This is a genomic window from Rhodoferax sp. AJA081-3 (assembly GCF_017798165.1).
Lineage (GTDB): Bacteria > Pseudomonadota > Gammaproteobacteria > Burkholderiales > Burkholderiaceae_C > Allorhodoferax.
Map to the genome: position 1 here is coordinate 2180027 of NZ_CP059068.1, position 113043 is coordinate 2293069.

The following is a 113043-nucleotide window of genomic DNA, read 5'->3' on the forward strand; positions in this document are numbered from 1 at the left end:
GCTGAACCGCGAGTACCGCAAAAAAGACTACGCCACCAATGTGCTGACCTTTGACTACACCCAGGAGCCTGTGGTCAGTGCCGACCTGGTGTTGTGCGCGCCCGTAGTGGCCGCAGAGGCCAAGGAGCAGAAGAAGACGCTACAGGCCCACTACGCCCACCTGATCGTGCACGGCACGCTGCACGCCCAGGGCTGGGACCATGAACTGGACGAGGACGCGCAGGTGATGGAGCTGCGCGAGACCGAGATCATGGCAAGGCTGGGTTTCAAGAATCCCTACTGAGCGCAACGCAGAACAGTGCCTCGTTTGTATGGCCATGCGCCATACCGTGACAAAGTTCACACCCCGGCGCCGCGCTTAGTCCATTCGGACTATTTACCGTCTGCGCCCCAACCCCTACAGTCCGGGTAACAAATTTTTACACATGGACTCATTAGGGATTTCAGACAATGCGCAATAAGAATTTCGGGATTTTGGTTCGTTCCGCCCTGGCGGCGGCTTTGATGGTCGGTACACAGTGGGCTGCGGCTGAGGTGGTTACCGGCTCCATCATCAAGTTCACCGATGGTATTGGCAACAACCCCGGCGGCGCGTTTAATGGCTCGGTGGTCTCCGGTGGCGTTGGCACCTGGAACAACTCGTTTGAGAGCTTTTGCCTGGAATACAACGAAACCCTCAACGTCACCGGCACCCACTACAAGGTCGGCGGCGTAAGCAACCACACGGTCAACGCAGCGGGCGCCTATGGCACCTACAACGGCAGCGAGCCTGGCCACACGTCCACCCAGGACCCCATCAGCGCCCAGACGGCATGGTTGTTCACACAGTTCTTCACCACCCACCTGTCCAACACCGCTCTGTGGGGCAATGCCAACCAGACGACCAAGAACACGGCTGTGCAGCAGGCCATCTGGTCGCTGGAAGGTGAGCCATCTGGCAGCTTGAGCAGCCTGGCCAATTCCTACAAAACCATGGCCAATGCAGCGGTCTCCTCCGGTGCCTGGAACGGCATTGGCTCGGTACGGGTTCTGAACCTGTACAGCAAAGACGGCCAAGGCAACTACACACGCCATGCACAAGACCAGTTGTACATGGTGTCCGCCGTGCCAGAACCCGAGACCTATGCACTGATGCTGGCCGGTCTGGCCCTGGTGGGTGGCATCGCCCGCCGCCGTCGCAACAAGGCTGCCGCAGCCTAATTGACATACGCCTGGCCCGCCAACGCGGCGCGCCAGGCAGTCAGTTTGTAGTCAAACCCCACCGCGTGGGCCGGGCTGCTTGACGGCAACCTGGCATAACGCAGCCCTGCTGCAGACTGTAGCCCGGGCAGTACGTGGCTATTGAAACTTTTCTCCGCCTCGGCTCCGTTAAACCCCACCAAACGAATCTGCGGGTGTGCGGCAAAAAATGCCGCAAAGTCATTGGGCACACGGGTGCCGGCCTGGATGGCACTGTCCAGACTGCCGGCGCGCACGCAGCTCTGCAATACATCCCACACCGCAAAACCCGCACCGGTCAACGCATCCACCCGCTCGGCATACGGCGCTGCTAAATCAAAACCCACCATGCTGGCCATGATGGGCCAAAAATGGTTGCGTGGATGGGCGTAATACTCCTGGGCCCTCAACGAGGCTACACCTGGCATGCTGCCCAGTATCAGCACCGTTGCCCCGGGCCGTGACAAGGGCGGGAAGCTGGTGACGGTATTCACCGCATCACGCGGCCAGAATGTTGGCTTCGGCCTCAGCCGTCAAGGCGGTGGTGGAATGGCCTGCGCTACCCGCCGCACGCGCCCACGCCAGGGTATCGCGCGCCGTCTCCAGCCACGGGCGGGTGTGTAACCCGGCGTCCACGGCCGCTTGGCTGCTGGCCAGCAGCATGCCACCAAACTCCGGATCCGCCTCAGGAATCCACAGCGGCAGACCCGTCCAGGGTGCGACCTTGGCGTCCACCAACTTGGCATCGTCACACCACACCAGTTCGGCAGCCGTATTGCCACTGGCTTGTTGGCAGGCCTGCAGCAAACTTGCCATGCTGCCGGACGGGCCAATGCCGTGGACCGTGCCCGGCCTTCTCTGCAAGGCCAATTGCACACACCACTGGGCCAAATCCCGTGCGTCGATGAATTGCACGGACCTATCGGGCCGGCCCGGCGCCAGCACCTTGCCACCGCGATCCAGTCGCACGGGCCAGTAGGTGAAGCGGCCCGTGGGGTCGTGCGGCCCCACGATCAGCCCGGGGCGCAGGATGGACACACGCCCAGGCATGGCCGCTGCTATGGTTTCTTCTGCGCGGGCCTTGCCGCCACCGTAACCGTCTGTAGCGGTGGTCAGCGCGGCGGCTTCGTCAAAGGCCTGCCCCGGCGCGAAGCGGGCATAAACCGAAATCGTGGACACAAACACGTAGTGCTGCGCCTGGTCGCGCAGTGCATCGGCTGAGCGCTGCAACTGCTCGGCTGTGTAACCGCTGCAATCCACCACCGCATCAAACTGGCGGCCCTGCAGCGCACGGAGGTCGCCATTGCGGTCACCCTTGAGCTGCTCCACGGGCTGGGTGAAGTGCACCGCGCGGCTGCCGCGGTTGAACAGTGTGACCTCATAACCCGCCGCCAGGGCCGCATCCACCACGTGCCGGCCCAGAAATACCGTGCCACCCAAAATCAAGAGTTTCTTTGCCATTGCCGTCCCTGAGCCGAAGGTTACAAACACCTGAGCATAATCGGCAGCCTGAGTTCCCAACCCATGTCCATGCGCGCCTTTATCGATTTCGCCGCCATCCAGGCCCCCAACCCGCAGAGTCCCAACGGCGCCTCCACGCCGGGCAAGGTCTTGCCCGCGGGATCGCCCGCGCTGCGCCTGGCATTTGGAACGCCAGTTGAAGTATTGGTGGCGCACACACTGGACCAGGTGAAGGATGTTTTGCAGGCCGTGGAGGCGCGCGCCCTGCAAGGCCAATGGTGTGTGGGTTACCTGCGTTACGAGGCCGCTCCGGCTTTCGACCGTGCGCTGGCCGTGCACCCGGCCACCGGACCTCTGGCCTGGTTTGGCGTGCACGATGCGCCGCTGCCTTCGGAACAACTCGGTCCCGACCCACAAACCCCAACGGCCGACGGCACGCGCCGCGCCACCTGGCAGCCCGGCATCTCGCGTGCAAACTTCGATGGCGCCATGGACCGCCTGCACCAGGCCATTTCCGATGGCGAGATCTACCAGGCCAACCTCACGGCCCGCAACGAAGGGCAGTTGCACCTGCCGCCCTGGGAGCTGTTCAGCGCCATGCGCCAGGCCCAGCCCGGTGGTTTTGCCGCCTATATTGACGCGGGTGATGAACAGGTGTTATCGGTATCACCCGAGCTGTTTTTTGACTGGCACCTAGGCCACATCGTGACCCGCCCCATGAAAGGCACGGCCCCGCGCGGCCGCACGCCCGAAGAAGACACAGCGCTAGCCCAAGGGCTGCGCAGCTCGCCCAAAGAGCGGGCAGAAAACGTGATGATCGTGGACCTGATCCGCAACGATCTGTCGCGCGTGGCCCAGCCTTTCTCGGTGACGGTGGATGGCCTGTGCCGCGTGCAAGCACTGTCCACCGTATGGCAAATGGTCAGTGATGTCCATGCCGACACCCGCCCCGGTTGCAGCCTGGTGGACGTGTTCACGGCGCTGTTCCCCTGTGGCTCGGTCACCGGTGCGCCCAAGGTACAGGCCATGCGGCTGATCCGCGAACTGGAAGACACAGACCGCGCCATCTACTGCGGCGCCGTTGGCGTGGTGCGCCCCGGTGGCAGTGCCACCTTTAATGTGCCCATCCGAACCGTGCTGGCCCAGGGCGAACACCTGCGCACCGGCACCGGCAGCGGCATCACGTCGGATGCCGAGGCGGGCGGCGAATGGCAGGAGTGGCGTCACAAACAGGCCTACCTGACCCGCGCGAGCCAGTCCTTTGCGTTGTTGGAAACGCTGGCACTGCAAAACGGAGTTTTTCACCAGGTTGACGCCCACCTGGCGCGCATGGCGTCTTCTGCAGCACACTTTGGGTTTCTTTGGCAGTCAGAGGCGGTACACGCGGCACTCACGGCGCTGTGCCTGCAGCACCCTGCCGGCGTCTGGCGTGTGCGGCTGCTGCTGGATGCCGCGGGCTCGCCACGGGTCGAGGCCTTTGCCCTGCCCGCCACGCCCACTACCGTGCGCCTGCAGCTGGCAGACCGCCCCCTGCTGCTGGCCGGCAGCGAATTTGTGCGCCACAAGACGACGCGCCGCGCCCATTACGAGCAGTTTGCGCCCACTAACCCGGCCGTATTCGATACCGTGCTGTGGAACACCAAAGGTGAAATCGCCGAATGCACGCGCGGCAACATCGCTCTGCTACTGGATGACCGCTGGGTCACACCAGCTGCGCAATGCGGCCTGTTGCCCGGCGTGGGGCGTGCGCATTGGCTGGCTGAGGGACGCGTCGAGGAAGCCGTCGTGCACCTGAAAGATTTGCCCCGCGTAGATGCCATGGCATTCATCAACAGCCTGCGGGGCTGGGTGGATGCGGTATGGGACATGCCGCTGGCGCAGCTACTGCCGTCCAATTGGGACGACGGTGAGCATGGAGCACTGATGCCCGGCTAGGGGCCTGGGTGCCAGTGCATTCTGCGCAGGTCAAGGAGGAGGCCGAAGGCCGGGGGACACGGAGCAGAACGCACTGGCACCCAGGCCCCTAGCCCCACCACACATGCAAAATCAGGCTGCAGCCCCCGAACAATAAGCGTTATACGCTACAAAAATAATAGTGTTTTAGACGGCCGGCGCAATCCGCAACGGTATCGTCACCGGCCCATCATTGACCAGATGAACCTGCATGTCAGCCGCAAAGATACCGGTTTGCACCACGCCGCCATGTGCACGCCGTGCAGCGTCCACAAAACCTTCATATAGCCTCCGTCCATCTTCCGGAGCAGCGGCCCCGGTGAAGCTGGGCCGGTTGCCGCCGCTCACGTCCGCCGCCAGCGTGAACTGGCTGACGATCAGCAAGCCACCTACCGTGCCCGCACCATCGATGTCCTGCACGCTCAGGTTCATCTTGCCCTGGGCGTCACTGAAGATGCGCAGTTTCAAGATTTTGGCCAGCAGCTTGTCACCCTCGGCCTGCGTGTCACCCTGTTCGGCACAGACCAGCACCAAGAGGCCAGGGCCGATAGCGCCCACCGTTTCCCCGTCGACCTCGACACGGGCCGAGCGAACCCGTTGCAGCACAGAGATCATAAGAAAAACCGGCCGCTAGCCCCCGTAAAATAAGCGTGAATAGCTACCAATTGCATAGCAATTACGCCAGCGTAACCCGCGCAAACTTGCGCTTGCCCACCTGCAACACATAGGTTCCGGCGGCCAATTTGAGGCCCTTGTCGCTGACCACATTGGAGTCCACCCGCACGCCGCCGCCGTCGATCAGGCGGTTGCCCTCACCACTGGACGCGGCCAGCCCGGCAGATTTCAACAGCGCGGCAATGCCCAAAGCGGCACCACCCTCACCGAGCGGCAGGCTGATTTCGTCGATCTGGTCGGGCACGCCGCCCTTGCTGCGGTTGATGAAATCTTGCTCCGCGGCATCGGCAGCGGCGGCGCTGTGGAAGCGTGCGGTGATTTCCTTGGCCAGCGCCACCTTGGCGTCCTTGGGGTTGCGCCCGCCTTCCACTTCGGCCTTCAGCGCGGCTATGGCAGCCTCAGACTGGAAGCTCAACAGCGTGTACCACTTCCACATCAACACGTCGGAGATGGACAACACCTTGGCGAACATGGTGTTCGCGTCTTCGCTGATGCCGATGTAGTTGTTCTTGCTCTTGGACATCTTCTCCACGCCGTCCAGGCCTTCGAGCAACGGCATGGTCAAGATGCACTGGGGCTCCTGGCCGTATTCGGTCTGCAGCGTGCGGCCCATCAGCAGGTTGAACTTCTGGTCGGTGCCACCCAGTTCCAGGTCACTTTTCAAAGCGACGCTGTCATAACCCTGCATCAGCGGGTACAAAAACTCGTGCACTGCAATCGGCGTGCCGGCCTTGAAGCGGTCGTGGAAATCGTTGCGCTCCATCATGCGGGCCACGGTGTAACGGCTGGCCAGCTGGATCATGCCGCGGGCGCCCAGCGGGTCGCTCCACTCGCTGTTGTAGCGCAGCTCGGTCTTGGTCGGGTCCAGGATCTTGTCGGCCTGGGCGCGGTAGGTCTCGGCGTTGATCTTGATCTGCTCGGCCGTCAGCGGCGGGCGGGTGCTGTTGCGGCCAGACGGGTCGCCAATCATGCTGGTGAAGTCGCCAATCAAAAAGATCACGGTATGGCCCAGATCTTGCAATTGCCGCATCTTGTTCAGCACCACGGTGTGGCCGATGTGGATATCGGGCGCCGTGGGGTCCAGGCCCAGCTTGATACGCAGCGGCGTGCCGGTGGCTTCGGATTTGACCAGTTTTTTGACCCATTCGTCTTGTGGAAGCAGCTCTTCCACACCACGCAGTGTCACAGCCAGGGCCTCGCGAACACGGTCACTTACAACTATCTGGGGGCTTGAGGCTTGATTCATAAGGGTTTTTATCGATGTGTCGGTGCGGTAGACCGCTATACTCCGGCCTTCCTCCTGCAATCGCGTTGGGTTGGCAGCGACTGGATTTTAGTCGCGCCCAGCTTGCAGTTTGGGGTGTAGTGCCGGATGGCCTCGCCCCTAATCCATGGAGACCGAATTTTGATACACCGCCTGCTACAGGCCGCAGAGGGCACTTTGGCCCTCGCCGCCCGTCTTGTCCACAGCCATCCCAAGCAACTGAGCCTCGCCATCGCCACCCTGTTATTGGGCGGTGCGGGCGCCACCTATGCGGTGGCCTCTTTGGCACCCGACGCATCCGACCTGCCCGTGCGCACCGTGGTCGAAGACGTACAACCCCTGCCCGTGCTCAGCCAGTATGAGGCTTTGCAAACCCAGGCCATGCGCCTGTACCGCTCAGACGCCACCCGCTCGGCAGACACTGCCGAAACCCTGCTCAAACGCCTGGGTATCTACGATCCCCAGGCCGCAGCCTTTTTCCGCGCCGACACCGTGGTCCAGCAGACCCTGATGGGCCGTGCCGGGCGCAATGTCACCGTGGAAGCCAGCGAAGACAACACCCTGCTCAAACTCAGCGCCCGCTGGAGCCCCGAAGACGACGGCATGTTCAAACGCCTGACGGTCGATAAAACGGCCACCGGCTTCCAGTCCAAGCTGGAAACCCTGCCCATGACCGCATCCTCGCGCCTGGCCAGCGGTGCCATCCAGACCTCGCTGTTTGCCGCCACCGATGACGCCCGCATCCCGGACGCGGTGGCCATCCAGCTGGCAGAAATCTTCTCGGGCGATATCGACTTCCACCGCGCGCTGCGCAAGGGTGACCGCTTTGCCGTCACCTACGAAACGCTGGAAGGCGACGGCGAGCCCCTGCGCGCCGGCCGCGTGCTGAGCGCAGAGTTCGTCAATGCCGGCAAAAGCTTCCAGGCCATGTGGTTCCAGGAGCCGGTGGCTAGCGGCACGGCCGCCGCGTCCACCGCCAGCCACACTCTGAGCAAGGGTGGCTACTACACCCTGGCCGGTGAAAGCCTGCGCCGCGCCTTCCTGGCCTCGCCTATGGAGTTCTCGCGCGTGACCAGCGGCTTCAAGATGCGTTTCCACCCCATTCTGCAAACCTGGCGCGCCCACCTGGGTGTGGACTACGCGGCGCCCACGGGCACCCCCGTGCGAAGCGTTGCGGATGGTGTGGTGGACTTCGCCGGCACCCAAAACGGCTTCGGCAATGTGGTCTTTGTCAAACACCGCAACAACAGTGTCACCGTGTACGCCCACCTGAGCCGTATCAACGTGCGCAGCGGCCAGAGCATCAATCAGGGCCAAAACGTGGGCGCTGTCGGCCAGACCGGCTGGGCCACCGGCCCCCACCTGCATTTTGAGTTCCGCGTCAACGGTGCCCACAAAGACCCGCTGACTATCGCCAAGCAGAGCGACTCCGTTCCCGTGGCGCCATCTGCCCGCACGACGTTTAACCAGGCAGCCGACCAGGTACGCATCCAGCTGGCCGCTGCGGCCAATATGCAGTTGGGCAGCGCCCAGTAAGCCCGGTTCATTTGCAGCTGCCCACTGTGTCGGGTTTGTACATCGGCCTGATGTCGGGTACCTCGCTGGACGGGGTGGATGCCGTGTTGGTCGATTTTGATGGCGCCCAGGCCCGGGTGCTGGTCCACACGAGTGCTCCCATGCCCGCATCGCTGCGGGTCGAGTTACTAGCCCTGAACACCCCCACAGACAACGAGTTACACCGCGCCGCACTGGCCGCCAATGGTCTGGTGCGCCTGTATGCCGACCAGGTTGCGGCCTTGCTGGCGCAGAGCGGTGTTGCGGCACATGCAGTCAAAGCCATCGGCGCACACGGCCAGACCGTACGCCACCGGCCGCAGGAATTTGATGGCACCGGTTACACGCTGCAGCTCAACAACCCGTCCCTGCTTGCGGAGTTGTGCGGCATCACCGTGGTGGCCGACTTCCGCAGCCGCGATGTGGCAGCGGGTGGTCAGGGCGCACCGCTGGTGCCCGCCTTTCACCAGGCTTTTTTTGGCAAACCAGACCAGGCACTGGCGGTGCTGAATATTGGCGGCATTTCCAACATCACCGTGCTAGACCCCAGCACCCCGGATCTGCTGGGCTTTGACTGTGGCCCCGGCAATGCCCTGATGGATGCCTGGTGCATGGCGCACACCGGCCAGCCATTTGACGATGCCGGCCGTTGGGCGGCACAAGGCCGGGTACATGCCGGCTTGTTGGCCCTTTTGCTGGACGAACCCTTCTTTGCCAAGGCCCCGCCCAAAAGCACAGGTCGGGATCTGTTCAATACACCGTGGCTGGCTGGCAAGTTGGCAGGTTTTGATGGCACGGCGCCCCAGGATGTGCAGGCCACTCTGACCGAGCTGACCGCGCTATCCTGCGCCCGCTGCCTGTTGGACACCAGCCCCAGCTGCCAGACCCTGGTGGTGTGTGGTGGCGGCGCCTTGAACCACTTCCTGATGGTGCGTCTACAGGCCGCTTTGCCCACCTGCCGCGTGATCTCCTCAGCAGAACGGGGCTTGCCGCCGCTGCAGGTAGAGGCCACCGCCTTTGCCTGGCTGGCCCGCCAGACCCTGCAAGGCAAAACATCCAGCCTCAAAAGCGTTACGGGCGCACAAGGCGCCCGCATACTGGGTGGAATCTACCCGGACTAGACCGGGAAGACTGCCGTTTTATTAAGAGAACGACGAACCACAACCGCAGGTGGTCGTGGCATTGGGGTTCTTGATCACAAACTGGGCACCCTGCAAGTCTTCTTTGTAGTCAATCTCGGCACCCACCAAGTACTGGTAACTCATCGCATCGATCAACAGAGACACGCCGTTTTTGCTCATCACGGTGTCGTCTTCGTTGGTGATTTCATCAAAGGTGAAGCCGTACTGGAAGCCGGAGCAACCGCCGCCTTGGACAAACACGCGCAATTTCAACTCGGGATTGCCCTCTTCGGCGATCAGGTCAGCCACCTTGGTCGCTGCGCTGTCGGTGAACAGGATGGGCGCGGGCATTTCGGTGGGCAGGGTTTCGGCTAGGGCACTCATGGACGGACTCCGGTCAAATTCAGGGGATGCGGGAATAGTACAGCAAATCGCTCGGGAATTCTGTTACTGGTTATTTGCCGCCAGCTTCAGTGTGGGCTTTTCCCCTTCACCCAAGATGGGGCGCAACTGGCCGGTAATCAAGGCGCCTTGGTGCATTTCCAGCGCGGCGTATTCCACATCCCCCTCAATGCGGGCCTTGGGCTGCAATTCCAGCATTTTTCGGGCATAAATAGGCCCTTTGACACTGCCATTGATGATGATGTGGTCAGCAATCACTTCGCCAGTGATGCTGGCAATCTCGGAGATCACCAAGATGCTGGCCGCCTCGTCCGCGGCGCGAATGTTTCCAATGATGACGCCATCCACATGCATGCCATCGGTGAAACGGATGTTGCCCGTGATCTCACTGCCTTCAGCAATCACGCTTTTGATGAGGGGCTGCTTTTTCTTGTTGAACATGAGACCAACCTTGCTTATTGATATTACAACTTGATGGATTGCGTCGCCTTGACGACCGTGCCGTCCATCACCTTGGCGGACATGCCATTCACAACGACCTGGGCGGGTATGTCAAACTTTCCGTCCATACGACCATATTGCCTGACCTTGATCGCGGGGGGGACACCGGCCAGGTTGGCCGTCCAGGGCTTTCCATCCAATAGGCCGGAGAACGCAACCTCCAGGCGGCCATTGAACTCCACGGGGTTCTTGCCTGACTGGATCACCAGCACCTGCCATTTTAACTTGCCGCCAGTCTGCAGATCGGCCTGGAGACTTCGGATGGCCAGGCCGTCGCCATTGGCGGAAGGAATCAGTTTTTCAAAAAAACCAAGGTCATCACGCAGTGTGCGGTTGTCGGCTTCCAGTTGTTTGAGCTGTGCCAGCAGGCTTTCGTGCGAGGCCTTCTCGGCCGTAACCAGGGTGTCCGCCGTGTTGGCAATGGACTGCGCATGGTCGCGCTCCTGCTTGACCTTCACCAATTCCGCCTTCACTTCGGTCAACTCAGTGCGCAAGTGCAGCAACTCTTCCTTGGAGCCTTTCTCCAAACCGGCAATGTCCTTGCCAAACTCAAAGGCCCACAGGCCGATGGCCGCACAAAAACCCAGCACGATGGCAACGATGGCCCAACGAAAGGGCCAGGGCATGGCGCTGCGCACAACCATGCGGGGCGCGCTGAAAGTAAGGCGGCGGCGTAAAAGCTTGAATCTCATGGAGCGCGAAGTCTAACAACACAATGTAAAACGGCTGCAAGGGTTTGCACCCTGGCAGCCGTTCGATTTGCAACGGAATGTTCTTCCGTTGGCGAGCGATTAACGCTTGGAGAACTGCTTGCGACGGCGAGCGCCGTGGAAGCCGACCTTCTTACGTTCCACTTCGCGCGCGTCACGCGTCACGAAGCCGGCTTGGCTCAGTGTTGGCTTGAGCGTTGCGTCGTAGTCGATCAGGGCACGGGTGATACCGTGGCGCACTGCACCAGCTTGGCCGGACTCACCGCCGCCAGCGACGTTGACCATGATGTCAAACGTTTCAGCGTGGTTGGTCAACAGCAGGGGCTGCTTGCAGATCATGATGGAAGTGCCACGACCGAAGAACTTGGAGATGTCCTTGCCGTTCACGACGATTTGGCCGGAGCCTTTTTTCAGAAACACGCGGGCGACGCTGGATTTGCGACGGCCGGTGCCATTGTTCCATTCACCGATCATTTGGCTGCCTCACGTTTCACTGCTGCGGGAGAAATACCGGGGATGTCCAGAACCTTGGGCTGCTGGGCTGTGTGGGGGTGCTCAGCACCGCCGTAAACCTTGAGCTTCTTGATCATGGCGTAACCCAGGGGACCCTTGGGCAACATACCCTTGACGGCTTTTTCCAAAGCGCGGCCGGGGAACTTGTTTTGCATGTCACGGAAGTTGGTGGACGAGATGCCGCCGGGGTAACCCGAATGGCGGTAGTACACCTTGTCCAGCGACTTGGCGCCGGTGACGCGCAGCTGGGCTGCATTGGTGACGATGATGAAATCGCCGGTATCGACGTGAGGCGTGTAAATGGCCTTGTGTTTGCCGCGCAAACGGAGAGCAACTTCGCTGGCTACTCGTCCGAGGACCTTGTCGGTCGCGTCAATCACAAACCACTCGTGCACGACCTCAGCGGGTTTTGCGCTGAAAGTAGACATGAGAATTTCCTAAAAAAGGAGTTGGTTTGGCGGGCTCTTTTCCACGGTCGGCGTTTCTCTGATGGAAATCTCTTAGGTGGGGATACTCCACGGCACTGCCGTAAGACGGTGTGCGAAGCCTTCGCCGCGGAGCCACAAAAGCGCTGCGAAGCCCACGATTATACAAAACTAATGAAAACAGGCAAGTTGCGCGCCCACCGGTTACCATCCAAGTATGTTCAGTTACCGCCACGCCTTCCACGCCGGAAACCACGCCGACGTCCTTAAACACACGGTTTTGCTGGCCGTTTTGCGCCATATGGCCCAAAAAGACGCAGCGCTGACCATCTTTGACACCCATGCCGGTGCCGGCCTGTACCGCCTAGACGGTGACTACGCCCAGACCAGCGCCGAAGCTGCCGAGGGTTTCCTCAAGCTGGTGGCGACCAAACCCAAAGAGCCGTTTGCACCGCTGTTGCAGGACTATCTGGACCTGGTCGCCAGCTTCAACAAGGCGGGCAGCCACAAGGTCTACCCCGGCTCTCCCTTCATCATCCACCGGGTGATACAGGAGCGGGACCGCGACAAGCTCAAGCTGTTTGAACTGCACCCCACCGACACCAAGACCCTGACCGCCAATATTGCCCAGCTCGAAGCCGGGCGCCAGATCGCCATCCTGCGCGAAGACGGTTTTGAAGGTATCAAGAAATTCTTGCCCCCTCCCTCGCGCCGCGCCCTGTTGTTGTGTGACCCCAGCTATGAATTGAAGACCGACTATGGCCGCGTGGCCGAAATGGTGGCCGACTCGCTGGTACGTTTTGCCACCGGCACCTATGCCGTCTGGTACCCCATCATCCCGCGCCCTGAAGCACACGATCTGCCCAAGAAACTCAAGACCCTGGCCAATAAGGCTGGCAAGAGTTGGCTGGGTGCCACGCTCACCGTCAAATCCAGCAAGCTGTTGCAGGATGACGAAGGCGAGGTAATTCGCCCCGGCCTGCCGGCCAGTGGCATGTTCATCATCAACCCGCCCCACACGCTCAAGGCCGGACTGCAAAAAGCCCTGCCCCAGATGGTGGAGCTGCTCAAGCAGGACGCCAATGCCACCTTCACGCTGGAATCGGGCGGCTAAAACGTAGCCCACGGGTTAGCCATGCGTGTCCTGCGCGATGCAATTGCGATTTTTCGCATGGAGATGACGCTGTTTACGCGTTTTCCCAAGCTCAAGGTCTCGACGATTGGCGTGATCATCATCCCGGCGCTGTACGCGCTGATCTACCTTTCCAGCGTGCAAGACCCCGGCGCCCACACCGGCGACCTCAAAGCCGCCCTGGTCAACCTGGACCAGGGGCTGCACTACCGCGGCCAGGATGTGAACGTGGGCCAGGAGGTGGCCGCGTCGATCCGCGAACGACAGACCTTTGGCTTTGTCGACTACCTGGAAGAAGACGAAGCCAAACGGGCGGTGCGGCAGGGTCGCCTGGCGTTTGCACTGATCATTCCCAGCGACTTCAGCGCCAACGCCGTACCCGGGCAAGCCGCCGCCGGTGGCCGCCTGGTGATGTATGTGTCCGAAGGCAACAACTACAACGGTGCCCAGATTGCCAAGCGTTTTGCCGCCGAGCTGGGGCACCAGGTCAACATCAATCTGAACGAAAACCGCTGGTCCCTGGTGCTGACCAACGTCACCGGCTCGCGCGACAAACTGACCGAGCTGCGTAAAGGCGTGGCCACGCTGAATGACGGCGCGCAGAAATTGGATGCCGGTCTGGCGAAAGCCGACTCGGGCTCCAAAACCCTGGCCAGCGGCGCGGACGGCTTGGGGCACGCCGTCGTGCAGCTGACGGACGGTGTCAAACAATTGGGCACCGGATTGCGCACCATGGACCAGCAACGTCCGTCCGCACACGACCTGGCGGCGCTCAAGACCGCACCGGCCGAACTGCTGTCTGGCCACACCAGTCTGTCGCACGGCCTCCAGGATTTGCAGAATGGCGCACAGGAGCTGACCGACGCCAGCATTCGCATGCGGGACGAAACCAAGGCCATCCCCCTGGTTGGCACACGCCTCTCCGAAGGTGCGTCACAGCTCGGCGATGGTGCGGCCCTGTTGGGCGCGGGCATACAGTCCGCGCGCCTGGGCCAGGCGCAGCTGGCAGACGGCACCCAGAAGCTGGGTGCAGGCACGGCCAAGCTGGTAGACGGCATGGTGGCTCTGGGTGGCGGTATCCACACAGCGGCCAGCAAAGTGCCGGAAGATGCCAAGCTGGACGAATTGGCCAGCGCAAGCCGCACAGTGGGTGCCGGAGCACACGATTTGCGCCAAGGACTGGGCCAGCTCAAAAGCGGCTCCAAAGAACTGACGCTGGGATTGGACCTGTTGAACCACTCACTGCCCCGAGATGTGCAGGCACCAGAGGGCAGCGCCCGTGGCCTGGCAGATTCGGTCGAGCCCGTCATCGAAATTGTGGCCCCCGTGCCCAACAACGGCGCTGGTTTTGCGCCCAACTTTCTGGCCACCTCGCTGTGGCTGGGCGCGGTGATGTCGGCTTTCCTGTTCCACCTGCGCCGCCTGCCACTGGCCGCGTCCACGGCCTCGCGCCCGGCCCGGTTGTTGGGCAAACTGGGCATTCTGGGCGCGGTGGTGGTTGCACAGGCCATGGTCATCATGCTGATGTCACTGTTTCTGCTGGAGATTTCAGTGGCCCATTTGGGCCCCTATGCACTGACCTTGGTCATCAGTTCGCTGACCTTCCTGACCATCATCGTTGCACTGACCCGCGCCTTTGGGGACGCGGGCAAGGCTGCGGTGCTGCTGTTGATGGTGCTGCAACTGTCGTCCGCGGGGGGCGTGTTGCCGGTCGAACTGTCGGGAGGTATTTACCAGACGGTTAGCCCCTGGTTGCCCTTCACCTGGGTCATCAAGGCCCTGCGTGTCACCATGTTCGGCGCGTTTGACGGCGACTCGCTCAGCGCCTGGCTGGTCATCGGCCTGATCGGCACCATCGCATGGCTGGCTGCGTGTTTTGTCGGTCGCTGGCAATTTGTCAGCACCGAGGAGCACCGCCCGGCGATGGAGTTTGAAGGGGTTTAACTTCGCCCCACCAACGCTATGAGCAGTAGAGTTGGGGTGAGCGTCAAAGTGAGGTAAAGGGGGAGCACGAAGTGCGGAGGACACGAACGGCGACGCTTACCCCAGCTCTACTGCGGCTCCAGACTGAGCGTAGCCTTACGCCACCAAGCCCAGGCGCTCGCAGAGCGCAATCGTCGCCACACTCTGGTTCATGGTGTAGAAGTGCAGCGAAGGAGCACCACCGGCGCGCAACTGCTCACACAAACTGGTCACCACGTCCAGGCCAAAGGCCTTGATGGACGCCGTATCGTCGCCAAAACTTTGCAGGCGCAGGCGGATCCAGCGTGGAATCTCGGCACCGCTGGCGTCCGAAAAACGCATCAGCTGCGTGGAGCTGGTAATGGGCATGATGCCGGGCACCACAGGCACGTTGAGGCCCATGGCCGCCACGTCGTCCACAAAACGGAAATAAGCGTCCGGGTTGTAGAAATACTGGGTGATGGACGAATTGGCACCAGCCTTGACCTTGGCGGCAAAAGCCTGCAAGTCGGCCTCGGGCGATCGGGCCTGGGGATGGATCTCGGGGTAAGCCGCCACTTCGATGAAGAAGTCGTCACCGGTTTCGGCACGGATAAAGGCCACCAACTCGCTGGCGTAGTGGAATTCACCACCGGCACCGTAGCCGCTGGGCAAATCGCCGCGCAGCGCCACCAGGCGTTTGACGCCCATGGCCTTGAGTGTGGCCAGTTGGGCGCGCACCGTGTCGCGCGTGGCACCAATGCACGAGAAATGGGACGCGGCACTGACACCTTCGGCCAGGATTTCGGAGACCGCATTGAAGGTGCCTTCTTGTGTGGAGCCACCGGCCCCAAAGGTCACCGAACAGAACTCGGGCTTGAGCGCATACAGCTGCTGGCGCACGGCGCGCAGCTTGGCCACACCTTCGGGGGTCTTGGGCGGAAAGAATTCCACGCTCAGGGGAATGCGGGATGTATCGGACATGGCTTTCCAATCAGTTGGGGACAGAGCTTGCAACTACGTTGCGGCGGTCTGTCCCGCAAAAGTTATTTCGTTGCGCAAATAAAAAACTCGCGGTTGCCGTCTCCACCTTCGATGGGGGAGTCGAACCACGCCGTCACGGTCAGGCCCAGATCGGCACAGGTTTCGCGCAACCGCTGCTCCACGATGGGGTACATGGCGTCGTCCTTGACGATGCCGCCCTTGCCTACTTGGCCCGGCTGCAATTCGAATTGCGGCTTGACCAAGGTGAGCAACGTGCCGCCGGGTTTCAAAAAGGGAATAACCGCCGGCAGCACCAAGGTCTGCGAGATGAAGGACAGGTCGCCCACCACCACATCAAACTCTGGCACAAACGGCTCTGCGCCCTCAGCCTCTGGATCAAACTGGCCGCCAGCCCCCGTGTAATTTACACATGCTGCTTCAAAATCCATAGCAGTCAGGGAACGGGCATTCACCTTCTCGACACACAGCACACGGCCGTCTTCGCGCAGTTGCGGGTGCAGCTGGGCGCTGCCCACATCCACACCCACCACCAGACGCGCGCCATGCTGCAGCAGGCAGTCGGTAAAACCGCCGGTGCTTTGCCCCACATCCAGACAGGCCAGGCCGTCGACCGACAGGCCCACTTGCTTGAGCGCGGCTTCCAGCTTCAGACCGCCACGGGATACGTAGCGGGCCTCGGAGTCGTCGAGCAGGCGAACGTCGGCGTTCTCGGGCACTTCGTCACCGTTTTTGGCTACGCGCTTCCACGCCTCGCCCTGCAGCCATTCCACACCATCGGCAATCAGGCGCTGGGCCTGCGACCGGGTAGTGGCCAGGCCACGTAAAACGAGTAGTTGGTCAATGCGCATGTGTTCCTCAAAGTAACAGCGGTGAATTGGGGGTCGGGTGAATTAGGGGTCAGAGCACACATTCGCTGTGCGAATGGTGATCCGCCCCCCAATTCCCTAATCCGACCCCCAATTCGCCTTTCGGCGCTCGCTTAGTAGCGATACGTGTCTTTTTTGTATGGGCCGGACTTGCTGACGCCGATGTAGGCGGCTTGCTCATCGGTCAATTCGCTCAATTGCGCGCCGACCTTCATCAGGTGCAGGCGTGCCACCTTTTCGTCCAGGTGCTTGGGCAACACATAGACCTTGCCCGACTTGTATTCCTTGGGCTTGGTGAACAGTTCGATCTGGGCGATGGTCTGGTTGGCAAAGCTGGACGACATCACAAAGCTGGGGTGGCCAGTACCACAACCCAGATTCACCAGGCGGCCCTTGGCCAACAGGATGATGCGTTTCTCGGGCTTGGCGTTCTTGCCCTTGGTAGCGGGGAAGATCACGTGGTCCACCTGGGGCTTGATCTCGTCCCACTTCAGCTTTTCCAGCGAAGCTACGTCGATTTCATTGTCGAAGTGGCCGATGTTGCAAACGATGGCCTGGTCCTTCATGGCCTGCATGTGCTTGAAGGTGATGACATTCTTGTTGCCGGTAGCGGTCACAAAAATGTCGGCCTTGTCGGCGGCGTATTCCATGGTCACAACCTTGTAGCCTTCCATCGCGGCTTGCAGGGCGTTGATGGGGTCCACTTCGGTCACCCACACTTGGGCAGACAGTGCGCGCAGTGCCTGGGCGGAGCCCTTGCCCACGTCGCCATAACCAGCCACCAAGGCTACTTTGCCGGCGATCATCACGTCGGTGGCGCGCTTGATGGCGTCCACCAGGGATTCGCGGCAACCGTACAGGTTGTCAAACTTGCTCTTGGTCACCGAGTCATTGACGTTGATGGCGCGGAACGCCAACGAGCCCTTGGCCGACATTTCTTCCAGACGCATCACGCCCGTGGTGGTTTCTTCGGTCACGCCGATGATGTTTTTCAGGCGGCGGCTGTACCAGGTGGGGTCCAGCTTGAGCTTGGCCTTGATGGCCTTGAACAAGCAGATTTCTTCTTCGCTGCCAGGGTTGGCCAGGACCTTGATGTCCTTCTCGGCACGGGCGCCCAGGTGCATCAGCAACGTAGCGTCGCCGCCGTCGTCCAGGATCATGTTGGGGCCTTCAGCCGCAGTGCCCTTCTTGCCACCGAATTCAAAAATGCGGTGCGTAAAGTCCCAATACTCTTCCAGCGTTTCGCCCTTGTGCGCAAACACCGGTGTGCCCTGCGCCACCAAGGCGGCAGCGGCGTGGTCTTGTGTGGAGAAGATGTTGCACGAAGCCCAACGCACGTCGGCGCCCAAGGCTTGCAGGGTCTCGACCAGCACGCCGGTCTGGATGGTCATGTGCAGGGAGCCAGTGATACGCGCGCCCTTGAGCGGCTGGGCCTTGGCGAATTCTTGGCGGATGGCCATCAGACCCGGCATTTCGGTCTCGGCAATAGTGAGCTCTTTGCGTCCCCAGGGGGCCAGGCTCAGGTCGGCGATTTTGTAGTCTTCGGTCTTGGAAACGGGTTTCAATGCGCTCATGGTGGGCTCCAAAAAAATTTTGAGGCCACTGGGCTGCGCATTAACCGGGTATAGGCTCACCGCACAGACCAGTGGGTGAGCGCCGTTGACTTGCGTTGACTTTTTATGGAAGACAACGTGTTCCGAGCCTCACTCGCATCCTGCACCCTGAATTCGTTTCATTCAGGCCAGGGTTTCGAGCTGCAACGCTCCTCGGAAGGAGCCGATTATACGGAGCTATCGCCACCCTGGCAAAGGCCCGCAACGCGCAAGGCCCTTAAAATCACGCCCTTTGCCTCTCTGCGCTGCTTGCAGCCCCCGCCTCCATGACCTTTCTTGCCGAGACCAAGCGTCGCCGCACCTTTGCCATCATTTCCCACCCGGATGCCGGTAAAACCACGCTGACCGAAAAGCTGCTGTTGTTCTCGGGCGCGATCCAGATTGCCGGATCGGTCAAGGCGCGCAAGGCCACACGACACGCCACCTCCGACTGGATGGAGATTGAAAAGCAGCGGGGTATCTCCGTCGCATCCAGTGTGATGCAAATGGCCTACCGCGACCACGTGGTTAACCTGCTGGACACGCCCGGCCACAAAGACTTCTCGGAAGATACCTACCGCGTGCTGACCGCCGTGGATTCGGCCCTGATGGTGATCGACGCGGCAAACGGTGTGGAAGCCCAGACCCGCCGCCTGATCGAGGTCTGCCGCCAGCGCGACACACCCATCATCACCTTCGTCAACAAGATGGACCGCGAAGTGCGTGAGCCGCTGGACATACTGGACGAGATCGAACGCGAGCTGGGCATGCCCTGTGTTCCCATGACCTGGCCCGTGGGCCAGGGCAAATCCTTCGGCGGTATCGTCAATTTGCGCACACAGATGATGACCGTGTTTGACGGCGGAAAAGACCGCCGTCCGCAAGAGTTTGAGTCCATGCCCTTGAGCGACACCGCTGCACTGGAAAAGCGCTTCGGCCACGAGTGGACCACCGCCATGGAAAGCATGGAACTGGCCACCGGCGCGTCCCCCGCCTGGGACCACGCCGCCTTTCTGGCGGGTAAACAAACCCCCGTGTTCTTTGGCTCCGGCGTCAACAATTTTGGTGTGATGGAAGTGCTGGATGCTTTGGTGGACCTGGCCCCCAGCCCCCAAATGCGTATCAGCTCCACGCTGGTCAATCGCCAGCCGGTGGTGAAAGAAGTGCGGCCCGAGGACGAAGCCTTCAGTGGCGTGGTTTTCAAGGTGCAGGCCAATATGGACGCCAACCACCGCGACCGCATCGCCTTTGTGCGCATGGCATCGGGCAAATACACACCGGGCATGAAGCTGAAAGTCATGCGCACCAGCAAAGAGCTGCGTCCCACCTCCGTGGTCACCTTTATGAGCCAGCGCCGCGAGGCGGTGGAAGAGGCATATGCGGGCGACATCGTGGGCTTTACCACCCACGGCGGCGTCCAACTGGGCGATACGATTACCGACGGCAGCGTCAACCTGCTGTACACCGGCCTGCCCTTCTTCGCACCCGAAATGTTCATGACCGTGGTGCTGCGCAACCCGCTGCGCACCAAGCAGTTACAACAAGGTTTGGCACAGTTGGGTGAAGAGGGTGCCATCCAGGTTTTCAAACCCGAAATCGGCGGCAATATGCTGTTGGGCGCCGTGGGCCAGTTGCAGTTTGAAGTGGTACAGCACCGTCTAAAGGGCGAATACGACGCCGACATCCGGCTGGAAGGCTGCCAGTACACCGGCGCCCGTTGGATCACGGCCGACACACCGGCCGAGCTGAAGGCCTTTTGCGACGCCTACCCCATGCGCATGGCGCGTGATGCCGCCGACACGCTGGCCTATCTGTGCACCAGCCCCTATGACGTGCGGCTGGCGCAAGAGCGTTTTCCGAAGATCCACTTTCACCCCCTGCGCGAACATGCCGGCCTGGCATTGCAGACCGCGGGCTAAGCGCAGGTCAAGGACGGTATTGCCAATGGTTGCGGTTGGTATCCGTCTGGTGGCACAGCGCTGCGCCCAGCTCGCTGGTGGTGCCCGCAAAACAGGTGAAGATGTCGTCGTGCCGGGCCCAGTGCGCCATGCAGTGGCGGCGGAAATTAGCCTTGAGCGTGCCGCGTTTGTGCTCGGCCGCCATTTTCAGTACGGACGGGTTCTTGGCCTCGGCCTTGAACTCGACCACAAAGGCATGCCAGTCGACGATCAGGCCATCGATCTTGATGGCCGCGCGTTTGCACACGGTGGTGCTGTTGTCGCCCACGCTACCGGCCTGCGCGCTGGCACCCAGGCCTAGCAATACACTGGCGACGACCCAGTCTGTTAACCACCCATGCTGCATGTTTTGTTTCTCCTACATCCCGATGCCTGACACGCTGACAGCATACAAGGCCCAGACATGATTCCATTGAACCAATGGCCTCTGGCCGCACGGCAAAACCTGGTGGGTGTGTTCACGGACATAGACGACACGCTGACCACTGACGGCGCCATCACCCCCGATGCGCTGCAGGCGCTGGCACAGCTCCAGGCGGCGGGGCTGAAGGTGATCGCCATCACCGGCCGCCCGGTGGGCTGGTGCGAGGCGTTTGCCGGCATCTGGCCGGTCGACGCCATCGTTGCGGAAAACGGTGCCGTGGCCCTGGTTGGCGACAGGTCTTTAAATGAAATCGGGCTGCAGCCCCCGTCGAATCTACCGGTACCGCTATCAAAACTATACCAACAGGATGCCATAACCCGAGCCAACAACCAGGCGCGTATGCGGCAGATTGGCACCCGGGTGATGTTCCAGGTGCCCGGCGTGTTAACCACGCGTGACAGCACGGGTCGCGAAACCGACCTGGCCTTTGACTACAACGAATACGCCCGCCTGCCCCCCGAGATGGTGCAGCGCGTGGTGGACCTGCTGCAGTCCTATGGCATGCACACCACGGTGAGCAGCATCCACATCCACGGTTGTTTTGGTAACTTCAACAAATGGCAGGGAGCCAACTGGATAACCCGCGAACTGCTGCAGCGCGACCTGGCGCAGGAGATCGACCGCTGGGTGTTTGTGGGCGACTCGGGCAACGACCAGGCCATGTTTGAACACTTCACCCACAGCGTGGGTGTGGCGAACATCCGCCGCTTTGAATCGGCGTTGACACACCTGCCGCCTTACATCACCACGCACGAGCGGGGCGCAGGCTTTGCCGAGGTGACCGCGGCGATATTGCAAGCAGTACCCGCACGCCAGTAAGCGCCGGGGGCACCCCGCGCGGGGCCGCACGGGGCGACTTGCCGTTCCAATAGTCAGCTCACTGCCGGTCGGACCCTGGCGCAGAGAATGGCAGCAGCAGGGTGAATGCGGTGCCCACGGCGGGTGTGCTCATGACCGTCATGCGGCCACCCAGCGGTCCGTAGACCATGTTGTGCGAGATGTGCAGGCCCAGGCCCGTGCCGCCCTGCCCAAGCTTGGTGGTGAAGAAGGGGTCAAAAATCTTGCCCACGTTCTCAGGCGGAATACCCACACCGTTGTCCGTGACCGTGATGCAGGCCATGTCGCCCTGGCGCATACATGTCACGGTGATGGTGCCCGGCTGCGTGTCATTGAAACCATGCTTGGCGGCATTCATGACCAGGTTGGTCAGCACCTGGCCCAGCGGGCCGGGGTAACTGTGCATGGCGATGCCGGGCTCCAACTGCTGGACCAGTTTGATGGGGGTCTTGGACAACACGTGGGCGATCACTGACAGCATTTCAGCGATCTGGCGGTCCAGTTCAAAGTCGCGCAGCTGGTCGGTGGTCTGGTCCACCGCCACCTGTTTGAAGTTTTGTATCAGCTCGGCCGCACGGCGTGCGCTGCTCAGCATCAGGCCGGAGCCTTCGTCGATTTGGCCCACCAGGCTGATCAAGGCGTTGCGGGTCAATCCGCCGGAGGCCACCGACTCGCTGAGCTTGTGCACTACTTCTTGCTGGGTGCTGGCCACCATCATGATGTTGCCGATGGGGGTATTGAGCTCGTGGGCCACTCCGGCTACCAGGCGGCCCAGTGCTGCCATTTTTTCGGCCCGCACCAGGCCTTCTTGCGCGCTTTCCATATTGGCCAATGCAGCACGCGCCTCTTCTTCTGACGCCCGCCCAGCCTCCAGTTCATCACCCAGGCGTTCAGTAATGGCGTTGATGCTGCAGGTGATGGCGCCAAACTCGTCGTTCGCCGTTTCCGGCAGGGCCACGATATCGGCCGCCTGCTCACGCCCTGCCGCGTGGTCCAGCGCCTGCTGCAACTGGTGCACGCGCTTGAAGATCAGCCGGTCCACACCCACCCATACCACCGCCAGCAGCACCAGGCTCACACCCACCAGTTGAGCCAGTGCCAGCCACAAGGTGGCGTTGAGTGCCTCGCGCAGCGACGCGTCCGACCAGCCCACCAGCACCCGGCCCAGAGGATTGCCGTCAACCGGGGGAATGTCCATGCTCAGCACTTCCGCATCGGCAGGCAAAACGCCACCTGCCACGGGTAGTGTCTGACCAACCTGGGTCACCAGCTTGCCCGCCTCGTCCACCACCGCCAGCCCCAGTACCGAGCCACCCAGTTCGGACCCCAAGACGGCGTTGAGCCCTTTCATATCGAAATTCCACATGGACTGGGCCACCGGCTGACCCAGGTGGCGCTGCATCTTGGCCCACAGTTCGGCGCGCTGTGCGGTCAGGCGCTGCTCGGTCATCCAGTAGCTACCGGCTGCGAACACACCCATCAGCAAGGTGGACGCCACCAGGGCGATGACGGCCAGCGTAGCCTTGGCCGACCGGGGCAGCCAATCGCGGAGTGGAGAGAAGCGCATCGTTTGAGCGTAGCCTGTGCGGCATCTCAGCGTCAAGCCTTAAAAAAGGCCTCCAGCACATTGACGGCGTTGACACCGACCTCTGCCACCGCATAACCACCTTCAAACACCAGCACCGTTGGCAAACCCGCAGCAGCCAGCTGCTGGCCCACGGCAAGATAGTCTGCACTTTGCAGCGTAAAGCCGGAGATGGGGTCGCCCTCAAATGTGTCCATGCCCAGCGACACCACCAGGGCATCGGCACCAAAACGCTGGATGGCTTGCAGGCTGTGCTCCAGTGCGGCGGACCAGCGGGCAAAACCGGTGCCGCGGGGCAGTGGGATGTTGAGGTTGGCACCCTGCCCGGCCCCCACACCAGTCTCATCCGCGTGGCCCAGGTAAAACGGGTATTCGGTATGCGGGTCGCCGTGGATGCTGGCAAAAAACACGTCGGGCCGGTCATAAAAGATGGCCTGGGTGCCATTGCCGTGGTGGTAATCAATATCCAACACCGCAACTTTGGCCATGCCGGCATTGCGCAGATGCTGGGCGGCCAGTGCAGCGTTGTTTAAAAAGCAGTAGCCGCCAAAAAAGTCAGCCCCGGCATGGTGTCCTGGCGGGCGGCTCAACGCAAAGGCGGCGCGGTCGCCCCGCACCAGCCGCTCCGCAGCGCTCAGTGCGCAGTGGGCGCCGGCGCGCGCCGCCACCCAGGTGCCGGCCGTGAAGGGCGAGCCAGCGTCGTAGGAATACAGGCCCACCTTCGCGGCAAAGTTGTCGGGCTCTACGTCGGTGCGAAAGGTGCGCGTGGGCCAGACCGAGGGCAGGATGTCCTTGTCCGCGTTGGCAGGGTCCAGCGCCATCCACTGGTCCCATGCTGTGGCCAGGAAGCGCAGGTACCGCGGGCTGTGGATGGTTTCCAGCGCTGCATCATCAAACGGGTGCGGAGGCTCCACCGTGCCAAGGCCCCGGCGTTGCAACTCAGCCAGAACATGGTCCGCGCGGGCCGGCACCTCAAAACACGGCACCAATGCGCCACGGAACATTTCGACCTTGCCCTGGTGTTGGGCGTGCAAGTGGTTGTAGTAGGTAATCACGGTGGGGACTGGTGTGAAGAAGGTTGCTGAGTCCCTCAGTATGCCGCCGAGATGCCGCACACGCTTTGCTTTTTCATATCCCTCACGCCTATGATTTGAGATAAATAAACCAACAAACGGAAAAGAATGAGTTCAAAGATCTCAAAACAAGCGCTGGACACTGCAGACCGCACCATTCTGAGTCTGCTGCAGCAGGATGGCACCCTGTCCAACGCGCAGTTGGCCGAACACCTGTCCTTGAGCGTCACCCCCTGCTGGAGGCGGCTCAAACGCTTGCAGGACGAGGGCTATATCACCGGCTACCAGGCCAACCTGAACCGCCGCAAGCTCGGACTGGATGTGCTGGCCTTTGTGCAGCTGCGCTTCATGGTGGTCACCGATACGTCGGTCCAACAGTTTGAAGACATCATCCGCATCCACCCTGCGGTGTTGTCCTGCCACAAGATCACCGGCGAGGCGGATTACATGCTGCAGGTGGTGGCGGCCGATCTAGACGCCTATAGCGATTTTGTGGAGGCCCTGCTGCGCCAGGTGCCTGGCATCAGCATGATGCACTCCAGCCTGGCCATGCGGGAGATCAAGGCGGTGAACCGGTTTCCCGTGGCGTAGACCTTTTTGAAGAATCTGCCGCCAGCCCTCAAAAAATGAAAATTTTCCGCTACTTAATCCGTAGCATTTTCCGTCAGATCTGCCGCAATCAATCGGAACTGCTCCAGTGCCGCCTGCAGGTCTTCCACAATCTCCAGCGCAATCACGCCCGGTGCGGGCAGGTTGTCGCTGTCGGCCAATGAGTCGTCTTTGAGCCAGAAGATGTCCAGACTGGTCTTATCCCGCGCTACCAGCTCTTCATAGCTGTAGGCGCGCCAGCGGCCATCGGGGTTCTCGGGCGACCAAGTTGCTTGGCGCTGGTGTCGGTTGCCGGCCTTGTACAGGTCTACAAACTCATTCAAGTCCGCGCGGGTGAGCGGGTTGGTCTTGAGGGTGAAGTGCTTGTTGGTACGTAGGTCGTAAATCCAAAGCTGTTTGGTCCACGGCGTTTCACTGGCGCCCTTCTTTTCAAAGAACACCACATTGGCCTTCACGCCCTGGGCGTAGAACAGGCCTGTGGGCAGGCGCAGGAGCGTGTGCACATCGCACTCGTGCAACAGCTTTTTGCGGATGGTCTCGCCCGCGCCGCCTTCAAACAGCACGTTGTCGGGCAGCACCACCGCCGCTCGGCCATGCGTGGCCAGCAGGGTCTTGATGTGTTGCACAAAGTTGAGCTGCTTGTTGCTGGTGGTGGCCCAGAAGTCGTCTCGCTCGATGGTGTCTTTCTCGGTGCTGGTGCGGCCGTCTTCACCCACGATGACGGTGCTGCTCTTCTTGCCGAAAGGCGGGTTGGCCAGCACCACCTCAAAGCGCTCGCCGGGGTCGGCGGCCAGCGCGTCGCCCACGACCACGGGCACCTGTTTTTCGGAGCCAATACCGTGCAGCATCATGTTCATGGCACACACACGGGCTGTGCCTTGCACCAGCTCGTAGCCAGTGAAGGCTTTGTCCTTCAGGTGCTTGAGCTGGTCGCGTGTCAGGCTTTTGTTGTGACTGGTGATGTAGTTGTGCGCGGTGAACAAAAAGCCTCCGGTGCCGCAGGCCGGGTCAGTGATGCGCTCGCCAGGTTGCGGTGCAATGCAGTCCACCATGGCCTGGATGAGCGCACGGGGCGTGAAGTATTGGCCCGCGCCGCTCTTGGTGTCTTGCGCATTCTTCTCCAGCAGGCCCTCATAGGCGTCGCCTTTGACGTCCGCACCCAGAATCGTCCAGGTTTCGGCATCTATCAAATCCACAATCACGCGGCGCAACTTGGCTGGGTCCTGAAACTTGTTTTGCGCCTTGCCGAAGATCAGGCCCAGCGTGCCCTTTTCTTGCCCCAGCTTTTCCAGCGCGTGGCGGTAATGGTCAAACAGCTCGTCACCATCGCGGGCCAAGAGTGTTGGCCATGCGTAGGCGGCGGGCACGATGCTGGCTTGGTTGTAGGGCGGCGCGCTGCGCTCGTCGGCCATCTTGAGGAACAGCAGGTAGGTGAGCTGCTCCACATAGTCGCCATAGCTCATGCCGTCGTCGCGCAGCACGTTGCAGTAGTTCCAGAGCTTCTGGACGAGGGAATTGGTGGTGGTGTTCATTTTTTCTATCCCTGCAAGGGTCTCTCTATAGGCTTTGGGCCATCCGGATAAATCAAGAGCGGTAAACGCTTGTGCGCCATACCACGCTCGCGCGCCCGACCGACGCGCAAGGCGTCAAACAAGGCCAGCATTTCATACAACTTCGCATCCTGCATCGCTGCGAAAGGCACAGAAGGATGCAACGGCTCGATGCCAATGCCACGCACTGTGCCGTTGGGGTGTGGCCACACATAATCATCGGAGCCCGGGGCAAATACACCGGCGAACGCCGGAGCACTGTGGCTCGTGGGCACACCTATGGTCATGGGTTCTTTGTCTGCCACAAAGGCATATTTCGCTCCATACAGGGCAAAGTCTGCCAGCTGCTTCGAGTGGGGGCGTACGGGATTGTCCAGCACCTCTTCATTCAGCACACCGGCCCCCACCCGCTTTCTGCGCACAACGCGGTGGATCGCGTTTGAATCTTGTGACCCAACTGTCTCCGGGGCTTCCACTTCCCCGGTGTTTCGCACCAACAAGCCAGCACGCAGGCCGCGCTTGATACAGGCATGCGCTTCGGACACGCTAATGCCCAGCTCCTGAGCCAGCCGCGCATACGTCCAGCGCTGCTCGCCCCAAGCCACTAGCTTGAGGGCGACAAGGAAGTCTTGAGGCTTAAGCAACATTTACATTCAATATTCGTGAATCGCGAATATTGAATGTAAATGATTTGCTGATCATTGACCACTGGGCATGCCATTCCAGAACAGTCCTTGACCTTACAGCAGAATTTGTCATAACATACAAACAATTCCTCAAAAGGAGTCCCCCATGTCCGTTCACACCTTCTCCAGCCGCGACTTCACCCGCGATGTCTCCAGCGCCAAGCGCGCCACCGCTGACGGCCCCGTGTTCATCACCGACCGGGGTCGCCCCGCCTATGCCCTGCTGAAGATAGACGACTACTACCGCATGGTCGGGCAAGGCGAGCCTTCGCTGCTGGCGGTGATGGACGACATTGCTGGTGGGGATGGCATTGAATTCGACGCGCCGCGCCTAGACATCACCACCCGCGCTGCCGAGCTGGAATAGGCGGGTGGCATGTTTCTTCTAGATACGAACGTCATCTCTGAACTGCGCCAAGGCAAACCCAACCAGTCAGCCGAGGTGCGCAACTGGGCGGCACAACACCGAGCCAGCACCCTGTATCTGAGCGCCATCAACATCCTGGAACTAGAAAAAGGCATCTTGCTACTAGAGCGGCGCACCCCACCACAAGGAGCGGCGCTTCGGGCATGGTTGACCGGCGTTCGAGCTGCTTTCGCGGGGCGCATTCTGCCGTTCACCGAGCAGGCCGCAAGCTTGTGCGCCGCCCGGCACGTGCCCGATCCGCGATCTGAGCGCGATGCCATGATTGCTGCCACCGCGCTGGAGCATGGCTTTACCGTAGCCACACGCAATGCACAAGACTTTGTGAACACCGGGGTTCAGTTGGCAAACCCTTGGGACAAATAGGCCTCTAGCCCCCGCCGATACTGCACAAACAGCTATCTAAACAATAGCAAAACTCAGTTTCGTGCTTGCACCACAAGCTCGTCATAACCGGTCTGCTCATCCGGCTCGCGGGTGAACTGCCAGTCAGGCAGCAGGGCCAGCAGCACCTCGGCCGTGGTGAGCACGATGCAACCCGGCGCCACGTGACCGCCCAGCACCTGCCCCGTGGCGGTGGAAATGGCCATGTGCATGTGCGAGGCGGTCTTGTTGCCACCGGCGGCCACAGTGCCTGAGAGGGTAAGTATCTCCATGCTTTCGGTCAGCCGAGTGGGCTGCGCAGCACCCGCCAACCGGATGCCTGCGGTGGACAGGCTGCCGATGCCAGACAACACAAAGGCCGCGCGACAGTTTTGAGCGAGGACTGCTGCTTCCAGTGCAGCGCGCAAGTCCTGACCGGGGGTGAGGCGGATGGGGAATGGCTTCATGTGTTCCATCACTACTGTCCGGTAAATTCTCCCAAAAAAGGGCTCAAACCTAAGCTGGCTGGGGGTTTCAAGAGGTTTTGTGATTCGGACGATTTCAAACGCGATTTTTTGCAGTTGCGTATCGTGACCTCATTTTTCGAGGTTTCCGCTCTATGCACACTGGCCGCACAGTATTTGCACAACTTCTCGAAGTGGTGCCATTCAAGCACTTCGAGCATCTCGTAAACAAATACCAAGCCAACCGCTGGACACGGGACTTCACCGCATGGAGCCACTTCATCTGCATGGCCTACGCACAGTTCACGCGCAGGGAAGGCTTACGCGACCTGATCGTGTGCCTGAACTCGCAAAGCACCAAGCTCTACCACTGCGGCCTACGTCAGCGTGTATCGCGCTCCACGCTGGCCGATGCCAACGAACGGCGTGACTCACACCTGTTCGAAGCACTGGGGCAACGCCTGATCGAAATCGCTTTGGATTTATACAAAGACCATGACATTAGCTTGAGTCTCAAGGAGCCGCTGTATGCCATGGACTCCACGACCATCGACCTGTGTCTTAAGCTGTTTCCCTGGGCGGACTTTCGGTCCACCAAAGCGGGTATCAAAGCCCACACCGTGATCGACCTACGGGGTGCGATTCCGGTCATGCTGTCGATCACCACAGGCAAAATCAGCGACGTGGGGCAACTCGATGCATTGAGACTGCCAAAGGGCTCCATCGTCGTGCTGGATCGCGGCTACGTGGACTTTGCGAGGCTGTACCGTTTGGTGCAACGGGAGTGCAGCTTTGTGGTGCGCGCCAAAGACAACCTGAGCTTCAATTGCCACGAAGCGCACGCCATCGATATCCAGGCCGGCGTGTACTCGGATCAAACCATTGTGCTGACTGGCGAACGCTCCAAAAATGTCTACCCCGCGCCCTTGCGCCGGGTACGTTTCTATGACGCAGTAAGTTGTTTGGAACTCGTTTTTCTGACCAACCGCTTGGACTTATCCGCCCTCACCATCGCAGCCATCTACAAGCAGCGCTGGCAAATTGAATTGTTCTTCAAATGGCTCAAGCAGAACTTGAACATCCAGCACTTCTTTGGCAACTCTTTGAACGCCGTGCGTTCGCAAATCTGGATTGCGGTGTGTACTTATTTGATAGCCTTGGTCGCACACCACGGGCTACGCACGGAGTTGTCACTACGCAATTTCTTGCATCTGGTGGAGGTCAACATGTTTGAGAAAATTACTTTGGCTCAGATGGTCGACAACGCACTCAAAGATGAAAGCTTTGAAGAGCTGAAGTCGCAGGTTGAGCTATTCTGAAAATTGGTCAGAATTTACCGGACAGTAGTGGTGTTCCATGTTAAATCAGCCTGTAGCCCCCGTCGAATCTATACACACAGCTATCAAAACAGAAGCAAATCACTTGGGGTAAGTCACCACTGCGCCCTGCACCTGCACCACACCCTTGGCTTGCAGTTTCTGCACCATGGCTTCGGCGTCTGCTGCAGTGTTGTCTTTATCTAGCATGGGCTTTAGCGCATTAAGAAATGACTTGAGCTTGGTGGGCGCGTTGTCGCCCATTTTGGCCAGGCCCTTTGTGATGCGGTCGAGCAGCTTGGCCTCCGGTGTGGCTACAGGTTTTGGTGCGGGTTTTGGCAGCTTGATTGGCACCACTGCTTTGGCGGGCTTGGGTGCAACGGTTTTTTTGGCCACCGCCTTTTTGGCAGCAGGCGCTTTCTTGGCTACGGGTACCTTTTTGGCAGGCGCTGTAGGCTTGGGTGCGGCCTGCTTTGCCACCGCCTTTTTCGCAACAGCTTTCTTGGCGACCGCCTTTTTGGCCGCCAACGGCACGGCTGCTGGCGCAGCGGGTTTCAACACAGCGGCCTTCTTGGCAACCGGCGTCTTGTAGCCCACACGCCGGGCACGGAACTCAAGCATGCGGGCGTGGGCCAGCATGGGGTCGTAGCCACGGTCATTGGCTACCACAACCAACTCGGCGTCCGGGTGCTTGGCTGCCACATAGCCCAAGTAGAACGCTACATGGAAGTCCAGCGCATTGGGCCCCTGGCCCGAGCGTGGCACCAACGTCACTCGCTCCTGGCCGGCAGCGTAAGCCTGCGCCTGCTTAGCTTGGTGCGGACCATGGAAGAGCCACACATCCGTAAACCCCGGCGCCAGTTTGACCAGCGCCTCCAGAGACGGTTGGACGTTTTCATAGTCCAGCAGCACGTGCAACTCTTTCATGCTCTTCCTCCCAGAAGAAATAGGGCTCTAGCCCCCGTTGTTATTACACAAGCAGCTATCAAAACAGAAGCAGAACTACTGCCCTGCCTCCGCCTCCTGAATCTCCTTCAAGGTCCGGCCCTGCGCGTCTTTCCATTTGGTGCGCCCGTTGGTGTGCCTGCCCAAAATCATCACTGCCGCCAAAGAGGGCGAAGTAAACACGTAGTCCTGCGTAAAACGCAGTGCCGTCCCGTCTGGCACCAGCACGCCTGCCTCCAGCAGATCACGCCTTTGCGTAATGCGGGCTGGCCAGTTCTCTCGCATCGACGGCACAACCTCTACCACCGCGAAGGACCCTGACTTCACCACAAAACCCTGCGTGGACTCATAGCCCGAGGCCACCACATCCTTCCCTTTGCAATACAGCACGCCTGAAGCATTGGCAGCAGCTGCGCCTGAAGTTGCAAGTGCTGCCGCTGCGTAAGACGGTGCCCGCTCAAACGCATGCACACCCAGCACCGGCAGCATGCCCAGCATGTGGCCCAAGAAGACTTCCATGTCGGCCCGGTCGGCCTCGCTCAGGGACGGCTCGGCGGGCTGGTTGGCGTTGTCCAGTGGCAGGCGCTTGGCAGCCTTGGCCAGGGCGATGAGGCGCGACTCCAGAAACTGCACATGCGCCTTGTTGAGCTGCCCGGCCGTGGTGGTGGTGAAGCCGATGGCGCGGGTCCAGAAATCCTTTTGCGCATAGTGGCTCTCCAGCCGGGGGCGGATGGGGTCGCCCTCGCCCACGTAGAGCATGTCGCCCTCACCGTCCGGGCGCGGCCCCAGCAGCAGGTAGACGCCAGTCTGCGCCAGCTCGGGCCGGGCCTTGACCTGCGGCAGCAGCGCACGCGGCAACACCAGCGCCTTACCGATCCAGTTGGACTTGTCGACGATGCGCAGGCCGTCGGGGTCGCCGTCGGCGACGAAGATGCGGAGGGAGAAAGGGGTTTGCATGGCTAAGTTAAACGCTTTGTTTAGTCTTTGCTAAACAAAGCGTTTAGCAAAGACTAAACAAAGCCTAAGTCGTTGAATTTGAAAGACTTTCTTAATGGGGGCGTAAAACAGGCTTTGTTAGGAAAACCTAATCATTGCTTTTCTGGGGCATCAAAACCCATTTGGAAGCCTGCCGGGTTCCAACATTCTGAATGAGCTTGCCAGACAAGGACGTCAGCAAGTTATGAACCCTAGATGCTTTTTGATCGGCGCTCAAAACCTCCGGGAGCTTGCTCAAAAGCAGCTTATCGATGTCCTCCCGCGATACCGGCTGATGCTCGCGAACCAAATCCACAATCAGATCCCGGTAGTAGCGGTTGTCAAAACCACGATTGCGAATGTGCTGCGCTTTGTCACCCGTAGCAGCCGCCACACTTCCCGCGACCAACAAGTTCGGATAACGCCCCTCCACCAGCTTGGCCGCCTTCAGCCGCTTGGCCTCATCAGCGTCAATCCGCTGCCCCTTCTGCACCTTGTCCAGCAGCATGATGGTGCCCAAGTCCAATTCGCCCTGCGCCATCAGCAGCCGGGTGTAGCGCACATCCAAAATGCGCCCACGTAGCGTCACCATCACCCGCTCAGGCTGCGTCAGGTCGTAATCTGGCATGGGGAAGAAACGGCGCCGCTGCGTTTGGAACATGCGCTTGATGCCACCGCCCTGGGTGTCGATCATGTTCAGGCTCACCATGGCCTCGGCCAAATAGGGGTTGCGGTAGATTTCCAGCGGTGCGTCCTGGTCAATTACCGCCTCGACCCGCCCTGGCAAAAAACCGCCCACATTGGTCAGCAGCAGCGCATGCGGTGTCTCCACCACCTGAATGCGTCCACGCAAACCATAGTCCTGATGGGCAATGCAGTTGTGCAATGCCTCACGAATCACCCAAGTGTCGTACTGCGTCAGCTCCACCGGAAACAGCGTGCCGTCCGGCAACTCGCGCACCGTCAGGTTGCGGATGCGGGCCAGCACCTTGTTCACGTTCAGCAGCATGGGCGGGCCAAAGTGTTCGTAATCCAACTCTTCGTTGCGCTCGTTCTTCAAAATCCAGCTGATGCGCGCCACCGCAGGGGCCAGCAAAGAGGTGGACTCTTCACGCCCCAGCAAGAGCAAGGCCGCGTGGGTGACTGAGCCACGCACCGTCAACTTGGCTTTATTCAAAAACGTGGCGTCATCCCAATCGGCCAGGTCCGCCAATCGGTCGGGCTTGGTCTTGTTCTTCTCCGCAAACTGGCGGCGCGCCTCGGCGATGGCCAACGGGTCCAAATCAGCCAGTGTGGCCTGCTCACACACCTGCGCACTCCAATCCACACGGCGCGTCCAAATGGCGCGCTCCTTGTCTGGGTAACCTGACAACGCAGCCTTGCTTGTGCCATTACGCACATAGGCCTTGCCGCGAAACTCCACCGGCCTGTCAAACGCCGGATGCACTTCAAACACCACCACGCGCTGGCCCTGGTATTGGCAAGTGTGAATCTCAAACCCAAGCTTGGGACTCAGCAGCACCGCCAGCCACAGCGGCAACAACTGGTTGCCCTGCCCCACCTCGGTCTGCGGGTCAAAACTGGTGCCCACCACCGCATGGGTGCCATCCTCAATGCCAAACACCAAGTAGCCACGCGGCTTGCCCAGCAGGCAGGCCGAATTGGCCAACGCAGACAGGTATTCGCCAATGGCCTGTGGCTCGTGGCGGTTGGCCTTGAATTCCAGCCACTCCGATTCACGCGGCTCGGCGCGCAGGCGGTCTAGCAAGGCAGTGAGGTCAGCGGTGTTCATTGTGTCTGCCCATTCGCTTGCACTGCTTCAGCGTCTGAACCACTCCAAGCACCGTTTCGAATTTTTTGCTGAATGAATCTCTTCGTTTTACTTTCAACTGCTTCAAAAGCCTCTTGAAACTGCCCAAGTTCACTATGACAGCTGTCACATTTGAATCGAATGCGGTCTACAGCATCCCAAGCGCTAGCGTTCTGCGGAAAAACCTGGAAGTCGCAATGAGGACAGAACGTATGAATGTCCCAAATATTTCCATCGTCGAAAAATCTCCATCGCCAACGCAACCCGAAGAAGTTGTCTTCGGTGTACCCGTGCCAATCTGGCCTTGATGCGGGCGTTGGGCGAACCAATTGCCAAGCCAGCATCACGCCAACAACAAAAGTTGGCAATGCCAATAAAGCAAGCGCAGCAACAACCCAATGAGATATGGGTGAAGTCGCGCCAAGAAAAATCCAGACCTCTTTCACCGCCTGAACAATTGAAGGCCACCAGCCCGCCAAGTAACTCGCGAGCCCGCCAATGCCGGCAGCAATGACACTGGCCCACACGGGATCTTTCCAAATTCGTCTCAACATACTTGGTCTTTCACCGAAGATGCTACTGCTCGTTTTATCTGTCGCAATGGCCGCGCACGCAGAAACACCAGCGCCTGGCCGGTCCAGTTGAACTTGTCAACGATGCGTAGGCCGCCGGGGTCACCGTCAGCGGCAAAAGTACGGAGGGGGAAAGGAATCATCGGCTACATCTCAGATTACGCGTCGAAGGAAACTAACTCCGCTCAATGAGCAAACAAGTCCCATCTGCAAAGAAGCTGTGAAAGTCATCGCCTTGAAGCCGCGAATAAGTATCGCCAGTGGCCATATCAGCAAGCAAGGCTAAGGCGTCCAATTGCCGTCGCGTCGCCCCCACAAAAATGTGAACTCCCAGACCATCAAAGATGCTTCTGCCGACAAACTGTGTGTTGCCAATCTGACGAACTTGCAAGGCGCTCTGCTCAATCTCTTGATTTAGCTTCATCAAAAGGCCTGGACCCTTTTCTATTGGCGCTACCTGACCATTACCCGCAGACTCCGCTCTCAGTTTGACCGATAGTGCCTTCATGTAGGCCGCACCGGTCTGAGGAAGACCAGCAAACTGAAGGATTTTCTCCCCGTGTAGAAGTTGCGCAACACGTTTAGTTGGAGGGATGTTGTCTGGAAGCGTCGGGGGATCCACAACGAAGGTTTGGCTTGGGAAAAGCCTATCGTCTGTAGAAAGGAACGAGACGATAGCCAGCTTTGTATTGGCCGACTCAGGGTATTTCTTTACTTGTGCGATTGCTTTGGTTAAGGCGACATCTACTCCAGCAAGTACTGTTGTACCTTTCGCTTCGAACAAGTGTCGATTGCCCGTAGTATCAAAACACTCAAAATCTGGCCTTTTTTTGCTGAGCTTGCTGTTCTGAGGTATTTGAGCAATGGTGTCCCAAGTTACGCCAAAAGCTTCGGCCATAAAGAGAGAAGACAAAGCGACGCCTAGATCTTCAGACAGGCGCTTCTTAGTATCTGTTTGTGTAATCCCCACAAGTGACACGAATCCCGTTTGTACGGTCGGACTCTTAGCAAAAAATGAATTTACTGTCGCAAGGTACAGGGACAAATCAGATCCAAATCGCTGGGGGCTCTCACCTAGCAGAACATAAGCATGAAGAAAGACCGCAGGGGAAAATTTCAAAATGAACGACCCAGTGGGTGCACAGGTATTCTTTGTGAGCGAGGACGACGGTTGAAATATCGCCTGCGTGCTGGCATCAATACGGACTGGATGTTGAAGTGTTTGCAAATTGCCTCCTTTATTGAGCTTCACGAAATGCTTGAGCCTGACACTCCGCAGTGAATGGCAGCCAAATAGGTCATCACTACTGTAGACGACCCACCTCTAGAATTGCCTCGCCAGTCTGCGAGACATGTCGACGCAGGCGGGCGATCAGCTCACCCAGTTTCCATCCGCTGTAAAACAACGCCATGACGTGTGATGCGTCCAAAAGAATCAGCGGCGTCTTCTTACCGGACGCTTGTGTGATTGCGACAGAGCTGTACCCGCTCATCGACACCATTAGACCCATTGTGTTATCCGCGACATTCCCCAACTTGGCAAGCAAGCTATCGATATCAGTCGCATCAGATTGCGAGGCTGTGAACTTCAGTTCTACAAGATATGTAGTGCCTTCAATAGTGACGGTTCCATCAATCTGACGGCCACCACTCACATATGGCCTGCGGCATTCGACTTCAAAGAAATCAACTACCTTGAAGAACCAGTCTTGGAATTTGTAGCCTCCGTCTTGAGTTCCTTGGACGGGCACAAGGTCCTCCAACTCTTTCGCAAGCGACTCAATCGAAGCAGCTTTGGTCGCATTCGCTCGGCGCTCCTGCTGTGCAGCTTCACGCCGCGATTGCCTACCCCGCTCCATCGCCTCCTCATCACGGACAACACTTACGTATTTTTTAAGATTGGCGACAGCTTCAGTCGCATCCCTTACTTTGAGAGCTTCGTCCTCCCATCCTTTCAGGTCAGGAAATGCAATCTGTTCGGAAAGGGATACCGCCATCTGCTTGATAACCTGCCGGCCCTCTTCAGTCTTCTCAAGCTTGGGGAACAAACGATCAAGAACATCCCGCTTAGTCTCGTCAGATGTCCAGGTCGCCAGAAAAGACTCCTTGACCCTATGACGTAATAAAAACTGCCGCAGTGTTGGCTTCCTCCAGAATGACTTTAAGAGCGCAGCCCGCACCAGATCAATGAAGTGCGAAGGTAGGCTTTCACTCATTTCACGCCCTCCAAAAATGCACGGGCGAGCGTCGCCTGCCGCAGCGCCTGCGCACGCTTGAGGTTAGCGTCGACATCGGCTTCAACTTCACGGATGATGGACAGGTGGCGGTCGACTTCGGCAACAATACGGGCTTGCTCTGCTCGTGGAGGCAATCCAAAAGCTATCACAGCAATGGTCGGAGCATTCAACTTTTGGCGCCCTACACCGGCGCCACCACCGGTAAGCCTCGCCTGCCCTTCTGGACTCTGAAGAAACATCAGCAAAAACTTTCTTGAATGCTCATCAAGGCGCAGTCGAATTTGAATCAAATAGGCTCCCGGGATGGCATCGACCTTGTCCTCAAAAAGCGCAACTCTTCCTAAACTACCAGTACGTGTCACAAGCAAGTCACCGGGAGCAACACGGTACTTCGACAGGTCCTTGGCAGCGAGATCAATTCTCGGGGCCGTACTGGTGTCGACTCGGCCTGATTCATCGATATCCGTCGTGCGCAAAACAAAACGCCCTTATCGGAATACGCATCGCTAGAGAATCGAGGTCCATAAAAGGAGAACTCAGAAATTCGACCAATTGAAGTCCTAGCCCAACCCTCCGGGCAATCACCCTGTTCACTTGACTTAGACGACTTGCTCGTATTGGTTCTGATCTCCTCACTTCCAACAATCCGCTGCAAAAGCTGTTCACCGGTTTCATAGGTGCGCCCTTCGCGGCGGGCCTGGGCGGATTCGGTTTCTACGAGGCGACCTTCGACGGCGGCTTTGAGGACGGAGGCTTTGTAGCGTTTGAGGTTGGCTTTGACGCGCAGGAGGTTGGCGACGGCTTCGTCGAGGCGGGAGAACTGCTTTTCGAGTTCGGCGACGATTTCACGTTGCCGCCCAATGTCGGGCAATGGAATCAGTTGCTCTTCCAGGTACGCACTTGGCACGCGGCGCAGGCCTACGGCATCGGCCACGGCCTGGGCGTGGCCGTATTCCATGACCAGGTATTGGTTGAAGAAGCCAAAGGTTTGCTTGTTGGGTGTGGCGGTCAGGCCGATCAGATACGCGTCAAAGTATTCCAGCACCTGGCGCCACAGGTTGTAGATGCTGCGGTGGGCCTCGTCGGTGACCACAATGTCAAAGCTCTCAATGGGAATGGCCGGGTTGTAGCCAATGGGCTCGGCGTCTTTGAAGAGGGTCTCAATCTTCTCGGTGGATTCTTCGTCGGCCTCCTCAGCCAGCTCGCGCCCCTTGAGCATGCTGAACATGCGCTGGATGGTGCAAATGACCACGCGGGCGCTGGTGTCGAGCTGGTTGCCCTGCAGGTGCTGGACGATGTATTCCTCGCCAAACTTGTAGTTGTTGTAGGGCGATGCGTAGGCGTCAAACTCTTTCTTGGTCTGGCGGGCCAGGTTGCCCCGGTCTACCAAGAAGAGCACCCGGCGCGCGCCGCCGAACTTGATCAGGCGGTAGATGAAGCCGATGCTGGTGAACGTCTTGCCGCTGCCGGTGGCCATCTGGATCAAGGCCTTGGGCTTGTTGGCGGCGAGGCTTTTCTCCAGGTTGGTGATGGCGCTGATTTGGGCGGGCCACAGGGAATAGTGCGCGCCGCCGCTGCCCCACTCGGTGACGAGCTCGGGCATGGAACACATGCGGGTGAGGAAGGTGCCTGCGGCTTCCTGCGCTGTGTTGGATGCCGCCGCTGCCTGCAAATAGGCCAGCCACTGCACCAGCAGCTCGGGGCGGAAGTAGGCGAACACTGCTCTGGCACGAGGCTCGGGGTCCAGGCCGTTGGTGAAGTGGGTCTCGATTCCGGTGCTTTCCCACACAAAGGGCAGTGGGCGGCGCCAGGCTGGCAAGGTGGTGGGCAGGCCCTGGGCGTAGCGGCTGCTTTGCATCTCTACGCCCGTTAGCGTTGCGCCTTCTTTCTTAGCCTCGATCACGCCGCAGGCTTTGCCGTTTACATAGAGCAGATAGTCAGCGAAGCCAAAGCCGGAGTTGAGGGGAAATTCGCGAATGGCTACGCCGGTAGCAGCATGGATGTTGGCGTCGGCCACATTGCAGACGTGCCAACCGGCTGCAACTAGCAGTGCGTCGATGCTGACTCTGGCTTTCTGCTCTGGCGTCATGTCTCCCCCTTGGTGGTCATTCTAGGGGACGCCTTTGCGCCGTAAGCGCCTTTCTACAGCTCTGTGTATTTGGTCGCTGTGCCTCGCGCCGCATCCACCGGGTACTTCTGCGCATTGACCAGCATCTTGGCTTGGGCGGCAGCCACCAAATCGATGCCCAGCTTGTCGCACAGTTGCAGCAGGTAGAGGAACACATCTGCCGCCTCGGCCGCCACTTCGTCCTTCTTGTCGGGCGACAGCGCCTGGCTCTGGGCTTCGGTCAGCCACTGGAAGTGCTCCAGCAATTCCGCGGACTCTACCGACAGCGCACAAGCCAGATTCTTGGGCGTGTGAAACTGCTCCCAGTCACGTGCTGCGGCAAACACGCGCAGGGCATCCACCAGGGGCTGTAGGGGGCTATCCATTGCAAAGTCCTTTAGGTGAAATCATGCTCTAGCCCCCGTGAAATATAACGAATACGCTATTGATTTGATAGTATTCATCACGTCCCTAACGCGCCAGCACTGCGGCCAGTGCCACACCGGTGTGTGTACCCAGCTGGACCACTGCCTCCGGTGTAGCCGCAGCCACCACTTGGCCACCGGCGTTGCCGCCGTCCGGCCCCAGGTCAATCACCCAGTCGGCCTCAGCAATCACATCCAGATCGTGCTCGATGACAACCACGCTGTGGCCAGCATTCACCAACCGGTGCAGCACCTGGATCAACTTTTCCACGTCCGCCATGTGCAGGCCCACCGTGGGTTCATCCAGCACGTACAGGGTGTGCGGCGCCTTGTTACCACGCTTGCCTATATCGTCGCGCACTTTGGAAAGCTCGGTCACCAGCTTGATGCGCTGCGCCTCGCCGCCGCTGAGTGTGGGTGACGGCTGGCCCAGCGTCAGGTAGCCCAGGCCCACGTCCTTCAGCAGTTGTAGCGGGTGGGCGATGCTGGGCATGGCGGCGAAGAAGTCCACCGCTTCATCCACTTCCATCTGCAGCACATCGCCAATGTTTTTGCCGCGCCAGGTGACAGCCTGGGTCTCGGGGTTGAAGCGCGCACCCTTGCAGGTTTCGCACAGCACTTTCACATCGGGCAAGAAGCTCATGCCGATGGTGCGGATGCCTTGGCCTTCGCAGCCCGGGCAGCGGCCTTCGCCGGTGTTGAAGCTGAAGCGATTGGCCGCGTAGCCGCGCGCCTTGGCTTCCAGTGTGTCGGCAAAGAGTTTGCGGATGGTGTCCCAAAAGCCGATGTAGGTGGCGGGGCAGCTGCGTGGGGTTTTGCCGATGGGGGTCTGGTCCACTTCCAGCACGCGGTCGATGGTCTCGAAGCCGGTGACGCCCTCGCAGCCGGTCCATTGGATTTTTTCGCCTGCCTCTAATGCGTCTCTGCCCGCTTTGGTGCTGCGTTTTTGGACGGCGACTTGTACGTTGGTTAGCAGCACGTCGCGTGCAAGGGTTGATTTGCCGGAGCCTGATACGCCGGTCACTGCGACCAGGCGTTTGAGGGGGATGTGGGCGGTGACGTTTTGCAGGTTGTGGAGGTTGGCGCCTTTGACTGTTATCCAGTCAATGGGCTCGTGTTTGGCTGAGCCCGCAGCGGGGGCAGCCAGGGCGGGATCCCCCGACGCGTAGCTGATGTCGTCACCCGCCCTGGCCGCCCCCGCTGCTGCGTACTGGGCTGACACGCGCGCACGTTCTGCCAGCTCCGCGTTGGCTTCCACGCTGGACGACACGCGGGACGCGGCAATCAGCGCTGCCTTCAAGGCTTTGCCTTTCAACGGCTTGGGTCCGTTCGCGCTCCCCGCACCCGCGGCCGGAGCCGGTGCGCCGGGCGACGATTTGGGCTTGCCGTATGAGGAGCCCGGCGTACCGGCTTCGGCCGCAGCGAGCGCCAACGACTCCGCATACGAAACAACACCGCGACGCACCATGAAAGGATGCTTCATCGCGTGCAGCAAATACCGCCCTGTCTGCGACTCCCCAGCCGCCTGCACATCCGCAACAGACCCTTCCGCAACGAGTCGCCCTCCCCGCTTACCCGCACTGGGCCCAATGTCGATGATGTGGTCCGCATGGCGAATGGTGTCCTCGTCATGCTCCACCACCACCAGCGTATTGCCCTTGTCGCTGAGCGATCGCAAGGCCCCCAGCAGAATCTTGTTGTCCCGCGCATGCAGGCCAATCGTTGGCTCGTCCAGCACGTAACACACACCTTGCAAATTGCTGCCCAGTTGCGCGGCCAAACGGATGCGCTGCGCCTCGCCACCGCTGAGCGTGGGGGCTCCACGGTCCAACGTCAGGTAGCCCAGGCCCACCTCTTCCAAAAACTCGAGACGGCTCTTGATCTCTGGCACCAGGTCGCGCGCAATGTCACCCTCGCGCTTGGTCATGCCGCCCAGTACCTGCAGGGTCTGCACCCATTTGCGCACATCGGTCACACTCAAACGTGCAATGTCGGTAATGCTCACGGCGTTGAACTGCACGGCCCGGGCGGTGGCGTTTAGCCGTGTGCCCTGGCAGGTAAGGCAGGTGGAATCGTGCAGGTCTTCGATATCGGCTTCGGCAAAGGTCTGCTCGCGGCCCTTGTTGTCGTCGTCCTTCACCGAATCGTCAAACACCTTACGCTGGTCTTTGGTCAGCGCCACGCCGGTGCCCACACAATCCGGGCACCAGCCGTGTTTGCTGTTGTAGCTGAAGAGTCGTGGGTCCAGCTCCACATACGAGGTAGAACACACCGGGCAGGCGCGCTTAGTGGAGAACACCTGCACCTGGCCTATGCCGGCCGCGGGAGTACCCGCCAACATGGCTTCTTTCAGGCCATCCATGCCCGACAACACATGCACCACACCCTTGCCATGCACCAGGGCCATGGCCAGCGCCTCGCGCAGTTGCGCTTCTTGCGCCGGGTTCACGTCCAGGCTGGCAACCGGCAGCTCGATGTTGTGTTCCTTGAACCGGTCGATGCGGGGGAAGTTGGTGGTGGGCAAGAAGTTGCCATCCACCCGCAGATGCGTGAACCCACGCGGCCGCGCCCAGTCTGCCAGCTCGGTGTACACACCCTTGCGGCCAGACACCAGGGGTGCCAACAGGCCTATGTGCTGCCCCCGGAAGTTCTTCAACAGCTGCGCCGCAATGCTGTCTGCCGACTGCGGCTCCACCGCCGCGCCATCGTGTATGCAGTGCTGCGTGCCCAGTTTGACGTACAGCAAACGCAAGAAATGCCAGACCTCGGTTGTCGTGCCCACAGTGGACTTGCGACCCCCGCGTGACAGGCGCTGCTCAATGGCGACAGTAGGCGGAATGCCGTAGACCGCATCCACTTCAGGCCGGCCTGCCGGTTGAACGATGCTGCGGGCATAAGCGTTCAGCGATTCCAGATAGCGGCGTTGGCCTTCGTTAAAGAGAATGTCGAACGCCAACGTGGATTTGCCAGAACCAGAAACCCCGGTAACGACATTGAACTTGCCCCGCGGAATATCCACCGATAGCGACTTAAGGTTGTGTTCCTTAGCATTGACGATACGAATGCTGTTATCCGCCGGGGATGGGGTTACGCCGGGCGACGATTTGGGCTTGCCGTATGAGGAGCCCGGCGTGACCCCGTCCCCGGCAGCGAGAGCCAAATACTTCGCACTAGGCTCCGTCACCACATGCACAACACCCATTGCGGCCGCGTACTCACGCAAGGCCATGCCGGTGTGTGACGTGGCGTGTAGCAATAAATCTTCGGGCGTTCCATAGGCCACGACCTCACCGCCGGCATCACCACCTTCCGGCCCCAGATCGATGAGCCAATCCGAAGCGCGGATCACGTCCAAATTGTGCTCAATTACCAGTAGCGAATGCCCCGCATCCAGCAACTTGCGCAGCGCACGCATCAGCTTGGCGATGTCATCAAAGTGCAGACCCGTGGTCGGCTCGTCCAGCATGAACAGCGTGCCGCGCTTCGCCACTGCTTGGCGACTAGCGGTGCTGCTCTTGGCGGCCTCAGCCAGAAAGCCGGCCAGCTTCAACCGCTGCGCCTCGCCGCCTGACAAGGTAGGCACAGGCTGCCCCAGCTTCACATACTCCAGCCCCACATCCACAATGGGCTGCAGCGCACGAATGACGTCGCGGTCGTTGGAAAACAGGTCAGCGGATTCGGTGACGGTCAGGTCCAGCACATCCGACACATTGACGCGTTTGCCCTTGCGCTCAATCGTCACCTCCAGAATCTCGGGCCGGTAACGTTTGCCATCACAGTCCGGGCAACGCAGGTATACGTCGCTCAAAAACTGCATCTCGATGTGTTCAAAACCCGAGCCACCGCAGGTGGGGCAACGCCCGTCGCCCCCGTTGAAGCTGAACTTGCTGGCCGTGTAGCCGCGCTCGCGCGACAGATCGGCACCAGCAAACAGTTCGCGGATCGCATCCCACGCGCCGACATAACTCACCGGGTTGGAGCGTGCGGTTTTGCCAATGGGCGATTGGTCCACAAACACCACCTCGCTCAACTGCTCGGCACCCAGCAGGCGTGCATGCGCGCCCGGCGTTTCAGTGGCCTTGCCGAAGTGGCGCAGCAAGGCGGGGGCCAGCACGTCCTGTATCAGCGTGGACTTGCCCGAGCCGCTGACGCCGGTGACACACACCAGACGCTGCAGCGGAATGTCGACCGAGATGCTCTTGAGGTTGTGCTCGGTCACTCCTTCCAGAATCAGGCGGGGGGTGTTCTCGGCCACCATGCGCTTGAAGCCCATGCCCACCTGTTTGCGGCCACCCAGGTAGGCACCAGTTAGGGTGTCGGCGCCCTTGAGTGCTTCGGTGCTGCCGTCAAACACGATTTGACCGCCCTTCTCACCAGGGCCAGGGCCCATGTCGATCATGCGGTCTGCGGCGAGCATGACGGCCGGGTCATGCTCCACCACCACCAGCGTGTTGCCCGCATCGCGCAGGCGCTGCATGGCCACGATGATGCGGTGCATGTCGCGGGGGTGCAGGCCTATGCTGGGTTCGTCTAGTACGAAGAGTGTGTTGACCAGGGAAGTGCCCAGCGCGGTGGTCAGGTTGATGCGTTGGACTTCGCCGCCGCTGAGGGTTCGGCTTTGGCGGTCTAACGTGAGGTAGCCTATGCCTACGTCGCACAGGTACTTGAGTCTGGTGCAGACTTCTTCCAGCAGCAGTTTTAGCGTTTTGGCTTCGGCCTCTGAGGTGGCTGGGACTGGGGGTATGGCGGGCGCCTCATGGTGCGAGCACAAATCGTTGCCCGCCAAACCCCCAGCCCCAGCTTCGTACTCGATGGAAGAATGCAGAACATCCGAATGCACCGCCGCACCAAAGGACTTGCCGCCCTCCGCCGGAGACACGGCTGTGCTGGGCGGAGTGAGGTTGCCGGGCGACGATTTGGGCTCGCCGTATGAGGAGCCCGGCAACCCCGCTTCGCCCAGCACAGCTTGCAGCGAATCGAAGAAGCGCCTCAACTTGTCGATAGGCAGCAACATCAAATCATGCAAACACAAGCCCGGCAACGCTTCCAACTGCGCACGCGACCACGAAACCCCTTGCGGCATAAACCGCTTGGAGGGCAACAACACAGCATTCGCCTGTGCCTTGGTTCCAATACGCCACAACAGACTCTCGGTCTTGAGCCGCGCCCCACCACAGGTGCCACAGGGCGTGTAGCTGCGGTACTTGGACAGCAGCACACGGATGTGCATCTTGTAGGCCTTGGTCTCCAGGTAGGCGAAGAAACGGTTGATGCCAAACCAGTGCTGGTTCCACTTGCCGTTCCAGTTGGGTGAGCCGTTGATGACCCAGCCTTGTTGTTCGGGCGTCAGCTTGTACCAGGGCGTGTCGCGCGGTATGCCGGCCGCCTCGGCATGGCGCATCAGGTCGTCCTGGCACTCCTGCCAGGCGGGCGTCTGCATGGGCTTGACGGCACCGGCACGCAGCGTGAGTTTGTCATTGGGGATGACCAGGCCCAGGTCGACGCCGACAACCCGCCCGAAGCCACGGCAGGCTTCGCACGCGCCGACTGCCGAGTTGAATGAAAACATGGACGCAATCGGGTCCGTGTAGCGGATATCACTTTGCGGACAGTGCAGGCCGGTGGAGAAGCGCCACACGACAGGCTCTGCATTTGCTATGGAATTCGTAGTGGTATCACCAGATTCCACGGGGGCCACAGCCTCATTTAGCACATAGACGTTCAGGCGACCGCTGCCGCGTTTGAGGGCTACTTCGATGGCCTCCAGCACACGTGCTTTATCTACGCTGGTGATGCGGAAGCGGTCGGCTACTACGTCTAGGACTTTTCTCCGGCGAGAGTCGGAAACGGGGTCAGAGCCCGATTTCGTACCAGGCTTCGCGCTCCGTTTTGTTTTCTTTCCTGAATCGGGATCTGACCCCGTTTCCGCCACCTCCACTTCACGCTCAGCGTGGATGCGGGTAAAGCCGCTGGCGGACAACCATTGGGTCAGTTCTTCGGCCGTGGTGCTGGCCGGCAATTCGACGGGGAAGGTCAACACCAGCCGGGGGTCGGCGAGTGTTGCGGCGCGGCGCACCAGTTCGGCGTAGATGGTCTCGGGTGTGTCGTGCTGCACCGGCAGTGCGGTTTGCTTGTCGAACAGCTGGGCCGCGCGGGAGTAAAGCAGTTTGACGTGGTCGTTCAGCTCCGTCATCGTGCCCACGGTGGAGCGGCTGGAGCGCACGGGGTTGGTCTGGTCGATGGCAATCGCGGGGGGCACCCCCTCCACCTTGTCTACCGCCGGTTTGTCCATGCGGTCCAGAAACTGGCGGGCGTAGGCACTGAAGGTTTCTACATAGCGGCGCTGGCCTTCGGCATACAAGGTGTCGAACACCAGGCTGGATTTGCCCGAGCCGCTGGGGCCGGTGACCACGGTCAACTCACCCGTGCGGATATCCAGATCAATGTTCTTCAGATTGTGCTGGCGCGCGCCGCGGATGCGGATGGTTCCCTGGGTCATGTGGCGGTGTCTTTCTGGATGAGGCCAATCATTCTAGGGACTTACTCCACCACGCTTTGCCGCAAGGACTTACACCTTGAGCGTGGGGGCAACAATTTTTCGCAGGGCCGCCCCAAGGAAAATTAGCCCCCTCGGGGGGCAGCGACCCGCGCAGCGGCGGAGCGTGGGGGCAACATACACACAAGGGCAAACCCGGATGTGGAAGTCCACAACTGGCGTGCTAGAGATACGCTTTGGACAATCACCACACAACAAAGCCAGGAGACATGCCATGAAGATTGCCCACACCCTGTGGAGCGCGGCGCTGCTGACCGCGCTCGTGACCAGCGCACACGCCCAGTTGCGCATAGGCCAGCCCTCGGGATTCACCGGCTCGGCGGCGGCCGGCGTCAAGGAGAACACCGAGGGGGCCAAGCTCTATATCGACGCGGTCAACCGGCAGGGTGGCGTACACGGCCAGCAAATCGAACTGGTCACCGTGGACGACAAGTTTGACCCCGCCACCACAGCCAAGGTGGGCCGTGCCCTGATCACCGAAAAGAACGTACTGGCCCTGTTCCTGAACCGCGGCACACCCCACTCACAAGCCCTGCTGCCCATACTTGCCGAACTGCGGGTGCCACTGGTCGCCCCCAGCACCGGCGCCATGGTCCTGCATGACCCGGTCAACCCCTGGGTCTTCAATGTGCGCGCCACCTACCAGCGCGAGGCCATCAAGGCCATTCACCACCTCGCCAGCCTGGGCGTAAGTCGCATTGCGGTACTGCAAACCGACGACTCCTTCGGCGCTGACGCGGCACTGGGGGCAGAAAAAGGCTTTGCCGCAACCGGCCTCAAGCCAGCCTTGCTGCAAAAATTTCCCCGCGAAAAACCGGACCTGGCCGAGCTGGCCAGCAAGGTCAAGGCCAGCGATGCGCAGGCCGTGCTCTATATCGGTTCATCCAACAATGTGGCCAGTGGCGTCAAAGCCCTGCGCGAGTCAGGCCAGACCCTGCAGGTGGTGACCCTGTCCAACAATGCGTCCGAAGGTTTCATCAAGGCGCTGGGCGAGCATGCCCGAGGCGTGATCGTGACCCAGGTCTTCCCCAACGAACGTGCGGTGAACTACCGGCTGATCAAAGAGGCCCAGGAACTGGCCAAGACCAAGGGCTTGAGCGGCGTGTCGCCCGCCATGATTGAAGGATTTGCCGCCGCCAAGGTGCTGGTCGAAGGCCTGCGCCGGGCAGGCCCCAAGCCCACGCCCAGTGGTCTGCGCGATGCGCTGGAATCCATGCATAAGTTTGACCTGGGTGGCCTGGACGTGAGTTACAGCGCCAACGACCACAGTGGCCTGGACTTTGCCGACCTGTCCATCATTGGATCAGACGGTAAATTTATGCGGTAATGATGTGGCCCCCACGCTCCGCCGCTGTGCGGGTCGCTGCCCCCCGAGGGGGCTAAATCCGCTTGGGGCGGCCCGGCGCGGATTTTTTGCCTCCGCAGCTTACTGCGTCAGCACGCGCTCCAGCTCTTCACAGGCTTTGGCACCGGCTGCGTCACGTATCTTGGGCAGCAGGGTCAGCAATTCGTCATAACCACCGGCCGACTCCACGGCCAGGTTCAAACGAAAACCCCGAAGGCCCAGAGCGGCGGTGAGTTTGGTGGCCAGGGGCTTGGCCTCGGTGTAGCGCTCTTGGGGTGAGCGAGCCTTGAATGCGTCGTCCGCCGCCTGCACCGCCAGGTTCTGGGCCGCCTGCTCCAGGGCCAACACCGACTCGCCAGGCGCCGGGGCCAGCATTCCGTGCGCCACCATGTGCTCCACGTCTTCTGCGGTCAAGCCCAGGCTGGCTGCGGCCGCCAACACCTGCTGTACCGACTTCTGGCCATCAAACATGATGAAGGCCGTGCGCTGGCGCGCCGAAAACACTGGCAACCGTGATTTGAACGCCTGCTGTCCGGCCTCCGTTTTTATAAGTTTCATCCAGTCATCCTAGCTTGGGGGTGGCCGCCTGGCAAGACCAGCACCCGGCCTGAGCACATCAGCGCCGATAAGCACCAAAAAAAGAACTTCAGGGTTTGGGGGTCGATACCGGGGCAGAGGCAGCAGAGGCCACCAACGCAGCAGGTGCGGCCACCGGCGCGGAAGCAGCGGCTTCCGGTGCATGCAGGGCATCGGCGCCATGTTTTTCACCACCCATGTCGATGTCGCCGCCCTTGCTCAGAATGAACAGCGCCAAACCGGCAAACACTGCAAAACCCAGTGCAATTTTCCACATACTCTTCTCCTAAAAAAATGACCCCGGGCCAAAAGCGGACCGGGGTCGTTCGCGTTAGCGGGTCTTAGTCGTTGGCGTAAATGTCAACGTCTTTGGTTTCCTTGACAAACAACATGCCGATCACAAAGGTCATGCCGGCCACGATGATGGGGTACCACAGACCGTTGTACATATTGCCGGTCTGGGCCACGATGGCAAAGGCCGTGGTGGGCAACAAACCGCCGAACCAGCCGTTACCGATGTGGTAAGGCAAGCTCATCGATGTGTAGCGGATACGGGTGGGGAACATTTCCACCAGCATGGCGGCAATCGGGCCGTAGACCATGGTCACCAGAATCACCAGGTAGGTCAGGATGACCACAACGGTGACCTTGTCGAACTTGGCCATGTCGGCCTTGGCAGGGTAACCCGCAGCCTTCAGTGCATCGGTCAGACCCTTGTTGAACTCGTCTGCCTTGGCTTTGGCTTCTTCCTTGGTCAGGCCCTTGATGGAGTAACCTGGAATGACGGTTGCACCCACTGCGACGGAAGCCGTAGAACCGGCGGGGCCTACCGCGTTTTCATAACTCACCGAACGGCCGGCTAATGCCTGCTTGGCAATGTCGCATGAGCTGGTGAACTTGACCGTACCGGTGGGGTTGAACTGGAACGAGCACTCATCGGGATTGGCCGTGATCACCACCTTGTTGGCAGCCTGTGCAGCGGCCAGGTCAGGGTTGGCGGCCTTGGTCAGCGCGGTGAACACGGGGAAATAGGTCACCACCGCCAACAGGCAACCGGCCATGATGATGGGCTTGCGGCCAATCTTGTCAGACCATGCGCCAAACACGATGAAGAACGGTGTACCGATGATCAGCGAGATCGCCACCATGATGTTGGCAGTAGCGCCGTCCACCTTCAGGGCTTGGGTCAGGAAGAACAAGGCATAAAACTGGCCGGAATACCAGACCACGGCTTGGCCGGCGGTCAGACCGATCAGGGCCAAAATCACGATCTTCAGGTTCTTCCACTGGCCGAAGGACTCGGACAACGGTGCCTTGGAGGTCTTGCCTTCGGCCTTCATCTTGGTGAAAGCGGGCGACTCGTTCATGCTCAAACGGATGTAGACCGACACAGCCAACAGCAGGATGGACACCAGGAACGGCACGCGCCAGCCCCAGTCGGCAAAAGCAGCCTCACCAATGATGGTGCGGGTTCCCAGAATCACCATCAGGGACAGGAACAGGCCCAATGTGGCCGTTGTCTGAATCCATGAGGTGTAGGCACCACGCTTGCCCTGGGGCGAGTGTTCGGCCACATAGGTAGCTGCACCGCCGTATTCACCGCCCAGCGCCAGGCCTTGCAGCATGCGCAGTGCGATCAGGATCACGGGAGCGGCAACACCGATAGTGGCGTAGTTGGGGAGAATACCCACGATGAAGGTGGCCAAACCCATGATCAGGATGGTCACCAGGAAGGTGTATTTACGACCAATCATGTCACCCAGGCGGCCAAACACCAGCGCGCCGAAAGGCCGCACGATGAAACCTGCAGCAAAGGCCAACAGCGCAAAAATGAAGGCCGAACCTTCATCCAGTCCGCTGAAGAACTGCTTGGCAATGATGGCTGCCAACGAACCGTAGAGGTAGAAGTCGTACCACTCAAAAACGGTACCCAGCGAGGAGGCGAAGATAACCTTCTTCTCCTCCGCCGACATCGGCCGCGCGGCGACGGCGGCAGTTGTTGCGCTTTTCATAATGTTGTCTCCAAAGGATGGGGCCGTCGAAGTGATGGCTTGAGACAATTGTTCATGGGTGCACTGACCCTGCTCTGACGTGAAACCAACGGGAGCTTGCGCTGACCTGAACCGCCCCTGACAAACTAGGGTGAAACCCGCGCAAGACTTTCCGCGATGCAAAAAGTTTGCGCCACTATCAGGGCAAACCCGCAATCAACGCGGGGCTGCACCTGTCAGCGATGGCGCACAATTCCGCATTCGCTGTTGTTAAGGCAAGAGCCCACTTGGACGTGCCCTCTTTTTACAAACACCATGATTGATCTGGACCTGGAATCTGTTTTGCGCAAGACGGCGGCAGGCATTGATGCCATCAAGCTGCGCGACCGGGCGTTGACGCCCAAGATGCGCATGCTGCTCATCATGGTGGACGGCGCCAAGACGGGGGCCGAGTTGCTCAAGTCGGTCCCCAATGCCGATGAAGCACGCCAGATATTGGCCGAACTGGTGGGCGCAGGTTATGCAGAGCAAATCCAAGCCCCCAAGCCTGTGGCGCCCCCCCCCGTGGCCGCGCCGCCCAAGCCCGCCAGTCCCGCCGCGGATGACACCCTCAAAGTGTCAATCCGCCGCGCAACACGTTTGCTGGAAGAATTGTTGGGGCCAAGCTCCGTCGATCTGTGCCTGCAGTTGGAGCGGTGCACAAGCCAAGCCCAGTTCACGGCAAAAGTCACCGAGCTCTCCCGCATCGTCGCGGCCATGCGGTCGGAGCGCAAAGCCGCCGAGTTTCTGCTGGCCGCGACAGCTTAGCCCGTAGGCGGCCAACAAAAAAACCCGCCAATTGGCGGGTTTTTTTGTTGCTGGTGAAACAGCGATCAGTGTGCAGCGCTGCCGGCCGATGTCTTGCCATCCAGGCTGGGGTAACGCACGTGCTCTACCAGTTCCTGAATGTCTCGGCCCGGTGCCTTGGTCAACAGCGACACGATGATGATCACCGCAAAGCCCAGTGGCACACCAAACAGCCCGGCGGAGATAGGCGCAATGTCCCACCACGTATTGGCCTTGAGGATCTCCGGTGTGATGGCAGAACCCCCGTGTGTCAGCTTGTACAGCCAAGGCTGGGTGGTCACCATGTAGTAGAACGTGATGCCCAAACCGGCCACCATGCCCAGCGACGCACCCCACTTGTTGGCCCGCTTCCAGAATATCCCCAGCGTCAGCGCCGGGAAGAAAGCCGCCGCCGCAAAGGAGAACGCAGCTGACACAAGGAACAGGATGTCCGCCGGTTTTTGCGCCGCAACATAGGCCGCACACAAGGCAACGATCAACAGAAGTGCCTTGGACACCATGACACGGCGTGCAGTAGAGGCATTGGGATCGATGACTTTGTAGTACAGGTCATGCGACAGCGCATTGGCAATGGTCAACAAGAGGCCGTCAGCTGTTGACAACGCAGCAGCCAGACCACCTGCAGCCACAAGTCCCGACACCACATAGGGCAGACCGCCGATTTCAGGCGTGGCCAACACGATGATGTCGCCACCAATCGACATCTCGGCCAACTGCAAAATGCCGTCCTTATTGATATCCACGACCGAGAGCAGGGTCGGATCCACCGCACTCCAGCGCGATATCCACTCCGGCAGATTGGCAAAAGGCGTACCCACCAGCAGGGTGTAAACCTCAAACTTGGCCAATACAGCCAGCGCCGGCGCCGTGAAATACAGCAAGAAGATGAAGAACAGCGACCAGCTCACCGACTCACGCGCTTCACGCACGGAGGGTACCGTGTAGTAACGCATCAGGATGTGGGGCAGTGCCGCAGTACCGATCATCAGGCAGAAGACCAGCGCCAGGAAGTTCTTGCGGGCAATGTTCTGTGCCGCTTCGTCTTTGCCTGGGAAAGGTTGGGCATGGCGAATCGGTGGCGCAGACTTGGCTGTATTGGACGTGCGCGCCCCAGTGTAGGCAGCGGTCGCCGCCACTACATCTTTGGGCAAGCCGGCCAGGGCTTTTTCTGCAGCCTGGATGTCGGCGAGCGGACCATTTGCGGCTTTCAGATCTGCCAGCTTTTTCTCTGCAGCGGCTTTGTCAGCAGCCATGGAGGCGGGCACATCTTTGAGCTTCTCGACCGCAGCGTCTGCACGGGCTTTGAAGATTGCGCGGACTTCCAGTTCCTTGGGGTCCTTCAGAAGCAATTCTTCCTTGGCGGTGACCTTTTCCAAGGTGTAACCGTACACCACTTGGGGCACGGGAACATTGGTGTGTTTGACGGACAGCCAAACGACGGGCAACAGGTAGGCAATGATCAGGATCACATACTGGGCCACCTGGGTCCAGGTGACCGCACGCATACCGCCCAAGAACGAGCAAACCAAAATACCGGCCAAGCCCGCAAAAATACCCACTTCAAAGGCCAGGCCCGTCAACCGCGCTGTGATCAGACCCACGCCATAAATTTGCGCCACGACATAGGTGAAGGAGCACAAAATGGCAGCAAACACACCAATCAGACGGGGCAGGTTGCCCTCATACCGCGCACCCAGAAAGTCCGGAATGGTGAACTGACCAAACTTACGCAGATAGGGGGCCAGGAAAAGGGCCACCAGGCAATATCCACCCGTCCAACCCAGAATAAATGCTAGACCGCCATACCCCGTCAGGTACAACGTACCCGCCATACCGATGAAGGAGGCGGCTGACATCCAGTCTGCACCGGTGGCCATGCCGTTGTACATGGCAGGAACACGCCGGCCCGCAACATAATATTCCGCAGCGTCATTGGTGCGGCTCATCACACCGATGCCGGCATACAGCAACACCGTGCCCGCCAAGAACAGATACCCAATCCAGTTTTTGGGCATGCCAAACTGCTCCAACACAGCCAGCACCAACACGAAACCAATGAAGCCCCCGGTGTACCAGGTGTAGACCTTGTTCAGGCCCTTTTTAAAGTCGCCTTGCGACTGTCCATCACCGCCGAACATGCCCATTATTCTTCTCCTTCGTGGACACCGTATTCGATGTCAAGATTGTTCATGTAGCGGGCATAGAACCAAATGATCAGGCAATACACCACCAATGCACCCTGCGCCGCCACCCAAAACGAGAACGGCCATCCGAAGAAACTGAACGTCAGCTCGCGGGCGAAAAACACCACGACAAAGGTTACAAAGAACCATATCCCCAGCAGCAGGGCTGTGATTCGAAGATTTTTGCTCCAGTACTCCTGGTGCCTAGCAGTTAGCTGCATTTTTTGCTCCTCTAGTTAATGAAATAAACCACCGACCAACTCAAACCAAACTGGGGACCTTTAAACCCGTTTCCCGCTCCAGTTGGGCGGCCACCTTGGGCTCAAAACCTTTCAAGTGCCGAATCACGGCACGGGCTTCTTCGGGCTGCTGCAAATCCACATGCACACGTGCCATCTGGTACCAGCCAAAGGGGCTCATGGGCTGCAGCTTGGTATTGCGTTTGAGGGCGTCCAGCGCTTCATCCAGCCGCCCCTGGCGCACCAAGACAAGGCCCAGGCCATACCAGGCGCGGTCCATTTTTTCTTCGATGCGCAACGCTGCACGAAACCCCTGCTCTGCGATCTCAATCTGGCCCAGCTCTTCCGCCACAAAGGCATGGTTGAAGTGGGCGTTGGACACCTGGGGCTGCAGCGTCAGCACGCGGGCGTAGTAGTCGAGCGCTGTCGCGGGTTGACGGCTCTGGACGGCGTCGTACGCAAGGCTGTTGAGCGCCAGCACATCGTCCGGCCAGCGCTTCACTACTTCCAGGAATACGCCCTTTGCCGCACCACGCATGCCCAAAAACAACAGGGCCTTGGCCCGCCATACCAGCAGAAGCCGCTCCAGGCGGGAGCCTATGGCAGTGGGAGTTTCTATATTGCTGTGGCCTATTGGCATACCGCTGCTCCTAATTCCATACACATATCAATCTTGAGTTTGACCACTAGAACCCAGGCCACTAACAGCCAACTGGCAGCGGCCAGGGGAATGTGCTGGTCCAGAATGAGTTTCGGACTGACTTTGCGGGTGATCCACAAGCTGGGTTTGGCCGCCACGTCCAGCAGTTGCCAGAACACATTGGTATCGCGCTTGGCCCCAGCCAGGAGGCCCAGCAAAAATCGCCCCACGATGAACATGAGGGACAGCTCTATCAGGCTTTTCAAAATCACGATGGTCAATAACATGGCAGCGGTAATTTTTCGGTGTAGTGGGTCTCTTTAGTCGCACTGTGCGTAGCACGTCTGACCGTTAACTGACGACTAACTGAACGCAGACTTACAAAGCCGCGTTAACCCTAATGATTCTTTCTGCATCGTGGAAAATTTGCCGCATTGGGCGCCCTTATCAGGGGAAACACCAACACGCAAAACTGTGGCCAAACTTACAAGCCGCGGGACCGGTGGGCGTGCAATAAAGCTAGACTGAACGCATGGACAACCCTTCTCTGTCGACACAGACCGTGGGCACAGGGCAAACGCCTTCGCCCAGTTTGTTGGGCAACTTTCGCCAGGAGCTGCTGCCCTACCCGCCCTTTGCACAGATGGTCGAGGCGGATATGGATTACTTCCTGACGCATTGCAGTCAACAGTACTTTGCGCCCGACGAGCAGGTCTTGGGGCCTGCAGATGGCCCGGTCAAGACCTTGTTTTTCATCCGCAAAGGGGCGGTCACCGGCACCCGTGGATTGGCCGAACAAATGGGGGCCTTTGAGTACGATGCGGGCGACCTCTTCCCGGTCAGTGCGGCCTTTGCCGGCCGCGCGGTCACCGCCTCTTACCGGGCCTGCGCCGACACCTTTTTGCTGGCGCTGCCCGCAGCGGAGATGCACCTCTTGGCGCAACGCAGCGCCGCGTTTGCCGAATACCTGACGCAGCGTGCCACCAAGTTCCTGACGCTGTCGCGCAAGGCCTTGCAAGAGGCCTATGCCTCACACGCCATGACCCAGCAGACCCTGGAGTCTCCGCTGGGGGCACTGGTCACCAAGCAACCCGTCACCTGCAGCGCCGACACACCGCTGCGGCTGGCACTGGAGACCATGCACCAGTCGCGTATTGGCTCCATGCTGGTGGTGGACGGACTGGGCCAACCGGTTGGCATACTGACCCGCTACGATATTCTGGGCAAGATCACCCTGGCGGGTGTGCCGCTGGACACCCCGATTTCCAGCGTGATGGTGCACCCCGTGTTGGCGCTGACTGCCGAGCACACCGCACAAGACGCTGCCTTGCTGATGTCGCGCCACGGTATCCGCCATGTCCCCGTTACCCGCGACGGCGTCGCCGTGGGCATGGTGTCAGAGCGCGATCTGTTTGCCATGCAGCGGCAAAGCCTGAAAAGCGTGAGCACGGAATTGCGTGCTGCGCAAAACCTGGACGCACTCCAGGCTGCGGCCCAGGGTATCCGGCGCTTGGCCCGCAGCTTGCTCGGCCAGGGGGTGCAGGCCCGACAACTGACGGCGATGATCAGCCATCTGAACGATGTATTGACCGAGCGGCTGCTGAACCTCAAGGCGGCCGAGTTTGGGGTAGACCTGAAGCGCCTGTGCTGGCTATGCCTGGGGTCCGAAGGGCGTGACGAACAAACCATTTCCACCGACCAGGACAATGCCCTGATAGTGAGCAATGACACGTCGGACGAGGCACGGGAGACCATTCGGGCCTTTGCACACGCGGTCAACCTGGCGCTGGATGCCTGTGGTTACCCTTTGTGCAAGGGCGGCATCATGGCGGGTGAGGCCGCCTGCTGTCTTACGCTGGACGAATGGCAGGAGCGGTTCCGCCACTGGATCGCACAGGGCTCACCGCAGGATTTGCTGAACGCGTCCATCTACTTTGATTTCCGGCCCTTGGCCGGTGACCTGTCGTTGGCGCATGCCTTGCGCACAAGTGTCACGCAGAGCGCCCGCACCACACCCCGCTTCCTCAAACAAATGGCGCTCAACGCCCTGACCCGAAGCCCCCCGCTGAACTGGCGCGGCGCTATCGACAGTAACGCGCAAGGCATGCTGGACCTGAAGCTGCGCGGCACCGCCATTTTTGTCGATGCCGCCCGCATCTACAGCTTGGCCCATGGCATCCAGGAGACCAATACCCGCAAGCGGCTGGACGCCGCCGGCCCCCTGTTGAAGCTGGCGGAAACCGAATACGGTTCCTGGATCAGCGGTTTTGAGTTTTTGCAGATGCTGCGTCTGCGGCTACAACTGGAGAGCGACGCCCCGCAGGCCGCGCCGAACGACATTCTGGTTGCCAGCCTGAACGATATTGACCGGCGCATCCTGCGTGAGTCCATCAAGGTAGCGCACCGCATACAGCAGCGCTTGCAGTTGGACTATGAACGGTAAACATGTCCTGGATTGACCGCCTGAGAACCGCGGTGACGGGCACCGTGGCAGGCGCACCAGTGGTGGACCCGTCGCGGTGGATCATGCTCGATGTGGAAACCAGCGGGCTGGATATGCACAAAGACCGCCTGCTGGCCATTGCAGCCATCGCTATGCAGGTGGATTGGCAAACCGGCAGCTTGGGTGTGGACCTGGGTGACAGCTTTGAGGTGGTATTGCGACAAGACGAAGTGTCCAACAAAGACAATATCCTGCTGCATGGCATTGGCGCACAGCGGCAGCGCGACGGGCTGGACCCCGCACTGGCCATGCAGGCATTCGCGAACTATGTGGGGAACGCCCCGCTATTGGCGTTCCACGCCGCGTTTGACCAGCGCATGATCAACCGTTACACCCGCCAGCATTTAGGCCACCAGTTGCCCAACCCGTGGGTAGACGTGGACCACCTGTGCGCCGTGACCTATGAGGGTGTGCGGGCACGCGCACTGGATGATTGGATGGCCCATTTCGGCATCCATTGCGCCGTGCGCCACCAGGCAGCAGCCGATACCTTGGCCGAGTGTGAGTTGCTGCAGCACATTTGGCCCAAGGTGGCGGCGCAGTGCAAAAGCTGGGGCGACGTCCAACGCCTGGCCTTGCAGCACCGCTGGTTACCCCGCGCAGGGTAGGCTCAGGGCCTGCGGGATGCGCGCACAACTCCGGCTGGGCGTTGGCCCGCGCTGTCCCACTGCGGCCCGTCAAACCATGTGTCGCCCTGCAAATAGGCACGCAGCATGGGCAGGGCGTCCAGCCCCCAAAAGACCTTGCCATCCACCTCAAACGCTGGCACACCAAACACACCCTTGGCAATGGCCTCTTCGGCGTGGGCACGCAACTGCGCCTTCACCGCCTCGTCTGCCGGGTCGCGTTGCGGGGCCAGTTGCTGGGTGATGGCGGCCAGACGGTCTGCATTGGCCGCATCAGCACCACCCACCCACACGTGTTTGAACAGGGTTTCACACACGTAGCGGTTGGGTTGGCCCTGCGCATCGGTGGCAACGGCCAGGCGCAGCAGGCCCAGCGGGTTGAAGGGGTGGGCCGCCGGCATGTCCAACACACGGCCTTTGTTGTGGGCCAGCCACTGCACCTGGCGGTAGGTCCAGTCGCGCTTGGCCGCAATCTCGGCGGGGCCTAGTTGGCCATGGTGCTTGAGCAGCGCCGCAAACAGCAGCGGCTTGTAGGTCACCGAATAACTCAGGCCCATCAACGCCTGGGGCAGCTCCTCAAACGCCAGGTAGGCATAGGGAGAAATGAAGTCCAGGTAAAAACGGATGTGTTTCATGGGGCACGCCTTGGCATCAAGGCACTGCGGGGCTCAGTGCGGCGGCCCGCTGGGCGATGAGCGCCCAGATGGCTTTTTTCTCCTGGTCACTGCTGGCGCGCCAGACCTTGATCTCGTCGATGCTGCGCAGGCAGCCTTCGCAGTAGGTGCGCTGTGGGTCCATGCGGCACACCGAGACACAGGGTGATGGCACGTTTTCTGCCACAGCCCCCGCCAATACTGCACGCTCCGCTATAGATTGGGTAGCATCCAAAACGACGGTCATACGGGTACCACCTGGGTCACATCGGCCGTGGGCGCACCCGACAGCAGGGCCAGGTCACGCGGGTGCAACTTGAACACACCATGTGGATGGCCAGCCGCGGCCCAGATCTCTTCAAAACGGAACAGCTCCTGGTCCACCAGCGTCACCGGTGGCTGTGCATGCGCCAGGGGCGACACACCGCCAATGCTGAACCCGGTCTTGGCCTTAACAAAATCGGCGTCGGCCCGGCCAATACGGCCCACCAGGGCCTCCACTTTTTTCTCGTCCACCCGCCGATCGCCCGATGTGATGACCAGTACGGCCACGTCGTCGTCCTTGCGGCGGAAGATGATGCTCTTGGCAATCTGGCCCACGGCGATGCCCAGGGCGTCGGCCGCTTGCTGGGCCGTGCGGGCGGCATCGTCCAGCATTACCGGTGTGTGGGGATGGTTTTTGGCCTTCAGGGCAGCCGCTACACGCTGCACACCTTCGGGCAGATTCTGTAATTCCAGACTATTCATAACGCTCTTAACCCAATCGTTTGTTCAGCAATGCGGTGGCGGCCCGCGAGTTGGGCTTGCGTTGCAAAAAGTCGCTGATGAATTTACCGGCATCGACCAGCTTGTCCAGGTCAATGCCGGTTTCGATGCCCATGCCGTGCAGCAGGTACACCACATCTTCGGACGCGACGTTGCCGGTTGCACCCTTGGCATAGGGGCAGCCACCCAGGCCGGCGACCGAGGTGTCAAAGTTCCAGATACCCATTTGCAAACTGGCTAGCGTGTTGGCCAGGGCCATGCCATAGGTGTCGTGGAAGTGGCCGGAGATGTGGTCTATGCCGTAGACCTTCAGCGTAGCCTCCAGCGCCTTTTGCACCTTGTGGGGTGTGCCCACACCAATGGTGTCGGCCACACCCACGTGTTGCACACCGATGCCATGCATCAGCCGCGCCACCATCTCCACCCGCTCGGGTGCAATCTCGCCTTCGTACGGGCAGCCCACGGCGCAGGAGATGGCGCCGCGCACGGTCAGGCCCTTTTCCAGCGCGGCCTGCACCACGGGGCGGAAGCGTTCAATACTCTCGGCAATCGAGCAGTTGATGTTTTTCTGGCTAAAGGCCTCGCTGGCCGCGCCAAAGACGACGATTTCGTCAGGGCGGGAGCGCAGCGCGGCTTCAAAGCCTTGCAGATTGGGTGTCAGCACCGAATACCGCACGCTGGGCTTGCGCTGTACACCCGCCATCACCTCGGCGTTGTCCGCCATTTGTGGCACCCACTTGGGGCTGACAAAACTGGTGACTTCGATCTCGGTCAGGCCGGCATCCTGCAGGCGGTGCACCAGTTCGATCTTGATGGCAGCGGGTACGGGTTGTTTTTCGTTTTGCAAGCCGTCGCGCGGGCCTACGTCGACGAGTTTGACTTTGGCGGGGATGCCCATGGAAGTTCTCCGATACTGGAAATGTCTGGGGGGGTGACGGATATTACGCAGCCACAGGGGGCGTAGCTTTGGGACGCAGGCGCAGCATCAACCAGCCCACCAAGATGCCAATGGTACTGAAAAGCAGCCAGCCTACACCCAGCAAGGTCTGGATCCAGGCGGAGCCACTGATCTGTGCTTGCTGTGGATCGCTGGACCGGTAACGCACGGTGACGGTTTCGCCAATCGCGTGCTCCGCCCCGCCGCGGCGTGCAACCGCGTCCTCGAACACTACGCTACGCCCATCAGGGAGAGAAAACTTCACCACGCTGTGGTTGCCCCAACGACTGCGCTTGTTTTGCTCAGCCCGGTGTGCCACTACCCGCCCCTCGGCGCTGCGCACGTCACCCGCCACATACGCGCCGGTGTATATCAGCCAGACGGCGACCAGGGCCGACAACACACTGGGCACCAGAAAAATCCAGCCCAGTAGGCCCAGGAAGCCGCGGTACGAGGTGTTAGACATGCCCGCCATTTTCAACAAATGCGCACAGCCAATTGGGCGGTTTCAATACCCACGCCCGCGATCCACCACGCCAGCCACCGATTCCCCGCGCTGCAGCGCGGCCAGTTTGCCCGCAATCTGCGCGATGCTTTCGCTGCGCAGCGTGCGTGCCGATGTGTGGGGTGTGACCGTGATCTTGGGGTGCTTCCAGAATGGGTGCTCGGCCGGCAGTGGCTCGGTGCGAAACACATCCAGCGTGGCGCCGGCCAGCTGACCGTTGTCCAGCAGCGCCAGCAGGTCGTCGTCCACCAGGTGGGCGCCACGTGCCACATTGATGACGTAGCCGCCGGGCTGCAGTTGCGACAGCGTGTCGCGGTTCATCACGTCGCGCGTGTCGGCGGTGAGTGGCAGCAGGCAGACCAGCACCCGGCTGGCAGCCAGAAAGTCCTTGAAGCCTTGCGTACCTGAAAAACACTGCACACCATCCACCACCTTGGGTGAGCGGCTCCAGCCCTTGACCGGGAATTCAAAGTGCGCCAGCGCGCGGGCCACCCGTTCGCCCAGCACACCCAGCCCCATGATGCCGACGGGAAAGTCGGCACGGGCCTGCGGCTTGCGAAACGACCACTTGCCCTGGCGCGTGTCAGCCTCATAGGCATCAAACTCACGGAAGTGGCGGATCACGGCGTGGCACACGAATTCCGCCATCTGCACCGACATGCCGGCATCGTCCAGCCGCACGATCTGCGTCTGGCGTGGCAGTTGCAGCTTCAACAAGGCATCCACACCGGCGCCGATATTGAATGCGGCCTTGAGTTGCGGCTGCTCGTCAAAAAACTGCTGGGGCGGCGCCCATACCACCGCATAGTCGGCCGGTGGCGCGCCAGGTGCCCACAGCGCAATGTCGGCACCCGGCAATGCTGCGCGCAAACCTTGCAGCCAGGGCTCTGGCGCGGCGTCGGTGCAGCAAAAAGTGATGTTCATCGCATTTAATCCGTTGAGGACAGCGCTTGCCATTACTTGGCCGCGGTCTGTCCCGCAATATCTCAGGAGGCCACGTCCAGCTTGAGCAGCTCCGCGCCCTCGGTCACCTGGTCACCCGGTGCAAACAGCAACTCGGCCACCGTTCCATCGGCCGGGGCGGCAATGGTGTGCTCCATTTTCATGGCTTCCATGACCGCCAATGCCTGGCCCTTCTTCACGACATCCCCCGCCTTGACGGCAAAGGACACCACCTTGCCGGGCATGGGGGCGGTCAGGCGCCCCGCTTCTGCATGGGTTTCACCGGCGTGGGCCAAGGCATCGATTGCTACGATTTGTGTAGCGCCTTGTGCAGCAAATACGTGGGCTACCTCGCCATTTTTGTATAGGTGCACGGTGGACCGCAGATCGCCATACCGCACGTCCAACGCACCACCTGCCAGTGGTGTGTAGTGCAGCGCAGCCGTATTACCATCCACTGACAGCTGCAGGCCGCCGTCGTGCAGACGGGTAAACAGCGCGGTGTGGGGCTCGCCATGGAACTCCAGCATGAACTCCCGGTGCGATGCCCCGTGTGAGCGCCAGCCATCCCGCTGCGCCCAGGGGTCTATCCAGCCACTGGCATCCGCCTTCGTCGCCAACCCAAGCTCGCTGACCAGGGTCTGCGCCACCATGGCGGCGGTGGCCATGTGCAGACCGACCTTTTCCTGCTTGAACAACACAGCGGACTCGCGCGGGATCAGCGCTGTATCCAATTGCGCCTGCGCAAACGACGGACTGGTAACCACATGGCGCAGGAACTGCACATTGGTTGTCAACCCGACGATGTGGGTCTGGGCTAAGGCCGTGTCCATACGCGCCAATGCCTGTTCACGTGTGGCACCGTGCACGATGAGTTTGGCGACCATGGAGTCGTAGAAGGGACTGATGCCGTCGCCCTGGCGCACGCCAGAGTCCACACGCACCGCGTTGTCGGCGCGTTCAAACGTGGCGCAGGGTGGCAGTCCGTAGACATGCAAGGTGCCGGTGGCGGGCAGGAAGTTGTTGTCGGGGTTCTCGGCGCAGATACGGGCCTCGATGGCGTGGCCGATGATCTTGAGCTCGTCCTGCGCCAAGGGCAGCTTCTCACCCGAGGCCACACGCAGTTGCCACTCCACCAGGTCTTGGCCGGTAATGGCTTCCGTGACCGGGTGCTCCACCTGCAGCCGCGTGTTCATTTCCATGAAGTAGAACTTCATCTGCTCGGGGTGTTCGTAGCCGCCGGGTTGCTCCACGATGAATTCCACCGTGCCGGCACCCACATACTTCACCGCCCTCGCCGCTTCGACCGCGGCCTGGCCCATGCGGGCGCGCAGCTCGGGCGTCATGCCGGGTGCTGGGGCTTCTTCCAGCACCTTCTGGTGGCGGCGCTGCACGGAGCAGTCGCGTTCGAACAGGTAGACGTAATTGCCGTGCGTGTCGCCAAAAACCTGGATCTCGATATGGCGTGGGCGCAGCACATATTTCTCGACCAGCACCGCGTCATCACCAAAGCTGTTGATGGCTTCGCGCTTGCACGATGCCAAGGCTGCCGCAAAGTCTTCGGCCTTGTCCACGGCACGCATGCCCTTGCCGCCGCCGCCGGCGCTGGCTTTGATCAACACCGGGTAGCCGATGCGGTCCGCCTCGCGCTGCAGCAGGGCGGGGTCCTGGTCGGCACCGTGGTAACCGGGCACCAGGGGCACACCAGCCTTTTCCATCAGTTGCTTGGACTCGGCTTTTAAGCCCATGTCCTTGATGGCCGACGCGGGCGGGCCGATAAAGACCAGGCCAGCCTTGGCGCAAGCCCGGGCAAACTCTTCGTTCTCACTCAGGAAACCGTAGCCAGGGTGTATGGCCTGTGCGCCTGTGGCATGGGCCGCAGCAATGATTTTTTCCCAGCGCAGGTAGCTGTCCTTGGGCGCGCTGCCTCCGATGTGGATGGCTTCGTCACACGCGGCTACGTGTTTGGCGCCGGCGTCGGCATCCGAGTACACGGCGACGGTATGGATAGCCAGGCGGCGGGCGGTGGCGGCAACGCGGCAAGCGATTTCGCCGCGGTTGGCAATGAGTATTTTGGTAAACATAGTAGGTATCCTCATTACATCCGGAACACGCCAAACTTCACATCGGGAATCGGCGCGTTCAGCGTGGCAGACAAGCCCAGCGCCAGCACGCGGCGCGTGTCGGCCGGGTCGATGATGCCGTCGTCCCACAAACGGGCTGTGGCGTAGTAGGGGTGGCCTTGCACTTCGTACTGCTGGCGGATCGGCGCCTTGAAGGCCTCCTCTTCATCCTTGCTCCAGGCGCCGCCTTTGCCTTCAATACCGTCGCGTTTGACAGTAGCTAGCACACTGGCCGCCTGCTCGCCACCCATGACACTGATGCGCGCATTCGGCCACATCCACAAGAAGCGGGGTGAGTAGGCCCGGCCACACATGCCGTAGTTGCCGGCGCCAAAGCTGCCGCCGATGATGATGGTGAACTTGGGCACATTGGCCGTGGCCACCGCCGTGACCATCTTGGCGCCGTTGCGGGCGATGCCCTCGTTTTCGTATTTGCGGCCCACCATGAAGCCGGTGATGTTCTGCAAAAAGATCAGCGGGATCTTGCGCTGGCAGCACAGCTCGATGAAGTGTGCGCCCTTGAGCGCCGACTCGCTGAACAAAATGCCGTTGTTGGCGATGATGCCGACCGGCATGCCTTCGATGTGCGCAAAGCCGGTGACCAGCGTGGTGCCGAAGCGGGGTTTAAACTCGTGGAACTCGGAGCCATCAACGATGCGGGCGATGATTTCGCGCACATCGAAGGGCTTGCGCGTGTCGGTGGGTATCACACCGTACAACTCTTCTGCTGCAAATTTAGGAGCAACCGGTGCTTTCAGCGCGGGGGCTAGAGGCTTCTTTTGGTTGAGGTTGGCAACCGCCGTGCGTGCAATGGACAGCGCATGCAGGTCGTTCTGCGCCAGATGGTCGGCCACGCCCGAGAGGCGCGTGTGCACATCGCCGCCGCCCAGGTCTTCTGCCGTCACCACTTCGCCCGTGGCCGCCTTCACCAGAGGCGGGCCGCCCAAAAAGATGGTGCCCTGGTTCTTGACGATGATGGTCTCGTCGCTCATGGCGGGCACATAGGCGCCACCGGCCGTACACGAGCCCATGACGACGGCGATCTGCGCGATGCCCTCGGCGCTCATATTGGCCTGGTTGAAGAAGATGCGGCCAAAGTGGTCGCGGTCGGGGAAAACTTCGTCCTGATTGGGCAGATTGGCGCCACCCGAATCCACCAGGTAGATGCAGGGCAGTCGGTTTTGCTGCGCAATCTCTTGTGCGCGCAAATGCTTTTTGACCGTGACGGGGTAGTAGGTGCCGCCCTTGACCGTAGCGTCGTTGCACACAATCATGCAGTCCACCCCTGATACGCGGCCAATGCCCGCAATCACGCCCGCGCAGGGTGCGCTGTCGGTGCCATCGCGGTCCGGGTACATGCCCATTGCGGCCAACGGCGACAACTCCAGAAACGGCGTGCCCGGGTCCAGCAAATTGTGCACGCGGTCACGGGGCAGCAGCTTGCCACGGGCCGTGTGTTTGGCACGGGCGGCATCACCACCACCCATGGCGGCCTTGTCGGTCTGGGCGTTCAGGTCGGCCACCAGTGCACGCATGGCGTTGGCGTTGGCAACAAAATCCGCCGAACGGGCGTTGAGTTGGGTCTCCAGAATGGGCATGGGAGTTCCAGTAGAAGGTTTCAGAATTCAGCTTGCATTTTCAGCCGGGAGGGCCAGATCGTGCGGGTCATAAAGGTTGCAAATTGCGCCACGCTTCAAAAACTGCGGCACACTAGCGGCATGGTTGCACCATCCCCCATTGCCGCGACGCCCATGGCCTTTGTACGTGCCATTGTGGCCGCCTACCGGCGCTATGGCAAGGACCCGGCTCAGGCGCTGAGCCAGGCACAGATTGCGCCAGAGCAAGTGGCCAAAATCGATGCGCGCATCACCGCCTGGCAAATGGAAACCCTGTCGGGCGCGGCCATGCAGGAGCTGGACGACGAAGCCCTGGCCTGGTTCAGCCGGCGCCTGCCCTGGGGCAGCTACGGCATGCTGGCCAGGGCCTCCATCAGCGCGCCCACCTTGGGTGTTGCCATTTCCCGCTGGTGTCGCCACCACGGGCTGATTGCGCCCGATATTGCGCTGTCGCTTGAAGTCACGGGTTCTGTCGCAACCATCCGCATTGCGGAGCGTTCCGAACACCTTACCCAGGGGAGTGGGCTGGTGGGGGATTTTGCGGAGGTAAAGGAGGAGCCCGCAACGCGGGCGGGGGACACGCAGCAAAAGCCCCCGCCAGCCCGCTCCCCGGCGCACGCGGACTCGGCGCTGGCAGGCAGGGCAGCGTGGGATTCTGCTCCGTATCCCCCGCCCGCTGTGGGGGCTCCTCCTTTACCTGCGCAGAACCCCATGCCGCCCTGCCTGCCTGAACCTATGCGCGAGTTCTGCCTGGTTTCCGTCTTGCGCAATGTCCTTGGTCTGGCGTGCTGGATGGTGGATTCGCGTATTCAGTTGTTGGGGGCGCAGTTTCCATTTGCGACACCTCCACACGCGAACGCTTATGCCGTTTTGTTCTCCGGACCAACCACCTTTGGCGCGGACTCGGCCCATATCCAATTCGATGCGCAGTACCTGGCCCTACCCCTGCGCCGCGACGAAAAGGCCTTGCAACAAATGCTGCAACACGCCCTACCCTTGACCGTGCTGCAATACCGCCGTGACCGCCTTTTGGTACAGCGTGTACGCCAGACCCTGGCCAGCCATGCGCAACAAACCCACAGCGCCGAGGCATTGGCCACGCTGCTGAACGTGTCACCCCGCACTCTACACCGCCAACTGAAAGAAGAAGGCGCTACGCTGCAAGGTCTGAAGGACGAGGTACGCCAGGGGCGTGCTATCGAACTGCTGCACCGCACCGAGCGGCCCATCAAGCAGGTAGCCGAGGCCGCGGGCTTTCGGAATGAGAAGAGTTTTATCCGCGCGTTCAAGGGCTGGACTGGGCTTTCACCAGCGGAGTTTCGCAAGAAGGCACTACCGCTAGAGCGATAAGCGCAGACCCGCGTCGCCATATACAATCGCCATATCCCACCTTAATGGAGGTTGACCATGTCCAACAGCACCGTTTTCACCAACAACCGAAGCCAAGCCATACGCCTACCGGCCGACATGCGCCTGCCCGCTTCTGTGAAGCGCGTCACGGTCCGGGCGCGGGGCATGGAACGCATCATCACGCCCATCGAAAACACGTGGGACAGTTTCTTTTTAGACTCTCCCAACGTGCCGGAAGACTTTCTGCCCACACGCGCCAGCCAGGAGCAGCCGGACCGAGAGAGTTTGTGATGTTGAAGTATCTTTTGGATACCAACATCGTCATCTACGTCATCAAGCGCAAGCCCCTGAATGCGCTGCAGACCTTCAACCTGCATGCCGGGCATATGGCCATATCGTCCATCACGCTTGCCGAACTGCTGCATGGCGCCGAGAAGAGCACCGCTCCCGCGCAGACACTGGCTGTGGTGGAAGATTTTTGCAGCCGCCTGGAAATCTTGACCTATGGCCCCAAGGCGGCGCAGCACTACGGGAGCATCCGCGCCAGTCTGGAAAAAATTGGCAAACCTATCGGTGTTAATGACATCCACATTGCAGCCCACGCGCGCAGCGAAGGCCTGACCCTGGTGACCAACAACCTGCGTGAATTCGAACGCGTGCCTGCCCTGCAATTCGAAAACTGGGTAGCCTGACAGTCTCCTGAAGTACAGCGCCCTTGGCGTGATTTGACCCCTTCATGGCACACGCTGCATCCCTGCTGTTTGTAGACTGCAGTGACGATGATTGCCATAAACGACTCCACCACCATAGCCGCGGCTTTCTTTGAAGCGACCGAACGCTACGCCAGCAACAGCCTGCTGGCCGTGCCCGCCAACCCGACCCGCAGCTACGACCCGGCCGGCCGCGAGATCACATATGCCCAGGCGGCTGACACCGTCCGCAGCCTAATGGTGCAGTACCGCGCTGCAGGTTATGGACTGGGTCACCGTGTAGGCTTGTTCCTGGAGAGTCGCCCCGAACATATGCTGCACAAGCTGGCGCTCAACGCGCTGGGCGTGTGCTGTGTACCTATCAACCCGGACTACCGGCCGCGTGAACTGGCCTATGTGGTGGACCACGCCAAGGTGGACCTGATCGTGGCGCTGTCCAGCCGGCAGGATGCCGTGCAGGCCGCGTTGGCGCTTGCGCAGCACCAAGCGCCGGTTGCACTGCTGGAAGACTTCGCGCACAGACCCCTGCCCCGAGCCATCAAGCAAGCCCAAGCGGGCGAGCCCACCGGCGACACCCCCGCCAGCATCCTCTACACCTCCGGCACCACGGGCCAGCCCAAGGGTTGTGTGTTGTCCCACACCTACGAACTGGCGGCCGGCCACTGGTATGCACACCAGGGCGGCCTGGGCACGGTGCGCGAGGGGCAGGAGCGGCTGTACAACCCGCTGCCGCTGTTCCACGTCAACGCGTCCATCCTGTCGTTTTATTGCATGTTGCTCAGCGGCGGCTGCCAGGTGCAGACAGACCGCTTCCAGCCCAGCCGCTGGTGGGCAGAAGTGGTGGAGAGCCGCGCCACCATCGTGCACTACCTGGGCGTGGTGGTGCCCATGTTGTTGAACCAGCCGGTGACAGCGTTGGAGCGCGCCCACTGCGTACGGTTTGGTTACGGCGCGGGTGTGGAGCCGCAACTACACGCGGTGTTTGAAGAACGGTATGGTTTCCCGCTGCTGGAGTTGTGGGGCATGACCGAGATGGTGCGCCCGCTGTGCGACAACCACGCACCGCGCCAGGTCGGCACGCGCGCCTTTGGCCGCGCACGCCCCGGGCTGGATGCTTGTGTGATGGATGAAAACGGCCAAGCGGTGCCGGACGACACCCCCGGAGAACTGGTGATCCGCCACAGCGAGGCCACGCCGCGGCGCCACTTCTTCAGCGCGTACCTGGACAACCCCGCAGCCACCGAAGACGCCTGGCGCGGCGGCTGGTTCCACACCGGCGACATCGTCACGCGCGGCGCAGACGGCATGCTGCACTTCATGGACCGGCGCAAAAATATCATCCGCCGCTCCGGTGAAAACATTGCGGCCGCCGAGGTGGAAGCCCAGCTGCTGACCCACCCGCTGGTGGCCAACGTGGCCGTGATAGCGTTGCCCGATGACGTGCGTGAGGAAGAGGTGCTGGCCTGTGTGGTACTGAAGGAACGCGCCAATGCCGAGACAGCACAAACCGCCCGCACACTGTTCGACTTTTGCCACGCCAACCTGGCCTACTACAAGGCACCCGGCTGGTTATGGTTTGCGGCCGAAATTCCGACCACGGGCACACAAAAAATCCAGAAGCACCGCATCTTCCCCGAAGGCCAAGACCCGCGCACACTGCCCGGCATGTTTGACCTGCGGGCCTTCAAGAAACGCAACTAAGCTGCTAGACCCATGATCACCCTCTACCACTGCGTCAGCGCCCGCTCCTTCCGCCCTTTGTGGCTGCTGGAAGAATTGGGCTTGCCGTATGCACTGAAGATGCTGCCCTTCCCGCCCCGCGCGTTGGCCCGGTCCTTCCTGCAAGAGAACCCGCTAGGCACCGTGCCCCTGCTGGTGGATGGCAAGACGCGCATGACCGAGTCGGCCGGCATCTGCGAATACCTGGCCGCGCGGCACAGCCCCGGCAAGCTGAGCGTGGCGGTGGACGACCCCGCTTATGGCGCCTACCTGAACTGGTTGCACATGAGCGACGCCACGCTGACCTTCCCACAAACCCTGGTGCTGCGTTACACCCACTTTGAGCCCGCGGAGCGCAAACAGCCCCAGGTGGCAGAAGACTACAGCCGCTGGTTCCTGGCGCGGCTGCGTGCGGTGGATGCCGCTGTGCAGCAACATGAATTTCTCTGTGCCGACCGCTTCACTGCCGCCGATGTGGCCGTGGCCTACGCGCTGATGCTGGCCAGCCACCTGGGTCTGGATGCCCAGTTCACACCCGCAGTAGCCGCCTACTGGGCGGGCCTGCAGGCCCGCCCCGCGTTCCAGCGTGCATTGGCCATACAACACCAAGCTGCCCTGGACCAAGGAGTACCTACAACACCGGCCCCGGATATACGCCCCTGACGACAAGCCCTTAAGCCAAATAGGCCTCTAGCCCCCGATAAATATAACAACATCGCTATATTATTTATAGCAATCACCCAAACTACACCTGCGGCGTGGCCCGCGCAATAATCGCCGCGCAATCCAGCCCGCGCGGCAGCGCACCAAAGGTCAAGCCACTGTAGTGCTCACCCAGGCGCGACGCACAAAACGCATCGGCCACCGCATGGTTGCCATACCGCACCAGCAGTGATCCCTGCAAAGCCAGCGCCATCTTCTCGACCACGCCCCGCGCCCGGTATTCGATGGCGGATGGGTCCAGCAACTCACTGCCAAGGCGGGCCACATACTGGTCCAGGCGGCGGTCGGTGCCGGCGGCGGCTTGCACTTCGTCCATGTAGGCGTCCACCGAGCCGGGGTTGCGGCTCATGGCGCGCAGCATGTCCAGGCACTGCACATTCCCACTGCCCTCCCAGATGGAGTTGACCGGAGATTCGCGGAACAGGCGGGGCATGATGCAGTCTTCCATGACGCCGCTGCCGCCAATACATTCCATGGCCTCGTAGGCATGGGCGGGTGTGCGTTTGCAGATCCAGTATTTACCCACTGCGGTGCCCACGCGCACCAGCATTTTTTCGTGCTCGCTGGCCTCGCCGATGTCCAGTGCTCGGGCGATGCGCAGGGTCATGGCCAACGCGGCCTCGCTCTCAATCACCAGATCGGCCAGCACGTTTTGCATCAACGGTTGTTCGGCCAGCAGTTTGCCAAAGGCCCAGCGGTGCGCGCAGTGGTGCAGGGCCTGGGCCACGGCCTGGCGCATGCCGGCGCTGGACCCCACCATGCAGTCAAACCGCGTCATCGTGACCATCTTCAAAATGGTGGGCACGCCCCGGCCTTCTCCGCCCACCATCTGCGCGTAAGCGCCGCGCAGCTCGGTCTCACACGATGCGTTGGCCACGTTGCCCATCTTGTTTTTTAGGCGCTGGATCTGCATCGGGTTCTTGCTGCCGTCGGGCCGCCAGCGTGGCAGCCAGAAGCAGGACAGGCCATCGGGTGCCTGGGCCAGCACCAGAAAGGCATCACTCATCGGGGCGGACACAAAGTATTTGTGGCCCACAAGCTCGTAGGCCTGGCCGGGGCCACCAGCGCCAAGGGCATGGGCACGCAGCGTATTGGCCCGCACGTCCGACCCACCTTGCTTTTCCGTCATGGCCATACCCACGGTGATGGCGGATTTTTGTTCCATCGGAATATTGCGGTGGTCGTATTGCAAGGCCGTGATCTTGGGCAGCCACTGGGCGGCCAAGTCGGGCTGCTGCTGCAAGGCGGGCACCACGGCGGATGTCATGGTGATGGGGCAGCCGTGGGCCGCGTCGACCTGGCCCATCAAATACGACATGGCAGCACGCGCCACATGGGCACCCGGCTGGGGCGTGCGCCAATGGGTGGCATGCAAGCCGTGTTCGGTCGATATCTGCATCAGCCGGTGGTAGGCCGGGTGGAAGCGCACTTCGTCAACACGGTGGCCGTAGTTGTCGTGTGTGTAGAGCACCGGCTTGTTTTCGTTGGCCTGGAAGCCCAGCTCAATCAGCTCGCGGCTGCCGGTCAGCGCGCCGAATGCCTGCAACTCGGGTTCGGCCCAGGCGGCGCCTTCACGCGCGACCGCTTCACGCAGTGCCACATCCTGCTGGTACAGGTTGTAGTCGCGCAGTGGGGGCGGCTGGTTCTCCACCACATGGGTTTCGGCCAGGTGCAGAAAGGCGCTGGCAGTTTTTGAAGCAGTGGCGTTGTCGGTAGTGGTGTGCAACATCTGGGGTCTCCCGGTGCCGCACGGTGTTGTCGCGGCCTTTGACTATGGTTGTTAGAAATTGTGAATTCAAATTCAAATTATGCATTCGTCCTCAGCCGCTGTGGGCCTACCGGCTTGCGCTACAGTGGCGCCTGTTTTAAATACCACGGCTCCGCGCACGTTCCACCATGGCTTACCGGCCCACCGAAAAAACACTGGCACGCAAGGCCGAAATCCGCCAACGCCTGCTGGACGCCGCGCTGGGCCTGGTCAGCGGGGGCGGCTTTGCCGCACTCACCATGGTGGCCGTGGCGGCCCAGGCCGGAATTGCCACGGGTGCGGTCTACAAACACTTTGTTTCCAAGGACGAACTGTGCTCCGAGGTGTTCCGTATGGCCACCGAAAAAGAAGTGGCCTGGGTGCGCGAGATGGCGTTGCAGGAAGACGGCTCGCCCAGCGAACGGATGTTGCGCGCCATCGAAGCCTTTGCCCTGCGCGCGCTGCGCAACCCGCGCCTGGCGTTTGCCTTGATTGCCGAGCCAGTCGATGTGCAGGTGGACGCACAGCGCCTACGCTACCGCCTGGCCTATGCCGAAGTGTTTGAGCAACTGTTGGAGCAGGGCATACAGAGCGGGGAATTTGCCCCGCAGTTCCCCAGTGTCAGCGCGGCGGCGCTGGTGGGGGTGATTGCCGAGTCGCTGGTGGGGCCGCTGTCCTGGCCGGCCGCGGACCAGCCGCCCATGGAAACCGAAGCGCTGATTGCCGCCATCCAGGCTTTTTGCCTGCGCGCGGTGGTGGCGCCCAAGATCAGCTTTTAGCAGCCGCGCGGCGCGCCTTTTGCGCCTCCAGCGTTTCTGTGGGGCCACCCTGGCGAACCCATTCCGTGTAGCCACCAGCAATGTGCGCCACATTGTTCATGCCCATGTCCTGCAAGGTTTTGGCGGTGAGGGCACTGCGCCAACCAGCGCCACAAAACAGGATGTATTCCTTGCCCTCGTCCCCAAAAATGGGCTTGTAATACGGCGAAGCGGGGTCCACCCAAAACTCCAGCATGCCGCGCGGGGCGTGGAAGGCGCCCACCACGGTGCCATCGGCCAGCTCGCGCACATCCCGAATGTCCACCAGTTGGGTGTTGGCGTCACCCAGCCGCGGCAAGACGTCGGTAACGGTGTAGGTGCGGATTTCCGCCATGGCCTGGTCCACCAGGGCGCGGGACGATGTGGTGATGGGCATGGTTATTGCTCTCCTGCGCTCGGGGTTAATCCCATTGTTGTGGTCTGTGCTTGCCCGGATACTACCCCGCGCAGTGCTTAGCACCCTGCGCAGACCGCTTTTTTCCAGAACAGGATACGTGTTGTTCCATCCATCCCCATTCGCCAGGGCCTTGTACTTTGCCTGCTGCGCGGCCATAAGCTGCGTCAGCCTAGGCTTGACGGCCCATGCACAGCAACCTTCTTTGCCCCCGTTGCCACCTGCCAAAACAGCGTCAGAACCCTCTGCGATGGAGCGGTCCAAGCGGCAGTCCGAGAATGTGTACCGTTTCATCAAACAGTTTGCCGACACGCCGCGCAAGCCCGCCGCCCCTGTTGTGGCACCAGCCGCCGTGCGGCCCAAAGAAGAAGTGGCCACACCAGCCCCCCCGGCGCGCAGGCCCGACACACAAAACCTGGCCATTCCCGCCAGCACACTCGCCGCAACCCCAGATGCAGCGCCTACTACGGCCCCGGTTAACACGGCCACCAGCGAGTCAACCGCACCAGCCCCCGCAGCCAGCGCCGCCCCCGCCACGGCAACGCCTCCAGTAGCGACCGCATCCGCCGCCCCGGCCGCACCAGCCGTGGAAGACGACGAAGAAGAGCTGCAACTGGTGGAGCAGGTGCAGCCCCAGTTCCCGCGCGGTATGCAAGGTGCCACGGACAGCGGCAAGGTGACGGTGGCGTTTACCGTGCAGCCCGATGGCAGCGTCACCGACACCTCCATCGTCTCAGCATCCAACCGCCGGTTTGGCAAACCCGCACGTGACGCGGTCGCCCAATGGCGCTTTGCGCCGATCAAGGCGGCACGCGCGGTGCAGGTCGAAATTGCCTTCAGCCAGCAGTAGAACAGGCCCCCACGCTCCACCGCTGCGCGGGTCGCTGCCCCCCAAAGGGGGCTAACTCGCCTCGGGTCGGCGAGTTGCCGTACTTTAGCCCGCCAACGCGCGCTGGATGATGATCTTCTGCACGTCGCTCGTGCCTTCGTAAATCTGGCAGACCCGCACGTCGCGGTAAATGCGCTCCAGCGGAAAGTCGCTCACGTAGCCATACCCACCCAGCGTCTGGATCGCGGCGCTGCACACCTTCTCCGCCATCTCGCTGGCAAACAGCTTGGCCATGGCGGCCTCTTTCAGACAGGGCCTTCCCGCATCGCGTAACGCAGCTGCGTGCCAGATCAGCTGGCGCGCCGCCTCAATCTGCGTGGCGCACTCGGCCAGGCGAAAGCCCACGGCCTGGTGGTTGAAGATGGGTTGGCCAAAACTCTGGCGATCCTTGGCGTAGGCCACGGCCACGTCCAGCGCGCTGCGCGCCATGCCCACACTCTGCGCCGCGATGCCGATGCGCCCGCCTTCCAGACCACCCAGCGCAATGCCATAACCCTCGCCCTCTTTGCCGATCAGGTTCTCGGCCGGGATGCGGCAGTTGTCAAAATTGATCTGCGCCGTGTCACTGCTGTGCTGGCCCAGCTTGTCTTCGATACGTGCCACCACATAACCCGGCGCGTTGGTCGGCACCAGGAAGGCGCTCATGCCCCGTTTGCCCGCGCCCTTGTCGGTGACCGCGATGACGATGGCAACATCGCCGTTCTTGCCGCTGGTGATGAATTGCTTGACGCCGTTGATGACGTATTCATCACCCTCGCGCACGGCAGTGGTGCGCAGACTTGACGCATCACTGCCCACATGGGGCTCGGTCAGGCAGAAGGCACCCAGCATCTGGCCGTGGGCCAAGGGCACCAGCCACTTCTGCTTTTGCGCCTCGGTGGCGTACTTCATCAGGATGGCGTTGACCGGACAGTTGGTCACGCTGATGACGGTGCTGGTGCCGCCATCACCAGCCGCGATTTCTTCCAGCACCAGGGCCAGCGTCACATAGTCCAGGTTGGCACCGCCATAACTCTCGGGCACACAGATGCCGTAGGCGCCCAGCGCGGCCAAGCCTTTGTGCGCTTCTTTGGGAAAGTGGTGCTCTTTATCCCACTTGGCGGCGTTGGGCCACAGCTCGGTTTGGGCAAAGTCACGTACGGCATCGCGCACCATTTCTTGGTCTTGGGTCAACAACATCTGAGAGGTCTCCTGGGTTCTTTTGGAATGGTTTACCAGCCCGCCATGGGCGTGCCGTCTATGCCGAAAAAGCCGCCGCTGTCGGCGGGCTTCAGGTGGGCGAGTGTGCGGCGCATGGCGGCCACGCTGTCGTGCGCCGACAAGGGCGCGCCACCGCCGCCCAAGTCGGTCTGCACCCAGCCGGGTGACAACGCGGCGAAGATCGCCTGAGGGTAGTCATCCCGGGCCGATGCCACGGCCATGTTGAGGGCTGCCTTGCTGACGCGGTAGGTCCAGCAGTAGCTGGATTCCGCACTGGCAATGTGCCCCATGTCGCTGGTGATAAAACCAAAACGCCCCTGCGCCGCTTCCACCAGCGGAGCGACCTGGGGAATGGTTTGCATAGCGCCCAGCACATTGGTGTGCATCACGTGGTCAAAGTCGGGCTGTGTGGGCGGTGTGTGGGCATCGGCGTGGGTCAGCACACCGGCCACATACAGCGCCACGTCGATCTTCTCCCCATCGAGCTGCCAGGCCAGGCCGCTGACACTGGCCGGGCTGGCCACATCCAGCTTCAGCGCCACCGCATCCAGCGCGCGCAGGCGCTCCAGCCCCGCGTCGTCACGCGCCGTGGCGATGACACGGTCACCCGCTGCGCGGTATTGCCGCACAAACTCCAGCCCGATACCGCGGGATGCACCAATCACAAGGATGTTCATTACGTCATGCTCTCAAACAACAGACAACTCGAAGATGCGGGGAGTCCCGGAGGCCGATTTGTGCGCGTTTGGCACCATGAGGCCTCCGGGACTCCCCGCATCTACAGGAAACAACGCTGTAGCCCCCGTAGAATATATCTATACAGCTACTGAATTTATAGCATTTCCAGCGCAACGGCAGTCGCCTCGCCACCACCAATACACAGCGTGGCCAGGCCCTTTTTCAGCCCACGGGCCTGCAGCGCATACATCAGTGTGACCATGATGCGTGCGCCAGACGCGCCAATGGGGTGACCCAGCGCGCAAGCGCCGCCGTTCACGTTCACCTTGTCGTGCGGCACATTCAGCTCTTTCATCAGCGCCATGGGCACCACCGCAAAGGCCTCGTTCACTTCCCACAGGTCCACATCACCCACTTCCCAACCCGCCTTGGCCAGCACCTTTTGGGTGGCGCCTACGGGGGCGGTGGCAAACCATTCCGGCTCTTGTGCGTGGGTGGCGTGGGCCACGATGCGGGCCAGCGGCTTGCAGCCCAGCTTGGCGGCCGTGCTGGCCTTCATCATCACCAGCGCAGCGGCGCCGTCGTTGATGGACGAGCTGCTGGCGGCGGTGATGGTGCCGTCTTTTTTGAACGCAGGTTTCAGCGTAGGGATCTTGTCCAGCTTGACTTTGCCCGGGCCTTCGTCGACGGACACCACCACATCACCACCACGGCCCTTGACGGTGACCGGTGTGATCTCGGCTGCAAACGCGCCGGACTCAGTGGCGGCCTTCGCACGCTGCACACTGGCGGTGGCAAATGCGTCCTGCTCGGCGCGGGTGAAGCTGTACTTGGCGGCACAGTCTTCGCCGAAGGTGCCCATGGAGCGGCCGGCCTCGTAGGCGTCTTCCAGGCCGTCGAGCATCATGTGGTCGTACATGCGGTCGTGGCCGATGCGGTAGCCGCCGCGGCCCTTGAGCAACAGGTAGGGCGCGTTGGTCATGCTCTCCATGCCACCGGCCACCAGCACCTCATGGCTGCCGGCGATCAGCATGTCATTGGCGAACATGGCCGCGCGCATGGCCGATCCGCACATCTTGGACAAGGTGACCGCACCCGCACTCTTGGGCAGGCCGCCCTTGAAACCGGCCTGGCGCGCTGGCGCCTGGCCCTGGCCCGCCATCAGGCAGTTGCCAAACAAGACCTCGGTCACCAGCTCAGGGGAAATACCGGCACGCTCCACCGCCGCCTTGATGGCCGCGCCACCCAAGTCATGCGCCGCGAGGCTGGAAAAGTCGCCCTGGAAAGCGCCCATGGGGGTGCGGGCTGCGCCGACGATAACGATGGAATCCGACATGCTGGTTTCTCCAAAATGGTTGACGTTTACGTAAACGTCAATTGTGACAGAAACCGCCCTCCATTACACTCGCCCACCGGCAAAACTGCCACAAGCAGACCCAGCCGGCGCGACACCACCCTTGTTTGCAGCCACTCTGTCCATGCTCCATACTTTGCGTCTTTTTTTGCTGGGCGTCCACTTCCTGGTGGCCGGCGCCGTCAATATGCTCATCGTGCTGCGGCGCCCCTTTGACCCCGACAACAGCCGCCTATGCGGACGTGTGTACTCGCTGCCGGCCTTGCGGTTTCTGGGCTTGCAAACCGAACTGCAGGTGGACGAACTGAAAAAGCTGACCAGCCCCTGTGTCATCGTCGTCAACCACCAATCCAACTACGACCTGTTCATATTGGGCAGCGTGGTGCCGCGCCGCACGGTCACGATTGGCAAGACCAGCCTGCGCTGGATTCCCATCTTTGGGCAAATCTACTGGCTGGCCGGCAATGTGCTGATCGAGCGTGGCAACGCCGCCAAGGCCAAAGCTGCGATGCTGAAGACCACCGACACGCTGCAGCACCAGGACACCTCCATCTGGGTTTTCGTCGAGGGCACACGCAACCTGGGCAAGGGCTTGCTGCCGTTCAAGAAAGGCGCGTTCCAGATGGCGATAGCGGCGGGTGTGCCCATCGTGCCCATTTGCTGCAGCAACTACAAACGCACCATGCGGTTGAACCGCTGGCACAGCGGCAATTTGCGCATTCGTGCCCTGCCGCCCATCAGCACCCTGGGCATGACGCTGGATGACATGCCTGCGTTGATGGAGCGGTGCCGGGGGCAGATGGTGGCCTGTATTGACGCACTGGATGCCACGCCCCAGTGAATAGGCCCCGGGGATTGTTCGCAATCCAGCAAGAGTGCCTTTGTGTATTGCCACTGTTTCTGGTGCGGCAGGCTGCATACAGTCCTCCCATTGACTGAAGCCCTACCCAACCTGGACCGCACACATGCCCTTTCTCTCTGTTCGCCCCCTTCACACCGTCGCTTTGGCGGCATGCCTGTTAACCGCAACCGTATCCCCCGCCCAGGACACACACCCGGCCTTCGCCAAACTGGCGGCGCTGCAAACCGCACCCGAGTCTGCGGGCACCTTGGTGTACCGGGGTGACACCTTTACCCAGCGCACGCCCGCAGCGGCAGCCCTCTACCGCTACGAACGCCGCGTGCTGACCACCACCACCGGATTAACCGCAAGCCACATCACCAGCGACGCTGCCGGGCGCGTGCTCATCGTCGAGTCGGCCCTGGTGTCGCCCCACTACGCAACCCAGCGGTTTGAGGCAGTCAACCAGCAATCCGGCTTTAGCGGATCGGTCCAGATCAGCAACGGCGGCCGCCATCTGGAATACGAACTCAACATCAACGGCAAACGCAGCACGGCATCGGAAGAGGTTTCGGACCCGGTGGTCTGCGGCCCTTCCCTGTTTGGTTTTATTCTGAAGCACTGGGATCCCCTCGTGGCAGGTACAAGCCTGCCCGTGCGCATGCTGGTGCTTCAGGACAAGACCACTTATGGTTTCGATCTGACGTTTGACAAGACCGTCAATGGCCAGGCAGCGTTCACCCTCAGGCCCAGCAACTTTGTGATCCGTATGGCCATCGCACCGCTGCGGGTGGTGTTTGACGCCCGTACCCGCACGGCGGTTCGGTACGAGGGCCGGGTGCCGCCGATGGAAAACGTTGCAGGCAAGCTCAAGGGCCTGGACGCGCGCGTGGAATACGTGTCCGTGTCTCCCATATACCGTTAAGACTCGGAGCCACACACCATGACGACACTTTTTGCCGCCTTGCACCACGCCGCCGTTCTGACGCTGCTGGTCTGCACACTGGTCTCTATCTACCAACTCCGGCAGCCACTCACCGTAGGTAGCGCCCGCATCTTGCGCAGCTCCGACATGCTCAATGGCATCGCCGCGACCCTGGTGTTGGTGGTCGGACTGGTGCGGATCTTCTACCTGGAGAGGGGATGGTCCTATTACTTTGGCAACGGCCCCTTCTTGGCCAAGCTCGGTTTTTACGGGCTTGCCAGTATGTTGTCCCTGGTTCCAACGCTGGAGGTTCGTCGTTGGCGGGCTCCCCTCAAACACGGGCAACTGCCCACCTTGAGCGACCAAAAATTGACGGCCCTACGTGCGGTGGCCTACTTGCAGTTGGCGTGCCTTGCCGCCATGGCCATCTGCGCAAACATGGCTGCAAACGGCCAAACATGGCACTTTGAGGGGAGCGCCCCTTGAAGCAGCTGCAACCTAGGGCTTGAGGCTTGCAAGCCAGGGATCATCCTGGTTGCCGCCAAAGGTCTCGACCAGAAAATCCATAAAGGCCCGTGTGCGTGCCGGAACATGTTTGCGCGTGGGCATGGCCGCATACAGCTGCAAGGCCCCGCCATGCCATTCCGGCAGAACCCGCACCAGGCGACCATCCCGCACCGCATCTGCCACCATGAATGTTGGCAGGCCTGCAACTCCCATGCCGTTCATAGCCGCAGCGTAGAGGACATCCAGCTGCGCGGTCGAAATGGCAGGACGGCGCAGGCTCACTTTCAGTATGCGCCGGGCTGAGCCAGTGGCGCCATGCGCTTCCCGAAACAGTGTCAATTCGCGCCGCACTGCAGCCACGTCTGGAAGCAGGCCGTCGTGCTGCAGCAAGTCCTCCGGTTGCTGCGGTAACCCACAGCGTTGCAGGTAGGCGGGAGACGCACACAGAACAAAGGTTGACGCAGCGAGCGGCCGCACCACAAAGTCGCCCTGCAGGGCTTGCTGCCCTATGGACAGTATGGAGACATCAAAATTCTCATCCGCCACCTCCACCGGCCCCGCCGCCAACAGCTCCATATGAATACCCGGGAAGCGCTGTCGAAAGATGGGCAGATGCCGGACCAGCTGGTGGCTTGCAAATGCAGGCGGGCACAACACACTCAAGGTCCCACTGGGCGCCTGGTTGACCGCACCGGCCAAGGCATCCGCGTCATCCAGCTCCGCCAGTACACGTTTGGCGCGCTCCAGGTAGTCTTCGCCCACCTCGGTCAATGCCAGCCTGCGGGTGGTGCGGTTGAGCAGCCGCACACCCAAATGGTCTTCCAGGTCAGACACGGCACGGGTGACCACCGCCGGGGCAAGGTCCATCACCCTGGCCGCCCCCGCAAAGCTGCCTTCGGCGATGACTTGGGCGAAAACACGGAGGGCGCGGAGTTGGTCCATGCAGGCATTCTTTCACACCCCCAGACCTGATATTCTTCCCGGTCGCCGCGCGCGCCACTCCACCCATGGGAAAGAAACACGCATGTCCGAAGAAATGACCATCCTGTACAAACAAGCGGCCATCACCCCTTTTTGGAAGAAGCTGCCGTTCTTTTTTCTGTTTCCGTTTCGCTTCGGCCCCGCCATCTTTATGGTGTGCATCGTGGCGGCGAGTGCGCTTGCCGGTTTTGTATTGGGTGGGTTCGGGCTGGTCTTCAAGGGATTCCTTGTCTATCTGGGCCTGCGGTATGCCTTCAATGTGCTGGAGCTGTTTGCCAAGGGTCGCTTTGAAGGGCACTCGGTTGACCACACCCTATGGGGACCGGAGAAGCGTCCGGCCAAGTTGGGCCTGGTGATTGCGCTTTTTATCGCTGGGGCCATCACCCTGGGCAACGTCGTGCTGGACGCGCGGATCGCGAAAAACACCGCCGTGCAGGAGCGCATACTGGAGCAATACGAGCTGAGCCATGCCAAGGAGCTGGAAGCGCTGAGGCTGGAGCAAGAGGCGTATGACAAAAGCATGGCCGAGGCCGCGCTGGCCAGGGACAGCAGCCCGCCCCTGCCTCTGGACGGCGATGCACCAGACCCCGAAGAAGCAGGCCAGAGCATGGCCGACCCCCTACCTGACACCACGCCAGACGTGCTGCGCCCCGACAACGGACCCAGCCGTGCAGAGATGCTCGAAGCGAGTAAACCCAGTTTCTCGGACCCGCTGTGGTCCAAGCTCCAGCCTGCGTGGTACTGGCTACTGGTACTGTTCGCTAGCTTGGTGTTGCCATCGGCTGCGATTGTTATTGCCATGGAAGACAAGTTCTTCAAAGCGCTGAACCCCACCCTGGTGGTGTATTTCATCCAGTCCATCGGCAGTGCTTACTTCGCGCTGTGGGCCTTTTTTCTGGCGATTGCAGGCGCGCGGCAGCTTGCGCTGACGGCCGGTCGGAACTGGCCCATGGGCTTGGGTTTTCCGCTGGAAATGGCATTGGCAACCTACCTGGCCCTGGTGCTGTTTGCGATGATGGGCTACACCCTGTACCAGTTCCACCAGGAGCTCAGCCTGGATGTGGATGTGGACTTTGACGACCACCGGCAAGCGGGCGGTGCCGAGGCGATCGCCCGCGCGGGCTCGGCCAATGCGGCCATCCACGGCGTGGCCCCGGCCAACCCCTTTGAGCACAAGCTACATGCGCTGCTGAAAGACGGCAAGGTCCAGGAGGCCATTGCAGAAGTCAAAGACCATATGCGCTACGACCGTTTCGATCTGGACCTGAACAACCGTCTGCACGCCCTGCACGTGCAGGCTGGCGACACGGCGGCCACCCTGGCCCACGGTCAGCAGTGGCTGAGTGCACTGGTGCGTGCCAAACAGCAAAAACAGGCGGTGGTGGCCTTTCGCACGCTGGTCGCCATGGACCCGGGCTTTGTTGTCGCAGACGGCGACGTGGTACTGCCCACGGCCCAAGCCGCGCTGGACATGCGCGAGGCGGCCCTGGCCGTCAAGCTGTTGAAGGGATTCGACAAACGTTTCCCGCAGCACACCGATCTGCCCGCCGTGCTGTTTCTGGGTGCCAAGCTGATGAGCGAGAAGATGCGCCAGCATGACAAGGCGGCCGCGCTGATCCGCTCGGTGTTGGCACGCTTCCCCGACCACACCATCTCCGCCGAGGCCAAGGCCTATTTGTCCGTGCTGGATGCGGTGGCGGCGAAGTCGGCGCGCGCTTAAGGGCTACAACGTAGGTCTGGCCCGCGTGGGCACGCCCCCGCGCAGTAGCCCCTGGCCCCGCGCAAACTCCACCATCAGCTGGCGGCAGGCCAACTCCGGGTCCGCCGCTTGCGTGATGGCCGTGATGACCGCCGCACTGGCCACTCCTTGCGCCGCCATCTCGGCGATATTGCGCACATCAATGCCGGCAATACCCACCACGGGCACCGGCAACAAACCGGCCCAGTAGCGCAGGTTGTCCAGCCCCTGCGGAATCCACGGCATGTCCTTGGACTGCGTGGCAAAGATGGGGCCGCAGGCGATGTAGGACGGGCGCAGGGCCCAGGCGCGGGCCACCTCCCAGTAGCTGTGGGTGCTCAGGCCCAGGCGCACACCGGCGTCGCGCAACGCAGCCAGGTACACCGTATCCAGATCTTCCTGGCCCAGGTGCACGCCATAAGCGCCCAGGCGCAGGGCTAACGCCCAGTGGTCGTTGATGAAGAGTTGGGCGCCGGGGGTGGCGTTGGCGGCAGCAATCGCGTCCCTGATCTGCGCCTCCAGTGTCGGCTCATGTGGGTCCTTGATGCGCAGTTGCACGGTGCGGATGCCGGCGGCCAGCACGCGACGCACCCAGGTGGCGCTGTCAACAACCGCGTAGACGCCCAACGCGGGGTCGCGCAGCGGACGAAAGGCGGCTGGCGGTTCAACCGCCATGCCTGCAGGTGCCGCAGCCTGGGCCGCGCTCGCCACGAGCGACAGCGCTGGCAGGTTGATGGCGTGCTGTGCAAAGTCCGCCTGTGCGTTCACCGGTCCGGCACCCGCACCGGCCGCATACGCGTGGTGCAGCGCGTGCGTGGTGGCCATCTTGGCCAACACCACGGCATCGGCCACGCAGTAGCCGCTGGCCAGTGCGGCGGCGGCCGTGGATGCGAAAGTGCAGCCCGTGCCGTGGTGGTGGGTCGTGTCCACCCGTGGCAGGCTGAGCCAGCCGCTGGCCTGAGGGCTGTGGAACCAATCCCTTGCGACGCCATCGTGCTGTGCGGCATCACCGCCGGTGATGACTACGGCGAAGGTATCCCGAGCTTGACCCACCACCAGCCCCAAGCGCGCAGCCTCCACACGGTTGGGCGTGACCAGTGTGGCGCGCGGTAGCAATTCATTCACATAGGCCTGCACCAAGGCATCATCGGCAAAAGCAGCACCTGTGCTGGCGCCCAGTACCGGGTCCACAACCAGCGCGACTTTTAATCCTTGGCTCCGCAAGCGGTCCACCCAGCGGCAGACCACGCGCAGGTTTTCGACACTGCCTAGCAGCCCGGTTTTGATGGCCTGGGGCGGCATATCCTGCGCCAGCACAGCCAGTTGTGCGTCCAGCAATTCCGCGCTCACCGCGTCCACCCGCGTGACCGCGACCGAGTTCTGCGCGGTGATGGCGGCCACTGCGGTGCAGCCATGTACGCCACCAAAGGCCGCAAAGGCTTTGATGTCGGCCTGCACACCCGCGCCGCCGCCGCTGTCAGACCCTGCAATGCTCCAGACAATGGGCCTTGTGGTGCCTGTTTCAGCCGAAGCACCTAACCGAAATTGGCCTCTAGCCCCCGTGAAATATGACGGTTGTACTACTGAATTCATAGCAATATCGGGTGCCCCGCCACCGGGGTAGATGCCACCGCCATGTCCTGTTTGGCCATGACACCGGCCTCAAACGCCAGCCGCCCGGCCCGAATGCCCAAACCAAAGGCGCGCGCCATGCGCACCGGGTTCAGCGCCTTGGCCACGGCGGTGTTGAGCAACACGCCGTCCAGCCCCAGCTCCATGGCCTGCACGGCATCTGCCGGTGAGCCTATGCCTGCGTCCACGATCAGCGGCACGCCGGGCAGGCGCGCGCGCAGCGTGCGCAAGGCGCCGGGGTTGACGAGGCCCTGGCCGGAGCCAATGGGTGCGCCCCAGGGCATCAGAATCTTGCAGCCCACGTCCAGCAAGCGCTGGCAGCTGACTAGGTCATCGGTGCAATAGGGAAAGACTTCAAAACCGTCTTTCACCAGCTGGCGGGCCGCGTCCACCAGTTCGAACGGATCGGGCTGCAGTGTGTGTTCGTCTCCCACTACTTCGAGCTTGATCCAGTGGGTGTCAAACAGCTCACGCGCCATCTGCGCCAGCGTGATGGCCTCGCGGGCCGTGCGGCAGCCAGCGGTGTTGGGCAGCAGGTGGGCGCCGGTGGCCTTGATGATGCTGAAGAAGTCACCTTCGGCAGATGCCTGTGCGCCCTGCGCCAACTGGCGGCGTAGGCCGACCGTCACCACCTGCGTACCCGATGACGCAATGGCCTGTTGCAGGATTGCCGGTGACGGATAACCCGCCGTGCCCAGTAGAAAGCGGCTTTGCAATGTGCTCCCGCCTAGGTGCCATTCACTGGCGTCTGAGCGCCCCGGCGGCAGCGGGCTCTGCTCCCCCACTTCTGTTGGCCCCGCCCGCCTTGCGGGCTCCTCCTGGTACGGAGCAGAGCCCACTACCACCGGGGCTTCTTGGTAATCGACCATGTATCAACCTCCTTCTATCGGTTGGAACGTGATGATGGTGTCGCCATCGGATAGCGTCTGTGTGGCGCGCAGGTTACGCGGCACAAACTCACCATTCAGTGCTGTCGCCACCGCCTGGGGCAATTGGCCCTGCTGCTCAACCCACTGCGCTAACGTCCGTGCTGTGGTCGTGTGCAAGCCGCCATTCACCGTCAGCGTGATGGTCGTCGAAGCTTCCGCCACCGATGCGTTCATGACAGCCCATCCTTCAGCGCCTCTTCCACCATGGCCGGCGCCACCAGCCAGCCGTGCCGGTACAGGCCGTTGATGCGGGTGATGCCTTTGTCGCGTGTCAAGAGCGGCAGGTTGTTGGGCAGTGCGGGGCGCAGATTGGTCTCGGAGTGCACCACACGCGCCTCGGCCAGCTCGGGGATTACGCTGTGCGCGGCACTCAGCAGCTCCAGCGTACTGCGCAGCGATACCGGCGAGCGGTCTTCACTCTCGATTTCGCTGGCGCCGACGACCAGCATGTCGTCCGCGCGGGGCACGATGTAGACCGTGTGCCGCGGGTGCATCAGGCGCACCGACCGAGTGAGTTTGACACTTGGCGCATGCAACCAGAACACCTCGCCCCGCACGCCGCGCACCAGCAATTGCGGGCGGGCGCCAATGCCACGCACGTCGAACACATGGTCAAAGCGCAGCGTTTCGCCTTGCTCGGACTGCAACAGCCTCAAGCCTTCGACACTCTCCCGGCGTGCGGAGGTTTGGGTCTGAACCCGCAAGGTTCCAGCCTCCACCGCATGCACGGTGCTGCGCCAGTGCCAGTGTGTGCCCTGACGCGTGCACTGTGCCGCCAAGGCCTGCATGGCCTGCACGGTGTGGATCTGGCCTTCACACGGCAGCAGCCAGCTCAGGGCCGGGCCGGAAATTGAGGGCTCCAGCTCGGTCAGACGGGCGGCGTCCAGCAGCTCGGGCTGGTACAACGGGTCTGCCTTGGACTGCAGCAGGCTGATGACCCGCTGCGCCGCGCCCGCATCACCTCGGTGGGCCAGCAGCAGGCTGCCCTGCAGGCTCAAGCCCACGGGCTCGCCCAGGCCGTGCACGATGGACGGCCACAGGTAACAGGAGCGCAGCCCCCAGGCAAACACGCGTGCATCGGCACACTCCAGCTCCGCCACCGGGCTCAGCATGCCGGCCGCTGTCCAGGCCGCGGCATCCGACCCGGACTCGGCATTGGGACCGGGGCCACTGGCCGGGTCAAACACATCCACGCGGTGGCCGGCGCGGCTCAACTCCAGCGCCAGCAAACGCCCCAACAAACCTGCACCTGCAATACCGATATGCATAAACACTACCCCTTGCTGATGGGAATATAGATTTCGCTACCCGCCTTTTTAAACGTGTCTGACATGGACTGCATGCCATCACTCAAGGCCTGCTCGTCGCTGACGCCCTTGGTCTTGGCGTACTCGCGCACCTCTTGCGTGATTTTCATCGAACAGAACTTGGGGCCGCACATCGAGCAGAAATGCGCCACCTTGGACGCGTCCTTGGGCAGGGTTTCGTCATGGAAATTGCGCGCCGTGTCCGGGTCCAGCGACAGGTTGAACTGGTCCATCCAGCGGAATTCAAAACGCGCTTTCGACAAGGCGTCATCCCGCGCCCGCACCCCCGGATGGCCCTTGGCCACATCGGCCACATGGGCGGCAATCTTGTAGGTGATGATGCCGGTCTTGACGTCTTCGCGGTCTGGCAGGCCCAGGTGTTCCTTGGGTGTGACGTAACACAACATGGCCGTGCCGAACCAGCCGATCATGGCCGCGCCAATGCCACTGGTGATGTGGTCGTAACCGGGCGCAATGTCGGTGGTCAACGGGCCCAGCGTGTAGAACGGCGCCTCGTCGCAGTGCTTCAACTGCTCCGTCATATTGGCCTGCACCATGTGCATGGGCACGTGGCCGGGGCCTTCAATCATCACCTGCACGTCTTGCTGCCAGGCCTTCTTGGTCAGCTCACCCAGGGTACGCAGCTCGGCAAACTGGGCCTCGTCGTTCGCATCGGCACCACTGCCGGGGCGCAGGCCGTCGCCCAGCGAGTAACTCACGTCGTAGGCCTTCAAGATCTCCGTCATCTCATCGAAATGGGTGTAGATGAAATTCTCTTTGTGGTGGGCAATACACCACTTGGCCATGATGGAGCCACCGCGCGACACGATGCCGGTCACCCGATTGGCCGTCAGGTGGATGAAGGGCAATCGCACGCCGGCATGCACGGTGAAGTAGTCCACGCCCTGCTCCGCCTGTTCGATCAGCGTGTCGCGGAAGATTTCCCAGGTCAGGTCTTCGGCGACGCCGCCCACCTTCTCCAGCGCCTGGTAAATCGGCACGGTGCCGATAGGCACCGGGCTGTTGCGCACGATCCAGTCGCGTGTGGTGTGGATGTTTTTGCCGGTGGACAAGTCCATGACGGTGTCTGCACCCCAGCGGATGGACCAGACCAGTTTCTCGACCTCTTCCTCAATGCTGGAAGTGACGGCCGAGTTGCCGATGTTGGCGTTGATCTTGACCAGAAAATTACGGCCAATGGCCATGGGCTCCAGCTCGGTGTGGTTGATGTTGGCCGGGATGATGGCGCGGCCGCGCGCGACCTCGCTGCGCACAAACTCGGGCGTCATGATCTTGGGGATGCTGGCGCCAAAGCTGTTGCCCGCCAGGCGCGCCTCGCGCTCGACATTGCCCAGGTACTGCTCCATCCATTCCAGCTTCTGGTTCTCACGGATGGCCACGTATTCCATCTCGGGGGTGATGATGCCTTTGCGGGCATAGTGCATTTGGGAGACGTTGGCACCACTGCGGGCGCGGCGTGGCTGACGCTGCAGGCCTGCGGCCTGGGCACGCAAGGCGGCCAGTGCATCGGTCTCGCCATTTTTGAGGCCATCGTCCAGAGCAAAGGGCTTGCGGCCTTCATACAACTCGGTGTCGCCGCGGGCGTCGATCCAGCCCTGGCGCACCAGTGGCAAGCCCTGGCGAACATCGATGTCGGCGGCAGGGTCGGTATAGGGACCGGAGGTGTCGTACACCGTGACCGCCTCGCCATTGCTCTGCATGATTTCACGCATCGGCACCTGGATGTCCGGGCGGCTGCCGGGCAGATAACGTTTGGTGGAAGCGGGAAGCGGCTCGCGGGTAAGGCGGATGAACTGGGCTAACTTGTCGGGTGCGTTCATGGTTCTATATCTCCGGTATGGACCCGAAGACAAAGCGAAAACACAGCCCCGCAAACCCTGAAAAGAGGCAGCTCAAACGGCGCTTGGCCATTGGCTGCTCTGCACTTCTTACGCTGGTATGAACCAGATCAAGTTCACGGGTTTGGAATCCATCTCAGCGCAACCATTGCGCACCCCGGGCAGGGCGGAGTGTACGACAAAGCCAGGACCATACCTGCGCATGGATGTGGCAGAACGTGCCGCTCAGCCTACAGCCATCTTCGCGTACGACGCCCGTTCAATCTCTTGCACCTCCACGCACAGCTGCACGTGCAAACCCGGCGGCCACACACACGCCGTATGCAACGCGCCCAGCAAATCCTTGGACAGCGCCTGCTTGGTTTCAAGAGACCGGCCGCTCAGAATGGCCAACTTGGCATGCACAAAGGCCCGACCACCTGGCGATGTGCCCACCAGAAATGTATGGAGGCGTACCGCACGGCTCTTGATGTCGACTTCCTCTTCAAACTGGCCGCTGGCCACCAGCGCTTGGTTCAATGCCAGCAGGGCCTGATCGGCATCAAACTGGGGCAGGTTGTCGGTGTATTCGATGGTGAGATGGGGCATGTTTTTCGTTGTGGTTGCAAACGTCTGCAAAGCTAGCTGTTTTCCTAGACACTGACTCCATGGCGCTCGCCTCCGGTCAGAGACGGCCGCGCCAGATTGTGCACAATCGCCGCCGCCACGTCGGACGGATCGGCCAAGCCACCCTGGTGTTGGCGTTGGATAAAACGCTCAACCTCCGGGAAATCGATCACGCTGGATGCGCGAATCATCGCCTGCATAAGTCTTGCCGTCATCAGGATTGCAACGGCACCGACACCACAGCCTTGCCGCGCAGTGCCCACAGTTGCGATGCCGAAAGCACAAACGTGGCCACCAGCAGCCCAATCGACACCGGCTGCACAAACGCCGCATGGCCCGCCAGCATGAAGCCCGCATGGATGGCGCAGGTCAGAAAACCCAGTGCCGCCAACAGCTTGTAGAAAAACATGCCAGTGTGCACATCCGCCACCACCCGGCTGTGCGCATACAGCACCAGCGCAATGATGGGGATGTTCAGCAGCAGATTCACCTGGTTGCCACCGGGGATCCGAAACAGCTCCCACTCGTGCCAGAAGGCAGCGTCTATCTGGTGCGTGATGAGGACGGTGGCATTGGCTAAAAAGAGCCAGTGCAGGCGGGATGCAGGGGTCATGGTGTTGGCGGCTTAAAGCGCTTTTCCTTGTCGTACGGAAACACGTCGTGCACATGCCCCGCCTGGATGCGGTCCTTGTGACCCTGCCAGAAAGAAGCCTCCAGCAAGTCGGCGTGGTGTTTCATGAAGATGCTGCGCACGGCCGGGTTGCCCAGCAGGAAGGGTCCAAAGGTTTCGGGGAAGACGTCCTTGGGGCCTACGCTGTACCAGACCTCGCCAGACATTTCATCCTCTTCATTGCGCGGGGCGGGCACGGTGCGGAAGTTGCAGTCGGTGATGTATTCGATCTCGTCGTAGTCGTAGAACACCACCTTGCCGTGGCGGGTGATGCCAAAGTTCTTCCACAACATGTCGCCGGGGAAGATATTGGCGGCCACCAGGTCCTTGATGGCGTTGCCGTATTCGACCACGCCGCGTTCGATCTGCTCGCGGGCTCGCACGGCCGCCGGACTGGTGTCATTGGCATTGGCGCCGCCCGCATCAAAGGCTTCCTGCAAGTAAATGTTGAGCGGAATCATGCGCCGCTCGATGTAGACGTGTTTGATGATGACTTCTACCGTGCCGTCGCCATCGCGGTCGCTGATCTCCAACTGGCTGGGGGCGAACTTCTGGATCTCTTCTATCAGTTCGTCACTAAAACGGTCCCGCGGAAAACCCACCTCGCTGTATTCCAGCGTATCGGCCATGCGGCCCACGCGGTCGTGTTGTTTGACCAGCAGGTACTTGCCCTTGATCTGCTCGCGGGTCGTGTCCTTTTGCGGCGGGTAGTAGTCCTTGATCACCTTGAACACATAGGGAAACGACGGCAGATCAAACACCAGCATCACCATGCCCTTGATGCCCGGCGCGATGCGGAACTTGTCGGTGCTGTGGCGCTGGTGGGCCAGCAGGTCGCGGTAGAACAGGGTCTTGCCCTGCTTGGCCAGACCCAGCGCGTTGTAGATTTCGTTGCGCGGCTTGCGCGGCATCATGCTGCGCAGAAACTGCACGTAGGCCGACGGAATCTCCATGTCCACCATGAAGTAGGCACGGGCGAAGCTGAACAACATCAGCAGATCGTCTTCGCCAAACAGCGCGGTGTCGATCACCAGTTTGGACCGCTGGCCATGCCGCTCCTCCGCCGCATCACCCGCGGCATTGCGGCCCGTGGCCGGCACTTTGGTGTGCAGGATGGGCAGCGCAAACGGAAACTCGTTGAAACCATTGATCAGCTTGCCGACGATGTAACAGCCCTTGTTGCGGAAGAACAGTCCCGTCAGCACCTGGATCTGGAAGTTGGCGCGTAACTTGGCATCGCCCAGCCGCTCCATCATGGCCTGCTGCACCAGGGCGCAGTAGTGCTCCAGCCGATCGAAGGGGCGCTGCAGGTCAAAGTCCATCACCATGGTCAGCAACACGCTGGTCATGGTGTCGCGCGTGGGGTAGTAGGAGCGGTAGGTGGGGCGTTTTTCGGACTCGTCGTTCTCGATGTATTCGGTGCTGACGGCCGGGCGCACAAAGATGAAGTCGTTCTGGAAATAACTGCGGTGCAGGATCTTGGTGGTAACCGAGTTGAAAAAGGTCTCCGCCAGCTCGGGCTGGTGGTGGTTCACCAAGAGGCCGATGTAGTGCAGCTTGATCTGCTGCCAGATGTCCATGGACTGGTCACCGGCTTTGAACTCGCGCTCCAGCCGGCGCGAACACTCGGTGACCCGCAGGTCGTAGAATTCGATGCGCTCGCGCTGGGCCCGCTGCTGGCCGTGCCAATCCGCGGTCTCGAAGCGGTGTTTGGCGCGGGCCGACTCGGTGCGGAACAGCTGGTAGTGGCGGTTGAAGCCGTCCATCATCGCCTTGGCGATGTCGTAAGCAATGGAAGAGTCCAGTCGGGTTGGAAACATTTTGCTCACTTATTTATAGCTATACCGTCAACAATTACGGGGGCTAAAGCCGAATTTTGCTTAAGCCTACTCGTGGCGGGCAATCAGGCGAATGCCGGCCAGCGCCTGGCGGTACAGCGCCTCCAGATCTTCTGCACCGCTCACTGTCATGTGCAGGTCTTGCAGCAGACCATCCTGCAGGCCGTAGACCCAGCCGTGCAGGGTGACGCCCTGGCCCCGCGCCCAGGCGTCCTGCACCACGGTGCTCTGGGCCACATTGACCACCTGTTCGATGACATTGAGCTCACACAGGGCATCGGCACGGCCATGTTCGGGCAACGCCTCCAGCAGGTGACGGTGGCGGTCGCGCACATCCTGGATGTGGCGCAGCCAGTTGTCGGCCAGCCCCACCCGTGCGCCATCCAGCGCCGCACGCACGCCCGCGCAGCCATAGTGGCCCACCACCATGATGTGCTCCACCTTGAGCAGGTCGATGGCGAACTGGATGGTGGACAAAGCGTTCAGGTCCGAATGCACGACCACATTGGCCACATTGCGGTGCACGAAGACCTCGCCGGGCTCCAGGCCCGTGATCTGGTTGGCGGGCACGCGGCTGTCGGAGCAGCCTATCCACATGTACTTGGGCCTTTGCTGGGCCTTGAGGTTGGTGAAGAAGCCAGGGCGCTCGGCCTCCATGCGGGCGGCCCACGCGCGGTTGTGGGCGAAGAGGTCGTTGAGTTTGTCTGCCATCGGTAAGCTCCTTGTTGACTTGCTATTTCTTGAGTGAGTGGCGCACATTCCAGTCCAGCAGCCCGTAGCGGGCGCGCTCCTGCTGGTCGTCTTGTGCGTTGAATCGGCACGGCGCTGCGGATGGTGGGGCCGTGGTGCCAGGCCCCGAACTGCAGGTGAACGATTCCTTGTTGCCCAGTTTCCAAAGGCCCTGGGTATTGCGCACTTCGCCAGTGAAAAACATGGCGCGGGGTGCCTCCAGCGGGTTCTGGGGCTGTGGCGTGCGCAACAGGTTGCGGCCCGCGTTGATGTAGGGGCCTTCCACACCTACCAATGGCAGCAGCGTGGTGAACATGTCGCGGTGGCTGGCCGGCAGCGCCTGCTGCGGGCCACACTGCAAGCCCTCACCCCAGATCACAAAGGGCACCTGGCGCTGCAGGTATCGGCGTGATGCATCGGCATACAAACCGAAGGAGCGCACATTGTGGTCACCGGTGGCGGCGACGACGGTGTTGGCCTTGAGCGGGCCCCTTTGTACATCCTGCACAAAACCGCCCAGCAGGTCGGTGGCGTAGTGGTAGGTGTCCAGGTTCAGCAGCAAGGTGTCGGATGTGGTTTCGCCCTTCCACAGGGCCATGTCACGCGGCACACGCTGGTAATCATTGGGCAGGTCGTAGGGGGGGTGGTTGGTGCTGGTGAGCACGAACACAAAAATGGGTTTGTCCGCAGGCTGCGCCGCGAGGCGTTTGCTCAAATACTTGAAAACATAACTGTCCCAGACGCCCCATATGCCCAGGTCGGCGTCGGGGTAGTGTTCTTTTAACGTATTGGCATCCACCACCTCGTCAAAACCCTGCACCGCCAGCACACGGTTCAGGTCGCGCCAGCCGGACCGGGCCGAGGTGACGAATAACGTCTGGTAACCAGCGTCCTTGACCACTTTGGGAATGGCCCAGGGGATGGGCTTGCGCCCAACATCGCCCATGGTCAACGGGGTGATGGGGGTGGAGAACAGGATGGCTTCCAGCGAGGGGTGGGTACCGGGTTGGGCAGAATCGAAGTTACTGAAGCGGCAGGCCTTGCTGGCATCGGCCAGCGTGGGTGCCATGCGGCCCAGCACATCGAACGTGGGCCCGTGGTACAGCAGCGGCTCGGCGCTCCATGACTCCATCAGGAAGAAGATCAGGTTCTTCTTGGATGTGCCCGCGGGCAAGGCTTCGTGTGCGGTCAATGCCGCCTTGACCTCGGCCTCGCTGCCGTGGGGCATGCCCAGAACCTCGGCCGCAGCCAGCGGCGAATCAAAACCCATGGCCTTGAGCCCGGCCAATGGGTTCTGCAGATTCTGCGACTCGCCCCGACTGTCCCAGGCGTACTTCAGCGCAATGGGGCCATTGGGCACCATGTCGTTCAGGAATTGGGAGGTGGTAACGGTCAGGTGCTGGCGCTGCAAGGCCATCTGCCGCAAAGTACCCTTGCCAGCAAACAACAAGGCCAGCAGCACCACCGTTGCCACCAGCAGTTTCACCGCGACGTGGCGCGACTGGAACACGGTGTCGGGCTGAAGGCGCGCAAGCAACAAGCGATGCACCACCACTGCCGAAAAGGTCAGCACCACGGCTAGCAGCAGCGTCCACACGACCGGAAAGTCATGCCAGATGGTTTGCAAGACGGCGGTGGTGTCGTCTTCCACCAGGCCAAACACCAGCGAATCAATGGGTGTTTTGTAAAAACCGAAGTAATGCAGATTGACCAGGGACAGCATCACATAAAAGAAGGCGACGCCCGCCGCAATGCGCCCCTGCACCTTGCCCGACACCCAGGGCAGTACCAGCAGCAGGAGAAATCCCGCCACGGCACTGACCTTCAGGTCAAAACGCAGGCCTTGTACCAGCGCGCCAAACACATCACTCTGCGCGGCCTGGTAGCCCGCAGGCCAGAAATACGCCAGCTGGCCCAGGCGAATCAACGATAGCGCCAGCACCAGTGGCACCACCAGCACCCAGGCGCGCAACAGGCCGCGCAGGGTGCCATGGAGGAGTGTGTTCAGTGTGCGGGTAAGGGTGGACTTCATCAGCCCTACATTGTCTCAGCGAACAGCTCCCGCCCGATCAGCATGCGGCGAATCTCCGATGTACCCGCACCGATTTCGTACAACTTGGCATCGCGCCACAGGCGGCCCAGTGGGTATTCGTTAATGTACCCATTGCCGCCAAAGATTTGCACACCCTCACCTGCCATCCAGGTGGCCTTCTCGGCGGTCCACAGAATGACGGAAGCGCAGTCCTTGCGCACCTGGCGCACGTGTTCCACGCCCAACAGGTCCAGGTTCTTGGCCACGGTGTAGGCAAAGGCACGACCGGCCTGCAGCACGGTGTACATGTCGGCGACCTTGCCCTGGATCAGCTGGAATTCGCCAATACTCTGGCCAAACTGCTTGCGGTCGTGGATGTAGGGGATGACGTTGTCCATGACGGATTGCATGATGCCCAGCGGGCCGCCGGTCAGAACCGCACGTTCGTAGTCCAGGCCGCTCATCAGCACCTTGGCGCCGCCATTGACCGCACCCAGCACGTTTGCGTGGGGCACTTCGACGTTGTTAAACACCAGTTCACCCGTGTGGCTGCCGCGCATGCCCAGCTTGTCCAGCTTTTGCGCGATGCTGAAGCCCGGCATACCCTTTTCGATCAGAAAGGCGGTGACGCCGCGCGCGCCCAATTCAGGCTCTGATTTTGCATAGACCACCAGCGTGTCTGCGTCGGGGCCGTTGGTGATCCACATCTTGTTGCCGTTGAGCAGGTAATAACCGCCCTTGTCTTCGGCCTTGAGCTTCATGCTCAGAACGTCAGAACCAGCACCCGGCTCGCTCATGGCCAGCGCGCCCACGTGCTCGCCGCTGATCAGCTTGGGCAGGTATTTGGCGCGTTGTGCATCGGTGCCATTGCGCTTGATCTGATTGACGCACAGGTTGCTGTGGGCGCCGTAGGAGAGGCCTACGGAGGCCGACGCGCGGGAGATTTCTTCCATCGCAATCATGTGGGCCAGGTAGCCCATGTTGGCGCCGCCGTATTCCTCGCCCACGGTGATGCCCAGCACGCCCAAGTCACCCATCTTGCGCCACAGGTCCATGGGGAACTGGTCGGTCTTGTCGATCTCGGCCGCGCGGGGGGCGATCTCGGCTTGGGCAAATTCGCGCACGGCGTCGCGCAGGGCGTCAATGTCTTCGCCGAGTTGGAAGTTCAGGCCGGGTAGGTTGTTCATGGTGGTTGTCTCCTGTTGCTCTTGGGGGTTTGGGTATGTATGGATTGGGGCGGCTGGGTCAGGCCTTGGTCTTCTTGGGGGCTGGTTTGGCAGCCGGCTTGGTGGCCTTGGCCAATAGTGCGCGGGCTTCTTTTTCGTGGGTCTTCAGTTCGTCCAGATTGGCCTGCAAGTCGGTCATCTGGGATTCCAGCTGCAGGCGGTGTGCGGCCAGCACATCCAGGAACTTCTGCAGCTGCGCACCAGTATCACGCGGGCTGTCGTACATCTGGATGATCTCCTTGGCCTCGGTCAGCGACAGGCCCAGGCGTTTGGCCCGCAGCGTGAGCTTGAGACGCGTGCGGTCGCGCCCGCTGTAGACGCGACTGCGGCCACCTGGGCCGGTTCGCTGGGGCTCCAGCAGCCCCAGGTCTTCGTAAAACCGGATGGCGCGGGTGGTCAGGTCAAACTCGCGGGCCAGATCGCCAATGCTGTAGGTTGTGCTCATGGATCCTGAGTGAACAAGGGCGACAGTGGCTTCAAATGACGCCACCTAGAATGCCCATTTTGTTGACGTTTACGTAAACGTCAATTATCCAATAAAAAGGCGCCCACCCCATGAACGATCTGGAAATGCAGCTCCACTACCCGCTGGGCGAGGCGCTGGCCCCCAGTGGCGGCACGCTGGAAGTGGCGCCCGGCGTACGGTGGATACGCATGACCCTGCCCTTTGCGCTGAACCACATCAACCTCTGGCTGCTGCGCGATTGTGTGGACGGGGTGGAGGGCTGGAGCATTGTGGACTGCTGCATCCACCGCGACGAGGCCAAGGCGCAGTGGGAATCCATCTTTGCCCATGAGCTGCAAGGCCTGCCGATACTGCGGGTCATCGTCACCCACATGCACCCCGACCATATTGGCCTGGCGCACTGGCTGTGTGAGCGGTGGAGTGGGCGCGGCGCCGGGCCGCCCCAAGGCGCGCCCAGCCCCCTCGGGGGGCAGCGCAGCAGCGAAGACGCAAGCGTGGGGGCTCATCGTGAATGCCGCTTGTGGATCAGCGCCACCGATTACCAGGTAGCCCGCCTGGGCTGTTTGGGTCCCACCGGCTTTGGCGGCGACCGTGCAGCGGAATACTTTGCGGCCCACGGCCTGAACAGCCCCGAGGCGGTGGAGCAAATCAAGGGCCGCACGGGGTACTTTCCGTCTCTGGTGCCGTCCGTGCCGCCACAATACCGGCGGCTGATGGATGGCATGGTGCTGGATATCGGCGGGCGAGGCTGGCGCTGCATCAGCGGTTATGGCCATGCGCCGGAACACATTGCACTGTACTGTGCAGAGCTCAACGTGTTGATAGGGGGCGACATGATGTTGCCCCGAATCAGTACCAACGTCAGCGTTTACGAGCAGGAGCCCGAGTCCAATGCGCTGGTGCAGTTTCTGGATTCCATCGACAAGTTCCGCGCACTGCCCGAAGACACACTGGTACTGCCCTCGCACGGTAAGCCGTTCACGGGCATGCACACCCGCATCCAGCAGTTGCACGACCACCACCGCGACCGACTGGCCGAGGTGATGGAGGCCTGCACAGAACGCCCCTGCTGCGCCTTCGACATACTGCCCGTGTTGTTCAAGCGCCCGTTGGACATGCACCAGACGACCTTTGCCATGGGTGAGGCCGTGGCCCACCTGCACGCACTGTGGTTTGCCGGCCAACTGCAGCGCACCACAGACGCGCAAGGCGTCTACCGGTTTGGCCTGGCGTCCGCTTAGGCGACCTGCACCTCGATCTTGCGCGGCTTGACGTGTTCGACCTTGGGGATATGCAAGCGCAACACCCCTTGGCGGAACTCTGCGGCCACCTTGTCGCGGTCGAGTTCCTTGCCCAGGGTGAAGCTGCGCCGGTAACGTGGATAAGGCACCTCGACATGGCTGGCCTGCAGGTCCTTGACCCATGGCAGGCTCATTTCCCCTTCGACAAACAGTGTGTCTGACTCGACCCGGATGCGCAGCTTGTCTTTGGGCACACCCGGCAAATCTGCATACAGGGTGATGCCCGAAGAGTCTTCGACCACGTCCACCAAGGGTGTTGTAACACCCTCCTCAGGCGTATCGGCAAGCTGTTCTTTGGCAGTGCTTTTGTCGATCATGGTGTGCTCCTTTCCTTAGTGAATTTCTATGTGGCGGCGTTGCGCAGACTCGCGGCGCTTGACACTGACACACAAGATGCCGTCCACATACCGCGCGGTCACCTGGGTGGGGTCCACATCGTCGGACAGGCTGACGGCGCGGCGGAATTTGCCCACAAACCGCTCCTGGATGTGCACGGCCTCGCCACGGTTCTCGCCCGCCAGTTCAGAACTGCGCTCACCCGATACGGTGAGTACGCCGCGCTCTATGGTCACGTCAATGGATTTGGGGTCCAAGCCCGGGGCAAAGGCGTAGATTTCAACGGAATCGGGCGTTCCGCCAATATTCAGCGCCGGGAATTCCGTACGCCCGTCGCCGCGTATGCTGGATGGGGTGTTCGCATACCGTTGGAATTGGCGCTGCAAGCGACCCAACTCCGACAACAAGTCACGCGATGTGTAGGTTCGGTACATGGCTGGTCTCCAAGAAGTCCGCCGGCCCTTCCGGCGGGTTCAGGGAAAAAAATTGGGGCGGCATTTTTTGATTTCAAGGGCCCGCCTTCGCCCAGAATCACCTACCACTTGGGTATCGCATCGTCCTTGAGCTGCCCACGCAGCGCGGCATAGTCGGGCACCACGCTGCGCACGGTGTCCCAGAAACGGGGGCTGTGGTCCATGACGCGTAAGTGGCTCAGCTCATGGGCCACCACATAGTCGATCACCGCCGGGCGGAAGTGGACCAGGCGCCAGTTCAGGCGGATGGAGCCATCCGACTTGGCACTGCCCCAGCGCGTGCCCGCATTGCTGAGGCTGAGCTTGCGCCACTGCACCTGCAGCAGGGGCGCAAAGTGGTCCAGCTGCTGCACAAAATACGCACGCGCCTGGCGCATCAGCCAGGCCTGCACAGCATCACGGATCTGCTCGGGCGTGGCTGCTTGGCAGAGGCCTACACGCAGCGCGCGGTAGGCGGCGTCTGGCGTTGTAGCATCCAGCTGCGCACCCACCGCGCCAAAGTTGTGACTGGGGTCCAGCACCACCTGGATGTTGTCGCCAAACAGCGGCAGCACGACGCCGTCACACCAGTCGATACGGGCCTCGTGCTGGCGGGCCTGGCGCTCGCGCGATTCACCCAGCTTGCGGGTGATCCACTGCGACTTTTCGCGCAGCGCCGCATCCACTTCACCCAGCGGCGTCCACCGCGGGGCCCGCACAACCAGGCCGTCAGGCCCGACCACAAACCCAATGGTGCGCCGCTTGGCGCGCTGAAACAAGTAGGCCACCGTGGCATCGCCCAGGCGCACTTCGCGGTTGGCGTGCGGGTGGGTAAAGGTGGCAGGGACTATCGCCTGGCTCAGGGGCTGAACAAGTTTATGGCTGACGCCAGGGGAAGCTTGTGATGGAGCAGAATGCGCGACAACCGCTATGGTTTCAGGAGCGGTTGAGGCAACATCCGCGGGGGCTAGGGCATCAAACAGGTCCAAGGTGTACTGGAAGAAGCCGCGCATGGTAGGCACCGAGAGAGGGGCTACAGTGGCAGCGCTGTACGCGCTGTGACAGGCGTGGGGGCCATCAGCGGTAGGCCTCGGGGTCCAGGCGGCGCATCTCGGCCTCGATCCAGTTTTCCACTTCCTGCATCAGCTCCTTGTGGTGGCGGCCCTCACTGGGGATGGGTTTGCCAATGGACACGTCAACCGTGCCGGGTGTCTTGATAAAGGCTTTGCGTGGCCAACATTTGGCCGACGTCACCGCAATCGGGATCACCGGTGCGCCGGTCTGCACGGCCAGGCGGGTGCCACTGGTCTCGTACACACCCTTTTGCCCACGTGCCATGCGTGTGCCCTCGGGGAACATGATGATCCAGGTGCCTTGGGCCAGCCGCTCCTTGCCCTGCGAAACCACCTTTTTAAACGCCTGGGTGCGCAGACTGCGGTCGATATAAATCATGTCCAGCAAGCCGATGGCCCAGCCGAAGAACGGCACGTACAACAGTTCTTTCTTGAACACATACGCCAGCCGGTGCGGCATCAGCGCGGGCATCAAAAAGGTTTCCAGTGTGGACTGGTGTTTGACCAGCAGCACGGCCGGGCTCTTCTCACCGGTGGGCAGGTTCTCCATGCCGGTGACCCGGGTGTGGATGCCCAGCAGCACACGGGCGCTGCCCATACTGCTCAAACCCAGCCAGGCAGACGCGATGCGGTAACGGTAAGAACGGTCCAGGCGCAGCACCGCCACCAGGATGATGGCCAGCGTGTAGGGGATCACGGTCAGCACCAGCCAGGCCATGTGCAGGATCGATCGCAGAAAGGGCATGTTTAGTCAAATGGGCCTGTAGCCCCCGTATATATTGAAGGTACAGCTACTAAATCAGTAGCATTACAGATCAGCCGCTTGAGAGGGCCGCACATCCTGCATCACGATGTATTCGGCAAAGGCAGCCAAGTCCTGGTGCACTACGGTGTCTAGCGGGTAACCATCAGGTAGCGGACGGTCGCGCAGGGAGGCGGCCTTGCCGGTCAGCACCAGATGTGGCGCGCACCCTGCGGTCACGGCAGACACCAGATCACGCGGAGCATCACCCACGGCCGGCACGCCATCCAGCGAAATGCCATAACGCTCGCCGATCTGCTCGAACAGCCCGGGCTCGGGCTTGCGGCAGCGGCAGCCCTCGTCGGGCGCGTGGGGGCAGTAGAAGATGGCATCGACCCGGCCACCGACCGCTGCCAGCATGGTGTGCATCTTGGCGTGCATGGCGTTGAGCGAGGCCACGTCAAACAGCCCGCGCCCCAGACCCGACTGGTTGGTCGCCACCACCACATGCCAGCCCGCATGGTTGAGCCGTGCAATGGCTTCCAGCGCGCCGGGCAAGGGCTCCCACTCGGAGGGAGACTTGACGAAGTCGGCACTGTCTTCGTTGATGGTGCCGTCGCGGTCGAGGATGACGAGTTTCATATCAACCTTATCAGTAGAGAACAGCCTGCTGCCGGGCCGCCCCAAGGCAGGCTAGCCCCCCTGGGGGGCAGCGACCCGTGCAACGGTGGAGCGTGGGGGTCTTCATGTGGCCAGTTTGGAGAGGTCGGCGACGCGGTTCATGGCGACGTGCAGCATCTTCAGCAAGCCCAGGCGATTGGCCTTAAGCGCTGGGTCTTCAGCATTAACCATCACGCCGTCAAAGAACGCATCTACCGGGGCTTTTAGTGCGGCCAAGGCCTGAAGGCTTTCGGTGTAATTTCCCGCAGCCCACGCGGAATCTGCCACGGGCGCCACAGATTTGAGTGCAGTGACCAGAGCTTTCTCAGCGGGTTCGATTAGCAACGCGTCGTTGACTTGGATGCCTACATCGCCATCGACCTTCTTCAGAATGTTGCTGATACGTTTGTTGGCTGCGGCCAACGCGGGGCTTTCTGGCAGGGCTGCGAAGGTGCGCACGGCGGCAAGGCGCTTGGGAAGATCCGCCCAGGACGACCGACCAGTCGCAGCCATAACAGCTTCTACTTCCGCACTTGAATAACCAGTGTCTCGCAGATAGCCACTCAGGCGATCCTGCAAAAACCCCAGAACATCGGTATGAGCCTCGCCAATCAACCCGCGCGGAAATGCAGCAAACGCAATATCGACTAAATCACCGGACGTCATAGGCAATTGACGCTCGATACGCATTCTGACAATGCCCAATGCATGGCGGCGCAGCGCAAACGGATCCTTGTCACCGGTGGGCACATTTCCAATGCCAAACATACCGACCAGCGTTTCCAGCTTGTCGGCCAGCGCAACCACCACGCCCACATCACCACGCGGCAAGGTATCACCCGCAAAACGTGGCTTGTAGTGGTCTTCAATCGCATCGGCTACTGCCACGGGCAGCTTGTCGTTCAATGCGTAGTAACGGCCCATCGTGCCTTGCAGCTCGGGGAATTCGCCAACCATGTCGGTGACCAGATCGGTCTTGGCCAGTTGTGCTGCCTGGTCGGCCTGCGCCACCAAGGTCGCATCGCCCAACTGCGCTGCAATCGCCTTGGCAATGGCACGCACACGGGCCACGCGTTCGCCTTGGCTGCCAAGTTTGTTGTGGTACACCACTTTGCCCAGGCCGTCGACACGCGACTCCAGCGTCTTCTTGCGGTCTTGGTCGAAGAAGAACTTGGCGTCGGCCAGGCGCGGGCGCACCACACGTTCGTTGCCGCCGATCACAAAACTTGCGTCGTCGGGATTGATGTTGCTGACCACCAAAAATTTATTGGTCAGCTTGTTGGCCGCGTCCAGTAGCGGGAAGTATTTCTGGTTGGCCTTCATCGTCAGGATCAGGCACTCCTGCGGCACATCGAGAAACTCTTTTTCGAAGGTGCAGATGAGTACATTGGGGCGCTCAACCAGTGCAGTCACTTCGTCCAGCAGGGCGTCGTCGTCGATAGGTTTGCAGCCCCCGCCGACCTTGGCCGCGGCGGCGGCGAGCTGACGTGCGATCTCGGCACGGCGCTCGGCAAAGCTGGCGATGACGGAGCCGTCCTGTGCCAGTGTTGCGGCGTAGCTGTCCGCGTCCTTCAACACCACCGGCGATACCTTGGCTTCAAAACGGTGGCCTTGCGTGCTGTTGCCGGCCTTCAAGCCCAGCGCCTGCACCGGCACCACGTCCGCGCCATGCAGGGCGATCAGGCTGTGGGCTGGGCGCACAAAACTCACGCTGGTCCAGCCGGGCAACTCGCAGCCACTTTCCAACTGGTAGGTCATGACCTTAGGGATGGGCAACTTGGCAATGGCGTCTTCCAATGCTTTTTGCAAACCAACGGCCAGCGTCGCGCCTTTGACGGTGCTGTCGTAAAAAAGGGCTTCGGCTTTGCCATCAGGCGCGCGCTTCAAGCCTGCAACGGCGGAAGCGTCAGCGCCCAATGCCTGCAGTTTCTTCAGCAAGGCGGGGGTGGCGTTGCCCGAGGCATCCAGGCCCACGGCAACCGGCATCAGCTTTTGCGAGACGGCCTTGTCGGCGGCCTGTGGGTCCACGGTCGTGACGTGTACGGCTAGACGGCGGGGTGATGCGAAATGGGTGACCGCTGCGTCGGCGCCGGTCAGGCCTTGCGCCTTGAGCGAATCCGCCAGCACGGAAGCAAACGCTTCACCCAATTTCTTGAGCGCCTTGGGCGGCAGCTCTTCCACAAATAGTTCGACCAGAAGGTTTTTGGTTGTTGTTGTTGTCATTCTTGTTCTCTCCGTGCGCTCACGCAGCCTTCTTCGTCATCTGCTCCACCCATTCGCGTGGCGCCAGCGGGAAGCCCAAGCGTTCGCGGCTCTCGTAGTAACTTTGCGCCACACCACGCGCCAGGTTGCGGATGCGGCCGATATAGGCCGCACGCTCGGTCACGCTGATGGCACCGCGCGCATCCAGCAGGTTGAAGCTATGCGCGCACTTCAGCACCTGTTCGTACGCAGGCAGTGCCAATTGCTGTTCCATCAAATGTTTGGCCTGCTTCTCGTGCGCAGTGAAGGCGGTGAACAGGAAATCGGCGTCGCTGTGCTCAAAGTTATAGGTCGATTGCTCAACCTCGTTCTGTTTGTACACGTCGCCGTAGCTCAGGCCATCGGTCCAAGTCAGGTTGTAGACGTTGTCCACACCCTGCAGGTACATGGCCAGGCGTTCCAAGCCGTAGGTGATTTCACCGGTGATGGGTTTGCAGTCGATGCCGCCGACCTGCTGGAAGTAGGTGAACTGGGTCACTTCCATGCCGTTCAGCCAGACTTCCCAGCCCAGGCCCCAGGCGCCCAGCGTGGGATTTTCCCAATCGTCTTCTACGAAACGGATGTCGTTTTTCTTCAGATCAAAGCCCAGCGCTTCGAGCGAACCTAGGTACAGCTCCAGAATATTGCTGGGTGCGGGCTTCAACACCACCTGGTACTGGTAGTAGTGCTGCAGGCGGTTGGGGTTCTCGCCGTAGCGGCCGTCCTTGGGGCGGCGGCTGGGCTGCACGTAGGCGGCCTTCCAGGGCTCAGGCCCAAGGGCACGCAAAAAGGTGGCGGTGTGCGAGGTGCCGGCACCGACTTCCATGTCGTAGGGCTGCAAGAGCGCGCAGCCCTGGTCGGCCCAATAGGCCTGCAATTTCAGGATGATTTGTTGAAATGTGAGCATGCCCCGATTTTACAGGGGCGAAACCGCTAGGCCGCCCTCGTCCGCCGTGTGTAGGCAGCTACCAAAACAATAGCAAGTGCAACGATCCAGATAGGCCACAGGCCAAAACGCGCCACCCACCACGCAAACGGCGTGGTGCCGGTGCGACCTTGCACCTCGCCCACCAGCACGCCGCGGGTAGAGCGCGGCAGGGAAGCGGTCACACGGCCGGTGTGGTCGATGATGACGGTGGCGCCGGTGTTGGTCGCGCGCAGCATGGGCCGCTCAAACTCCAGCGCCCGCATGCGGCTGATCTGCAAGTGCTGGTTGATGGCGACGGAATCGCCGAACCAGCCGATGTTGCTGACATTGACGAAGATGGTGGGGGCAAGGGCCGGGTCTATGAACCGCGCGCCCAACTCCTCTCCAAACAAATCTTCGTAGCAGATGTTCAGCGCGAGAAGCTGACCCTTCCACGGGTATGACGGCTGGCCGATGGCGCCGCGGTTGAAATCGCCCAAGGGGATGTTCATCATCTGCGTGAACCAGCGGAACAGCGGTGGAATGAATTCGCCAAACGGCACTAGGTGGTGTTTGTCGTAGCGCCACTCCCCCTTCTGGTTGGGGCCGAAGGCGAACACCGAGTTGGTATAACCCTCGCGCATATTTCCCCAGGGCGAGCCGACCAAGGCGGCCTGCGCTCCCTCGGCGTAGCGACCGGCTAATGCATCCCAATAACCGTCAGGAAGGTCTTGCGGCAACACGGGCAGAGCCGTTTCTGGTGCAACGACCAGGTCAGTGGCGCTGCGGTTCAACGCATCCCCGTACCACTGCAAGGCCAGGGGAATGCCGGAGCCGGGCTGGAATTTTTCGTCTTGCGGAATATTGCCCTGCAGCAGCGTGACCGATAGTTTGCCAGCGCCCTGCGACCAGGCCGTTTGGGTCAGTGGCAGCAACCAGCCTGCGGCCAAGACTGCCACCAGGGTCAGCCGCAGTGCCACACCACGCTGCAGCGCAAGTACAAGTCCCGCCGCAAGCCATGCGGCAAGCGCCCCCACACCATAGGCACCCACCCAGGGCACATAACCGGCCAGAGGTCCTGTCAGGTGGGCGTAACCGACGGCGCCCCAGCCAAAGCCGGTCAGCCAGGTGCCGCGCGCCATCTCGGCCATGGTCCACAGGGCCGCAAACACCATGCTGGCCAGCAAAGGCCTGTCGCCCTTCATTCGCCAATACAGGCCGCAGGCCGCCGCGTAATACAGCCCTAGCGCTGCCGCCAACGACACAATCGCCAGCATAGTCACCAAGCTGTTCAGGCCCGCATAGGTGTGCATGGAGATGTATAACCACCAAAAGGTGGCGCACAACCAGGCAGTTGCGAACAACAGGCCAAAACCCGCCGCCTGTTTTGTACTGCTGCAACGGTGCAGCACGCCAACCAGCGCGGCCAATGCCAGGCACTGCAACCACCACAAGGGCTGCCCCGCTTCAAATCCAAAGGAAAATGGCCAGCTAACCCCTGCGGATTGGGCGCAAGCCGCTATAAAAACAATAGTAGCCTTCAAAGCGGCGGACACACCCCATCGTGGACGTGTCGGCGCATCCACCACGCCGTTAGCCATCCACATCCGCTATGGGCGATACCTTGAACCACTTCACTGCACCACCTTTGGTGTGCAACACCAGGAAGTCCAGGCCGCCCACAGAATAACGCTCACCCCGTTTAGGAACATGGCCCATCTGGTGAGCAATCAAACCGCCAATCGTGTCGAAATGTTGGTCAGGGTCAACACCGTTCAAGCTCACCGAGAACGCATCGTTGACCCGCTCCAGCGGCGTGTCACCACTGACACGGTAGGTGCGATCGGCCAGCGCAAAGATATCGCCTTCGTCCTCGGCAATGTCGAATTCGTCCTCGATCTCGCCAACGATCTGCTCCAGCACGTCTTCAATGGTGATGAGACCTGCGACACGGCCGAACTCATCAATGACGATGGCCAGGTGGTTTCGGTTGCCGCGGAAGTCGCGCAGCAGATCGTTCAGGCCCTTGGTCTCTGGTACAAAAACGGCGGGGCGCAACAGAGCGCGAATATTGAGTTCGGGCGCACGCCGCAGCTTGAGCAGGTCCTTTGCCATCAGGATGCCGATGACGTTTTCGCGCTCGCCCTCAAACACCGGAAAGCGGGAGTGCGCAGTGTCGATCACGGTGTTGATCAGTTCATCCATTGGCGCCTGGATGTCCAGCAGGTCCATGCGGGTCGCGGCCACCATCACATCACCGGCGGTCATGTCCGCCATGCGAATCACGCCTTCCAACATGACGCGGGATTCAGCGCCAATGATATTGTTGTCCTCAGCCTCCGCCAGCGTTTCAATCAGCTCGGCGGTCGAGTCGGGGCCGGGGTGGAGGAACTCGGCCAGTTTGCGCAAAAATGTACGCTTGTCTTCTTTGTCTGGCGTACGCGCGGGATGTGGGTCTGACACTGACGTGGGGGCAAAGGTTGCCTTTGTTTCGGAACCCCTAGGATAGCGGATTTGCGTGGCAACTCACCCGCTATGAGGCCCGGATTCAGGGAGAACTGCGGCTTTGGGCGTCAATGGCGTTGCGCCGCACTTCTTGCACGTCAGCCAAGAAGCTCCAGAACTGCTTGGCTTGTACCTTGATGCGGTAGTCGGTCTGCGCGACCTGCTCCTCGATGAGCTCGGTGACTTGGCTGTCAAAGGTGGCGGGCGGAAGGTGCAAATAGGCTTCGGATTCGGTCCCGTCACGCTCGACTTTGGCGCCGGCGTTGCGTGCAATCTTCAGCATGGCCACGTTTTCACTCAACGCGTGGATGAACAAGAGGTTGATGCCGTCGTTGGTAGCGTGCATTGCGGCACGTTCGAACAGCCGGGCACCGTAACCCCTGCCCCGTGCAGACGGCAGCACGGACACGCCAAACTCTGCACACGCCTGGTGGTTCTTGTCCGCCGCTTTTGCCAGGTGGGCCATCGCGATCAGATCGAGTTTGCGGTTGTAAATGCCGAATATTTCGTCCCGCTCAAAGTCCAACCCATCCACATAACGCTGGATGTGCTCGTCCTGCGCCAGATAGCCGAACCGCAGGTATCGGTCTTGCTGGTCAAGCGACAGCAGGTGCTTGGCTATACGGTCACGGTGGTTGGCTCCCAGGGACCGTATGGGGACTAGCAGCGGGGTCGTACGTTCAGCTGTGTTTTCACCCGTTCTATCCTGTGGCGGGCGCAAGAAGTCTCGCCCCACTTCCAAGGAAGCTTTGATGAGGTTGGTCGCAGTACGCATGGCCGGAATATACGGGTATTCCCTAGTCTTTGCACCCCAAAGTCACTTCTTGGACCGTCGGATGGCCTATTGCGGGGCGTCTGCTCTGTACACTGAGCCCGTTATGGATGCAGCAGACACGATCAGGGACGCGGTTGCCAGGGTAGGCGCCATTAGGCAAAAGGCGGCGGGATACCCTGGCTTGGGTGCGGCACTTGTGACCGTCAAAGCATTGCAGGCTAAACGTTTTGCCGGGACCTATGGCGATTTGCTGCGTTCCACAGAGTACGGAGCTGCAGCGCGCTTCTTTTTGGACGATCTGTACAGCGACAAGGACTATTCGCAGCGTGACGCACAGTTCTCTCGGATTGCTGGCGCCTTGCAGCGTCTATTTCCACAACAGGTAATAACTACCGCTGTTTCGTTAGCCCAGTTACATCTATTGACCGAAGAGCTGGATTGGCAGATGGCTGAGCAATGGGTCCTGCATAGCGCGGCGGGGTCACAAGGCGATGCACCCAATTACATCGGCTGTTGGAGAAGTGTCGGGCGGACCGAGGACCGATTACGTCAGCTGGAAGTAGTGCTTAGTGTCGGCAAGGAACTTGATCGACTAACCAGAACGCCTGGCTTGCGTTTGATGCTCAGAATGATGCGGGGCCCGGCCAGGGCAGCGGGGCTGGGTTCTCTGCAGGACTTCCTTGAGACTGGATTTGATACGTTCGCGAACATGTCCGGCAAGGGACGCAGTGCCGATGAGTTTTTGAACACCATCCGTACACGCGAATCATCATGGATTGAGCGCTTGTCGCACGGCAATGCAGAACAGTGCGGAGTAGAACTGAAGCGCTGCCTTATCTGAACGCGCCTCTTTAAGCTAAATCAGAAAAAGCAAGGCGAAAAAAAACGCCCAGTCGCTTGACTGGGCGTTTTCTATTTAATAGTCTGACGATGACCTACTTTCACACGGGAACCCGCACTATCATCGGCGCAGAAGCGTTTCACTGTCCTGTTCGGGATGGGAAGGAGTGGTACCACTTCGCTATGGTCGTCAGACATAACTGTTTGTCATCTTGATTTGGAATGAACCAGTCAAGACGACCAATTTATAGAGCTAATCAGCTTCATCGATTTAACGAACCTACGAGTAATTGCTTACTGGCAGGATTTTTGAATGCGTCAACTTGGCATAACTTCCTTGATCCATATGAGATACCTTGCGATATCGGATCAAAGTTATAGGGTCAAGCCGCACGAGCAATTAGTATCAGTTAGCTTAACGCATTACTGCGCTTCCACACCTGACCTATCAACGTCCTGGTCTTGAACGACTCTTTAGGGGGCTCAAGGCCCCGGCAGATCTCATCTTGAAACGAGTTTCCCGCTTAGATGCTTTCAGCGGTTATCTCTTCCACACTTAGCTACTCGGCAATGCCACTGGCGTGACAACCGATACACCAGAGGTGTGTCCACTCCGGTCCTCTCGTACTAGGAGCAGGCTTCCTCAAATCTGCAGCGCCCACGGAAGATAGGGACCAAACTGTCTCACGACGTTTTAAACCCAGCTCACGTACCTCTTTAAATGGCGAACAGCCATACCCTTGGGACCGGCTACAGCCCCAGGATGAGATGAGCCGACATCGAGGTGCCAAACACCGCCGTCGATATGAACTCTTGGGCGGTATCAGCCTGTTATCCCCAGAGTACCTTTTATCCGTTGAGCGATGGCCCTTCCATACAGAACCACCGGATCACTATGTCCTGCTTTCGCATCTGCTCGACTTGTCAGTCTCGCAGTTAAGCACGCTTATGCCATTGCACTATCGTCACGATGTCCGACCGTAACTAGCGTACCTTCGAACTCCTCCGTTACGCTTTGGGAGGAGACCGCCCCAGTCAAACTGCCTACCATGCACTGTCCCCGATCCAGATAATGGACCTAGGTTAGAACCTCAAACACACCAGGGTGGTATTTCAACGTTGGCTCCATAAGATCTAGCGACCCTACTTCAAAGCCTCCCACCTATCCTACACAGATCTGTTCAAAGTCCAATACAAAGCTACAGTAAAGGTTCATGGGGTCTTTCCGTCTTTCCGCGGGGAGATTGCATCATCACAAACATTTCAACTTCGCTGAGTCTCAGGAGGAGACAGTGTGGCCATCGTTACGCCATTCGTGCAGGTCGGAACTTACCCGACAAGGAATTTCGCTACCTTAGGACCGTTATAGTTACGGCCGCCGTTTACTGGGACTTCAATCAAGAGCTTGCACCCCATCATTTAATCTTCCAGCACCGGGCAGGCGTCACACCCTATACGTCCACTTTCGTGTTTGCAGAGTGCTGTGTTTTTAATAAACAGTCGCAGCCACCGATTTTTTGCAACCTCATTGGGCTCCCCAAGTAAATGGTTCACCTACTAAAGGCACACCTTCTTCCGAAGTTACGGTGTCAATTTGCCGAGTTCCTTCTCCTGAGTTCTCTCAAGCGCCTTAGAATACTCATCTCGCGCACCAGTGTCGGTTTGCGGTACGGTCGTGTGTAGCTGAAGCTTAGTGGCTTTTCCTGGAAGCAGGTATCACTCACTTCGTCTGCAAGCAGACTCGTTATCACCCCTCATCTAAGCCCGGCGGATTTACCTACCAGGCACGACTACAGGCTTGAACCAACATATCCAACAGTTGGCTGAGCTAACCTTCTCCGTCCCCACATCGCACTACACATCGGTACAGGAATATTGACCTGTTTCCCATCAGCTACGCATCTCTGCCTCGCCTTAGGGGCCGACTCACTCTACGCCGATGAACGTTGCGTAGAAAACCTTGCGCTTACGGCGAGGGGGCTTTTCACCCCCTTTAACGCTACTCATGTCAGCATTCGCACTTCTGATACCTCCAGCAGGGTTTACACCACCACCTTCACAGGCTTACAGAACGCTCTCCTACCACTTGCAATAAATTGCAAATCCGCAGCTTCGGTAACTGGCTTAGCCCCCGTTACATCTTCCGCGCAGGACGACTCGATCAGTGAGCTATTACGCTTTCTTTAAATGATGGCTGCTTCTAAGCCAACATCCTGACTGTTTTAGCCTTCCCACTTCGTTTCCCACTTAGCCAATTTTAGGGACCTTAGCTGGCGGTCTGGGTTGTTTCCCTCTTGAGTCCGGACGTTAGCACCCGGTGCTCTGTCTCCCAGGCTGTACTCGACGGTATTCGGAGTTTGCATTGGTTTGGTAAGTCGCCATGACCCCCTAGCCAAAACAGTGCTCTACCCCCGTCGGTAATACCTGAGGCACTACCTAAATAGTTTTCGGAGAGAACCAGCTATTTCCAAGTTTGTTTAGCCTTTCACCCCTATCCACAGCTCATCCGCTAGTTTTGCAACACTAGTCGGTTCGGACCTCCAGTACCTGTTACGGCACCTTCATCCTGGCCATGGATAGATCACTTGGTTTCGGGTCTACACCCAGCGACTTGACGCCCTATTCGGACTCGATTTCTCTACGGCTTCCCTATTCGGTTAACCTTGCCACTGAATGTAAGTCGCTGACCCATTATACAAAAGGTACGCAGTCACCCCTTGCGAGGCTCCTACTTTTTGTAAGCACACGGTTTCAGGATCTATTTCACTCCCCTCCCGGGTTCTTTTCGCCTTTCCCTCACGGTACTAGTTCACTATCGGTCAATGATGAGTATTTAGCCTTGGAGGATGGTCCCCCCATATTCAGACAGGATTTCTCGTGTCCCGCCCTACTTGTCGCAAGCTCAGTACCACACAGGTCATTTCACGTACGGGGCTATCACCCGCTATGGCCAGCATTTCCAGGCTGTTCCGTTATGTCTTGTGCTATCACTTGCAGGCTTCTCCGATTTCGCTCGCCACTACTTTCGGAATCTCGGTTGATGTCTTTTCCTCGAGCTACTGAGATGTTTCAGTTCACCCGGTTCGCCTCGCATACCTATGTATTCAGTATGCGATACCTTTGCAGGTGGGTTTCCCCATTCGGAAATCTCCGGATCAAAGCTAATTTGCCAGCTCCCCGAAGCTTATCGCAGGCTATCACGTCCTTCGTCGCCTATCATTGCCAAGGCATCCACCATGTGCTCTTATTCACTTGACCCTATAACTTTGATGTTTCTTGCGAAACTACATCGTTGTTTTCAAGGAATGTTTGATTGGTCTTTCACCAATCGCGTTATGCCGTAAATGACGCCACCTTTTACTTACGTAAAAAGCTCGTCCAATTTACTTTCGAATTTCAAACAAAGTTTGATATTCATTTTGACGCAATCAAAAATTGTTGCTAACAACTGAGTGAGGCACGGTCTGCACTAAACCTTTACGAATGTGCAGTTTCCTCACGCAGCTTAAAGTTAGCAACGCTGATTAAACTCTATAAATTGTTAAAGAACAGCCGATTGATCAAGAAATCTCGATCAACAACAAAGCAGCCTTTTTCAAAGCTACTTTGGTGTTGAAATCCTAAGTATTCAATAAGTCATTAAAAGATTGGTGGAGGTGACAGGACTCGAACCCGCTACCTACTGCTTGCAAAGCAGCCGCTCTCCCAGCTGAGCTACACCCCCAATTCCACAAGGAATTCCAAATTCTAGCCAGAAGGACATTGGACGACGATGGTGGGTCTGGTTGGTCTCGAACCAACGACCCCTGCGTTATCAACACAGTGCTCTAACCAACTGAGCTACAGACCCAAGCCGGTCACTTGTGACCAAGGCGCTAGCCATAGCCGTCAGCGACAACCTTCCAACAACCGATAAGTGTGAGCGTTCAAATTAGATTGCAGTTTCCAGAAAGGAGGTGATCCAGCCGCACCTTCCGATACGGCTACCTTGTTACGACTTCACCCCAGTCACGAACCCTGCCGTGGTAATCGCCCTCCTTGCGGTTAGGCTAACTACTTCTGGCAGAACCCGCTCCCATGGTGTGACGGGCGGTGTGTACAAGACCCGGGAACGTATTCACCGTGACATTCTGATCCACGATTACTAGCGATTCCGACTTCACGTAGTCGAGTTGCAGACTACGATCCGGACTACGACTGGCTTTGTGGGATTAGCTCCCCCTCGCGGGTTGGCAACCCTTTGTACCAGCCATTGTATGACGTGTGTAGCCCCACCTATAAGGGCCATGAGGACTTGACGTCATCCCCACCTTCCTCCGGTTTGTCACCGGCAGTCTCATTAGAGTGCCCAACTAAATGTAGCAACTAATGACAAGGGTTGCGCTCGTTGCGGGACTTAACCCAACATCTCACGACACGAGCTGACGACAGCCATGCAGCACCTGTGTTACGGTTCTCTTTCGAGCACTAAGCCATCTCTGGCGAATTCCGTACATGTCAAAGGTGGGTAAGGTTTTTCGCGTTGCATCGAATTAAACCACATCATCCACCGCTTGTGCGGGTCCCCGTCAATTCCTTTGAGTTTCAACCTTGCGGCCGTACTCCCCAGGCGGTCAACTTCACGCGTTAGCTTCGTTACTGAGTCAGTGAAGACCCAACAACCAGTTGACATCGTTTAGGGCGTGGACTACCAGGGTATCTAATCCTGTTTGCTCCCCACGCTTTCGTGCATGAGCGTCAGTACAGGTCCAGGGGATTGCCTTCGCCATCGGTGTTCCTCCGCATATCTACGCATTTCACTGCTACACGCGGAATTCCATCCCCCTCTACCGTACTCTAGCTATACAGTCACAAATGCAGGTCCCAGGTTGAGCCCGGGGATTTCACATCTGTCTTATATAACCGCCTGCGCACGCTTTACGCCCAGTAATTCCGATTAACGCTTGCACCCTACGTATTACCGCGGCTGCTGGCACGTAGTTAGCCGGTGCTTATTCTTACGGTACCGTCATTAGCCCCCTGTATTAAAAGAGACCGTTTCGTTCCGTACAAAAGCAGTTTACAACCCGAAGGCCTTCGTCCTGCACGCGGCATTGCTGGATCAGGCTTTCGCCCATTGTCCCAAAAATTCCCCACTGCTGCCTCCCGTAGGAGTCTGGACCGTGTCTCAGTTCCAGTGTGGCTGGTCGTCCTCTCAGACCAGCTACAGATCGTCGCCTTGGTGGGCTTTTACCCCACCAACTAGCTAATCTGATATCGGCCGCTCCAATCGCGCGAGGTCTTGCGATCCCCCGCTTTCATCCGTAGATCGTATGCGGTATTAGCGTAGCTTTCGCTACGTTATCCCCCACGACTGGGCACGTTCCGATATATTACTCACCCGTTCGCCACTCGCCACCAGGATTGCTCCCGTGCTGCCGTTCGACTTGCATGTGTAAGGCATGCCGCCAGCGTTCAATCTGAGCCAGGATCAAACTCTATAGTTCGATCTTGAATTTTTTGCTCTTTCGAGCAACTCATAAATTGGAATCGACACGAACTTCATTTCTGAATTTCATATCTTTTTTACTTCATGAGCGTTTGTAAGTCAGTTAAGACTTAGTTCCGAAGAACTTGGCAATCGCCTTCAAACGCCCACGCTTATCGGCTGTAAATTTTTAAGGAACCGAAGAGTTTTTTACTTTCTTCGTTTGCTTCGCTGTGATCAGCGAAGCCTTGAATTATGACACAGTTTTTAGACTCTTGTCAAAAAACTTTCGTTTTTATTAGTACTAACCCGTAGTTCTAATAAAAACGCCCAGTCGCTTGACTGGGCGTTTTCTATTTAATAGTCTGACGATGACCTACTTTCACACGGGAACCCGCACTATCATCGGCGCAGAAGCGTTTCACTGTCCTGTTCGGGATGGGAAGGAGTGGTACCACTTCGCTATGGTCGTCAGACATAACTGTTTGTCATCTTGATTTGGAATGAACCAGTCAAGACGACCAATTTATAGAGCTAATCAGCTTCATCGATTTAACGAACCTACGAGTAATTGCTTACTGGCAGGATTTTTGAATGCGTCAACTTGGCATAACTTCCTTGATCCATATGAGATACCTTGCGATATCGGATCAAAGTTATAGGGTCAAGCCGCACGAGCAATTAGTATCAGTTAGCTTAACGCATTACTGCGCTTCCACACCTGACCTATCAACGTCCTGGTCTTGAACGACTCTTTAGGGGGCTCAAGGCCCCGGCAGATCTCATCTTGAAACGAGTTTCCCGCTTAGATGCTTTCAGCGGTTATCTCTTCCACACTTAGCTACTCGGCAATGCCACTGGCGTGACAACCGATACACCAGAGGTGTGTCCACTCCGGTCCTCTCGTACTAGGAGCAGGCTTCCTCAAATCTGCAGCGCCCACGGAAGATAGGGACCAAACTGTCTCACGACGTTTTAAACCCAGCTCACGTACCTCTTTAAATGGCGAACAGCCATACCCCTTGGGACCGGCTACAGCCCCAGGATGAGATGAGCCGACATCGAGGTGCCAAACACCGCCGTCGATATGAACTCTTGGGCGGTATCAGCCTGTTATCCCCAGAGTACCTTTTATCCGTTGAGCGATGGCCCTTCCATACAGAACCACCGGATCACTATGTCCTGCTTTTGCATCTGCTCGACTTGTCAGTCTCGCAGTTAAGCACGCTTATGCCATTGCACTATCGTCACGATGTCCGACCGTAACTAGCGTACCTTCGAACTCCTCCGTTACGCTTTGGGAGGAGACCGCCCCAGTCAAACTGCCTACCATGCACTGTCCCCGATCCAGATAATGGACCTAGGTTAGAACCTCAAACACACCAGGGTGGTATTTCAACGTTGGCTCCATAAGATCTAGCGACCCTACTTCAAAGCCTCCCACCTATCCTACACAGATCTGTTCAAAGTCCAATACAAAGCTACAGTAAAGGTTCATGGGGTCTTTCCGTCTTTCCGCGGGGAGATTGCATCATCACAAACATTTCAACTTCGCTGAGTCTCAGGAGGAGACAGTGTGGCCATCGTTACGCCATTCGTGCAGGTCGGAACTTACCCGACAAGGAATTTCGCTACCTTAGGACCGTTATAGTTACGGCCGCCGTTTACTGGGACTTCAATCAAGAGCTTGCACCCCATCATTTAATCTTCCAGCACCGGGCAGGCGTCACACCCTATACGTCCACTTTCGTGTTTGCAGAGTGCTGTGTTTTTAATAAACAGTCGCAGCCACCGATTTTTTGCAACCTCATTGGGCTCCCCAAGTAAATGGTTCACCTACTAAAGGCACACCTTCTTCCGAAGTTACGGTGTCAATTTGCCGAGTTCCTTCTCCTGAGTTCTCTCAAGCGCCTTAGAATACTCATCTCGCGCACCAGTGTCGGTTTGCGGTACGGTCGTGTGTAGCTGAAGCTTAGTGGCTTTTCCTGGAAGCAGGGTATCACTCACTTCGTCTGCAAGCAGACTCGTTATCACCCCTCATCTAAGCCCGGCGGATTTACCTACCAGGCACGACTACAGGCTTGAACCAACATATCCAACAGTTGGCTGAGCTAACCTTCTCCGTCCCCACATCGCA

102 protein-coding genes, 2 tRNA genes, 5 rRNA genes and 2 riboswitches (2 of these 111 only partly in view) are annotated in these 113043 nt (G+C 60.3%); of the genes, 30 read left to right on the plus strand and 79 right to left on the minus strand.

The window, feature by feature from the left end; genetic code table 11:
- Together ybeY and HZ993_RS24385 are read left to right on the plus strand one after the other, a co-directional pair.
- A protein-coding gene (gene ybeY, locus HZ993_RS10155) for an rRNA maturation RNase YbeY (protein WP_209397615.1) crosses the window boundary here: on the plus strand, window positions 1-283 show its 3' portion. It extends 164 nt beyond the left edge of the window; 283 of the gene's 447 nt are visible here — the last part of the coding sequence; its start codon lies beyond the left edge, outside the window; it ends in the stop codon at window positions 281-283.
- Between the two features lie 167 nt (window positions 284-450).
- Complete coding sequence (locus HZ993_RS24385; protein ID WP_245213901.1) at window positions 451-1200, plus strand: PEP-CTERM sorting domain-containing protein; 750 nt, start codon at window positions 451-453, stop codon at window positions 1198-1200.
- Here the strand turns inward: HZ993_RS24385 and HZ993_RS10165 are convergent.
- Together HZ993_RS10165 and HZ993_RS10170 are read right to left on the minus strand one after the other, a co-directional pair.
- The gene (locus HZ993_RS10165; RefSeq protein WP_209398403.1) at window positions 1197-1685 is read right to left on the minus strand and encodes a DNA-deoxyinosine glycosylase; all 489 of its coding nucleotides are present in this window, start codon (window positions 1683-1685) and stop codon (window positions 1197-1199) included. The genes HZ993_RS24385 and HZ993_RS10165 overlap by 4 nt on opposite strands.
- A gap of 31 nt (window positions 1686-1716) precedes the next feature.
- Complete coding sequence (locus tag HZ993_RS10170; protein WP_209397616.1) at window positions 1717-2679, minus strand: NAD-dependent epimerase/dehydratase family protein; 963 nt, start codon at window positions 2677-2679, stop codon at window positions 1717-1719.
- Window positions 2680-2742: 63 nt separating this feature from the next.
- On the opposite strand from HZ993_RS10170, the gene pabB reads away from it, so the two are divergent.
- Window positions 2743-4614 (plus strand): aminodeoxychorismate synthase component I, encoded by a 1872-nt coding sequence (gene pabB, locus HZ993_RS10175; protein ID WP_245213902.1) that lies wholly within the window; start codon window positions 2743-2745, stop codon window positions 4612-4614.
- A 165-nt stretch (window positions 4615-4779) separates the two neighbouring features.
- On the opposite strand, the gene dtd is transcribed toward pabB, so the two are convergent.
- Together dtd and tyrS are read right to left on the minus strand one after the other, a co-directional pair.
- Window positions 4780-5247, minus strand: coding sequence for a D-aminoacyl-tRNA deacylase (gene dtd / locus HZ993_RS10180; protein ID WP_209397617.1), 468 nt, complete (start codon window positions 5245-5247; stop codon window positions 4780-4782).
- A gap of 61 nt (window positions 5248-5308) precedes the next feature.
- Window positions 5309-6553 carry a tyrosine--tRNA ligase gene (tyrS, locus tag HZ993_RS10185; RefSeq protein WP_209397618.1) on the minus strand — a complete coding sequence of 415 codons (1245 nt, stop codon included), beginning with the start codon at window positions 6551-6553 and terminating at the stop codon, window positions 5309-5311.
- A 126-nt stretch (window positions 6554-6679) separates the two neighbouring features.
- Here tyrS and HZ993_RS10190 point away from each other — a divergent pair, with 126 nt between their 5' ends.
- Both HZ993_RS10190 and HZ993_RS10195 read left to right on the plus strand, forming a co-directional pair.
- Window positions 6680-8107: a M23 family metallopeptidase gene (locus HZ993_RS10190; RefSeq protein ID WP_209397620.1), complete on the plus strand. Its 1428-nt coding sequence runs from the start codon at window positions 6680-6682 to the stop codon at window positions 8105-8107.
- Between the two features lie 26 nt (window positions 8108-8133).
- On the plus strand, window positions 8134-9246 hold the full coding sequence (locus HZ993_RS10195; RefSeq protein WP_209397622.1) for an anhydro-N-acetylmuramic acid kinase: 1113 nt from the start codon (window positions 8134-8136) through the stop codon (window positions 9244-9246).
- A gap of 21 nt (window positions 9247-9267) precedes the next feature.
- Here the strand turns inward: HZ993_RS10195 and erpA are convergent, their stop codons facing one another.
- The 5 genes from erpA to rplM form a co-directional block, all read right to left on the minus strand.
- On the minus strand, window positions 9268-9630 hold the full coding sequence (erpA, locus tag HZ993_RS10200) for an iron-sulfur cluster insertion protein ErpA (protein WP_209397624.1): 363 nt from the start codon (window positions 9628-9630) through the stop codon (window positions 9268-9270).
- A gap of 63 nt (window positions 9631-9693) precedes the next feature.
- The gene (locus HZ993_RS10205; RefSeq protein ID WP_209397626.1) at window positions 9694-10089 is read right to left on the minus strand and encodes a polymer-forming cytoskeletal protein; all 396 of its coding nucleotides are present in this window, start codon (window positions 10087-10089) and stop codon (window positions 9694-9696) included.
- Window positions 10090-10112: 23 nt separating this feature from the next.
- On the minus strand, window positions 10113-10841 hold the full coding sequence (locus HZ993_RS10210; protein ID WP_209397628.1) for a DUF6776 family protein: 729 nt from the start codon (window positions 10839-10841) through the stop codon (window positions 10113-10115).
- Window positions 10842-10940: 99 nt separating this feature from the next.
- Entirely contained in the window at window positions 10941-11333 is a 393-nt protein-coding gene (gene rpsI, locus HZ993_RS10215; RefSeq protein WP_209397630.1) for a 30S ribosomal protein S9, read from the minus strand.
- Window positions 11330-11800 carry a 50S ribosomal protein L13 gene (rplM, locus tag HZ993_RS10220; protein ID WP_209397632.1) on the minus strand — a complete coding sequence of 157 codons (471 nt, stop codon included), beginning with the start codon at window positions 11798-11800 and terminating at the stop codon, window positions 11330-11332. The genes rpsI and rplM overlap by 4 nt, the downstream gene beginning before the upstream one ends.
- 214 nt (window positions 11801-12014) lie before the next feature.
- On the opposite strand from rplM, the gene HZ993_RS10225 reads away from it, so the two are divergent.
- Both HZ993_RS10225 and HZ993_RS10230 read left to right on the plus strand, forming a co-directional pair.
- The gene (locus HZ993_RS10225; protein WP_209397634.1) at window positions 12015-12911 is read left to right on the plus strand and encodes a 23S rRNA (adenine(2030)-N(6))-methyltransferase RlmJ; all 897 of its coding nucleotides are present in this window, start codon (window positions 12015-12017) and stop codon (window positions 12909-12911) included.
- A 21-nt stretch (window positions 12912-12932) separates the two neighbouring features.
- Window positions 12933-14873 (plus strand): YhgE/Pip domain-containing protein, encoded by a 1941-nt coding sequence (locus HZ993_RS10230; RefSeq protein ID WP_209397636.1) that lies wholly within the window; start codon window positions 12933-12935, stop codon window positions 14871-14873.
- Between the two features lie 135 nt (window positions 14874-15008).
- On the opposite strand, the gene metF is transcribed toward HZ993_RS10230, so the two are convergent.
- From metF to ahcY, 3 genes are all read right to left on the minus strand, one after another.
- The gene (metF, locus tag HZ993_RS10235; protein ID WP_209397638.1) at window positions 15009-15854 is read right to left on the minus strand and encodes a methylenetetrahydrofolate reductase [NAD(P)H]; all 846 of its coding nucleotides are present in this window, start codon (window positions 15852-15854) and stop codon (window positions 15009-15011) included.
- A gap of 62 nt (window positions 15855-15916) precedes the next feature.
- The gene (locus HZ993_RS10240; RefSeq protein WP_209397640.1) at window positions 15917-16723 is read right to left on the minus strand and encodes a TlyA family RNA methyltransferase; all 807 of its coding nucleotides are present in this window, start codon (window positions 16721-16723) and stop codon (window positions 15917-15919) included.
- Window positions 16724-16854: 131 nt separating this feature from the next.
- Window positions 16855-18315 carry an adenosylhomocysteinase gene (ahcY, locus tag HZ993_RS10245; protein ID WP_209397642.1) on the minus strand — a complete coding sequence of 487 codons (1461 nt, stop codon included), beginning with the start codon at window positions 18313-18315 and terminating at the stop codon, window positions 16855-16857.
- A 70-nt stretch (window positions 18316-18385) separates the two neighbouring features.
- Window positions 18386-18515, minus strand: a riboswitch (S-adenosyl-L-homocysteine riboswitch).
- 105 nt (window positions 18516-18620) lie between these two features.
- On the opposite strand from ahcY, the gene HZ993_RS10250 reads away from it, so the two are divergent.
- Window positions 18621-20252, plus strand: a complete 1632-nt coding sequence (locus HZ993_RS10250; protein WP_209397644.1) for a peptide chain release factor 3 — start codon at window positions 18621-18623, stop codon at window positions 20250-20252.
- Window positions 20253-20259: 7 nt separating this feature from the next.
- On the opposite strand, the gene HZ993_RS10255 is transcribed toward HZ993_RS10250, so the two are convergent.
- A complete protein-coding gene (locus HZ993_RS10255) occupies window positions 20260-20637 on the minus strand; it encodes a hypothetical protein (protein ID WP_209397646.1) in 378 nt (125 codons plus the stop codon).
- 57 nt (window positions 20638-20694) lie between these two features.
- On the opposite strand from HZ993_RS10255, the gene HZ993_RS10260 reads away from it, so the two are divergent.
- Window positions 20695-21534 carry an HAD-IIB family hydrolase gene (locus HZ993_RS10260; protein WP_209397648.1) on the plus strand — a complete coding sequence of 280 codons (840 nt, stop codon included), beginning with the start codon at window positions 20695-20697 and terminating at the stop codon, window positions 21532-21534.
- Between the two features lie 58 nt (window positions 21535-21592).
- On the opposite strand, the gene HZ993_RS10265 is transcribed toward HZ993_RS10260, so the two are convergent.
- Together HZ993_RS10265 and HZ993_RS10270 are read right to left on the minus strand one after the other, a co-directional pair.
- Entirely contained in the window at window positions 21593-23119 is a 1527-nt protein-coding gene (locus HZ993_RS10265) for a sensor histidine kinase (protein ID WP_209397650.1), read from the minus strand.
- Window positions 23120-23151: 32 nt separating this feature from the next.
- A complete protein-coding gene (locus HZ993_RS10270) occupies window positions 23152-24192 on the minus strand; it encodes a histone deacetylase family protein (RefSeq protein ID WP_209397652.1) in 1041 nt (346 codons plus the stop codon).
- 126 nt (window positions 24193-24318) lie between these two features.
- Between HZ993_RS10270 and HZ993_RS10275 the strand changes: the two genes are divergently transcribed.
- Complete coding sequence (locus HZ993_RS10275; protein WP_209397654.1) at window positions 24319-24801, plus strand: Lrp/AsnC family transcriptional regulator; 483 nt, start codon at window positions 24319-24321, stop codon at window positions 24799-24801.
- 53 nt (window positions 24802-24854) lie between these two features.
- Here HZ993_RS10275 and HZ993_RS10280 read toward each other — a convergent pair whose 3' ends face one another.
- Both HZ993_RS10280 and HZ993_RS10285 read right to left on the minus strand, forming a co-directional pair.
- Window positions 24855-26351, minus strand: coding sequence for a class I SAM-dependent DNA methyltransferase (locus HZ993_RS10280; RefSeq protein ID WP_209397656.1), 1497 nt, complete (start codon window positions 26349-26351; stop codon window positions 24855-24857).
- Between the two features lie 5 nt (window positions 26352-26356).
- A complete protein-coding gene (locus tag HZ993_RS10285; protein ID WP_209397658.1) occupies window positions 26357-27016 on the minus strand; it encodes a hypothetical protein in 660 nt (219 codons plus the stop codon).
- A gap of 145 nt (window positions 27017-27161) precedes the next feature.
- On the opposite strand from HZ993_RS10285, the gene HZ993_RS10290 reads away from it, so the two are divergent.
- Window positions 27162-27422, plus strand: a complete 261-nt coding sequence (locus HZ993_RS10290) for a prevent-host-death protein (protein WP_209397660.1) — start codon at window positions 27162-27164, stop codon at window positions 27420-27422.
- 9 nt (window positions 27423-27431) lie between these two features.
- Window positions 27432-27845: a type II toxin-antitoxin system VapC family toxin gene (locus HZ993_RS10295; protein WP_209397662.1), complete on the plus strand. Its 414-nt coding sequence runs from the start codon at window positions 27432-27434 to the stop codon at window positions 27843-27845.
- A gap of 53 nt (window positions 27846-27898) precedes the next feature.
- On the opposite strand, the gene HZ993_RS10300 is transcribed toward HZ993_RS10295, so the two are convergent.
- Entirely contained in the window at window positions 27899-28309 is a 411-nt protein-coding gene (locus HZ993_RS10300; protein WP_209397664.1) for a PPC domain-containing DNA-binding protein, read from the minus strand.
- 152 nt (window positions 28310-28461) lie between these two features.
- On the opposite strand from HZ993_RS10300, the gene HZ993_RS10305 reads away from it, so the two are divergent.
- A complete protein-coding gene (locus HZ993_RS10305) occupies window positions 28462-29625 on the plus strand; it encodes an IS4 family transposase (RefSeq protein ID WP_209394303.1) in 1164 nt (387 codons plus the stop codon).
- Between the two features lie 99 nt (window positions 29626-29724).
- On the opposite strand, the gene HZ993_RS10310 is transcribed toward HZ993_RS10305, so the two are convergent.
- The 10 genes from HZ993_RS10310 to HZ993_RS10355 form a co-directional block, all read right to left on the minus strand.
- Complete coding sequence (locus tag HZ993_RS10310) at window positions 29725-30549, minus strand: PIN domain-containing protein (protein WP_209397666.1); 825 nt, start codon at window positions 30547-30549, stop codon at window positions 29725-29727.
- A gap of 75 nt (window positions 30550-30624) precedes the next feature.
- On the minus strand, window positions 30625-31524 hold the full coding sequence (locus HZ993_RS10315) for a GIY-YIG nuclease family protein (RefSeq protein ID WP_209397668.1): 900 nt from the start codon (window positions 31522-31524) through the stop codon (window positions 30625-30627).
- A 127-nt stretch (window positions 31525-31651) separates the two neighbouring features.
- Window positions 31652-33334 (minus strand): RNA-binding domain-containing protein, encoded by a 1683-nt coding sequence (locus HZ993_RS10320; protein ID WP_209397670.1) that lies wholly within the window; start codon window positions 33332-33334, stop codon window positions 31652-31654.
- Window positions 33331-33879: a hypothetical protein gene (locus HZ993_RS10325; RefSeq protein WP_209397672.1), complete on the minus strand. Its 549-nt coding sequence runs from the start codon at window positions 33877-33879 to the stop codon at window positions 33331-33333. The genes HZ993_RS10320 and HZ993_RS10325 overlap by 4 nt, the downstream gene beginning before the upstream one ends.
- Before the next feature lie 220 nt (window positions 33880-34099).
- Window positions 34100-35176 (minus strand): hypothetical protein, encoded by a 1077-nt coding sequence (locus HZ993_RS10330; protein WP_209397674.1) that lies wholly within the window; start codon window positions 35174-35176, stop codon window positions 34100-34102.
- Window positions 35177-35228: 52 nt separating this feature from the next.
- Window positions 35229-36140 carry a hypothetical protein gene (locus HZ993_RS10335; protein WP_209397676.1) on the minus strand — a complete coding sequence of 304 codons (912 nt, stop codon included), beginning with the start codon at window positions 36138-36140 and terminating at the stop codon, window positions 35229-35231.
- A complete protein-coding gene (locus tag HZ993_RS10340; protein ID WP_245213903.1) occupies window positions 36137-36523 on the minus strand; it encodes a restriction endonuclease subunit S in 387 nt (128 codons plus the stop codon). The genes HZ993_RS10335 and HZ993_RS10340 overlap by 4 nt, the downstream gene beginning before the upstream one ends.
- Window positions 36520-38250: a DEAD/DEAH box helicase family protein gene (locus tag HZ993_RS10345; RefSeq protein ID WP_209397680.1), complete on the minus strand. Its 1731-nt coding sequence runs from the start codon at window positions 38248-38250 to the stop codon at window positions 36520-36522. Before HZ993_RS10345 ends, HZ993_RS10340 begins: the two co-directional genes overlap by 4 nt.
- 53 nt (window positions 38251-38303) lie before the next feature.
- Complete coding sequence (locus tag HZ993_RS10350) at window positions 38304-38654, minus strand: nucleotide pyrophosphohydrolase (RefSeq protein ID WP_209397682.1); 351 nt, start codon at window positions 38652-38654, stop codon at window positions 38304-38306.
- Window positions 38655-38739: 85 nt separating this feature from the next.
- Window positions 38740-45192 carry an excinuclease ABC subunit UvrA gene (locus tag HZ993_RS10355; RefSeq protein WP_209397684.1) on the minus strand — a complete coding sequence of 2151 codons (6453 nt, stop codon included), beginning with the start codon at window positions 45190-45192 and terminating at the stop codon, window positions 38740-38742.
- Between the two features lie 271 nt (window positions 45193-45463).
- On the opposite strand from HZ993_RS10355, the gene HZ993_RS10360 reads away from it, so the two are divergent.
- Entirely contained in the window at window positions 45464-46576 is a 1113-nt protein-coding gene (locus HZ993_RS10360; protein ID WP_209397686.1) for an ABC transporter substrate-binding protein, read from the plus strand.
- Between the two features lie 99 nt (window positions 46577-46675).
- On the opposite strand, the gene HZ993_RS10365 is transcribed toward HZ993_RS10360, so the two are convergent.
- From HZ993_RS10365 to HZ993_RS10375, 3 genes are all read right to left on the minus strand, one after another.
- Window positions 46676-47152, minus strand: coding sequence for a hypothetical protein (locus tag HZ993_RS10365; RefSeq protein ID WP_209397688.1), 477 nt, complete (start codon window positions 47150-47152; stop codon window positions 46676-46678).
- Between the two features lie 88 nt (window positions 47153-47240).
- Window positions 47241-47447 (minus strand): hypothetical protein, encoded by a 207-nt coding sequence (locus HZ993_RS10370; protein WP_209397690.1) that lies wholly within the window; start codon window positions 47445-47447, stop codon window positions 47241-47243.
- A gap of 64 nt (window positions 47448-47511) precedes the next feature.
- On the minus strand, window positions 47512-49143 hold the full coding sequence (locus tag HZ993_RS10375) for an MFS transporter (protein WP_209398407.1): 1632 nt from the start codon (window positions 49141-49143) through the stop codon (window positions 47512-47514).
- 333 nt (window positions 49144-49476) lie between these two features.
- Between HZ993_RS10375 and HZ993_RS10380 the strand changes: the two genes are divergently transcribed.
- The gene (locus tag HZ993_RS10380; protein ID WP_209397692.1) at window positions 49477-49968 is read left to right on the plus strand and encodes a hypothetical protein; all 492 of its coding nucleotides are present in this window, start codon (window positions 49477-49479) and stop codon (window positions 49966-49968) included.
- A 65-nt stretch (window positions 49969-50033) separates the two neighbouring features.
- Here the strand turns inward: HZ993_RS10380 and HZ993_RS10385 are convergent, their stop codons facing one another.
- Genes HZ993_RS10385 through HZ993_RS10400 form a run of 4 tightly spaced genes read right to left on the minus strand, consistent with a single transcriptional unit; the run spans window position 50034 to window position 53356 of the window.
- Window positions 50034-52151, minus strand: a complete 2118-nt coding sequence (locus HZ993_RS10385; RefSeq protein WP_209397694.1) for a sodium:solute symporter family protein — start codon at window positions 52149-52151, stop codon at window positions 50034-50036.
- Window positions 52151-52411: a DUF4212 domain-containing protein gene (locus HZ993_RS10390; protein WP_209397695.1), complete on the minus strand. Its 261-nt coding sequence runs from the start codon at window positions 52409-52411 to the stop codon at window positions 52151-52153. Before HZ993_RS10390 ends, HZ993_RS10385 begins: the two co-directional genes overlap by 1 nt.
- A 40-nt stretch (window positions 52412-52451) precedes the next feature.
- Window positions 52452-53069 (minus strand): tetratricopeptide repeat protein, encoded by a 618-nt coding sequence (locus HZ993_RS10395; protein ID WP_209397696.1) that lies wholly within the window; start codon window positions 53067-53069, stop codon window positions 52452-52454.
- Window positions 53060-53356 (minus strand): hypothetical protein, encoded by a 297-nt coding sequence (locus tag HZ993_RS10400; RefSeq protein ID WP_209397697.1) that lies wholly within the window; start codon window positions 53354-53356, stop codon window positions 53060-53062. Before HZ993_RS10400 ends, HZ993_RS10395 begins: the two co-directional genes overlap by 10 nt.
- Window positions 53357-53601: 245 nt before the next feature.
- Here HZ993_RS10400 and HZ993_RS10405 point away from each other — a divergent pair, with 245 nt between their 5' ends.
- Window positions 53602-55512, plus strand: a complete 1911-nt coding sequence (locus tag HZ993_RS10405; RefSeq protein ID WP_209397698.1) for a DUF294 nucleotidyltransferase-like domain-containing protein — start codon at window positions 53602-53604, stop codon at window positions 55510-55512.
- Window positions 55513-55514: 2 nt separating this feature from the next.
- Entirely contained in the window at window positions 55515-56180 is a 666-nt protein-coding gene (locus HZ993_RS10410; RefSeq protein ID WP_209397699.1) for a 3'-5' exonuclease, read from the plus strand.
- 2 nt (window positions 56181-56182) lie between these two features.
- Here the strand turns inward: HZ993_RS10410 and HZ993_RS10415 are convergent, their stop codons facing one another.
- From HZ993_RS10415 to HZ993_RS10450, 8 genes are all read right to left on the minus strand, one after another.
- On the minus strand, window positions 56183-56833 hold the full coding sequence (locus HZ993_RS10415) for a 2-hydroxychromene-2-carboxylate isomerase (protein ID WP_209397700.1): 651 nt from the start codon (window positions 56831-56833) through the stop codon (window positions 56183-56185).
- A gap of 16 nt (window positions 56834-56849) precedes the next feature.
- Window positions 56850-57098, minus strand: coding sequence for a DUF1289 domain-containing protein (locus tag HZ993_RS10420; protein ID WP_209397701.1), 249 nt, complete (start codon window positions 57096-57098; stop codon window positions 56850-56852).
- Window positions 57095-57598: a YbaK/EbsC family protein gene (locus HZ993_RS10425; RefSeq protein ID WP_209397702.1), complete on the minus strand. Its 504-nt coding sequence runs from the start codon at window positions 57596-57598 to the stop codon at window positions 57095-57097. The genes HZ993_RS10420 and HZ993_RS10425 overlap by 4 nt, the downstream gene beginning before the upstream one ends.
- Window positions 57599-57605: 7 nt before the next feature.
- Complete coding sequence (locus HZ993_RS10430; RefSeq protein WP_209397704.1) at window positions 57606-58514, minus strand: hydroxymethylglutaryl-CoA lyase; 909 nt, start codon at window positions 58512-58514, stop codon at window positions 57606-57608.
- A gap of 43 nt (window positions 58515-58557) precedes the next feature.
- On the minus strand, window positions 58558-59019 hold the full coding sequence (locus HZ993_RS10435) for a DUF3592 domain-containing protein (protein ID WP_245213904.1): 462 nt from the start codon (window positions 59017-59019) through the stop codon (window positions 58558-58560).
- Window positions 59020-59061: 42 nt separating this feature from the next.
- Complete coding sequence (locus tag HZ993_RS10440; RefSeq protein WP_209397708.1) at window positions 59062-59982, minus strand: glyoxylate/hydroxypyruvate reductase A; 921 nt, start codon at window positions 59980-59982, stop codon at window positions 59062-59064.
- Between the two features lie 62 nt (window positions 59983-60044).
- Window positions 60045-62084, minus strand: a complete 2040-nt coding sequence (locus tag HZ993_RS10445; RefSeq protein WP_209397710.1) for an acetyl/propionyl/methylcrotonyl-CoA carboxylase subunit alpha — start codon at window positions 62082-62084, stop codon at window positions 60045-60047.
- A gap of 14 nt (window positions 62085-62098) precedes the next feature.
- Window positions 62099-63721: a carboxyl transferase domain-containing protein gene (locus HZ993_RS10450; RefSeq protein ID WP_209397712.1), complete on the minus strand. Its 1623-nt coding sequence runs from the start codon at window positions 63719-63721 to the stop codon at window positions 62099-62101.
- Between the two features lie 120 nt (window positions 63722-63841).
- Between HZ993_RS10450 and HZ993_RS24390 the strand changes: the two genes are divergently transcribed.
- From HZ993_RS24390 to HZ993_RS10480, 5 genes are all read left to right on the plus strand, one after another.
- Window positions 63842-65089 (plus strand): AraC family transcriptional regulator, encoded by a 1248-nt coding sequence (locus HZ993_RS24390; RefSeq protein WP_245213905.1) that lies wholly within the window; start codon window positions 63842-63844, stop codon window positions 65087-65089.
- 57 nt (window positions 65090-65146) lie between these two features.
- Window positions 65147-65380: a type II toxin-antitoxin system VapB family antitoxin gene (gene vapB / locus HZ993_RS10465; RefSeq protein ID WP_209397714.1), complete on the plus strand. Its 234-nt coding sequence runs from the start codon at window positions 65147-65149 to the stop codon at window positions 65378-65380.
- On the plus strand, window positions 65380-65781 hold the full coding sequence (locus HZ993_RS10470; protein WP_209397716.1) for a type II toxin-antitoxin system VapC family toxin: 402 nt from the start codon (window positions 65380-65382) through the stop codon (window positions 65779-65781). Before vapB ends, HZ993_RS10470 begins: the two co-directional genes overlap by 1 nt.
- Before the next feature lie 87 nt (window positions 65782-65868).
- Window positions 65869-67500 carry an AMP-binding protein gene (locus tag HZ993_RS10475; protein WP_209397718.1) on the plus strand — a complete coding sequence of 544 codons (1632 nt, stop codon included), beginning with the start codon at window positions 65869-65871 and terminating at the stop codon, window positions 67498-67500.
- A 12-nt stretch (window positions 67501-67512) separates the two neighbouring features.
- Window positions 67513-68181, plus strand: a complete 669-nt coding sequence (locus HZ993_RS10480; RefSeq protein ID WP_209397720.1) for a glutathione S-transferase family protein — start codon at window positions 67513-67515, stop codon at window positions 68179-68181.
- Between the two features lie 82 nt (window positions 68182-68263).
- Here the strand turns inward: HZ993_RS10480 and HZ993_RS10485 are convergent, their stop codons facing one another.
- On the minus strand, window positions 68264-69970 hold the full coding sequence (locus HZ993_RS10485; RefSeq protein ID WP_209397722.1) for an acyl-CoA dehydrogenase family protein: 1707 nt from the start codon (window positions 69968-69970) through the stop codon (window positions 68264-68266).
- A gap of 167 nt (window positions 69971-70137) precedes the next feature.
- Here HZ993_RS10485 and HZ993_RS10490 point away from each other — a divergent pair, with 167 nt between their 5' ends.
- Window positions 70138-70767, plus strand: coding sequence for a TetR/AcrR family transcriptional regulator (locus HZ993_RS10490; protein WP_209397724.1), 630 nt, complete (start codon window positions 70138-70140; stop codon window positions 70765-70767).
- Here HZ993_RS10490 and HZ993_RS10495 read toward each other — a convergent pair.
- A complete protein-coding gene (locus HZ993_RS10495) occupies window positions 70757-71182 on the minus strand; it encodes a rhodanese-like domain-containing protein (protein ID WP_209397726.1) in 426 nt (141 codons plus the stop codon). The genes HZ993_RS10490 and HZ993_RS10495 overlap by 11 nt on opposite strands.
- A 121-nt stretch (window positions 71183-71303) precedes the next feature.
- Here HZ993_RS10495 and HZ993_RS10500 point away from each other — a divergent pair, with 121 nt between their 5' ends.
- Entirely contained in the window at window positions 71304-72050 is a 747-nt protein-coding gene (locus HZ993_RS10500; protein WP_209397728.1) for an energy transducer TonB, read from the plus strand.
- Between the two features lie 84 nt (window positions 72051-72134).
- On the opposite strand, the gene HZ993_RS10505 is transcribed toward HZ993_RS10500, so the two are convergent.
- From HZ993_RS10505 to HZ993_RS10515, 3 genes are all read right to left on the minus strand, one after another.
- Complete coding sequence (locus tag HZ993_RS10505) at window positions 72135-73268, minus strand: acyl-CoA dehydrogenase family protein (RefSeq protein WP_209397730.1); 1134 nt, start codon at window positions 73266-73268, stop codon at window positions 72135-72137.
- Between the two features lie 32 nt (window positions 73269-73300).
- Window positions 73301-73966, minus strand: coding sequence for an SDR family oxidoreductase (locus HZ993_RS10510; protein ID WP_209397732.1), 666 nt, complete (start codon window positions 73964-73966; stop codon window positions 73301-73303).
- A gap of 155 nt (window positions 73967-74121) precedes the next feature.
- Window positions 74122-75303, minus strand: a complete 1182-nt coding sequence (locus tag HZ993_RS10515; protein ID WP_209397734.1) for an acetyl-CoA C-acyltransferase — start codon at window positions 75301-75303, stop codon at window positions 74122-74124.
- 142 nt (window positions 75304-75445) lie between these two features.
- Between HZ993_RS10515 and HZ993_RS10520 the strand changes: the two genes are divergently transcribed.
- From HZ993_RS10520 to HZ993_RS10530, 3 genes are all read left to right on the plus strand, one after another.
- Window positions 75446-76162, plus strand: coding sequence for a 1-acyl-sn-glycerol-3-phosphate acyltransferase (locus HZ993_RS10520; protein WP_209397736.1), 717 nt, complete (start codon window positions 75446-75448; stop codon window positions 76160-76162).
- Window positions 76163-76286: 124 nt separating this feature from the next.
- Window positions 76287-77087, plus strand: coding sequence for a hypothetical protein (locus tag HZ993_RS10525; protein ID WP_209397738.1), 801 nt, complete (start codon window positions 76287-76289; stop codon window positions 77085-77087).
- An 18-nt stretch (window positions 77088-77105) separates the two neighbouring features.
- Window positions 77106-77573, plus strand: a complete 468-nt coding sequence (locus tag HZ993_RS10530; RefSeq protein WP_209397740.1) for a DUF2214 family protein — start codon at window positions 77106-77108, stop codon at window positions 77571-77573.
- Window positions 77574-77585: 12 nt separating this feature from the next.
- Here the strand turns inward: HZ993_RS10530 and HZ993_RS10535 are convergent, their stop codons facing one another.
- On the minus strand, window positions 77586-78536 hold the full coding sequence (locus tag HZ993_RS10535) for a LysR family transcriptional regulator (protein WP_209397742.1): 951 nt from the start codon (window positions 78534-78536) through the stop codon (window positions 77586-77588).
- An 82-nt stretch (window positions 78537-78618) separates the two neighbouring features.
- On the opposite strand from HZ993_RS10535, the gene HZ993_RS10540 reads away from it, so the two are divergent.
- The gene (locus tag HZ993_RS10540; protein WP_209397744.1) at window positions 78619-80295 is read left to right on the plus strand and encodes a hypothetical protein; all 1677 of its coding nucleotides are present in this window, start codon (window positions 78619-78621) and stop codon (window positions 80293-80295) included.
- A gap of 3 nt (window positions 80296-80298) precedes the next feature.
- On the opposite strand, the gene HZ993_RS10545 is transcribed toward HZ993_RS10540, so the two are convergent.
- From HZ993_RS10545 to HZ993_RS10605, 13 genes are all read right to left on the minus strand, one after another.
- A complete protein-coding gene (locus HZ993_RS10545; RefSeq protein WP_209397746.1) occupies window positions 80299-81906 on the minus strand; it encodes a bifunctional hydroxymethylpyrimidine kinase/phosphomethylpyrimidine kinase in 1608 nt (535 codons plus the stop codon).
- Entirely contained in the window at window positions 81903-82814 is a 912-nt protein-coding gene (locus HZ993_RS10550) for a thiazole synthase (RefSeq protein WP_209397748.1), read from the minus strand. Before HZ993_RS10550 ends, HZ993_RS10545 begins: the two co-directional genes overlap by 4 nt.
- A gap of 3 nt (window positions 82815-82817) precedes the next feature.
- Window positions 82818-83048 (minus strand): sulfur carrier protein ThiS, encoded by a 231-nt coding sequence (thiS, locus tag HZ993_RS10555; RefSeq protein ID WP_209397750.1) that lies wholly within the window; start codon window positions 83046-83048, stop codon window positions 82818-82820.
- Window positions 83045-84142 (minus strand): FAD-dependent oxidoreductase, encoded by a 1098-nt coding sequence (locus HZ993_RS10560; protein WP_209397752.1) that lies wholly within the window; start codon window positions 84140-84142, stop codon window positions 83045-83047. Before HZ993_RS10560 ends, thiS begins: the two co-directional genes overlap by 4 nt.
- A gap of 5 nt (window positions 84143-84147) precedes the next feature.
- The gene (gene thiC / locus HZ993_RS10565; protein ID WP_209397754.1) at window positions 84148-86022 is read right to left on the minus strand and encodes a phosphomethylpyrimidine synthase ThiC; all 1875 of its coding nucleotides are present in this window, start codon (window positions 86020-86022) and stop codon (window positions 84148-84150) included.
- Window positions 86023-86109: 87 nt separating this feature from the next.
- Window positions 86110-86210: riboswitch (TPP riboswitch) on the minus strand.
- A gap of 55 nt (window positions 86211-86265) precedes the next feature.
- On the minus strand, window positions 86266-86628 hold the full coding sequence (locus HZ993_RS10570) for a 5-carboxymethyl-2-hydroxymuconate Delta-isomerase (protein WP_209397756.1): 363 nt from the start codon (window positions 86626-86628) through the stop codon (window positions 86266-86268).
- Between the two features lie 44 nt (window positions 86629-86672).
- A complete protein-coding gene (locus HZ993_RS10575; RefSeq protein ID WP_209397758.1) occupies window positions 86673-86861 on the minus strand; it encodes a hypothetical protein in 189 nt (62 codons plus the stop codon).
- Window positions 86861-87259, minus strand: coding sequence for a DUF6713 family protein (locus tag HZ993_RS10580; protein ID WP_209397760.1), 399 nt, complete (start codon window positions 87257-87259; stop codon window positions 86861-86863). The genes HZ993_RS10575 and HZ993_RS10580 overlap by 1 nt, the downstream gene beginning before the upstream one ends.
- Window positions 87256-89136 carry a bifunctional isocitrate dehydrogenase kinase/phosphatase gene (gene aceK / locus HZ993_RS10585; protein WP_209397762.1) on the minus strand — a complete coding sequence of 627 codons (1881 nt, stop codon included), beginning with the start codon at window positions 89134-89136 and terminating at the stop codon, window positions 87256-87258. Before aceK ends, HZ993_RS10580 begins: the two co-directional genes overlap by 4 nt.
- Window positions 89137-89202: 66 nt before the next feature.
- The gene (gene can, locus HZ993_RS10590; protein ID WP_209397764.1) at window positions 89203-89865 is read right to left on the minus strand and encodes a carbonate dehydratase; all 663 of its coding nucleotides are present in this window, start codon (window positions 89863-89865) and stop codon (window positions 89203-89205) included.
- Between the two features lie 22 nt (window positions 89866-89887).
- On the minus strand, window positions 89888-91915 hold the full coding sequence (locus HZ993_RS10595) for an LTA synthase family protein (protein ID WP_209397766.1): 2028 nt from the start codon (window positions 91913-91915) through the stop codon (window positions 89888-89890).
- Between the two features lie 5 nt (window positions 91916-91920).
- Complete coding sequence (locus HZ993_RS10600) at window positions 91921-93102, minus strand: isovaleryl-CoA dehydrogenase (RefSeq protein ID WP_209397767.1); 1182 nt, start codon at window positions 93100-93102, stop codon at window positions 91921-91923.
- A 58-nt stretch (window positions 93103-93160) separates the two neighbouring features.
- On the minus strand, window positions 93161-93586 hold the full coding sequence (locus HZ993_RS10605; RefSeq protein ID WP_209397768.1) for a MerR family DNA-binding transcriptional regulator: 426 nt from the start codon (window positions 93584-93586) through the stop codon (window positions 93161-93163).
- A gap of 110 nt (window positions 93587-93696) precedes the next feature.
- Between HZ993_RS10605 and HZ993_RS10610 the strand changes: the two genes are divergently transcribed.
- Window positions 93697-94848 (plus strand): MBL fold metallo-hydrolase, encoded by a 1152-nt coding sequence (locus HZ993_RS10610; RefSeq protein ID WP_209397769.1) that lies wholly within the window; start codon window positions 93697-93699, stop codon window positions 94846-94848.
- Here HZ993_RS10610 and HZ993_RS10615 read toward each other — a convergent pair.
- The 10 genes from HZ993_RS10615 to HZ993_RS10660 all read right to left on the minus strand — a co-directional run bounded on the left by HZ993_RS10615 (window position 94845) and on the right by HZ993_RS10660 (window position 104599).
- A complete protein-coding gene (locus HZ993_RS10615) occupies window positions 94845-95225 on the minus strand; it encodes an Hsp20/alpha crystallin family protein (RefSeq protein ID WP_209397770.1) in 381 nt (126 codons plus the stop codon). The two genes, HZ993_RS10610 and HZ993_RS10615, sit on opposite strands and share 4 nt — an antisense overlap.
- A gap of 15 nt (window positions 95226-95240) precedes the next feature.
- Window positions 95241-95678, minus strand: coding sequence for an Hsp20/alpha crystallin family protein (locus HZ993_RS10620; RefSeq protein ID WP_209397771.1), 438 nt, complete (start codon window positions 95676-95678; stop codon window positions 95241-95243).
- Between the two features lie 101 nt (window positions 95679-95779).
- Window positions 95780-96709, minus strand: a complete 930-nt coding sequence (locus HZ993_RS10625) for a M48 family metallopeptidase (protein WP_209397772.1) — start codon at window positions 96707-96709, stop codon at window positions 95780-95782.
- A 64-nt stretch (window positions 96710-96773) separates the two neighbouring features.
- Window positions 96774-97514, minus strand: coding sequence for a 1-acyl-sn-glycerol-3-phosphate acyltransferase (locus HZ993_RS10630; protein ID WP_209397773.1), 741 nt, complete (start codon window positions 97512-97514; stop codon window positions 96774-96776).
- A gap of 63 nt (window positions 97515-97577) precedes the next feature.
- Window positions 97578-98153, minus strand: a complete 576-nt coding sequence (gene gmhB, locus HZ993_RS10635) for a D-glycero-beta-D-manno-heptose 1,7-bisphosphate 7-phosphatase (RefSeq protein ID WP_209397775.1) — start codon at window positions 98151-98153, stop codon at window positions 97578-97580.
- Between the two features lie 102 nt (window positions 98154-98255).
- Window positions 98256-100394 carry a glycine--tRNA ligase subunit beta gene (glyS, locus tag HZ993_RS10640; protein ID WP_209397777.1) on the minus strand — a complete coding sequence of 713 codons (2139 nt, stop codon included), beginning with the start codon at window positions 100392-100394 and terminating at the stop codon, window positions 98256-98258.
- 19 nt (window positions 100395-100413) lie between these two features.
- Window positions 100414-101319 (minus strand): glycine--tRNA ligase subunit alpha, encoded by a 906-nt coding sequence (gene glyQ / locus HZ993_RS10645; RefSeq protein WP_209397779.1) that lies wholly within the window; start codon window positions 101317-101319, stop codon window positions 100414-100416.
- A gap of 26 nt (window positions 101320-101345) precedes the next feature.
- The gene (gene lnt, locus HZ993_RS10650) at window positions 101346-102920 is read right to left on the minus strand and encodes an apolipoprotein N-acyltransferase (RefSeq protein WP_209397781.1); all 1575 of its coding nucleotides are present in this window, start codon (window positions 102918-102920) and stop codon (window positions 101346-101348) included.
- Window positions 102913-103782 carry an HlyC/CorC family transporter gene (locus HZ993_RS10655; RefSeq protein WP_209397783.1) on the minus strand — a complete coding sequence of 290 codons (870 nt, stop codon included), beginning with the start codon at window positions 103780-103782 and terminating at the stop codon, window positions 102913-102915. The genes lnt and HZ993_RS10655 overlap by 8 nt, the downstream gene beginning before the upstream one ends.
- 85 nt (window positions 103783-103867) lie before the next feature.
- Window positions 103868-104599 (minus strand): GNAT family N-acetyltransferase, encoded by a 732-nt coding sequence (locus HZ993_RS10660; protein WP_209397785.1) that lies wholly within the window; start codon window positions 104597-104599, stop codon window positions 103868-103870.
- Window positions 104600-104702: 103 nt separating this feature from the next.
- Here HZ993_RS10660 and HZ993_RS10665 point away from each other — a divergent pair, with 103 nt between their 5' ends.
- Window positions 104703-105440 carry a hypothetical protein gene (locus HZ993_RS10665; RefSeq protein ID WP_209397787.1) on the plus strand — a complete coding sequence of 246 codons (738 nt, stop codon included), beginning with the start codon at window positions 104703-104705 and terminating at the stop codon, window positions 105438-105440.
- 81 nt (window positions 105441-105521) lie between these two features.
- Here the strand turns inward: HZ993_RS10665 and rrf (HZ993_RS10670) are convergent.
- From rrf (HZ993_RS10670) to HZ993_RS10700, 7 genes are all read right to left on the minus strand, one after another.
- Window positions 105522-105634 (minus strand): 5S ribosomal RNA (rrf, locus tag HZ993_RS10670).
- 184 nt (window positions 105635-105818) lie between these two features.
- Window positions 105819-108697 (minus strand): 23S ribosomal RNA (locus HZ993_RS10675).
- 390 nt (window positions 108698-109087) lie between these two features.
- Window positions 109088-109163: transfer RNA gene (locus HZ993_RS10680), tRNA-Ala, on the minus strand.
- Window positions 109164-109212: 49 nt separating this feature from the next.
- A tRNA-Ile gene (locus tag HZ993_RS10685) sits at window positions 109213-109289 on the minus strand.
- Between the two features lie 99 nt (window positions 109290-109388).
- A 16S ribosomal RNA gene (locus tag HZ993_RS10690) occupies window positions 109389-110925 on the minus strand.
- A gap of 344 nt (window positions 110926-111269) precedes the next feature.
- Window positions 111270-111382 (minus strand): 5S ribosomal RNA (gene rrf / locus HZ993_RS10695).
- Between the two features lie 184 nt (window positions 111383-111566).
- A 23S ribosomal RNA gene (locus tag HZ993_RS10700) occupies window positions 111567-113043 on the minus strand (it continues 1404 nt past the right edge of the window).
- Together the 16S, 23S and 5S rRNA genes with 2 tRNA genes alongside form the textbook arrangement of a ribosomal RNA operon.

What these genes read in the sequence shown, in the direction of transcription:
- HZ993_RS24385 (WP_245213901.1), top strand. Translation starts at nt 451, where the DNA reads ATGCGCAATAAGAATTTCGGGATTTTGGTTCGTTCCGCCCTGGCGGCG.
- HZ993_RS10170 (WP_209397616.1), bottom strand. Translation starts at nt 2,679, where the DNA reads ATGGCAAAGAAACTCTTGATTTTGGGTGGCACGGTATTTCTGGGCCGG.
- pabB (WP_245213902.1), top strand. Translation starts at nt 2,743, where the DNA reads ATGTCCATGCGCGCCTTTATCGATTTCGCCGCCATCCAGGCCCCCAAC.
- dtd (WP_209397617.1), bottom strand. Translation starts at nt 5,247, where the DNA reads ATGATCTCTGTGCTGCAACGGGTTCGCTCGGCCCGTGTCGAGGTCGAC.
- tyrS (WP_209397618.1), bottom strand. Translation starts at nt 6,553, where the DNA reads ATGAATCAAGCCTCAAGCCCCCAGATAGTTGTAAGTGACCGTGTTCGC.
- HZ993_RS10190 (WP_209397620.1), top strand. Translation starts at nt 6,680, where the DNA reads ATGGCCTCGCCCCTAATCCATGGAGACCGAATTTTGATACACCGCCTG.
- erpA (WP_209397624.1), bottom strand. Translation starts at nt 9,630, where the DNA reads ATGAGTGCCCTAGCCGAAACCCTGCCCACCGAAATGCCCGCGCCCATC.
- HZ993_RS10205 (WP_209397626.1), bottom strand. Translation starts at nt 10,089, where the DNA reads ATGTTCAACAAGAAAAAGCAGCCCCTCATCAAAAGCGTGATTGCTGAA.
- HZ993_RS10210 (WP_209397628.1), bottom strand. Translation starts at nt 10,841, where the DNA reads ATGAGATTCAAGCTTTTACGCCGCCGCCTTACTTTCAGCGCGCCCCGC.
- rpsI (WP_209397630.1), bottom strand. Translation starts at nt 11,333, where the DNA reads ATGATCGGTGAATGGAACAATGGCACCGGCCGTCGCAAATCCAGCGTC.
- rplM (WP_209397632.1), bottom strand. Translation starts at nt 11,800, where the DNA reads ATGTCTACTTTCAGCGCAAAACCCGCTGAGGTCGTGCACGAGTGGTTT.
- HZ993_RS10225 (WP_209397634.1), top strand. Translation starts at nt 12,015, where the DNA reads ATGTTCAGTTACCGCCACGCCTTCCACGCCGGAAACCACGCCGACGTC.
- HZ993_RS10230 (WP_209397636.1), top strand. Translation starts at nt 12,933, where the DNA reads ATGCGTGTCCTGCGCGATGCAATTGCGATTTTTCGCATGGAGATGACG.
- metF (WP_209397638.1), bottom strand. Translation starts at nt 15,854, where the DNA reads ATGTCCGATACATCCCGCATTCCCCTGAGCGTGGAATTCTTTCCGCCC.
- HZ993_RS10240 (WP_209397640.1), bottom strand. Translation starts at nt 16,723, where the DNA reads ATGCGCATTGACCAACTACTCGTTTTACGTGGCCTGGCCACTACCCGG.
- ahcY (WP_209397642.1), bottom strand. Translation starts at nt 18,315, where the DNA reads ATGAGCGCATTGAAACCCGTTTCCAAGACCGAAGACTACAAAATCGCC.
- HZ993_RS10250 (WP_209397644.1), top strand. Translation starts at nt 18,621, where the DNA reads ATGACCTTTCTTGCCGAGACCAAGCGTCGCCGCACCTTTGCCATCATT.
- HZ993_RS10255 (WP_209397646.1), bottom strand. Translation starts at nt 20,637, where the DNA reads ATGCAGCATGGGTGGTTAACAGACTGGGTCGTCGCCAGTGTATTGCTA.
- HZ993_RS10260 (WP_209397648.1), top strand. Translation starts at nt 20,695, where the DNA reads ATGATTCCATTGAACCAATGGCCTCTGGCCGCACGGCAAAACCTGGTG.
- HZ993_RS10265 (WP_209397650.1), bottom strand. Translation starts at nt 23,119, where the DNA reads ATGCGCTTCTCTCCACTCCGCGATTGGCTGCCCCGGTCGGCCAAGGCT.
- HZ993_RS10275 (WP_209397654.1), top strand. Translation starts at nt 24,319, where the DNA reads ATGAGTTCAAAGATCTCAAAACAAGCGCTGGACACTGCAGACCGCACC.
- HZ993_RS10280 (WP_209397656.1), bottom strand. Translation starts at nt 26,351, where the DNA reads ATGAACACCACCACCAATTCCCTCGTCCAGAAGCTCTGGAACTACTGC.
- HZ993_RS10285 (WP_209397658.1), bottom strand. Translation starts at nt 27,016, where the DNA reads ATGTTGCTTAAGCCTCAAGACTTCCTTGTCGCCCTCAAGCTAGTGGCT.
- HZ993_RS10290 (WP_209397660.1), top strand. Translation starts at nt 27,162, where the DNA reads ATGTCCGTTCACACCTTCTCCAGCCGCGACTTCACCCGCGATGTCTCC.
- HZ993_RS10295 (WP_209397662.1), top strand. Translation starts at nt 27,432, where the DNA reads ATGTTTCTTCTAGATACGAACGTCATCTCTGAACTGCGCCAAGGCAAA.
- HZ993_RS10300 (WP_209397664.1), bottom strand. Translation starts at nt 28,309, where the DNA reads ATGAAGCCATTCCCCATCCGCCTCACCCCCGGTCAGGACTTGCGCGCT.
- HZ993_RS10305 (WP_209394303.1), top strand. Translation starts at nt 28,462, where the DNA reads ATGCACACTGGCCGCACAGTATTTGCACAACTTCTCGAAGTGGTGCCA.
- HZ993_RS10310 (WP_209397666.1), bottom strand. Translation starts at nt 30,549, where the DNA reads ATGAAAGAGTTGCACGTGCTGCTGGACTATGAAAACGTCCAACCGTCT.
- HZ993_RS10315 (WP_209397668.1), bottom strand. Translation starts at nt 31,524, where the DNA reads ATGCAAACCCCTTTCTCCCTCCGCATCTTCGTCGCCGACGGCGACCCC.
- HZ993_RS10320 (WP_209397670.1), bottom strand. Translation starts at nt 33,334, where the DNA reads ATGAACACCGCTGACCTCACTGCCTTGCTAGACCGCCTGCGCGCCGAG.
- HZ993_RS10335 (WP_209397676.1), bottom strand. Translation starts at nt 36,140, where the DNA reads ATGAGTGAAAGCCTACCTTCGCACTTCATTGATCTGGTGCGGGCTGCG.
- HZ993_RS10345 (WP_209397680.1), bottom strand. Translation starts at nt 38,250, where the DNA reads ATGACGCCAGAGCAGAAAGCCAGAGTCAGCATCGACGCACTGCTAGTT.
- HZ993_RS10350 (WP_209397682.1), bottom strand. Translation starts at nt 38,654, where the DNA reads ATGGATAGCCCCCTACAGCCCCTGGTGGATGCCCTGCGCGTGTTTGCC.
- HZ993_RS10355 (WP_209397684.1), bottom strand. Translation starts at nt 45,192, where the DNA reads ATGACCCAGGGAACCATCCGCATCCGCGGCGCGCGCCAGCACAATCTG.
- HZ993_RS10360 (WP_209397686.1), top strand. Translation starts at nt 45,464, where the DNA reads ATGAAGATTGCCCACACCCTGTGGAGCGCGGCGCTGCTGACCGCGCTC.
- HZ993_RS10365 (WP_209397688.1), bottom strand. Translation starts at nt 47,152, where the DNA reads ATGAAACTTATAAAAACGGAGGCCGGACAGCAGGCGTTCAAATCACGG.
- HZ993_RS10370 (WP_209397690.1), bottom strand. Translation starts at nt 47,447, where the DNA reads ATGTGGAAAATTGCACTGGGTTTTGCAGTGTTTGCCGGTTTGGCGCTG.
- HZ993_RS10375 (WP_209398407.1), bottom strand. Translation starts at nt 49,143, where the DNA reads ATGTCGGCGGAGGAGAAGAAGGTTATCTTCGCCTCCTCGCTGGGTACC.
- HZ993_RS10380 (WP_209397692.1), top strand. Translation starts at nt 49,477, where the DNA reads ATGATTGATCTGGACCTGGAATCTGTTTTGCGCAAGACGGCGGCAGGC.
- HZ993_RS10385 (WP_209397694.1), bottom strand. Translation starts at nt 52,151, where the DNA reads ATGGGCATGTTCGGCGGTGATGGACAGTCGCAAGGCGACTTTAAAAAG.
- HZ993_RS10390 (WP_209397695.1), bottom strand. Translation starts at nt 52,411, where the DNA reads ATGCAGCTAACTGCTAGGCACCAGGAGTACTGGAGCAAAAATCTTCGA.
- HZ993_RS10395 (WP_209397696.1), bottom strand. Translation starts at nt 53,069, where the DNA reads ATGCCAATAGGCCACAGCAATATAGAAACTCCCACTGCCATAGGCTCC.
- HZ993_RS10400 (WP_209397697.1), bottom strand. Translation starts at nt 53,356, where the DNA reads ATGTTATTGACCATCGTGATTTTGAAAAGCCTGATAGAGCTGTCCCTC.
- HZ993_RS10405 (WP_209397698.1), top strand. Translation starts at nt 53,602, where the DNA reads ATGGACAACCCTTCTCTGTCGACACAGACCGTGGGCACAGGGCAAACG.
- HZ993_RS10410 (WP_209397699.1), top strand. Translation starts at nt 55,515, where the DNA reads ATGTCCTGGATTGACCGCCTGAGAACCGCGGTGACGGGCACCGTGGCA.
- HZ993_RS10415 (WP_209397700.1), bottom strand. Translation starts at nt 56,833, where the DNA reads ATGAAACACATCCGTTTTTACCTGGACTTCATTTCTCCCTATGCCTAC.
- HZ993_RS10420 (WP_209397701.1), bottom strand. Translation starts at nt 57,098, where the DNA reads ATGACCGTCGTTTTGGATGCTACCCAATCTATAGCGGAGCGTGCAGTA.
- HZ993_RS10425 (WP_209397702.1), bottom strand. Translation starts at nt 57,598, where the DNA reads ATGAATAGTCTGGAATTACAGAATCTGCCCGAAGGTGTGCAGCGTGTA.
- HZ993_RS10430 (WP_209397704.1), bottom strand. Translation starts at nt 58,514, where the DNA reads ATGGGCATCCCCGCCAAAGTCAAACTCGTCGACGTAGGCCCGCGCGAC.
- HZ993_RS10435 (WP_245213904.1), bottom strand. Translation starts at nt 59,019, where the DNA reads ATGTCTAACACCTCGTACCGCGGCTTCCTGGGCCTACTGGGCTGGATT.
- HZ993_RS10440 (WP_209397708.1), bottom strand. Translation starts at nt 59,982, where the DNA reads ATGAACATCACTTTTTGCTGCACCGACGCCGCGCCAGAGCCCTGGCTG.
- HZ993_RS10445 (WP_209397710.1), bottom strand. Translation starts at nt 62,084, where the DNA reads ATGTTTACCAAAATACTCATTGCCAACCGCGGCGAAATCGCTTGCCGC.
- HZ993_RS10450 (WP_209397712.1), bottom strand. Translation starts at nt 63,721, where the DNA reads ATGCCCATTCTGGAGACCCAACTCAACGCCCGTTCGGCGGATTTTGTT.
- HZ993_RS24390 (WP_245213905.1), top strand. Translation starts at nt 63,842, where the DNA reads ATGGTTGCACCATCCCCCATTGCCGCGACGCCCATGGCCTTTGTACGT.
- vapB (WP_209397714.1), top strand. Translation starts at nt 65,147, where the DNA reads ATGTCCAACAGCACCGTTTTCACCAACAACCGAAGCCAAGCCATACGC.
- HZ993_RS10470 (WP_209397716.1), top strand. Translation starts at nt 65,380, where the DNA reads ATGTTGAAGTATCTTTTGGATACCAACATCGTCATCTACGTCATCAAG.
- HZ993_RS10475 (WP_209397718.1), top strand. Translation starts at nt 65,869, where the DNA reads ATGATTGCCATAAACGACTCCACCACCATAGCCGCGGCTTTCTTTGAA.
- HZ993_RS10480 (WP_209397720.1), top strand. Translation starts at nt 67,513, where the DNA reads ATGATCACCCTCTACCACTGCGTCAGCGCCCGCTCCTTCCGCCCTTTG.
- HZ993_RS10485 (WP_209397722.1), bottom strand. Translation starts at nt 69,970, where the DNA reads ATGTTGCACACCACTACCGACAACGCCACTGCTTCAAAAACTGCCAGC.
- HZ993_RS10490 (WP_209397724.1), top strand. Translation starts at nt 70,138, where the DNA reads ATGGCTTACCGGCCCACCGAAAAAACACTGGCACGCAAGGCCGAAATC.
- HZ993_RS10495 (WP_209397726.1), bottom strand. Translation starts at nt 71,182, where the DNA reads ATGCCCATCACCACATCGTCCCGCGCCCTGGTGGACCAGGCCATGGCG.
- HZ993_RS10505 (WP_209397730.1), bottom strand. Translation starts at nt 73,268, where the DNA reads ATGTTGTTGACCCAAGACCAAGAAATGGTGCGCGATGCCGTACGTGAC.
- HZ993_RS10510 (WP_209397732.1), bottom strand. Translation starts at nt 73,966, where the DNA reads ATGAACATCCTTGTGATTGGTGCATCCCGCGGTATCGGGCTGGAGTTT.
- HZ993_RS10515 (WP_209397734.1), bottom strand. Translation starts at nt 75,303, where the DNA reads ATGTCGGATTCCATCGTTATCGTCGGCGCAGCCCGCACCCCCATGGGC.
- HZ993_RS10520 (WP_209397736.1), top strand. Translation starts at nt 75,446, where the DNA reads ATGCTCCATACTTTGCGTCTTTTTTTGCTGGGCGTCCACTTCCTGGTG.
- HZ993_RS10525 (WP_209397738.1), top strand. Translation starts at nt 76,287, where the DNA reads ATGCCCTTTCTCTCTGTTCGCCCCCTTCACACCGTCGCTTTGGCGGCA.
- HZ993_RS10530 (WP_209397740.1), top strand. Translation starts at nt 77,106, where the DNA reads ATGACGACACTTTTTGCCGCCTTGCACCACGCCGCCGTTCTGACGCTG.
- HZ993_RS10535 (WP_209397742.1), bottom strand. Translation starts at nt 78,536, where the DNA reads ATGGACCAACTCCGCGCCCTCCGTGTTTTCGCCCAAGTCATCGCCGAA.
- HZ993_RS10540 (WP_209397744.1), top strand. Translation starts at nt 78,619, where the DNA reads ATGTCCGAAGAAATGACCATCCTGTACAAACAAGCGGCCATCACCCCT.
- HZ993_RS10545 (WP_209397746.1), bottom strand. Translation starts at nt 81,906, where the DNA reads ATGAATTCAGTAGTACAACCGTCATATTTCACGGGGGCTAGAGGCCAA.
- HZ993_RS10550 (WP_209397748.1), bottom strand. Translation starts at nt 82,814, where the DNA reads ATGGTCGATTACCAAGAAGCCCCGGTGGTAGTGGGCTCTGCTCCGTAC.
- thiS (WP_209397750.1), bottom strand. Translation starts at nt 83,048, where the DNA reads ATGAACGCATCGGTGGCGGAAGCTTCGACGACCATCACGCTGACGGTG.
- HZ993_RS10560 (WP_209397752.1), bottom strand. Translation starts at nt 84,142, where the DNA reads ATGCATATCGGTATTGCAGGTGCAGGTTTGTTGGGGCGTTTGCTGGCG.
- thiC (WP_209397754.1), bottom strand. Translation starts at nt 86,022, where the DNA reads ATGAACGCACCCGACAAGTTAGCCCAGTTCATCCGCCTTACCCGCGAG.
- HZ993_RS10570 (WP_209397756.1), bottom strand. Translation starts at nt 86,628, where the DNA reads ATGCCCCATCTCACCATCGAATACACCGACAACCTGCCCCAGTTTGAT.
- HZ993_RS10575 (WP_209397758.1), bottom strand. Translation starts at nt 86,861, where the DNA reads ATGACGGCAAGACTTATGCAGGCGATGATTCGCGCATCCAGCGTGATC.
- HZ993_RS10580 (WP_209397760.1), bottom strand. Translation starts at nt 87,259, where the DNA reads ATGACCCCTGCATCCCGCCTGCACTGGCTCTTTTTAGCCAATGCCACC.
- aceK (WP_209397762.1), bottom strand. Translation starts at nt 89,136, where the DNA reads ATGTTTCCAACCCGACTGGACTCTTCCATTGCTTACGACATCGCCAAG.
- can (WP_209397764.1), bottom strand. Translation starts at nt 89,865, where the DNA reads ATGGCAGACAAACTCAACGACCTCTTCGCCCACAACCGCGCGTGGGCC.
- HZ993_RS10595 (WP_209397766.1), bottom strand. Translation starts at nt 91,915, where the DNA reads ATGAAGTCCACCCTTACCCGCACACTGAACACACTCCTCCATGGCACC.
- HZ993_RS10600 (WP_209397767.1), bottom strand. Translation starts at nt 93,102, where the DNA reads ATGAACAACCTACCCGGCCTGAACTTCCAACTCGGCGAAGACATTGAC.
- HZ993_RS10605 (WP_209397768.1), bottom strand. Translation starts at nt 93,586, where the DNA reads ATGAGCACAACCTACAGCATTGGCGATCTGGCCCGCGAGTTTGACCTG.
- HZ993_RS10610 (WP_209397769.1), top strand. Translation starts at nt 93,697, where the DNA reads ATGAACGATCTGGAAATGCAGCTCCACTACCCGCTGGGCGAGGCGCTG.
- HZ993_RS10615 (WP_209397770.1), bottom strand. Translation starts at nt 95,225, where the DNA reads ATGATCGACAAAAGCACTGCCAAAGAACAGCTTGCCGATACGCCTGAG.
- HZ993_RS10620 (WP_209397771.1), bottom strand. Translation starts at nt 95,678, where the DNA reads ATGTACCGAACCTACACATCGCGTGACTTGTTGTCGGAGTTGGGTCGC.
- HZ993_RS10625 (WP_209397772.1), bottom strand. Translation starts at nt 96,709, where the DNA reads ATGCGCGGCTTCTTCCAGTACACCTTGGACCTGTTTGATGCCCTAGCC.
- HZ993_RS10630 (WP_209397773.1), bottom strand. Translation starts at nt 97,514, where the DNA reads ATGCCCTTTCTGCGATCGATCCTGCACATGGCCTGGCTGGTGCTGACC.
- gmhB (WP_209397775.1), bottom strand. Translation starts at nt 98,153, where the DNA reads ATGAAACTCGTCATCCTCGACCGCGACGGCACCATCAACGAAGACAGT.
- glyS (WP_209397777.1), bottom strand. Translation starts at nt 100,394, where the DNA reads ATGACAACAACAACAACCAAAAACCTTCTGGTCGAACTATTTGTGGAA.
- glyQ (WP_209397779.1), bottom strand. Translation starts at nt 101,319, where the DNA reads ATGCTCACATTTCAACAAATCATCCTGAAATTGCAGGCCTATTGGGCC.
- lnt (WP_209397781.1), bottom strand. Translation starts at nt 102,920, where the DNA reads ATGGCTAACGGCGTGGTGGATGCGCCGACACGTCCACGATGGGGTGTG.
- HZ993_RS10660 (WP_209397785.1), bottom strand. Translation starts at nt 104,599, where the DNA reads ATGCGTACTGCGACCAACCTCATCAAAGCTTCCTTGGAAGTGGGGCGA.
- HZ993_RS10665 (WP_209397787.1), top strand. Translation starts at nt 104,703, where the DNA reads ATGGATGCAGCAGACACGATCAGGGACGCGGTTGCCAGGGTAGGCGCC.